At 44.3% G+C, this 115,343-nt stretch carries 102 protein-coding genes and 1 tRNA gene (2 of these 103 running past the window's edge); 49 read left to right on the top strand and 54 right to left on the bottom strand.

All coding sequences use genetic code 11. The features are described 5' to 3' along the window. The 12 genes from rsmC to AAFX28_RS11170 all read left to right on the top strand — a co-directional run. Positions 1-104 carry the 3' portion of a 16S rRNA (guanine(1207)-N(2))-methyltransferase RsmC gene (gene rsmC / locus AAFX28_RS11225; RefSeq protein WP_408687707.1) on the top strand. It extends 919 nt beyond the left edge of the window, so only the last 104 of its 1,023 coding nucleotides appear in the window; the start codon falls outside the window, past its left edge; it ends in the stop codon at positions 102-104. A gap of 208 nt (positions 105-312) precedes the next feature. Next, positions 313-3,699: a response regulator gene (locus AAFX28_RS11220; RefSeq protein ID WP_408687705.1), complete on the top strand. Its 3,387-nt coding sequence runs from the start codon at positions 313-315 to the stop codon at positions 3,697-3,699. A 656-nt stretch (positions 3,700-4,355) separates the two neighbouring features. Next, positions 4,356-6,038, top strand: coding sequence for an ABC transporter substrate-binding protein (locus AAFX28_RS11215; RefSeq protein WP_408687703.1), 1,683 nt, complete (start codon positions 4,356-4,358; stop codon positions 6,036-6,038). 173 nt (positions 6,039-6,211) lie between these two features. Beyond that, entirely contained in the window at positions 6,212-7,198 is a 987-nt protein-coding gene (locus AAFX28_RS11210) for an ABC transporter permease (protein ID WP_408687701.1), read from the top strand. A gap of 2 nt (positions 7,199-7,200) precedes the next feature. After that, positions 7,201-8,226, top strand: coding sequence for an ABC transporter permease (locus tag AAFX28_RS11205; RefSeq protein WP_408687699.1), 1,026 nt, complete (start codon positions 7,201-7,203; stop codon positions 8,224-8,226). A gap of 2 nt (positions 8,227-8,228) precedes the next feature. Beyond that, complete coding sequence (locus AAFX28_RS11200) at positions 8,229-9,212, top strand: ABC transporter ATP-binding protein (RefSeq protein ID WP_408687697.1); 984 nt, start codon at positions 8,229-8,231, stop codon at positions 9,210-9,212. A gap of 42 nt (positions 9,213-9,254) precedes the next feature. Continuing rightward, the gene (locus AAFX28_RS11195) at positions 9,255-10,250 is read left to right on the top strand and encodes an ABC transporter ATP-binding protein (protein WP_408687695.1); all 996 of its coding nucleotides are present in this window, start codon (positions 9,255-9,257) and stop codon (positions 10,248-10,250) included. 70 nt (positions 10,251-10,320) lie between these two features. After that, positions 10,321-12,042 carry a glycoside hydrolase family 9 protein gene (locus AAFX28_RS11190; protein ID WP_408687693.1) on the top strand — a complete coding sequence of 574 codons (1,722 nt, stop codon included), beginning with the start codon at positions 10,321-10,323 and terminating at the stop codon, positions 12,040-12,042. Beyond that, a complete protein-coding gene (locus AAFX28_RS11185) occupies positions 12,042-12,917 on the top strand; it encodes a BadF/BadG/BcrA/BcrD ATPase family protein (protein ID WP_408687691.1) in 876 nt (291 codons plus the stop codon). Before AAFX28_RS11190 ends, AAFX28_RS11185 begins: the two co-directional genes overlap by 1 nt. 10 nt (positions 12,918-12,927) lie before the next feature. Beyond that, positions 12,928-14,838: a beta-N-acetylhexosaminidase gene (locus AAFX28_RS11180; RefSeq protein WP_408690861.1), complete on the top strand. Its 1,911-nt coding sequence runs from the start codon at positions 12,928-12,930 to the stop codon at positions 14,836-14,838. A gap of 87 nt (positions 14,839-14,925) precedes the next feature. Further along, on the top strand, positions 14,926-17,334 hold the full coding sequence (locus AAFX28_RS11175; RefSeq protein ID WP_408687689.1) for a GH36-type glycosyl hydrolase domain-containing protein: 2,409 nt from the start codon (positions 14,926-14,928) through the stop codon (positions 17,332-17,334). A 55-nt stretch (positions 17,335-17,389) separates the two neighbouring features. After that, positions 17,390-18,802: a phosphoglucomutase/phosphomannomutase family protein gene (locus AAFX28_RS11170; RefSeq protein ID WP_408687687.1), complete on the top strand. Its 1,413-nt coding sequence runs from the start codon at positions 17,390-17,392 to the stop codon at positions 18,800-18,802. 82 nt (positions 18,803-18,884) lie between these two features. Here AAFX28_RS11170 and AAFX28_RS11165 read toward each other — a convergent pair whose 3' ends face one another. From AAFX28_RS11165 to hrpB, 11 genes are all read right to left on the bottom strand, one after another. Next, positions 18,885-19,499: a glutathione S-transferase gene (locus tag AAFX28_RS11165; protein WP_408687685.1), complete on the bottom strand. Its 615-nt coding sequence runs from the start codon at positions 19,497-19,499 to the stop codon at positions 18,885-18,887. 86 nt (positions 19,500-19,585) lie between these two features. Continuing rightward, a complete protein-coding gene (locus AAFX28_RS11160) occupies positions 19,586-20,617 on the bottom strand; it encodes an ABC transporter ATP-binding protein (RefSeq protein WP_408687683.1) in 1,032 nt (343 codons plus the stop codon). After that, positions 20,617-22,242 carry an ABC transporter permease gene (locus AAFX28_RS11155; protein WP_408687681.1) on the bottom strand — a complete coding sequence of 542 codons (1,626 nt, stop codon included), beginning with the start codon at positions 22,240-22,242 and terminating at the stop codon, positions 20,617-20,619. Before AAFX28_RS11155 ends, AAFX28_RS11160 begins: the two co-directional genes overlap by 1 nt. Positions 22,243-22,472: 230 nt before the next feature. Next, a complete protein-coding gene (locus AAFX28_RS11150; RefSeq protein ID WP_408687679.1) occupies positions 22,473-23,489 on the bottom strand; it encodes a Fe(3+) ABC transporter substrate-binding protein in 1,017 nt (338 codons plus the stop codon). A 143-nt stretch (positions 23,490-23,632) separates the two neighbouring features. Continuing rightward, positions 23,633-24,862: an ammonium transporter gene (locus AAFX28_RS11145; protein ID WP_408687677.1), complete on the bottom strand. Its 1,230-nt coding sequence runs from the start codon at positions 24,860-24,862 to the stop codon at positions 23,633-23,635. A 26-nt stretch (positions 24,863-24,888) separates the two neighbouring features. Beyond that, positions 24,889-25,227: a P-II family nitrogen regulator gene (locus tag AAFX28_RS11140; protein ID WP_171759803.1), complete on the bottom strand. Its 339-nt coding sequence runs from the start codon at positions 25,225-25,227 to the stop codon at positions 24,889-24,891. A gap of 189 nt (positions 25,228-25,416) precedes the next feature. Beyond that, entirely contained in the window at positions 25,417-25,788 is a 372-nt protein-coding gene (locus AAFX28_RS11135; protein WP_408687675.1) for a YacL family protein, read from the bottom strand. Between the two features lie 121 nt (positions 25,789-25,909). Then, positions 25,910-28,498, bottom strand: a complete 2,589-nt coding sequence (acnB, locus tag AAFX28_RS11130) for a bifunctional aconitate hydratase 2/2-methylisocitrate dehydratase (protein ID WP_408687673.1) — start codon at positions 28,496-28,498, stop codon at positions 25,910-25,912. Positions 28,499-28,799: 301 nt separating this feature from the next. Next, positions 28,800-31,079: a patatin-like phospholipase family protein gene (locus tag AAFX28_RS11125; RefSeq protein ID WP_408690860.1), complete on the bottom strand. Its 2,280-nt coding sequence runs from the start codon at positions 31,077-31,079 to the stop codon at positions 28,800-28,802. Positions 31,080-31,184: 105 nt separating this feature from the next. Next, the gene (gene mrcB, locus AAFX28_RS11120) at positions 31,185-33,560 is read right to left on the bottom strand and encodes a penicillin-binding protein 1B (protein WP_408687671.1); all 2,376 of its coding nucleotides are present in this window, start codon (positions 33,558-33,560) and stop codon (positions 31,185-31,187) included. Next, positions 33,557-36,010 (bottom strand): ATP-dependent helicase HrpB, encoded by a 2,454-nt coding sequence (hrpB, locus tag AAFX28_RS11115; protein WP_408687670.1) that lies wholly within the window; start codon positions 36,008-36,010, stop codon positions 33,557-33,559. The genes mrcB and hrpB overlap by 4 nt, the downstream gene beginning before the upstream one ends. A gap of 62 nt (positions 36,011-36,072) precedes the next feature. Here hrpB and sfsA point away from each other — a divergent pair, with 62 nt between their 5' ends. From sfsA to panC, 7 genes are all read left to right on the top strand, one after another. After that, the gene (gene sfsA, locus AAFX28_RS11110) at positions 36,073-36,786 is read left to right on the top strand and encodes a DNA/RNA nuclease SfsA (RefSeq protein ID WP_408687669.1); all 714 of its coding nucleotides are present in this window, start codon (positions 36,073-36,075) and stop codon (positions 36,784-36,786) included. A 138-nt stretch (positions 36,787-36,924) separates the two neighbouring features. Further along, entirely contained in the window at positions 36,925-37,371 is a 447-nt protein-coding gene (gene dksA, locus AAFX28_RS11105; protein WP_408687668.1) for an RNA polymerase-binding protein DksA, read from the top strand. Between the two features lie 69 nt (positions 37,372-37,440). Beyond that, entirely contained in the window at positions 37,441-38,331 is an 891-nt protein-coding gene (gene gluQRS, locus AAFX28_RS11100) for a tRNA glutamyl-Q(34) synthetase GluQRS (RefSeq protein WP_408687666.1), read from the top strand. Positions 38,332-38,411: 80 nt separating this feature from the next. Next, positions 38,412-39,779 carry a polynucleotide adenylyltransferase PcnB gene (pcnB, locus tag AAFX28_RS11095; protein WP_408687664.1) on the top strand — a complete coding sequence of 456 codons (1,368 nt, stop codon included), beginning with the start codon at positions 38,412-38,414 and terminating at the stop codon, positions 39,777-39,779. Beyond that, on the top strand, positions 39,776-40,261 hold the full coding sequence (folK, locus tag AAFX28_RS11090; RefSeq protein ID WP_408687662.1) for a 2-amino-4-hydroxy-6-hydroxymethyldihydropteridine diphosphokinase: 486 nt from the start codon (positions 39,776-39,778) through the stop codon (positions 40,259-40,261). The genes pcnB and folK (AAFX28_RS11090) overlap by 4 nt, the downstream gene beginning before the upstream one ends. A gap of 22 nt (positions 40,262-40,283) precedes the next feature. Next, on the top strand, positions 40,284-41,078 hold the full coding sequence (gene panB, locus AAFX28_RS11085) for a 3-methyl-2-oxobutanoate hydroxymethyltransferase (RefSeq protein ID WP_408687660.1): 795 nt from the start codon (positions 40,284-40,286) through the stop codon (positions 41,076-41,078). Positions 41,079-41,088: 10 nt separating this feature from the next. Further along, complete coding sequence (gene panC, locus AAFX28_RS11080; protein WP_408687658.1) at positions 41,089-41,991, top strand: pantoate--beta-alanine ligase; 903 nt, start codon at positions 41,089-41,091, stop codon at positions 41,989-41,991. A gap of 324 nt (positions 41,992-42,315) precedes the next feature. Here panC and AAFX28_RS11075 read toward each other — a convergent pair whose 3' ends face one another. The 3 genes from AAFX28_RS11075 to AAFX28_RS11065 all read right to left on the bottom strand — a co-directional run bounded on the left by AAFX28_RS11075 (position 42,316) and on the right by AAFX28_RS11065 (position 45,849). Continuing rightward, a complete protein-coding gene (locus AAFX28_RS11075) occupies positions 42,316-43,086 on the bottom strand; it encodes an ABC transporter permease (protein WP_408687657.1) in 771 nt (256 codons plus the stop codon). Position 43,087: 1 nt separating this feature from the next. Continuing rightward, positions 43,088-44,005 carry an ABC transporter ATP-binding protein gene (locus AAFX28_RS11070; protein ID WP_408687656.1) on the bottom strand — a complete coding sequence of 306 codons (918 nt, stop codon included), beginning with the start codon at positions 44,003-44,005 and terminating at the stop codon, positions 43,088-43,090. Between the two features lie 173 nt (positions 44,006-44,178). Continuing rightward, on the bottom strand, positions 44,179-45,849 hold the full coding sequence (locus AAFX28_RS11065) for a SulP family inorganic anion transporter (RefSeq protein WP_408687654.1): 1,671 nt from the start codon (positions 45,847-45,849) through the stop codon (positions 44,179-44,181). Between the two features lie 415 nt (positions 45,850-46,264). Here AAFX28_RS11065 and can point away from each other — a divergent pair, with 415 nt between their 5' ends. Further along, the gene (gene can / locus AAFX28_RS11060; protein WP_408687653.1) at positions 46,265-46,933 is read left to right on the top strand and encodes a carbonate dehydratase; all 669 of its coding nucleotides are present in this window, start codon (positions 46,265-46,267) and stop codon (positions 46,931-46,933) included. An 80-nt stretch (positions 46,934-47,013) separates the two neighbouring features. Here the strand turns inward: can and hpt are convergent, their stop codons facing one another. Further along, complete coding sequence (gene hpt / locus AAFX28_RS11055) at positions 47,014-47,544, bottom strand: hypoxanthine phosphoribosyltransferase (RefSeq protein ID WP_408687652.1); 531 nt, start codon at positions 47,542-47,544, stop codon at positions 47,014-47,016. A 317-nt stretch (positions 47,545-47,861) separates the two neighbouring features. Between hpt and AAFX28_RS11050 the strand changes: the two genes are divergently transcribed. Continuing rightward, positions 47,862-48,476: a LuxR/HapR/OpaR family quorum-sensing transcriptional regulator gene (locus AAFX28_RS11050; protein ID WP_408687650.1), complete on the top strand. Its 615-nt coding sequence runs from the start codon at positions 47,862-47,864 to the stop codon at positions 48,474-48,476. 265 nt (positions 48,477-48,741) lie between these two features. On the opposite strand, the gene lpdA is transcribed toward AAFX28_RS11050, so the two are convergent. From lpdA to xerD, 7 genes are all read right to left on the bottom strand, one after another. Continuing rightward, positions 48,742-50,172, bottom strand: coding sequence for a dihydrolipoyl dehydrogenase (gene lpdA, locus AAFX28_RS11045; protein WP_032550144.1), 1,431 nt, complete (start codon positions 50,170-50,172; stop codon positions 48,742-48,744). A 242-nt stretch (positions 50,173-50,414) separates the two neighbouring features. Beyond that, the gene (gene aceF, locus AAFX28_RS11040; RefSeq protein ID WP_408687648.1) at positions 50,415-52,313 is read right to left on the bottom strand and encodes a pyruvate dehydrogenase complex dihydrolipoyllysine-residue acetyltransferase; all 1,899 of its coding nucleotides are present in this window, start codon (positions 52,311-52,313) and stop codon (positions 50,415-50,417) included. 30 nt (positions 52,314-52,343) lie between these two features. Next, on the bottom strand, positions 52,344-55,007 hold the full coding sequence (gene aceE / locus AAFX28_RS11035; RefSeq protein ID WP_408687646.1) for a pyruvate dehydrogenase (acetyl-transferring), homodimeric type: 2,664 nt from the start codon (positions 55,005-55,007) through the stop codon (positions 52,344-52,346). 50 nt (positions 55,008-55,057) lie between these two features. Further along, positions 55,058-55,825, bottom strand: a complete 768-nt coding sequence (pdhR, locus tag AAFX28_RS11030) for a pyruvate dehydrogenase complex transcriptional repressor PdhR (RefSeq protein WP_408687645.1) — start codon at positions 55,823-55,825, stop codon at positions 55,058-55,060. A 501-nt stretch (positions 55,826-56,326) separates the two neighbouring features. Continuing rightward, positions 56,327-58,060, bottom strand: coding sequence for a single-stranded-DNA-specific exonuclease RecJ (recJ, locus tag AAFX28_RS11025; RefSeq protein WP_408687643.1), 1,734 nt, complete (start codon positions 58,058-58,060; stop codon positions 56,327-56,329). A 39-nt stretch (positions 58,061-58,099) separates the two neighbouring features. Then, on the bottom strand, positions 58,100-58,846 hold the full coding sequence (locus AAFX28_RS11020) for a thioredoxin fold domain-containing protein (RefSeq protein ID WP_408687641.1): 747 nt from the start codon (positions 58,844-58,846) through the stop codon (positions 58,100-58,102). A 40-nt stretch (positions 58,847-58,886) separates the two neighbouring features. Further along, positions 58,887-59,783: a site-specific tyrosine recombinase XerD gene (xerD, locus tag AAFX28_RS11015; RefSeq protein WP_408690859.1), complete on the bottom strand. Its 897-nt coding sequence runs from the start codon at positions 59,781-59,783 to the stop codon at positions 58,887-58,889. 164 nt (positions 59,784-59,947) lie between these two features. On the opposite strand from xerD, the gene fldB reads away from it, so the two are divergent. Next, on the top strand, positions 59,948-60,469 hold the full coding sequence (fldB, locus tag AAFX28_RS11010) for a flavodoxin FldB (protein ID WP_408687639.1): 522 nt from the start codon (positions 59,948-59,950) through the stop codon (positions 60,467-60,469). A 147-nt stretch (positions 60,470-60,616) separates the two neighbouring features. On the opposite strand, the gene ampD is transcribed toward fldB, so the two are convergent. After that, the gene (gene ampD, locus AAFX28_RS11005; RefSeq protein ID WP_408687638.1) at positions 60,617-61,162 is read right to left on the bottom strand and encodes a 1,6-anhydro-N-acetylmuramyl-L-alanine amidase AmpD; all 546 of its coding nucleotides are present in this window, start codon (positions 61,160-61,162) and stop codon (positions 60,617-60,619) included. Positions 61,163-61,295: 133 nt separating this feature from the next. On the opposite strand from ampD, the gene nadC reads away from it, so the two are divergent. The 8 genes from nadC (at position 61,296) to yacG (ending at position 68,402) form a co-directional block, all read left to right on the top strand. Then, entirely contained in the window at positions 61,296-62,183 is an 888-nt protein-coding gene (nadC, locus tag AAFX28_RS11000; RefSeq protein ID WP_408687636.1) for a carboxylating nicotinate-nucleotide diphosphorylase, read from the top strand. Between the two features lie 258 nt (positions 62,184-62,441). Next, entirely contained in the window at positions 62,442-62,912 is a 471-nt protein-coding gene (locus tag AAFX28_RS10995) for a prepilin-type N-terminal cleavage/methylation domain-containing protein (protein WP_408690858.1), read from the top strand. Next, positions 62,912-64,603, top strand: a complete 1,692-nt coding sequence (gene pilB, locus AAFX28_RS10990; RefSeq protein ID WP_408687635.1) for a type IV-A pilus assembly ATPase PilB — start codon at positions 62,912-62,914, stop codon at positions 64,601-64,603. The genes AAFX28_RS10995 and pilB overlap by 1 nt, the downstream gene beginning before the upstream one ends. Positions 64,604-64,614: 11 nt before the next feature. Then, on the top strand, positions 64,615-65,841 hold the full coding sequence (locus tag AAFX28_RS10985; RefSeq protein ID WP_408687633.1) for a type II secretion system F family protein: 1,227 nt from the start codon (positions 64,615-64,617) through the stop codon (positions 65,839-65,841). 44 nt (positions 65,842-65,885) lie between these two features. Further along, positions 65,886-66,755 (top strand): prepilin peptidase, encoded by an 870-nt coding sequence (locus AAFX28_RS10980; protein WP_408687632.1) that lies wholly within the window; start codon positions 65,886-65,888, stop codon positions 66,753-66,755. A gap of 1 nt (position 66,756) precedes the next feature. Then, positions 66,757-67,365 carry a dephospho-CoA kinase gene (gene coaE / locus AAFX28_RS10975; protein ID WP_408687630.1) on the top strand — a complete coding sequence of 203 codons (609 nt, stop codon included), beginning with the start codon at positions 66,757-66,759 and terminating at the stop codon, positions 67,363-67,365. 34 nt (positions 67,366-67,399) lie between these two features. After that, on the top strand, positions 67,400-68,140 hold the full coding sequence (zapD, locus tag AAFX28_RS10970) for a cell division protein ZapD (RefSeq protein ID WP_408687629.1): 741 nt from the start codon (positions 67,400-67,402) through the stop codon (positions 68,138-68,140). A gap of 67 nt (positions 68,141-68,207) precedes the next feature. Continuing rightward, positions 68,208-68,402 (top strand): DNA gyrase inhibitor YacG, encoded by a 195-nt coding sequence (gene yacG / locus AAFX28_RS10965; protein WP_408687627.1) that lies wholly within the window; start codon positions 68,208-68,210, stop codon positions 68,400-68,402. 302 nt (positions 68,403-68,704) lie between these two features. On the opposite strand, the gene rplS is transcribed toward yacG, so the two are convergent. The 5 genes from rplS to ffh form a co-directional block, all read right to left on the bottom strand. Next, the gene (rplS, locus tag AAFX28_RS10960; RefSeq protein WP_005476458.1) at positions 68,705-69,058 is read right to left on the bottom strand and encodes a 50S ribosomal protein L19; all 354 of its coding nucleotides are present in this window, start codon (positions 69,056-69,058) and stop codon (positions 68,705-68,707) included. A 49-nt stretch (positions 69,059-69,107) separates the two neighbouring features. Next, a complete protein-coding gene (trmD, locus tag AAFX28_RS10955) occupies positions 69,108-69,857 on the bottom strand; it encodes a tRNA (guanosine(37)-N1)-methyltransferase TrmD (protein WP_408687625.1) in 750 nt (249 codons plus the stop codon). A gap of 27 nt (positions 69,858-69,884) precedes the next feature. Continuing rightward, on the bottom strand, positions 69,885-70,433 hold the full coding sequence (gene rimM, locus AAFX28_RS10950; RefSeq protein ID WP_159655592.1) for a ribosome maturation factor RimM: 549 nt from the start codon (positions 70,431-70,433) through the stop codon (positions 69,885-69,887). 27 nt (positions 70,434-70,460) lie between these two features. Then, on the bottom strand, positions 70,461-70,709 hold the full coding sequence (rpsP, locus tag AAFX28_RS10945) for a 30S ribosomal protein S16 (protein ID WP_004410028.1): 249 nt from the start codon (positions 70,707-70,709) through the stop codon (positions 70,461-70,463). Positions 70,710-70,916: 207 nt separating this feature from the next. Beyond that, on the bottom strand, positions 70,917-72,308 hold the full coding sequence (gene ffh / locus AAFX28_RS10940; RefSeq protein WP_408687623.1) for a signal recognition particle protein: 1,392 nt from the start codon (positions 72,306-72,308) through the stop codon (positions 70,917-70,919). Positions 72,309-72,517: 209 nt separating this feature from the next. Here ffh and AAFX28_RS10935 point away from each other — a divergent pair, with 209 nt between their 5' ends. Together AAFX28_RS10935 and AAFX28_RS10930 are read left to right on the top strand one after the other, a co-directional pair. After that, on the top strand, positions 72,518-73,312 hold the full coding sequence (locus AAFX28_RS10935; protein WP_408687622.1) for an inner membrane protein YpjD: 795 nt from the start codon (positions 72,518-72,520) through the stop codon (positions 73,310-73,312). A 123-nt stretch (positions 73,313-73,435) separates the two neighbouring features. Next, positions 73,436-74,707, top strand: a complete 1,272-nt coding sequence (locus tag AAFX28_RS10930) for an HlyC/CorC family transporter (RefSeq protein ID WP_408687621.1) — start codon at positions 73,436-73,438, stop codon at positions 74,705-74,707. A gap of 61 nt (positions 74,708-74,768) precedes the next feature. On the opposite strand, the gene rpoS is transcribed toward AAFX28_RS10930, so the two are convergent. From rpoS to folB, 11 genes are all read right to left on the bottom strand, one after another. Continuing rightward, positions 74,769-75,749, bottom strand: coding sequence for an RNA polymerase sigma factor RpoS (gene rpoS / locus AAFX28_RS10925; RefSeq protein ID WP_408687619.1), 981 nt, complete (start codon positions 75,747-75,749; stop codon positions 74,769-74,771). 68 nt (positions 75,750-75,817) lie between these two features. Further along, complete coding sequence (gene nlpD, locus AAFX28_RS10920) at positions 75,818-76,729, bottom strand: murein hydrolase activator NlpD (protein ID WP_408687618.1); 912 nt, start codon at positions 76,727-76,729, stop codon at positions 75,818-75,820. A gap of 2 nt (positions 76,730-76,731) precedes the next feature. Then, positions 76,732-77,358 (bottom strand): protein-L-isoaspartate(D-aspartate) O-methyltransferase, encoded by a 627-nt coding sequence (locus tag AAFX28_RS10915; RefSeq protein ID WP_408687616.1) that lies wholly within the window; start codon positions 77,356-77,358, stop codon positions 76,732-76,734. A gap of 2 nt (positions 77,359-77,360) precedes the next feature. Beyond that, positions 77,361-78,119, bottom strand: coding sequence for a 5'/3'-nucleotidase SurE (gene surE, locus AAFX28_RS10910; protein ID WP_408687615.1), 759 nt, complete (start codon positions 78,117-78,119; stop codon positions 77,361-77,363). Then, the gene (truD, locus tag AAFX28_RS10905; RefSeq protein ID WP_408687614.1) at positions 78,119-79,162 is read right to left on the bottom strand and encodes a tRNA pseudouridine(13) synthase TruD; all 1,044 of its coding nucleotides are present in this window, start codon (positions 79,160-79,162) and stop codon (positions 78,119-78,121) included. Before truD ends, surE begins: the two co-directional genes overlap by 1 nt. A gap of 48 nt (positions 79,163-79,210) precedes the next feature. Next, positions 79,211-79,687: a 2-C-methyl-D-erythritol 2,4-cyclodiphosphate synthase gene (gene ispF / locus AAFX28_RS10900; RefSeq protein WP_408687613.1), complete on the bottom strand. Its 477-nt coding sequence runs from the start codon at positions 79,685-79,687 to the stop codon at positions 79,211-79,213. Between the two features lie 3 nt (positions 79,688-79,690). Beyond that, on the bottom strand, positions 79,691-80,398 hold the full coding sequence (ispD, locus tag AAFX28_RS10895) for a 2-C-methyl-D-erythritol 4-phosphate cytidylyltransferase (RefSeq protein ID WP_408687612.1): 708 nt from the start codon (positions 80,396-80,398) through the stop codon (positions 79,691-79,693). Continuing rightward, positions 80,399-80,677 carry a cell division protein FtsB gene (ftsB, locus tag AAFX28_RS10890; RefSeq protein WP_408687610.1) on the bottom strand — a complete coding sequence of 93 codons (279 nt, stop codon included), beginning with the start codon at positions 80,675-80,677 and terminating at the stop codon, positions 80,399-80,401. Positions 80,678-80,789: 112 nt separating this feature from the next. Next, positions 80,790-81,593 carry an undecaprenyl-diphosphate phosphatase gene (locus tag AAFX28_RS10885; RefSeq protein WP_408687608.1) on the bottom strand — a complete coding sequence of 268 codons (804 nt, stop codon included), beginning with the start codon at positions 81,591-81,593 and terminating at the stop codon, positions 80,790-80,792. 16 nt (positions 81,594-81,609) lie between these two features. Beyond that, complete coding sequence (gene folK / locus AAFX28_RS10880; RefSeq protein ID WP_408687607.1) at positions 81,610-82,095, bottom strand: 2-amino-4-hydroxy-6-hydroxymethyldihydropteridine diphosphokinase; 486 nt, start codon at positions 82,093-82,095, stop codon at positions 81,610-81,612. Continuing rightward, complete coding sequence (folB, locus tag AAFX28_RS10875) at positions 82,092-82,445, bottom strand: bifunctional dihydroneopterin aldolase/7,8-dihydroneopterin epimerase (RefSeq protein WP_408687605.1); 354 nt, start codon at positions 82,443-82,445, stop codon at positions 82,092-82,094. The genes folK (AAFX28_RS10880) and folB overlap by 4 nt, the downstream gene beginning before the upstream one ends. Before the next feature lie 153 nt (positions 82,446-82,598). Here folB and plsY point away from each other — a divergent pair, with 153 nt between their 5' ends. Beyond that, positions 82,599-83,210, top strand: a complete 612-nt coding sequence (gene plsY / locus AAFX28_RS10870) for a glycerol-3-phosphate 1-O-acyltransferase PlsY (protein ID WP_408687603.1) — start codon at positions 82,599-82,601, stop codon at positions 83,208-83,210. A 26-nt stretch (positions 83,211-83,236) separates the two neighbouring features. Here the strand turns inward: plsY and AAFX28_RS10865 are convergent, their stop codons facing one another. Together AAFX28_RS10865 and tsaD are read right to left on the bottom strand one after the other, a co-directional pair. Further along, entirely contained in the window at positions 83,237-84,052 is an 816-nt protein-coding gene (locus AAFX28_RS10865; RefSeq protein WP_408687601.1) for an alpha/beta fold hydrolase, read from the bottom strand. Between the two features lie 133 nt (positions 84,053-84,185). Then, a complete protein-coding gene (gene tsaD, locus AAFX28_RS10860; RefSeq protein WP_408687600.1) occupies positions 84,186-85,202 on the bottom strand; it encodes a tRNA (adenosine(37)-N6)-threonylcarbamoyltransferase complex transferase subunit TsaD in 1,017 nt (338 codons plus the stop codon). 231 nt (positions 85,203-85,433) lie between these two features. On the opposite strand from tsaD, the gene rpsU reads away from it, so the two are divergent. The 5 genes from rpsU to AAFX28_RS10835 all read left to right on the top strand — a co-directional run bounded on the left by rpsU (position 85,434) and on the right by AAFX28_RS10835 (position 90,148). Then, positions 85,434-85,649, top strand: coding sequence for a 30S ribosomal protein S21 (gene rpsU, locus AAFX28_RS10855; protein ID WP_001145625.1), 216 nt, complete (start codon positions 85,434-85,436; stop codon positions 85,647-85,649). Between the two features lie 26 nt (positions 85,650-85,675). Then, positions 85,676-86,119: a GatB/YqeY domain-containing protein gene (locus AAFX28_RS10850; protein WP_408687598.1), complete on the top strand. Its 444-nt coding sequence runs from the start codon at positions 85,676-85,678 to the stop codon at positions 86,117-86,119. 96 nt (positions 86,120-86,215) lie between these two features. After that, on the top strand, positions 86,216-87,973 hold the full coding sequence (dnaG, locus tag AAFX28_RS10845; protein ID WP_408687597.1) for a DNA primase: 1,758 nt from the start codon (positions 86,216-86,218) through the stop codon (positions 87,971-87,973). Between the two features lie 98 nt (positions 87,974-88,071). Further along, entirely contained in the window at positions 88,072-89,925 is a 1,854-nt protein-coding gene (gene rpoD, locus AAFX28_RS10840) for an RNA polymerase sigma factor RpoD (protein WP_408687596.1), read from the top strand. Between the two features lie 147 nt (positions 89,926-90,072). Continuing rightward, positions 90,073-90,148, top strand: a tRNA-Ile gene (locus tag AAFX28_RS10835). Between the two features lie 60 nt (positions 90,149-90,208). Here the strand turns inward: AAFX28_RS10835 and djlA are convergent. Then, positions 90,209-91,060, bottom strand: a complete 852-nt coding sequence (gene djlA, locus AAFX28_RS10830) for a co-chaperone DjlA (RefSeq protein WP_408687594.1) — start codon at positions 91,058-91,060, stop codon at positions 90,209-90,211. A 148-nt stretch (positions 91,061-91,208) separates the two neighbouring features. On the opposite strand from djlA, the gene lptD reads away from it, so the two are divergent. From lptD to apaH, 6 genes are all read left to right on the top strand, one after another. Beyond that, entirely contained in the window at positions 91,209-93,611 is a 2,403-nt protein-coding gene (gene lptD, locus AAFX28_RS10825) for an LPS assembly protein LptD (protein WP_408687592.1), read from the top strand. Positions 93,612-93,664: 53 nt separating this feature from the next. Beyond that, positions 93,665-94,963: a peptidylprolyl isomerase SurA gene (gene surA / locus AAFX28_RS10820; protein WP_408687590.1), complete on the top strand. Its 1,299-nt coding sequence runs from the start codon at positions 93,665-93,667 to the stop codon at positions 94,961-94,963. Next, positions 94,953-95,945 (top strand): 4-hydroxythreonine-4-phosphate dehydrogenase PdxA, encoded by a 993-nt coding sequence (gene pdxA, locus AAFX28_RS10815; RefSeq protein WP_408687589.1) that lies wholly within the window; start codon positions 94,953-94,955, stop codon positions 95,943-95,945. Before surA ends, pdxA begins: the two co-directional genes overlap by 11 nt. A gap of 12 nt (positions 95,946-95,957) precedes the next feature. After that, positions 95,958-96,764 carry a 16S rRNA (adenine(1518)-N(6)/adenine(1519)-N(6))-dimethyltransferase RsmA gene (gene rsmA / locus AAFX28_RS10810; protein WP_408687587.1) on the top strand — a complete coding sequence of 269 codons (807 nt, stop codon included), beginning with the start codon at positions 95,958-95,960 and terminating at the stop codon, positions 96,762-96,764. Positions 96,765-96,833: 69 nt separating this feature from the next. Then, complete coding sequence (gene apaG, locus AAFX28_RS10805) at positions 96,834-97,211, top strand: Co2+/Mg2+ efflux protein ApaG (RefSeq protein ID WP_408687585.1); 378 nt, start codon at positions 96,834-96,836, stop codon at positions 97,209-97,211. Positions 97,212-97,220: 9 nt separating this feature from the next. Beyond that, the gene (gene apaH, locus AAFX28_RS10800) at positions 97,221-98,027 is read left to right on the top strand and encodes a bis(5'-nucleosyl)-tetraphosphatase (symmetrical) ApaH (protein WP_408687583.1); all 807 of its coding nucleotides are present in this window, start codon (positions 97,221-97,223) and stop codon (positions 98,025-98,027) included. Positions 98,028-98,145: 118 nt separating this feature from the next. On the opposite strand, the gene folA is transcribed toward apaH, so the two are convergent. The 6 genes from folA to rplU all read right to left on the bottom strand — a co-directional run bounded on the left by folA (position 98,146) and on the right by rplU (position 102,060). Then, on the bottom strand, positions 98,146-98,625 hold the full coding sequence (gene folA / locus AAFX28_RS10795) for a type 3 dihydrofolate reductase (RefSeq protein WP_408687582.1): 480 nt from the start codon (positions 98,623-98,625) through the stop codon (positions 98,146-98,148). Positions 98,626-98,645: 20 nt separating this feature from the next. After that, positions 98,646-99,119, bottom strand: a complete 474-nt coding sequence (locus AAFX28_RS10790; protein WP_408687580.1) for a threonine/serine exporter family protein — start codon at positions 99,117-99,119, stop codon at positions 98,646-98,648. Next, positions 99,116-99,883 carry a threonine/serine exporter family protein gene (locus AAFX28_RS10785; RefSeq protein WP_408687579.1) on the bottom strand — a complete coding sequence of 256 codons (768 nt, stop codon included), beginning with the start codon at positions 99,881-99,883 and terminating at the stop codon, positions 99,116-99,118. The genes AAFX28_RS10790 and AAFX28_RS10785 overlap by 4 nt, the downstream gene beginning before the upstream one ends. Before the next feature lie 115 nt (positions 99,884-99,998). Continuing rightward, a complete protein-coding gene (gene cgtA, locus AAFX28_RS10780) occupies positions 99,999-101,171 on the bottom strand; it encodes an Obg family GTPase CgtA (RefSeq protein ID WP_408687577.1) in 1,173 nt (390 codons plus the stop codon). A 299-nt stretch (positions 101,172-101,470) separates the two neighbouring features. After that, positions 101,471-101,728 carry a 50S ribosomal protein L27 gene (rpmA, locus tag AAFX28_RS10775; protein WP_004409945.1) on the bottom strand — a complete coding sequence of 86 codons (258 nt, stop codon included), beginning with the start codon at positions 101,726-101,728 and terminating at the stop codon, positions 101,471-101,473. Between the two features lie 20 nt (positions 101,729-101,748). Further along, positions 101,749-102,060, bottom strand: a complete 312-nt coding sequence (rplU, locus tag AAFX28_RS10770; RefSeq protein WP_038207969.1) for a 50S ribosomal protein L21 — start codon at positions 102,058-102,060, stop codon at positions 101,749-101,751. A 268-nt stretch (positions 102,061-102,328) separates the two neighbouring features. On the opposite strand from rplU, the gene ispB reads away from it, so the two are divergent. The 5 genes from ispB (at position 102,329) to AAFX28_RS10745 (ending at position 106,993) form a co-directional block, all read left to right on the top strand. Further along, on the top strand, positions 102,329-103,300 hold the full coding sequence (ispB, locus tag AAFX28_RS10765; RefSeq protein WP_408687574.1) for an octaprenyl diphosphate synthase: 972 nt from the start codon (positions 102,329-102,331) through the stop codon (positions 103,298-103,300). 673 nt (positions 103,301-103,973) lie between these two features. Continuing rightward, on the top strand, positions 103,974-105,056 hold the full coding sequence (locus AAFX28_RS10760) for a TRAP transporter substrate-binding protein (protein WP_408687572.1): 1,083 nt from the start codon (positions 103,974-103,976) through the stop codon (positions 105,054-105,056). Positions 105,057-105,270: 214 nt separating this feature from the next. Next, positions 105,271-106,071, top strand: coding sequence for a glucosamine-6-phosphate deaminase (gene nagB / locus AAFX28_RS10755; RefSeq protein WP_126574914.1), 801 nt, complete (start codon positions 105,271-105,273; stop codon positions 106,069-106,071). 177 nt (positions 106,072-106,248) lie between these two features. Continuing rightward, the gene (locus AAFX28_RS10750; RefSeq protein WP_408687570.1) at positions 106,249-106,524 is read left to right on the top strand and encodes a hypothetical protein; all 276 of its coding nucleotides are present in this window, start codon (positions 106,249-106,251) and stop codon (positions 106,522-106,524) included. Positions 106,525-106,567: 43 nt separating this feature from the next. Further along, entirely contained in the window at positions 106,568-106,993 is a 426-nt protein-coding gene (locus AAFX28_RS10745; protein ID WP_408687569.1) for a glucosamine-6-phosphate deaminase, read from the top strand. A gap of 15 nt (positions 106,994-107,008) precedes the next feature. Here AAFX28_RS10745 and AAFX28_RS10740 read toward each other — a convergent pair whose 3' ends face one another. From AAFX28_RS10740 to glmS, 6 genes are all read right to left on the bottom strand, one after another. Further along, positions 107,009-107,545 (bottom strand): MltR family transcriptional regulator, encoded by a 537-nt coding sequence (locus AAFX28_RS10740; protein WP_408690857.1) that lies wholly within the window; start codon positions 107,543-107,545, stop codon positions 107,009-107,011. Between the two features lie 50 nt (positions 107,546-107,595). Next, entirely contained in the window at positions 107,596-108,744 is a 1,149-nt protein-coding gene (locus AAFX28_RS10735; RefSeq protein ID WP_408687567.1) for a mannitol-1-phosphate 5-dehydrogenase, read from the bottom strand. Between the two features lie 141 nt (positions 108,745-108,885). Then, positions 108,886-110,775, bottom strand: coding sequence for a PTS mannitol transporter subunit IICBA (locus AAFX28_RS10730; protein ID WP_408687566.1), 1,890 nt, complete (start codon positions 110,773-110,775; stop codon positions 108,886-108,888). Positions 110,776-111,416: 641 nt separating this feature from the next. Beyond that, a complete protein-coding gene (locus AAFX28_RS10725) occupies positions 111,417-111,962 on the bottom strand; it encodes an MltR family transcriptional regulator (RefSeq protein ID WP_408687564.1) in 546 nt (181 codons plus the stop codon). Beyond that, positions 111,962-113,497: a mannitol-specific PTS transporter subunit IIC gene (gene mtlA / locus AAFX28_RS10720; protein WP_408687563.1), complete on the bottom strand. Its 1,536-nt coding sequence runs from the start codon at positions 113,495-113,497 to the stop codon at positions 111,962-111,964. Before mtlA ends, AAFX28_RS10725 begins: the two co-directional genes overlap by 1 nt. A 252-nt stretch (positions 113,498-113,749) precedes the next feature. Next, on the bottom strand, positions 113,750-115,343 hold the 3' portion of the coding sequence (glmS, locus tag AAFX28_RS10715; protein WP_408687561.1) for a glutamine--fructose-6-phosphate transaminase (isomerizing). 239 nt of this gene lie beyond the right edge of the window; only the last 1,594 of its 1,833 coding nucleotides appear in the window; its start codon lies off the right edge, out of view; its stop codon occupies positions 113,750-113,752.

Here is a 115,343-nt window from a genome sequence, read left to right as displayed (position 1 = left end):
CAAACAGCTTTCTCAAATATCCACCAATTATTGAAAAAGCCTTTGGTAATTGCGAGACGCTAAATAAGACCACCAAGTTCGCAATCTACAGCGCTAAAAAGTAATCTATTCGCCCAATCTTCCGTTAGATTGGGCAAACCTTCATCGCAATTCGATAAAATTGGGCTTGTCTCCACGCTTTCCTTGCAACTTACTTGTCAAAGTAAAAAAACTCGTTAATTTTGTCATCTTAGGAAAATAACGTTTTTACCTAGCTTGTAACGTGCCATTCAACACAGCAAGCTGAATTCTTACGGAAAGTCTAAATAGATCATGTTTAAGCTGTATCGAAAGCAAAAATTTAAGCGTCTACAGAGTACGTTAATGCTCGCGTTTCTCGTCTTGAGCATTACTCCTCTCACTGTTATCGCAATATTCTTTTTACAATCCCATACTAAAGATCTTCAAGAGCAGAGCACTTCACACCTTGTTTCTGTTCGTGATAGTAAGCAACAGCAAGTTATCGACTATCTGTATGCGAAAGAATCCGAAGTAATGGGCTTTGTTCGTTCGGAGTTAGCTTATGCTAGTGGTGGACGATTCTATGGACTCGTTAATGCATTCAGAAGCTTAGGTCTCGATATAGACCAAGCGCGTCAATACGCACAAAAGCGTTACATTGAAGGTTCTGGTGATCAGATAAAAACGTCAATCCTACCCCAATCTAGCATTTACAACGGTACCGAACGATACCGATTACTGCATAAACGTTATCACTGGGCTTACCAAGAGTTGCTGAAACGTTCGGACTTTGACGACATTCTACTGATCGATAGAGAAGGTAACGTCACCTACTCCATTTATAAATATGACAATTATGGGACCAACCTACTCACCGGAAAGTATAAAGACGCTAACCTAGGCCAGACATTCGCGAAGCTACAAAGCTTAGTGACCGAAAAGCGTAAAACAAATGAAGATTTTACCCCTGTGATTATTTCAGATTTTTCACAAGAGCAAGGGAAATCAGTCGCATGGTTTGGTGCTCCTATCATCCAACAAGGTTACCTACACAGTTACGCAATGTTCAGGCTGCCTAATAACGGTATTACTAAGCTGATTGCGGATACCAACAACATCGCGTCAATGAAGACACTATTAGTGGGCAGCGATCATCAATCTCGTACTTTGGCTTATCAGCAAGAAGATATTGATAAAAGCCGTCAAGTAGTTGACCTTGCACTTGCGGGCTTAACCAATGTTGGGACTTACTCAAACACTGAAGACGAAGCAATCATTGCCGCTTACAGTCCAATATCTTTAAAAGGGATTGATTGGGCAATTGTGGTCGAAGTACCAGAGAGTGTTGCTTTTGCTCGAGTTCACCAACTTGAAACGCTGTTTATCTTCGCAATGCTGACAGCTGTTTTGCTAGTTGTAATGGCTTCTCACTACCTTTCTAACTTCATCACGGCTCCACTGCTGAAACTAACATGGGCAGCGGAGAAAGCATCTGCTGGTGATCTTGATACTGATATTACCAATACTCAACGTAAAGATGAGATCGGTCGATTAGCCGTTAGCTTCGAACGCATGCAGCGCTCTATTCGCGAAAAAATATTACTGATAAAACAACAAAATGAAGAGCTAGAGAGCAACTTAAAGCTGATCCAAAAGCAAAATGAAGAACTTCAGCTAGCTAACAAGCTAAAAGATGAATTCTTAGCGACGACTTCTCACGAACTGCGCACTCCATTACATGGCATGGTAGGTATCGCTGAAGCCTTAGCTTCTGGCGCAAATGGACCAATTACTTCAGAGCACAAATACCAACTCGATATTATCATCAGTAGTGGTCAGCGCCTTGCGACTTTGGTTGATGACCTGCTTGATTACCACAAGATGCGCTACGGCAATTTAGATATCGATACCAGTGCCGTTGACCTTTCTGGAGCTACGCGCCTAGTACTTGAGCTTTCTTCTCACTTACTCGGCAGCAAGCCGATTCGCATCATTAACCAAGTACCAAACGAGCCAGTGTGGGTAAGCGCGGATCCACAACGACTAGAGCAAGTGCTATATAACTTGGTCGGAAATGCCATCAAATACACAAGTGAAGGTAAGATCGTTATTTCTGCTAACGTCGTTGATGACCATATCCGTGTGCAAGTCGTCGATACAGGCCAAGGGATCCCTGCCGATCAACTAGAACATATTTTTGAACCGTTAATTCAAGCAGGCAGCGATTCGAGTCGCTACCGCCAAGGTGCAGGACTAGGTTTGTCTATCAGCCGTCAGCTTATTGAATTGATGAACGGCTCACTATACGTAAGTAGCCAGCCAATGGTTGGGACAACCTTTAGCTTTACTCTTCCGATCGCTTCCCTTGAACAAATTGAAGCAGCAAACCAGTATGAAGCGCCGCATTTCAAAGCGCCGGAAACTGGTAATATTGAGCTGACTGAGCCAGCTACCTTGCCAGAGAACCCAGATGGCCCGCTGCTGCTTGTGGTGGATGATGAGCCGGTAAACTTAAGAGTATTAGATAGCTTCCTACGTCTAGAAGGATATCGTGTTCGAACTGCAAAGGACGGTCATGAAGCTCTCGCTGCAGTTGAAAAAGAAAAACCTGAGCTACTGCTGTTAGACATCATGATGCCAGGAATGAGTGGCTACCAAGTTTGTGAGTCTCTACGTGAGACGTATGATCACGCTGCGCTACCAGTGATTATGCTAACCGCCTTGAACCAAACAGATGATAGAGTCCGCGGCTTTAATGCGGGTGCGAATGACTACCTATCTAAGCCATTTAATAAACAAGAGCTTGCTGCTCGTATCGTTGCGCACCTTACCGCAAGTAAAGCAGAGCAAAGAAGGTTGGAAAACCAAGCGCTTCAGCTAGAGCTAAAACATCGAGCTATGGTTGAAGCAAGTTTACTAGAAACTCAAGGACGCTTGTTAGAACAACTGGAAACTGCTCCTGAAGCCATTGTCTGTGTTAGAGATGACAACAAGATACGCTTTGCTAATGAAGCGGCATCTCGCCTATTTAAACGTTCAACAGAACAACTGAAACGTTCTAATGCTGATGAATTGATTGCTCCTAAATTCCTAAATGTAGTCCAAGAGCATTACTGTGGCATCATTGATATCTATGTCGAAGACGTCAGACAACACCTCTCGGCAGATATCCTAAAACTGCCTGAGGGAGCAGGCTTGAAGTCGATGTACATCTTTAACGTTGGCGGTAGCATCAATGCATCTCGCATTAACAACTTAGAGACTGCAATTGAAGCATTATCGAGTTTTGCCTTTGAAGGGGACAAAGCCAAGCTTCAGGAACTAAAAGAACTCGGCGGCGAATTTACTCGCTTAGCTGACCGTGTGGCGAGTGATAGTAAATCTAAACAAGAAGTGATGCGTGAAGTCCTCGTTGATGCAATGACAAGCGCACTCTCTTATTGGGAATCAGTTACAGGGCAAACTAAGTTCGCTTTCGCTGAGCAAAGTGGCTTATGGCGTGTGTATCTAGACAGAAGTACATTGCAAACCCGTACACTCGATAAATACTTACGTCCAGAGACGCTACCTAAAACACCACGTTGGAGAACGGTTCTGAGTTCACTCGATTACATCTTAGAGCACTGTAATGAGCAAAGCCCTGAACGCTCACATATCGAAGCGCTGCGTGACAAATTACACCACTTACTTACCAGCTAACGAGTGGCCAATTAAGTAACAAGAAAGCCTGCCATGTGCGGGCTTTTTTATTGCCTTCAGCTGCCTACATTGAACCCAACATTGAGTTATTACGCTACGTAAAACAACACTAATCAACGTCAACAATGACTTCTATAAATCCGCTTTAAGAGGCTATAAAAAGGGGCTAAATCTTAATATCTGAACAAAAAGAGTTCATATTGCGAAGGCAATCACAACAATACGGCAGTTTTTATTTAAGTTCGTAAATTAACACTATCTAGCACCAGTGACCAAGATCTCAAGATTAAATACAGGCAGCAAATACATTATATAAAAAGGCATAAGAAGTAAGTGACCACTCACAAGAAAAATTAAAGGTGGTATGTTATGCGACCCAGTTCAAAGTGCAAATTGCGAACAAAAATACAGCAACTTAGTTGTTTTCAACGGAATTGACGATGTTAAGTGGGGTTTTAACGGTTTTAACGGGAATAGCAATTGCTAAAATTAACGTTAAGGTGTTTTCTTACTGTGCCTAAGGCCTACAGGCCACTCTCGAACCTTGACCTCCTCCGGTGAAAGTTCAAATAGAGAGGTAGGCCTTAGTGAGTGTTTATCAATTGATAACATTCCATCCATATAAGTGAAATGAAAGCAAATAGTAAGGAACAGCTATGCTTGCCAACATTAAAAAAACAGCACTAGCAACAGCAATTATTGCAACAGCAACAACAGGATTCACATCTGTTGCAGCAGCAGCTGAACGCAGTGAACTGACGATCCACCCTAAAGAATTTACTACATTCGTTCGTAACTTTAACCCGTACCTAGGTGCTACTAACCTACACACTACAACTGACTTCTTATACGAGCCACTAGTAGTATTCAACGAAATGCAGGGCAACACACCAGTATTCCGTCTAGCAGAGAACTACACAATTGCAGACGATCTACGAAGCGTTGTATTTGACCTACGTAAAGGCGTGAAGTGGTCTGACGGTGAAACATTCAATGCAGACGACGTCATTTTCTCTTTCAACTTAGTTAAAGAGAAGCCAGAGCTAGATCAAAGTGGTATCAACTCTTGGGTTTCTAGCGTTGAAAAACTGAACGACTACCAAGTTAAGTTCAACATCAAAGAAGCTAACTCAAATGCTCCTTACGAAATCGTAAAAGTACCTGTAGTACCAGAGCACGTTTGGAAAGATGTAAAAGACCCATCAACCTTCACTAACGAAAATCCGGTAGGTTCAGGTCCATTTACTGAGATCGATACATTTACAGCTCAACTGTACATCCAGTGTGCTAACCCTAACTACTGGGATGCAGACAACCTAGACGTTGACTGTCTACGTGTTCCTCAAATTGCAAACAACGACCAGTTCCTAGGTAAAGTTGTAAACGGCGAAATGGACTGGACGTCTTCATTCATTCCAGACATCGACCGTACTTACGCTGCTGCGAGCCCTAACCACCAATACTGGTACCCACCAGCAGGTACGCAAGCATTCGTAGTTAACTTCAAAAACCCTGATGCAGCTAAGAATGAAGCACTAACTAATGTAGACTTCCGTCGCGCATTCTCTATGGCTCTTGATCGTCAAACTATCATTGATATCGCATTCTACGGCGGTGGTACAGTGAATGACTTCGCTTCAGGTCTAGGTTACGCATTTAAAACTTGGTCTGATGAAGGCATTCATAAGAAATACCAAGGCTACAACACATACAACGTTGAAGGTGCTAAAGAGCTTCTAGAAAAAGCGGGCTTTAAAGATGTGAACAAAGATGGTTTCGTTGACACTCCATCTGGTAAGTCTTTCGAGCTACTTATTCAATCACCTAACGGTTGGACTGATTTCAACAACACAGTTCAGCTAGCTGTTGAGCAACTTGCTGAAGTAGGCATCAAAGCGAAAGCTCGTACGCCAGACTTCTCTGTGTACAACCAAGCGATGCTAGAAGCAACATATGACGTTGCTTACACAAACTACTTCCACGGTGCAGATCCACACCTATACTGGAACAGTGCGTACAACTCAGAGCTTCAAGCTGGTGATGGTATGCCTCGTTTCGCGATGCACTTCTACAAGAACGATAAGCTAGATGGTCTTCTAAACAGCTTCTACAAGACAGCTGATAAAGACGAGCAGCTAGAAATCGCTCACGGCATCCAGCAAATCATCGCTGCTGACCAGGTAACTGTTCCTGTGATGTCTGGTGCTTACATGTTCCAATACAACACAACTCGCTTTACTGGTTGGTGGAACGAAGAAAATCCTAAAGGCCGTCCAAACATTTGGGCTGGTATCCCAGAGCGTCTACTACACGTACTGGACCTAAAACCAGTTAAATAAGTAGTTGTTCTATCTTGTGGCGTACTTTCTGTGCGCCACTCAATCCCCCACTCTATGAGTTATTTGCAATATGGCGCCAGTCGTCAGGGGATTATTCGCTCTAAATTTGAACTTTCGCTAGGAGCGACCTGAAACCAGAAACAGGGAAAATCTGGGTGAGTAAGGTGTGAGTTATGGGTTATTTTTTAAGACGTTTGTCGTTTTACTTTGTCGCTTTATTAGTTGCTGCGACGCTAAACTTTATTATTCCTCGTGCAATGCCGGGTGATCCGGTAACCATGATGTTTGCTAACGCTTCGGTACAGGTAACGCCGGAACGTATTGCCGCAATGAAAGAGCTTCTTGGCTTTGTTGATGGCGGTTTATTTACACAATACGTTGCCTACATGAAAAACATTCTTAGCTGGGAGCTAGGTACATCAATCCAATTCTACCCTCTGTCAGTAAATAAACTATTAGGTGGTGCTTTCGGTTGGTCTCTATTCCTAGCAGGTTCAGCAGTAATCCTTTCTTTCTCTCTAGGTTCAATCCTAGGTATTTTTGCTGCTTGGAAACGTGGTAGTAAGTACGATGCCTTTGTGACTCCTGGGATGCTAATCATTCAAGCCGTACCACAGGTTGTTATCGCAATGATGGCACTGTTCATCTTCGCTATCGGTTTGAAATGGTTCCCGACAGGCTACGCATATACCGCAGGTACAAGCCCTGACTGGACCAGTTGGGCCTTCTATAAAGACGTCGCTTATCACGCTGTACTTCCTTTGTTCTGTGCATCCGTCATCCAGATTGGTGGCTTCTTGGTAAACATGCGTAACAACATGATTAACCTACTAGCAGAAGACTACATCACAATGGCGAAAGGTAAGGGTCTTAGCGAAAATCGTATCGTATTTAACTACGCTGCGCGCAACGCTCTTCTTCCAAGTGTGACTGCTCTTTCTATGTCTCTAGGTATGGCAATTGGTGGTCAGTTAATTATTGAAATCATCTTTAACTACCCAGGTCTAGGTACTGTTCTTCTAAACGCTATTCATGCTCGTGACTATCAAGTTCTTCAAGGCCAATTGATCATCATGACGCTATTCATGCTGTCGTTTAACCTGATTGCCGACATGCTTTACGTTGTTCTAGATCCTCGCCTTCGTAAGGGAGGGAAATAATTATGAAAGACTTATTTAAACTTATTCTTGGTAATGCATACGCATGTGCAGGCTTAGTGATTGTTTCACTGTTTATCTTTATGGCCGTTGCTGCGCCAATGATTACCAAACACGCTCCAGACAAACGTTCAGGCAACCCACACGAGTACCCTAGTTTTGTCGTGAAGTCTGCCAAAGCTAACCCAGATGGTTGGATTGCAGAGAACCTAGCGACTGACCGACGCACAATGATCATGTCTAAGAAAGCTGATCACGTACTAGGTACAAGCCGTATGGGCCGTGATATCTGGTCTCAACTTGTTCACGGTGCTCGTATTTCTCTTGGTGTTGGTTTCGGTGCAGGTTTAACCGTTTGTTTCCTTGCAACAGTAATTGGCATTTCAGCAGGTTACTTCGGCGGTCGAGTCGATGACGTTCTGACCGCTGCCATGAACATCATGCTAGTTATTCCTCAATACCCATTGTTATTTGTTCTAGCGGCATTTATTGGTGAGGCAGGACCGCTAACCATTGCCATCATCATTGGTTGTACATCCTGGGCTTGGGGTGCGAGGGTGATACGTTCGCAAACTCTTGCACTGCGTGAAAAAGAGTTTGTTAAAGCGGCTGAGGTTCTTGGTGAGTCTTCATTCCGTATCATTTTCGTTGAGATTCTACCAAACCTAATTCCAATCGTAGGTGCGAGCTTCATCGGCTCAGTAATGTACGCAATCGGTATGGAATCAATTATTTCATTCCTAGGTCTTGGCGACCCAAGCACTATCAGCTGGGGCATCATGTTGTACAACGTACAAACTTCATCAGCGATGCTTATCGGCGCTTGGTGGGAAGTCATCGCACCTTGTTTAGCACTAACAATACTTGTTACAGGTCTAGCACTACTTAACTTCGCGGTTGATGAAATTGCTAACCCTCAGCTTCGTTCGCACAAAGGTATGAAGCGTTGGAAAAAACTAGCAGAGCAAGATAAGAAAGAGCGTGAGCCTGAGCTTGCACCTCAAAATGCACTTTGGAGCGGAGATAAATAATCATGACAGCACCACTCATTTCTATCCGCAACTTATGCGTTGACTATATTACAGCCGCGGGCGATGTCCGCGCCTGTAACAACGTAAGCTTTGATATCGCACCAGGTGAAGTATTTGGTTTAGCTGGTGAATCAGGGTGTGGCAAATCTACCGTTGCTTTCTCGCTAATGCGCCTTCATAAGCCACCAGCATTTATCACTGGCGGTGAGGTTATCTTCAACGGTGAAGACATCATTAAATACAGCGACGAGCGTATGCAAGCATTCCGTTGGAGTGAGATGTCTATGGTGTTCCAAAGTGCAATGAACGCATTGAACCCAGTACTGACAATGGAAGACCAGTTCTGTGACGTAATCATGCGTCATACCAACATGACGCGCGATCAAGCTCGTAAGCGCGCTGAAGGTTTACTGGAAATCGTCGATATTCACCCTAGCCGTCTAACGGATTACCCTCACCAGTTCTCTGGTGGTATGCGTCAGCGTTTAGTTATTGCTATTGCGCTCGCATTAAACCCTAAGATGATCATCATGGATGAGCCAACGACTGCTCTTGACGTAGTTGTTCAACGCGAAATTCTACAGAAGATTTATGCACTGAAAGAAGAATTTGGTTTTTCTATCCTATTCATTACTCACGACCTTTCACTGATGGTGGAGTTCTCAGACCGTATCGGAATCATGTATTCCGGCGAGCTGATCGAAGTTGCCCCATCAAAAGAGATTTTGGAAAGCCCTTACCACCCTTACACCAAAGGATTAGGTAGTTCTTTCCCTCCACTAACTGGCCCTAAAACGAAGCTAACGGGTATTCCAGGTAATCCATTAAATCTTTTAGAGGTACCACAAGGTTGTCGTTTCCAAGCTCGCTGTGATCGCGTGCACGAAGCCTGTACTCGTGTACCAACTCAGCTACGACAAATAGAGCCAAATCGTTTCTCAAACTGCCACCTATATGGTGAGCCAATCGCTCACGCGAAGCTCTAGAAAGCCATTGAGAAATAATAATAAAGATTACTGGAGACAATCATGAGCAAAGAATTTGGTGAACTACTAATCGAAGGGAAAAACCTAGTTAAGGATTTCCCAATCAATAGTAATTCCTTACAACAACCTATGATGCGTGCAATCAATGACGTGTCATTCAAGATGTACAAAAGCCGCGGCTTGTCTGTGGTAGGTGAATCGGGGTCTGGTAAATCAACGACTGCGAAGATGATTGCCAAGATGTATGCACCAACGTCAGGCGAAATCGAATACAAAGGACGCGACATCCAAAGCATTAAATCTCGTTCTGATCTAATGCACTACCGAGAAGGTGTGCAGATGGTGTGGCAGGACCCATTTGGTTCTCTTAACCCAACTCACAACATTTACCACCATATTTTGCGTCCATTGCTGATCCACAAAAAAGTGGATCCTCGCAATAAGAAAGAACAAGAAGAGCGCGTTTACGATCTTCTAGAACAGGTAGGTTTGATCCCACCAAAAGAGACGGCACAGAAGTACCCTCACCAGTTATCCGGCGGTCAACGTCAGCGTGTAAACCTGGCGCGTAATATTGCTGTTGGTGCTGAAGTGGTATTGGCCGATGAGCCAACGTCCATGCTAGACGTATCGATTCGTGCAGGTGTTTTGAACCTGATGGAAGAGATGAAGTTTGAGAAGCAAATGTCTCTGCTTTACATCACTCACGATATCGCGACAGCACGCTACATCGCTGAAGATCTTGCAGTTATGTACGTTGGGCACATGGTTGAGTGGGGTGATACAGAAGAGATCATTCACAACCCTCAACACCCATATACTCAGCTGTTAGTGTCAGCGGTTCCAGATCCAAGCAAATCAATTCACGAGAAGCTCAAAGGCAACAAAGGCGAAATTCCGTTGTGGACTCCTGCTTCTGTTGGTTGTCCATTTGCAGGCCGTTGTCAGCACGCTTCTGACAAATGTCGTGAACAACTACCTCAAGTGACTCAGCTTTCTGATAACCACTTTGTCCGTTGTTACCTATACGAAAATTAATGACTTACGCCAAGGGCTAAGCTCTTGGCGCTTCAACTAGACCTATAACATATTAATTTCGGAGATTTTGATGCTGCTACTTACTAACCATATTGGTTATGAAGCCCTTGGGCCTAAGCAGGCTGTTTTGATGACTCGTAAAGCGCGTCTTTCATCTACCACTGCGCTGTTAGTTTGTGCTGACAGTCATCAAACTGTAGCGTCTTTTAGTATCAATAAGGGTACAAAAGTCGCCAACTGGCACCAAGGGAATTTTTTTCGCATTGAATTCTCTCAATTTGAACAAGTCGGCCGCTACTACCTGAAAGTCGATAATTTACGTTCTGAAATCTTTCAAGTCGGCCAAGGTTTATTGCTTAAGAATACCTTCTCTGACGTACTGCACTACTTTAAATCTCAACGTAGTGGTGGTCGTTTTGATAAACAAGATCACCAAGCTCCCCTACTAGGCTCAGACAAAACCGCTGATGTTCACGGCGGCTGGTATGATGCTTCTGGTGATGTTAGTAAATACTTAAGCCACCTTTCTTACGCCAATTACCTTAACCCTCAGCAAATTCCTATGGTTGTTTGGAATATGTTCAACGGCGCTGAGCTTATTAAAGATAATGACAACGTCCCGCTGTTTTCAAAAGTTCGCCTGACTGAAGAAGCACTCTTCGGCGCTGATTTTTTAGTTCGTATGCAAGACGAAGCAGGCTTTTTCTATATGACAGTGTTTGATAAGTGGTCTAAAGACATCAAACAGCGAGAAATCTGTGCTTATGCTACACAAGAAGGTCATAAGTCAGATGATTACCAATCAGCATTCCGACAAGGTGGTGGGGTTGCGATAGCAGCATTAGCCGCCGCATCTCGCCAAGATGAACATGGAGAATATCAATCAGCGGAATACCTAGACGCTGCTACTCGCGGTTACTGGCACTTAAAAGAGCATAATCATCAATACCTCAATGATGGTGAAGAAAACATCATTGATGAATACTGTGCTCTACTTGCCGCAGTTGAATTGTATAAAAGCACTCGTAACCCTGAGTTTTTAACAGAGTGTCGATTGTGGAGTGACAAGCTACAGCAACGCCAGCTTTGTGACGAACAGTTTAATCATTTCTGGTCTGCGAATAATGACGGTAGCCGTCCATACTATCACGCAGCAGAAGCAGGTTTGCCGGTCATTGCACTATGTGAGTACCTTGCCATCGAGTCCGATGAGACTCTTCATAGCTCAGCACTTAAGACAGTCACTCAAGCTGTTGAGTTTGAATTGACGATCACGTCACACGTCGCTAACCCATTCGGCTACCCACGCCAATATGTTAAAGCAGTTGATGGCGACAAACATGATGCTTTCTTCGTCGCTCACAACAATGAAACTGGCTACTGGTGGCAAGGTGAAAACGCTCGATTAGGCTCTTTGAGTAGCATGGCTTTCTTTGCCCTTCCACACGTTCAAGACCCAGCGTTAAAACAAAAGCTAACGACATTCTCACAAGATTGCCTTAACTGGATTCTGGGCTTGAACCCGTACCATATGTGTATGTTAGATGGCCACGGCCATAACAACCCAGACTACCTACCAGATCTTGGCTTTTTCAATACTAAAGGTGGAATTTGCAATGGCATTACTGGTGGATTTGACGATGAAGAAGACATTGCCTTTAACCCGCCAAAACAAAAAGACGACATGTTGCAGAACTGGCGTTGGGGTGAGCAATGGATTCCTCACGGAGCTTGGTATTTGCTCGCCGTTTTGAATCATTCGACTTACTTCATAGCCAAGGGAGAAAAATAATGACCCTTTACTATGTAGGCATTGATGGTGGCGGTACTTCTTGCCGAGCACGTATTCGAACTGAAAATGGTGAGTTTGTCGGCGAAGCCAAAAGTGGCAGTGCAAACATTTTGCTAGGTGTTGATGTCGCGATGGCTTCAATTGTCGATGCCATTACTCAAGCAGCTAAACAAGCAAACCTAAGTGAAGCAGACTTTTCTGCAATGCATGTAGGTCTTGCATTGGCAGGCGCAGAGCAAAAATCTGCTTGGCACGAATTTATGGCTTTGCCTCATCCATTTGCTTCTATCGTTCTCAACACCGACGCATACGGTGCATGTGTTGGCGCGCACAATGGTGATGATGGTGCAATCATGATTGCAGGTACCGGTTCTTGTGGCATCTACTTAGCTAGCGGGACTCAACATGTTGTAGGCGGACGAGAATTTCCAATTTCCGATCAAGGTGGCGGTGCGGTTATGGGGCTTCGCCTGATCCAGCAAGTTCTACTCGCACAAGACGATATCATTGAGGAAACACCTCTTTCTCAGCATGTTATGTCTCACTTCAACAATGATGTTGACCAAATTGTCGAGTGGTCGAAAAGCGCCCTACCTCGTGATTACGGTCAGTTTTCACCAGCGATCTTCAAACATGCTCATCAAGGCGATCCATTAGCGATCAAAATGCTGAAACAAACGGCTGCTGATATAGAGATGTTCCTTGTCGCATTAAATCGTAAAGGCGCTACTCGCATCTGTTTGATGGGCAGTATCGCTGAACGAATAAAAGCTTGGCTTTCTCCACCAGTGCAAGCTTGGGTTGTAGACCCTCAGTTTGACGCCATCGAAGGCGCTCTTATGTTTGCTGGTCAGCCAGAACATAATTTGTATTAAGGATAAAATGATGAGCTACCGCGTTGAACTTGCAGTACTTTCTGAACAAAAACAGTTTTGTCGCTTTGGTTTAACTATCCATAATCTTAGTGATAAAGATCTGACGGATTGGCGTCTGCAATTTATCATCGACCGTTATATTTTGCCTGATAGCTTCACCCATGGTGAAGTAAAGCAAATTGGTAGTTTTTGTACCGTGCAACCAGATGTTACTTGTTTAGAGGCAAATCAGCACTACTACTGCGAATTTAGTATTAATACTGCGCCACTTCGTTTTTATACCGATGGCTTCAAGGACGCTCTGATCCTAGCAAATGGTGGTGCGGACAAATACCCAGTAACCTTGACTCCAATTGCGCTAGCCTCACCTTATCGCGAGCGTAGTGAGTTACCTCATGCAACGCCAAATGAGTTAGCATTAATTCCCAAGCCAAATCATATTGAACATCTTGAAGGGGCATTTTCACTAACCCATTCAAGTCAAATCACACTACAAGCTTCACTAGCAGAAAAAGCGGCGACGTGGTTACAGCAGGAGCTCACCCAGCTCTACGGATTCAATGCACCTGCTATTGGCCAAAGCGACATTGTTTACCGAAACAACCCAACCCTTGATGAAGGGGAATACCAATTAACGGTAGGTAGCTCAGGGGCTCGACTAGAGTCTGGCTCTCGCTCGGGCTTCGTTCATGCAAGCGCAACACTTATCCAACTGATTCGTGTCGACGAGAAAAACCGTTTAACCATCCCTTATATTAAGATCGTTGACCGACCACGCTTTAAATATCGTGGCATGATGCTTGATTGCGCTCGACACTTCCACCCTCTCGATAGAGTAAAACGCCTGATCAACCAACTGGCTCACTACAAGTTCAACACCTTCCATTGGCACCTTACTGATGATGAAGGGTGGCGTATTGAGATCAAATCTCTACCTGAACTTACCGCCGTTGGCGCATACCGTGGCACACAAACGTCTATTGAGCCTCAATATAGTCATCTAGCCGATGTGTATGGTGGATATTACAGTCAAGACGAGATCAAAGAAGTCATCGCTTTCGCAGACGAAAGAGGCATTAATATCATTCCAGAGATCGATATTCCTGGACACTGTCGAGCAGCAATTAAATCTTTACCTGAATTACTGTCAGATCCAAACGATCAGTCTCAATACCGCAGTATTCAGCACTACAACGACAACGTGCTTTCTCCTGCACTACCAGGTACTTACCTCTTCTTAGATAAAGTTCTAGAAGAAGTCGCTCAACTCTTCCCATCCACTTGGATACATATTGGAGCAGACGAAGTGCCTGACGGTGTGTGGCTAGAAAGCCCAGCATGCCAAGCATTGATGAAACAAGAAGGTTATCAAAGCGCTAAAGAGCTTCAAGGACACCTGCTTCGCTATGCAGAAAAGAAACTGCGTTCATTGGGTAAACGCATGGTTGGCTGGGAAGAAGCACAACATGGCAACAAAGTCAGTAAAGACACCGTTATCTATTCATGGTTGAGCGAAGAAGCTGCACTTAATTGTGCCAAACAAGGCTTCGACGTGATCTTACAGCCGGGGCAATCGACTTATCTGGACATGACTCAAGATTACAGTCCTGAAGAACCTGGCGTGGATTGGGCGGCAGTCATCCCACTTGAAAGTGCTTATCGCTATGAACCTCTTGCTCAAGTGCCTGATACAGACCCAATTCGCAAACGTATTTTAGGTATTCAATGTGCTTTATGGAGCGAGATTGTGATTCATCAATCTCGCATGGATTACATGGTTTTCCCAAGATTGACCGCAATGGCAGAAGCTTGTTGGACAGAGAAATCTGAAAGAGATTGGGACAACTATCTATCACGGTTGAAGAGTCACTTGCCTCTACTTGATAAACAAGAAATTGAATATCGACACCCGTGGAAATAACAACTGAGCGAATGGTGGCCATTCGCAGTTTTCACTAGCTTAAAATTTTGGCTACCCCGCTGGTAGCTTGGTAAAAAGGAAATTAACATGAAATACGGCTATTTCGATAACGACAATCGCGAATACGTCATCACTCGACCTGACGTCCCTGCGCCATGGACTAACTACCTAGGCACAGAGAAATTCTGTACTGTTATCTCACATAACGCTGGTGGGTACTCTTTCTACAACTCTCCAGAATATAACCGTGTTACCAAATTCCGCCCAAATGCGACATTCGATCGCCCTGGGCACTACGTGTACCTGCGCGATGATGAAACCGGTGACTACTGGTCAATCTCTTGGCAACCTGTCGCGAAAAGCTTAGATGAAGCAAATTACGAAGTTCGTCATGGCCTGTCATATTCTAAGTTCAAATGTGAATACAGCGGTATCACAGCGACAAAAACGCTATTCGTTCCAAAAGGTGAAGACGCTGAATTATGGGACGTTGTTATCAAAAACACGTCAGATAAACCGCGTACCATCAGTGCGTTCTCTTTCGTTGAGTTCTCATTCAGCCATATCCAATCTGATAACCAAAACCATCAGATGTCCCTATACTCTGCGGGTACTGAATATCGTGAAGGCGTTATCGAATACGACCTTTACTACAACACCAACGATTTCGAAGGTTTCTACTACCTAGCATCAACGTTTAGCCCAGATTCATACGACGGTCAGCGTGACAGCTTCTTAGGCCTCTACCGTGATGAAGCAAACCCTATCGCAGTAGAGCAAGGTAAATGCTCAAACACAGCCCAAACTTGTTACAACCATTGTGGTTCACTACACAAGCAGTTCACTATCCAACCAGGAGAAGAAGTACGTTTCGCTTACATCCTAGGTATCGGTAAAGGCAATGGTGAACGCCTACGTGAAAAATACCAAGACCTTGCTAACGTTGACGCTGCCTTTGCTGGAATTAAACAACACTGGAATGAACGTTGTGACAAGTTCCAAGTGAAATCACCAAACGAAGGTCTAGACACAATGATCAATGCTTGGACGCTTTACCAAGCTGAAACCTGTGTTGTTTGGTCTCGTTTCGCTTCATTCATTGAGGTCGGTGGACGTACAGGTCTTGGCTACCGAGATACTGCGCAAGACGCTATTTCTGTGCCGCATGCAAACCCTCAAATGACTCGTAAGCGTATCGTGGATCTTCTGCGTGGTCAGGTGAAAGCAGGTTACGGTCTTCACCTATTTGATCCAGACTGGTTCGATCCTGAGAAAGCCGATGTCGCTCCATCTAAATCTCCAACCGTAGTTCCTACACCGTCTGATGATGACAAGATCCACGGCATTGAAGATACGTGTTCTGACGATCATTTATGGTTAGTTCCAACAATCTGTAAATACGTGATGGAAACAGGCGAACACAGCTTCTTTGATGAGCTGATCCCTTACGCTGATGGCGGTGACGCTTCAGTATATGACCACATGAAAGCTGCGCTAGACTTCTCCGCTGAGTACGTAGGTCAAACAGGTATCTGTAAAGGTCTTCGCGCAGACTGGAATGACTGTCTAAACCTAGGCGGTGGTGAATCTTCAATGGTTTCATTCTTACACTTCTGGGCTCTACAAGAGTTTATCGACCTAGCTAAGTTCCTAGGCAAAGAAGAAGATGTAGCGAAATATACAAAAATGGCGGCGAACGTTCGTGAGGCGTGTGAAAGTCACCTTTGGGATGACGAAGGTGGTTGGTACATCCGTGGTCTGACTAAAGATGGTGACAAAATCGGTACTGCGCAGCAAACAGAAGGGCGAGTTCACTTAGAGTCAAATACGCTAGCAGTATTGTCAGGTGCGGTTTCTCAGGAGCGTGGTGAGAAAGCGATGGATGCCGTCGATGAGAACCTGTTCTCTGAATATGGCCTGCATCTAAACTCACCATCATTTGCAACACCAAACGATGATATCGGTTTCGTTACACGCGTATACCAAGGTGTGAAAGAAAACGGTGCAATCTTCTCGCACCCTAACCCATGGGCGTGGGTTGCTGAAGCGAAACTTGGTCGTGGTGACCGTGCAATGAAGTTCTACGATGCACTTAACCCATACAACCAAAACGACATCATTGAAAAACGTATTGCAGAACCATATTCGTACGTTCAGTTCATCATGGGTCGTGACCACCAAGACCACGGTCGTGCAAACCATCCTTGGTTAACAGGGACATCTGGCTGGGCATACTTTGCAGTAACCAACTTCATTCTAGGTGTTCGCACTGGCTTCGATGGCCTAACCATTGATCCATGTATCCCGACGAACTGGCCTGGTTTTGAAGTAACTCGTCAATGGCTAGGGGCGACTTACAACATCAAAGTAGAAAACCCAGACTCAGTGAGTAAAGGCGTGAAGTTGATTACTGTGAATGGTGAGCAAGTCACAGGACACGCAGTCCCAGTTCAAGCGGATGGCAGCGTAAACGACGTTGTTGTTGTTTTAGGTTAATTGTCAGCAGAGCCTCTTAATCAGAGGCTCTTTGTTTAGTTAAAGGATTATAACCATGATTAAGTTCGGAACAGGTGGCTGGCGCGCTTTTATCGGCGAAGAGTTTACCAAAGATAATGTCCAACTCGTCGCTCAAGCACTGGCCAATATCATCAACAACGAAAAGGTTGCAGATAAAGGCTTCATCGTCGGTTACGACCGCCGCTTTTTATCAGACAAGGCAGGCCGCTGGTTTACAGAGGTTCTCGCAGCAAACTCAATCAAAGTCAGCTTTATTGATAAATTTGTCCCAACACCTATCGTAATGTTCAAAGCAAAAGAGATGGGCTGTGCTTATTCTGCATGTATTACCGCTTCGCATAACCCTGCTGACTACAACGGTATCAAGGTGTTTATTGAAGGCGGTCGTGATGCGGATGAAGTGATCACTGAAAAGATCGAAACTCAAATTGCACAACTAACCTTAGATAAAGTACAAAGCGTCGAGTTTGACCAAGCAGTTGAAGATAAGCTCGTTGAGGTCATCAACCCGATGAACGACTTCGTCGATTCAATCATTAACTTTATTGATATCGACGCCATCAAAAAAGCCAACCTTCGTGTACTGATTGATCCTATGTTTGGTGTAGCAAAAAATGCCCTACAGACTGTACTGATCAACGGTCGTTGTGATGTTGATGTAATCAATGATGGCAAGAACCCTGACTTTGGCGGCTTAATGCCATCACCAAGCGCAGCAACCTTATATCGCCTAAAACACCTTGTCGCAGCAGAAGGCTATGATATTGGTATTGGTACTGATGGCGATGCTGACCGTTTAGGGATCATCGATGAAAAAGGTAACTTCATTCACCCGAATGAAGTGCTGATGCTACTTTACTATTACTTGTTGGAGTACAAGGGCTGGAAAGGTTCTGTCGTCCGTAATATTGCCACAACTCACATCCTAGATAAGATCGCTGAAGATCATGGCGAGAAGTCATTCGAAGTGCCAGTGGGCTTTAAACACATTAGCTCACAAATGGAAGCAGACGACTCGCTGATTGGTGGCGAAAGCTCTGGCGGCCTAACCATTCGCGGTCATATCAAAGGAAAAGATGGGGTATTTGCCTCAAGCCTCTTAGTTGAAATGTTATCCGTGACGGGCAAAAAACTGTCTGAGCTACTTGATGAGATTTACGGTAAGTATGGCTACGCGTACACAGCCGAAGGTGACTGTACATTTAAGCCAGCCCAGAAAGAGACGCTCCACAACCGTATTTACGTTGAAAAGCAACTACCTGAATTTGAATATGAGATTTATAAAGTCAGCTACGATGACGGAGCCAAAGTGTACTTTAAGAATGGCGGCTGGGTCATTGCTCGCTTCTCTGGTACAGAGCCATTGCTGCGTATCTTTGCTGAAATGGCAGATAAAGAGACTGCAGAGAAGGTTGTACTGCAAGTGAAAGAGTTTTTACAACTCTAATTTACTTGATTCACTACCCTATAGGTGGATGTCTTTGCCCGGCCGTATAGCCGGGCTTTTTTAAACGTAAACCTTATAAGGATTAGCTTTGAAATGCCTCTCGTTGCGACACTGTTTCAAACCAACGAGCGATATTAGGGTAGCTGTCTAGAACATCAATCTGAAGACCATTAATAGCAAAGCCAATAAAAATGTACCCAGTAATGTCTACAATGGTGAAATCATCCGTCGCAATATGCTTACTCGCGGCAAGCCTGTTATCCAAAACAGGAAGAAATTCACTCACTCGAGATTTCGACTCCTCTCCCCATGCGGCGACACAGTTTTCACGATCTTGATATATAGCAGTGATATTACGAAACGCTTGAAAAGCAGTATACAAGCCTTGGAATTCGACCACGCGATGCCACATTTCTATTTGGGCACGCTCAAGCGGATTAGCACCAAACAAAGCAAGTTTATTGGGGAATGTTTCATCAAAGTAGCGGCAAATCGCTACACTCTCACAAATCGTTGTGCCGTCTTCGAGCTCTAATAAGGGTACTTTTCCATTAACACTTTTTGATTTAAAGCCATCAGCTAGGTTATCACCGTCGCGGACATTGAGCGCAACTCGCTCAACCTCCCCTCCGATTTCTTTTAGAAAGATATTCACTCGTTTACAGCTTGGCGTCATAGCGGTTTCATACAGTTTCATTTCACTTCCTTGTTATTTTTTAACCTGTTAACTGGAATTGTATTAACGCTCAGCCCAAAAGAGAGCAAATAAATCACTTATTCATTCTAGAACGCTAACACACCCTGAGTTTCGATTTTAACTGCCACCTGTTGACCGATAGAAAGAGGTTCTGCAGAACTAGCAAGCAAGCGATTCCCGCTAGCATCGATCACATAGCGACAATGGTCGCCCATAAACTGCTGCTCAAGCACTTTTACGCTGCTCTCTTCGGCAGCATGAATCTGAACATGCTGCGGTCTAAGTAGTAACTGGCAACTCGCACCAATTTGAATATCATGCTGAGTAATCGCTTCCACGACGCCCAGATCGGTATTAAACTGCGACTCAGATGAACGGGTCGCAGTTAGGTAGCTCCCCCCACCTAAGAAGTCAGCAACAAACTTACTTGATGGCTGATAGTAAAGCTCACTTGCCGTACCATATTGCTCAATCACACCGTGGTTCATTACCGCCATTTTGTCAGCAAAAGCAAAGGCTTCTTCACGACTGTGAGTTACAAATATTGCTGTAACACCCTGCTTCTTAAATATCTTACGGATCTCACCAATCAATTCGTGGCGCACTTGAGTGTCGATATTTGAGAAAGGCTCATCAAGTAGCAATAGATCTGGCTTGTAAGCGAGTGAACGAGCAATAGCAACACGCTGCTGCTGACCACCTGATAACTGATGAGGATAACGCTCACCATAACCAGATAAATGAACTAGCTCTAGCATCTCATCAACTTTGCTACTCTTCTCTGTGACAGAGAGTTCGCGAAGACCAAAAGCAATGTTCTCTGCTACCGTCAGATGTGGGAACAGCGCATAATCTTGAAAAATCATTCCGATATTACGCTGCTCTGGTGGTAACCAGTTGTCACCATCATCAATCATCATACAGTTCAGGCTCATGGTACCTGAACTCAAAGGTAACAATCCTGCAATAGCTTTCAGTAATGTCGTTTTACCGCAACCACTTGCGCCTAATAGACAAACAATCTCACCTTGAGCAACTTCAAACGATAAAGACTCTAAAACCTTTGTCTGCTCGTCGTATTTACACGTTAAGTTATTAATTGATAGTGCACAGCTCATTAGTGGGAATGCTCCAGTGAACGGTTAACAATGACTAAAGGAACTAAGCCAACTAACACCAATAACACCGCAGGCATCGCTGCAAGTTCCAAGTGTTCATCAGAAGCAAAGTTATAGACATACGTAGCTAAGGTTTCAAAGTTAAAAGGTCTTAACAGCAAAGCAGCATTGAGCTCTTTCATTGATTCAATAAAAACAAGCAAACCTGCTATCAATGCACCGCGACGGACTAACGGGAAATGAATACGCCATAACATGGAATTGGCATTGCAACCCATTGTGCGCGAAGCCATATCAAGAGAAGGAGAAACCTTGCTTAAACTACTCTCAATACTACCAATCGCTACAGCAGAAAAGCGTACTACCATCGCAAAGATTAACGCAAACATTGAGCCTGAGAAAATCAGACCCGGGCGCCCCCAATCCATCCATTTGGCAATATCATTAACCAAATGATCCATGAACAATACTGGCACCATGACACCAATTGCTAGCACAGTTCCAGGGACGGCATAACCCATAGAAGCAATGCGCATAAATGTCAGGCTTCTACGTCCTGGGTTCACACGCTGGCAAAAGTTAACTATTAGCGCAACAAAGACACCAATGAACGCCGCGCTGAAAGACACGTACAGGCTATTGATCGCATATTCACGAAATTCAGCCGTCCAACTTTGTGCAAAATATTTGTAAGCATAGATGACCAACTGACCCAAAGGAAAAATAAAGGCGATACAAACCAGCCCCCAACACCAAGAGACCGCTAGCCATTTCTTCCAACCTACCAACACGTAGCGAAAATCTTCTCGGCTACTGTACTGATTTTGGAACAGCTTTTGTTTGCGACGGCTGTATCTTTCAGAGCTTAAAAGCAAGATAACGACCACCAGCATAATCGCTGAAATCTTAGCAGCCGCCGTTAAGCTGGAATACCCAAGCCAGGTGTCATAAACAGCCGTCGTGAGAGTGTTAACCGCAAAATAGCTCACCGTACCGAAATCACCGATGGTTTCCATCGCAACTAAAGAAAGGCCAACTGCCATAGAAGGGCGGACTAAAGGTAAAGAGATGCGTCTGAAGCTTTCCCAAGGGGAGCATTTAAGTAAACGAGCAGATTGGAGCAGTGAAACGTTCTGCTCCATAAATGCGGCTCGGCATAGCAAATAGACGTACGGATAAAGAACCAAGGACAGAACGATAATCGCACCAGTAAGGGTTCGAATATCAGGGAACCAATATTCACCTGGTCCCCAACCGGTAAGTTCTCTTAACAGAATCTGGACTGGGCCGGCAAAATCAAACCAGTCCGTAAAAATATAACCAACGATATAACCCGGCATAGCGAGGGGAAGCACAAGCGCCCATTGCAACACTTTTTCTCCAGGGATTCGGCACATCGCCATAATCCAAGCAGAGGGTATACCTAAAGCGAGAGAAAGCACCATAGTCCCCAATACAAGCACAACCGTATTGTAGGCATACGTGGGCATAACTGTGGACATTAAATGAGTGAAGAGCTCATTTGTTTCCCCAACAGCTGTCATAAATATTGCTAAGATCGGCAAAACCAGTAACAAAGCCAATACTCCGCTACTGGTTTTCCATAAGTAATTCTTTTCTTTCATCGCCTAATTACAACGAGGCCGTATGAAATACAAATGCGTTTGCAAATACATCTCATATCCCTTTGATAGTCTAAGGGTATTTATACCCATATACGTCAGTGACTTCAAGACACACAATTCATTAGCGTGCAACGTGAACGCTTTAGCTAGAAAGCAAACAACCCCAAGGGCCTGTTAAACGGCACTTGAGGTTGTGGTCTTAATAGGTCAAAGACCCACTACAAAGACTATTATAGGTCGAATTTCACTTCGTCTAGAAGTTTGATAGCAGCCTCATGGTGATCTGCGATCTCGTCTAGAGAGATAGTGTCAGCTTTGAACTCACCCCAAGAAGCAACTAGCTCTGAAGGCTTAACGTCCGCTTTCACTGGGTATTCGTAGTTAACTTCTGCGTACATACCTTGAGCAGTGTTACCCGCTAGGAATTCCATTAGCTTAACTGCGTTCTCTTTGTTAGGAGAGTATTTAGCCATCGCCATACCAGAAATGTTTACGTGAGTACCTGTTGTAGCTTGGTTAGGGAAGTTGATGTAAACCGCATCAGCCCATGCTTTCTGCTCTTTATCGTTAACCATCTTACCTAGGTAGTAGCTGTTACCAAGAGAAACGTCACATAGACCTTCTTTGATTGCTTTAACCTGTGCACGGTCGTTACCTTGAGGTTTACGTGCTAGGTTTGCTTTTACGCCTTCTAGCCACTCTTTAGTTTCAGCTTCACCTTTATGAGCGATCATAGAAGACACTAGAGATACGTTGTAAGGGTGCTTACCACTACGAGTACAGATTTTACCTTTGAACTCTGGCTTAGCTAGGTCAGCGTAAGTGAAATCTTCACCTAGGCGGCCTACACGGTCACGTGAAGAGTAAACGCTACGAGTACGAGTTGTTAGAGCAAACCACTCATTGTCAGTGTCTTGGTACTGAGCAGGGATGTTTTTCTCTAGGATATCGCTTTCTACCGCTTGAACTAGATCTTGTTTAGTTAGCTCAGATAGGCGGCTGATGTCTACAGTTAGAATCACGTCAGCTGGGCTGTATTCGCCTTCTTGAGCTAGCTTCTCTGCTAGACCTTTCTTTGCAAACTTAACGTTTACTTTAATACCTGTTTCTTTAGTGAACTCGTTGAACATTGGCTCAACTAGGAAAGGTTGACGGTAAGAGTATACGTTCACTTCTTCTGCAGCGATTGCCGCTGTAGGTGCGATTGTCGCGCATGCTAGAGCAGAAAGAGTTAGCAGTTTTTTCATTGGTTCAGTCCTTTAACTTCGTAATGATAACGTTTATCAGTTGCGTTATTATATTCATCATAATTTAGAAAACAATGATTAGAAACAAAAAAACCTGCTCATCAGAGCAGGTTTCAAGTGGCGAAAATGTAAATTTCTGTAAATTATTTCACTGTTACAAATTCTGGATAAGCGCCAACACCACAGTCATGCATATCCATACCTTCTAGCTCTTCGTCTTCTGAAACTCGGATGCCTATTGTCGCCTTAAGGATAGCCCACACAACCAAGCTTGCACCAAATACCCAAGCGAAGATTACTGCAGCACCAAGTAACTGAGTACCAAATGTTGCGTCGCCATTGCTTAGAGGAACAACCATTAGACCAAAGAAACCACATACACCGTGAACAGAGATTGCACCAACTGGATCATCAATCTTCAGTTTATCTAGGCCGATGATGCTGAATACTACGATTGCACCTGATACTGCACCAATTGCTACAGCGTATAGCGGAGATGGTGATAGAGGGTCCGCTGTGATGGCAACAAGGCCTGCCAACGCACCGTTCAAGATCATAGTTAGATCCGCTTTACCCCAAGTCGTTTTACATACAAACAGAGCCGCAATTGCACCTGCTGCCGCCGCCGCATTAGTGTTTAGGAAGATTTGACCCACAGCAGTCGCATTCTCAAAGTCAGAAACCATAAGTTGAGAACCACCGTTGAAACCGAACCAACCAAACCACAGGATAAATGTACCTAAAGTCGCAAGTGGCATGTTTGAACCAGGAATTGGGTAGATCTCACCATTCTTACCATATTTACCTTTACGAGCACCTAGTAGTAGAACACCTGCTAGAGCTGCTGCTGCGCCTGCCATGTGAACAATGCCTGAGCCTGCGAAATCACTGAAGCCAGCTTGTGATAGGAAGCCACCACCCCAAGTCCAGTACCCTTCCATTGGGTAAATGAACGCTGTTAATACTGCTGAGAAGATTAAGAACGACCACAGCTTCATACGCTCAGCGACTGCACCTGATACCACAGACATTGCTGTTGCTACGAATACGACCTGGAAGAAGAAGTCTGACTCTAGAGAATGGTCAGCACCTTCACCTTGTGTGCCAATGAGAGCACCAAATGATGGTAGCCAACCGCCTTCACCATTATCAACATACATGATGTTGTAGCCAACAATCAGGTACATAGTACAAGCAATCGCGTACAGACAGATGTTCTTGGTCAAAATCTCAGTAGTGTTTTTCGAGCGAACAAGGCCAGCTTCTAACATGGCAAAACCTGCTGCCATCCACATTACTAACGCACCTGAAATGAGAAAGAAAAAAGTGTCTAATGCGTAACGTAACTCGGTTACTGTTGTTGTTAATTCCATTTTATTGTCTCCAGTCCTTAGAATTCTTATAGCGCTTCAGCGTCCATTTCGTTGGTACGAATACGCACTGCTTGAGTTAGGTCATACACGAAGATCTTACCGTCACCGATCTTACCTGTATGTGCCGCCTTAGTTACGGCTTCAATAACTCGGTCTACGTTCTCTTCCTGTGTTGCGATTTCTAGTTTCACTTTTGGCAAGAAATCCACTTGGTACTCTGCACCTCGATAAAGTTCGGTGTGACCTTTCTGACGACCAAAGCCTTTAACTTCTGATACTGTCATCCCTTCAATACCTACATCAGCTAGCGCTTCACGTACATCATCTAGCTTGAACGGTTTTATAATCGCATTAATTAGTTTCATCGCATCCTCTCTGAAAACTGTCGTCCTTTTGTCTTATACAATCCAAGGTGCGTGCCAACTATTTATCTTATTGATTTTATTAATAAACCCGCATAGCCACCTCCTAAAAGACAAAAAGGGCGCACCATATCAGTGCGCCCTTTTCCCAATCTTAAAGCAAGACGATTAAACCTCACCAATACTGTGCATCTACTTCGTGGTTAAAAACTCTTTCCACTGTTCAATCATCAGTTCAAAGTCCTCTAACCCACAATTAGCAGTGCTTTCACTGTCATAAAAATCGAACTCACTATCAGCGTCCATCTCATCACCATGTGCTAAGACGTTCTCTTGGACAATCACTTCATCACCTTGGATATTGACGCTAATCTCTGTCCCTAATAGAAGGTGCTCTTTTTGAGGTTCCATTCGAGCTTGGTCGGTTAACTGTTCAACTTGAGCAATCTTGTCCCAGTTTTTGCCTATCTCTTCTTGAAGCCAACGACCGACAATTTCATGGCCCATACTCGACTTAACATAGTATTCGCCCATTAATGTGTTTCTAATAAATTCGAATTCCATCGGTCAGTTACTCTCAAAAAAATGGACCGAGAGTATATAGCGTTCAATCTCCAAGCACAAAAAAAGCGCCTACCGAAGTAGACGCTCTCAATTCTATGCCTCAATCAAATATGACGAGGATTTATGCTGGTTCTTGGAAAATAACCGTATCCGCTTTCTCTGTGTACTGACCCATCTTATGGAAGTTCAGGTAACGGTAAGTATCTGCTGCCGTTGCATCAATCTTCTGAGCGTACTCTAGGTACTCTTCTTTAGTCGGAATGCGACCTAAGATAGCACCCACTGCAGAAAGCTCTGCCGACGCTAGATAAACGTTCGCACCTGTACCCAGACGGTTCGGGAAGTTACGCGTTGATGTAGACATTACTGTTGCTTTGTCTGCTACGCGTGCTTGGTTACCCATACATAGAGAACAACCCGGAGTTTCAATACGAACCCCTGCACGGCCAAAGATACCGTAGTAACCTTCTTCCGTTAGCTGATCTTTATCCATCTTAGTTGGCGGAGCCACCCATAGACGTGTGCTTAGCGAACCATTGAACTCTTCTAGCATCTTACCCGCTGCACGGAAGTGACCAATGTTAGTCATACAAGAACCGATGAACACTTCTTGAATTTCTGTACCTTGAACGTCAGACAGTAGGCGTGCATCATCAGGATCGTTTGGTGCACATAGTACTGGTTCAGTGATATCAGCAAGGTCAATCTCAATGACATGAGCATATTCAGCGTCAGCATCTGCAGATAGAAGCTCTGGGTTAGCCAACCACTCTTCCATTGCTTTAATACGACGTTCAATCGTACGCACGTCACCATAACCTTCTGCGATCATCCACTTAAGCATAGTGATGTTCGAGTTTAGGTATTCTTCGATAGACTCTTGAGAAAGCTTAACTGTACAACCTGCCGCAGAACGCTCTGCTGAAGCATCTGAAAGCTCGAATGCTTGCTCAACTGATAAGTGCTCAACACCTTCGATCTCTAGTACGCGACCTGAGAATTCGTTGATCTTACCTGCTTTTTCTACAGTTAGTAGACCTTGCTTGATGCCGTATAGTGGAATCGCATGTACTAGGTCACGTAGCGTGATACCTGGCTGCATTTCACCTTTGAAGCGAACCAAGATTGACTCTGGCATATCAAGAGGCATAACACCTGTCGCAGCGGCAAATGCTACAAGACCTGAACCTGCTGGGAATGAAATACCTAGAGGGAAACGAGTATGCGAGTCACCACCTGTACCTACTGTATCAGGCAGAAGCATACGGTTTAGCCATGAGTGGATAACACCATCACCCGGACGCAGTGATACACCGCCACGGTTCATGATGAAATCTGGTAGCGTGTGGTGAGTGTTTACGTCTACTGGTTTCGGGTATGCAGATGTGTGACAGAAAGACTGCATTACAAGGTCCGCAGAGAAACCCAGACATGCAAGGTCTTTTAGCTCATCACGCGTCATAGGACCTGTCGTATCCTGAGAACCTACAGTCGTCATCTTCGGCTCACAGTATTGACCTGCACGAACGCCTTCTACGCCACATGCTTTACCAACCATCTTCTGAGCTAGTGTGTAGCCTTTATCTGAAGCTGATGGATCAACTGGCTTAGCGAATAGATCTGTCTCTTCTAGACCAAGAGATGTACGAGCACGGCTTGTTAGACCACGACCGATGATCAGTGGAATACGACCACCAGCACGAACTTCATCAAGCAGTACTTTGCTTAGTTCGAAGCTTGAGATTTCTGCGCCATCTTTACGTACAACACCTTCGTATGGGTAGATATCAATCACATCGCCCATGTTCATGTCTTGTACATTCAATTCAATTGGTAGTGCGCCAGAGTCTTCCATTGTGTTGTAGAAGATTGGAGCGATCTTACCACCTAGACAAACACCACCAGTGCGCTTGTTCGGTACGTATGGGATATCTTCACCCATAAACCAAAGTACAGAGTTTGTTGCAGATTTACGTGAAGAACCTGTACCAACAACATCACCTACATACGCCAGAGGGATACCGTCTTTTTGCAGTTCTTCAATCTGTTTGATTGGACCGACAGTACCCGCGTCATCAGGGTTAATGCCGTCACGCTCCATCTTCAGCATCGCTTTAGCGTGTACTGGGATATCTGGACGAGACCATGCATCTGGTGCTGGAGATAGGTCATCGGTGTTGGTTTCACCAGTGACTTTGAATACTTTAACCGTGATTTTTTCTGCAACTTTTTCTTTTGCAGTAAACCACTCAGCGTCAGCCCATGACTGAAGCACTTGCTGTGCAGAAGCATTACCTGCTTTTGCTTTCTCTTCTACGTCATAGAATGCATCAAACATCAGTAGAGTGTGTGATAGTGCTTTCACTGCAATAGGAGCTAGCTCAGCGTCATCTAGAAGAGAAACCAGTGATTCGATGTTGTAACCACCTTGCATTGTACCCAGCAGCTCTGCCGCTTTCTCTTTGCTAACAAGTGGAGATGATACTTCGCCTTTAGTAACGGCTGTTAGGAAGCCTGCTTTTACGTATGCAGCTTCATCAACACCAGGTGGGATTCGATTCTCTAGTAGGTCAAGAATAAATGCTTCTTCACCTTGAGGGGGATTTTTAAGAAGTTCAACTAGGCCAGCAACTTGCTCAGCATCTAGTGGTTTAGGAACAACTCCTTCGGCAGCACGCTCTTCGACGTGTTTACGGTAGGCTTCAAGCACGACTTTTTTCCTCTCATTGCGGTTCCTCCCTCTTATTACTATTTATTCAAAGAATAAGGGAGTGAACATCCTTGGAAACTTGGCTCTCCTTGCCATATTTTTCATTCAATGCTGACTGAGAAACAGTGCCAGAGAGGCCAAACTGTGGGCGGTAGGATAGCAAATTTAACGTTAAATTAAAATCTCATCATTTTGACCAACATAGCAACTTAAGACTAAAGTTCTATGATTTTCCTTACTTACTCGCCCCAATATCCCACTCTATGAGAATGAGCTATTGAGGCTGTTAATGCATTTCACTCTACTTGAAGGTGGTACCGATAATAAGGTAAACCGAGTCATAGTTTTCTTCAGTACGACCATAAGCAAACATCATCGGGCCAATCGGTGAGTTAACTCCAAAGAACACCGAGCCCGCTGCATAGAGTGGTGCTTCATTGAGTTCTAGGTCAGGGTCAGACCAAACGCCGCCATACTCTAGAGAAGCACCGACATAAAATGGTGAGGTAAACAAACCAAAGTCATTATCGAACCAACGATAGCGATACACTAAGCTACCAAACACTTTGTTTTGCCCAATCAAGCTATTACGCGCGACACCAGATAGGTTGAGGAAACCACCGATTTCTTTAGGGTCGATCGGCACTGATGAGCTTTTGCTTTCAACAAATCCAACGTCTGCGTTTGCGACCAAAGTATGGCGAGAAAAGGTGTGCGCAGCGATCATTTTGGCGCCAAACTCATAAGATGTGTCTTTATCTCGCTGCCCTTCAATGAGCGTTGTGTCTCCTACACTCTCATCATGCGAAATAAGATAATCAAGATCTAAGTAGAAACCAGTCCTTGGTAAGCTGTAATCATCTAAGGTATCGATTCGATAATTGGCAAATGCGCCCATTCGTCTAAACGACACGTCACCATATAACGGAATACTAGCTAACTCACCTTTACCATCGGTATAACGAGCGCCTAACATAAAGCGGCGCCATAAGGTATCTTGATAACCAAGCGCCCATTCAGCAACCCACTCAGTATAAGCGACTGGAATGTAGTTCTCGGTGGCAGATAAGCTGGTATCTTCAAAGCCGAGTAGTGGCGCATTTCGTTTCTCGTTGTTGTACGTTAGCCCCAATTTAGTAAAGGTTTTTTGACTTGAAAACAATGGAGAATAGAGCTCGGCTTCAATCAATTTATCGGTACCGATTTCAAAATTGGTTCTTAACTCTGCACCATGTGAGTTAAGGCCTGTGAAGTTGGTAGAGACACCAATAGAGTACTGACTGTCAGTACTAAAATCATCTTCAAGGAAGAAGCGGAAGTTAACGTAGTTCGGTCCCCAAGACTTCTCATTCACATCGACTATTAAGGCATCTTGACCGTCAACTTCGTCATAGCGATAGGTAACCAACTCGAAGCGATCAAGGGCATAGAGATTTTGAACACCACTCTCTACTTCAGCGATAGAATATTTCTCGCCTTCTTGAAGGTTTAAGCGATTTTCCAGCAAAGTGTCTGTGTAGTGTGTGTTATTGGTAATAACAATGTTCTCTACCGTTATGTCATCTCCGTAACGAAGTTGACGACGAGCTTGCTGCTTCTGCTCGATATAAGCTTGGTACTCAGACGAACTTAAACTGAGAACCGACAACTTATCTTTTAGCGACATCGCTTCTTGATAACCTTCTTCAAAAGCTTCCGGCATCTTATCGAACTCGGTTGTCTCCATGTCGCCCACTTCAGGCTTTAGGAAGTAATCTTTCTCAGTTAAGGTTTTCGCTTGTCGATTTGTGGTGCTTCTTACTAGATAGTTAGAGAGTTGGTCCGCGACAGAAAACAGGTTAGTAAATTCATCTTCATCTTTGTAATCGGTACTAATGTCTACCGCTATAACAATGTCTGCACCTAGCTCTCTAGCGACATCAACAGGCATATTGTTTGTCACGCCACCATCTACCAACAGTCTTCCGTCCAAGTTATACGGTGGAAGCGCACCAGGCACGGACATACTTGCCATCATGGCATCAACCAAATAACCATCACCAATGACAACAGGTTCAAGCGCAACGATATCTGTCGCCACAGAGCGGTATGGGATAGCTAGCTCATCAAAAGAGTCAAACGGTGGTAAGTTGCCTGCAGTTTCTCGCAACAACTTGAGCATACCCTGACCTTGAACAATACCTTTTGTACCGCGAATTTCTCCCCAACGGAGGCCGAGATCCGTGGTCAGTTGGTATCTGTCTTCGTATTCTTTGTCTTGTACTTTTCGTTGGCTGCGGTCAACTCGATCACGGTAGCCGCTATTCCAATCCACCGTGTCAATATAGGCTTCAATCTCTTCAGCACTCATACCTGTCGCGTATAAGCCACCAACAAAAGAACCCATACTGGTACCCGTAATATAATCGACAGGAACTCTCAGCTCTTCCAAAGCTTTTAGTACACCAATATGCGCAGCGCCTTTTGCTCCGCCACCAGCCAATACTAAAGCGATTTTTGGTCTTGGAGCATCCTCTTCAACGGATTGCGCCGACACACCAAATGCCACCATAGAGAATATGCTAATGATGAGGTAAGCCATCTTTCTCACGATATGAGTTCCTTTCTAAAGTCGTTCCTATGTTTATACTGGGTGTATAAATTGGCGTAAAGACCTAATTCTCTTAATTATTAGTCAAATAGACTGCTACCAAGTAAATAATTTTTTGATCCACTGCTTCGGTTGGTTTTCACACTGACTCTTAAATGTTCCTTGTGCATCCCAAACCGGCAATTTAAATGCATTCTCACAATCTAAACCTAAACTACCTTGTGCAGTTTTACTAAAGCCGTAAGTCGATATTTCTTGTGGCCAAGGCAGACTCAGCTTTTGAGGAATACGATGTTTAAGGTACTCAGCATACACACGTAACGCACCACTAGAACCCGTTAACTTAGTCGGTTTATTGTCATCTCGACCAAGCCAAATCGTCGTCACCTCTCGTCCATCGACTCCGACAAACCAACTATCTCGAGTATCATTACTGGTGCCCGTTTTCCCTGCTAGCGCAGCCCATGAGAACTGGCTATTGAGGTAGCGACCTGTACCTTCTAACACCCCTCGTTTCATAGCATAGGTGGTCAGCCATGCGGCTTGTTGATTTACCGTCTGAGAGACTCTTGGCAAAGATTGAAAAAGCACATTCCCTTCAAGATCAATAACCGAGCGAAGTGCTGACAACCTAGCTTGCTTACCGGAGTTAGTCAGTGTTTGGTACATCTGCGCCACTTGGAATGGAGTTAAAGTAAAAGACCCTAGGAACATCGATGGGACTGGGCGTATTTCACTCTTATCTACCCCAAGGTTTTCCAACGTTTCCACCACACTAGGAATGCCAACCTTCATACCTAACTCAACCGTCGGTACGTTAAGAGATTTTGCAAGTGCAGTGTATAGTGGCACATCACCACGGAATTTTCGGTCGTAGTTTCTTGGCGACCAAATATTACCTTTACTACCTTTTAAGCTGATTGGCTTGTCATGTAAGGTGGTGGCTAAATTATACTTTTCTGGTTGCTCTAACGCGGCCAGATACACAGCCGGTTTTGCTAACGAGCCAATCTGACGGCTAGCATTGAGCGCTCGGTTAAAGCCATCATAACCAGTACGTTTTCCGCCAACCATCGCTCGAATCTCACCGGTATGACGATCAACGGCAACTGCTGCTCCCTCTAACGATTTACCCGCTACACTAGCGAGCTGAGGAATCTTTTTAGCGATCGCTTGCTCTAGCTTTTGCTGAGATACCGGATCAAGCGAGGTAAATACTCGTAAGCCGACATCAGATTGAAATGCTTCGCCTACCTTCTCTTTTAGCTCTATTTTTAGCTGCTGGAAATAAGCTGGTTGTCGGCTCGCAATACGAGGGTTGTCTTGAATATCAAGAGGTCGACTTGCCGCCATATCATATTGATTAGCCGTCAAAATATCCTGTTGCATCATCAAGCGAAGTACCAGGTCGCGGCGCTTCTTCGCTCGTTCAGGAAAACGAACCGGATTGTAATAGGATGGACCTTTAACCATACCAACTAACAAAGCAAGCTGATCAATACGCAGTTCTTGTATCGGCTGACCAAAGTAGAGACGAGAAGCAAGACCAAAACCGTGCACCGCTTCCCCAGCACTCTGACCAAGGTAAACTTCATTTAAATAAGCTTCTAAGATGCGGTCTTTGCTGTAACGGTAGTCTAAGATCAACGCAATGTAAGCCTCGCGAACTTTTCGCCACAAGGTTCGGTCACTGGAAAGGAATATATTCTTAGCCAACTGCTGCGTCAGGGTACTGCCACCTTGTACAGTGCGACCAGCTTTCACGTTAGCAACCAAAGCTCTCGCAATCGCTACTGGGGAAACCCCGTCGTGCTGATAGAAGTTTCTATCTTCAGTCACCAACAACGCATCAACCATCACCTCTGGAAACTGATCTCGACGTAAGAAAAGACGTTGTTGGTCATGATTCTTTTCAAGCATGCCCAACATCTTAGGCTCGATACGCAAGTACCCCATATCCCCTTTTCTTTCTAGGGATTGGATACGGGTCAGGCTACTAGAATCAAAATGAAGCATGACATGACGATCTGGCTCAGGCCCATCACTGAACTCAAACGGTCGACGAATCAGTTCAATCTTTGTTGAAGACGAAGAATACTCACCAGGATAACGAGGTTGGCGTACTTTACGGTAGTTCAACACATCCAATTCGTTGCGAACTTCTTGAATGGTGATCGAATCACCAGGCGCTAGATTGAGGATTCGTGCGTAGACAACGGTAGGCAAATCAAACAACTGCCCTTCAAAGCGCTGTTTCACCACACTATCTAAATAAATTCCTACAAAGAGTAGAACAGCAAAGACAGCGACACCAAGCTTCCAACCGATCCCCCACAAGACTCTAAGCCAATTTCTCTGGCCTGTTTTACTTGGCTTACGCTTGGTCGATTTTCTACTAGGTTTTCGAGCGGGCTTTTTGGTCGTCTTGGTTGTTTTGTTTTTAGCGCTCGCCGTGGTGTTTTTCTTGGTCATGAATTTAACTGTCGTTTGGTTTTCGTTGTCGCTACATGTGTTGCTGGATTATCTGGCCATACATGTTTCGGATAGCGCCCTTTCATCTCTTTTTGCACTTCTTTATAAGCTCCAGCCCAAAAGCTTGCGAGGTCACGGGTCACTTGAAGTGGTCGTTGAGCAGGAGAAAGCAGCTCAAGCACTAATCTTTTTCTTCCTTGTGCAATTTCTGGGGACGCTTGCTCACCAAACACTTCTTGTATTCGCACCGATAATACGGGCTCTTGACCATATTGATAACGGATTTTCTTTTTGCTTCCAGTTGGTACTTGGTAATGCGTCGGCAACCATTTTTCGATCTCTTGATTCAACGGCCAACCCAAATAGGCAAGGAGTGCAGCTTCAAGATCCACTTTCGCTAGAGCTTTAACTGAATTCACGCCATTCAAGTAAGGCTCTAACCATTCATCCAGTTGGTTAAGAAGAGACTCATCATCGAGTTTTGGCCAAGCTTGCTCTGGTAACCACTCTTGCCCGCAACGAAGACGTTCTAATAAATCTTGGCTTGCAGACGTCCAATTTAATACTGAAAGCCCTTTGCGGCGAATGAAATTAAGTAAAGCTTCAGTCATTTTTTCACTAGATGGCTCTGGCAGCGCTTTAGTTTCAACAACTAAGCGTCCTAACTTGGTTTGCTGCTGGGCAAAGAGTCGTCCTTTCTGTTCATCCCAATCAACACTATCAACTGACTCAAACAAATCAGGAAAACGAGACTGAAGCTGACTAATATCCAGTTCAATCGCCGAAAAGACCATTGATGAATCAGAATGACTGCGCATCAGATCAAGCACAACTAAATATTCACTGCTCGCGAGACGCTCAGTATCTTGCAATTCAGCGCCGTGCCCATTGGCTAATACAAATCGACCTATTTGATTTCGACGAGCCTGAGCAATCCGATCGGGAAAGGCCATCACCAGCAGCACCGAGACTTGTGACTCATTAACATCAGTCAATTCAAAGCTATGCTGCAACTTTTTCGCCAACGTTTTTGCACGTTGAGTCACCAGCTTCTGCTTACTGTGTTTGCCTAGTTTCAAACGATAAACACTATGAATAAAGTCCAACGTATTTCGCTCAGGTTCTTCTAGTAATGCGCTAATCGCTAGTGCTGTGTTTAACTCAGTTCCAGCATTAGCTAACATCGCACTTGCTCGAGGCTCCAAGCCCAATTCACCAGCCAAGAAACCTGCTTCAGTGAGCTGCCCTTTGCCATCAATAAGTCCTAGTTTAACCAATAATGTTTTAGCCTGGTTAATCGCCGCTGCAGGGGGGACATCAAGCCAACTAAGGTCATCAGGGTTTTGAGCTCCCCACTGAGCCAGCTCTAGCACCAAATTAGATAAATCTGTATGAACAATTTCTGGTTGTGGCACGTAAGGTTGCTGATTGAGTTGTCCTTCGCTGTAAAGGCGCACACAGATCCCAGGTTCAATACGGCCAGCTCGGCCTGCACGCTGCTCGGCAGAAGATTGAGCAATTCGAACTTGCTCCAATCGAGTCACACCACTTTTTAAATCGAACTTAGCAACACGCTCCAAACCTGAGTCCACAACCAAACGAATACCTTCAATCGTTAGAGAGGTTTCTGCAATGTTAGTTGCCAATACCACCTTACGCTGACCGTTTGTTGCAGGCTGAATAGCGGCTTGCTGCTGATTAAAATCGAGTTGACCATACAATGGACACACATCAATATCAGAAGGAAGTGCTTGCAGCCTTTCTTCAACTCGCTTGATGGCAGCTACACCAGGTAAAAAAGCCAACAAAGAACCAGTCTCAGTTGCTAATAAACTCGTGATCTGCCTTGCCATAAGATCTTCTATTCGATCATTGGGTTTAGTTGCAATGTAACGATACTCAACCGGATAGCTACGACCGTGAGATTCAATAAAAGCGGCATCTGGAAGGAGTTTTGCTAAGGCGTGTTGATCAAGCGTTGCCGACATAACGACTAACTTAAGATCGTCACGCAACGCTTCTTGAATTTCTAGGCAGAAGGCCAATGCGGTGTCAGCATGAATACTGCGCTCATGGAATTCATCGAATATGATCAAATCTACACCTGATAACTCAGGATCAGATTGAATCATGCGTGTCAGCACCCCTTCTGTCACCACTTCAAGCTGAGTGTGCTTACTCGTCTTGTTTTCCCCACGAACACGATAGCCAACACGTTCACCAACACTCTCATCTAACTGCTGCGCAAGATAACGGGCAATGTTTCTTGCCGCTAAGCGTCGTGGTTCAAGCATAATGATTTTGCCATCAATCACATTCTCCAGTAGCAACTGCAAAGGGAAATAGGTCGATTTACCTGCGCCAGGAGCCGCTTTTAAAATCAGCTGAGAGCTTTCGCGCACACCAGAGAGTAGCTCTGGCATCACGCCTTGAATAGGCAATTGTGACAATGGGGAAACCTTGTGGTGTAATGATGACAAGTATTGTACATAAAAACAGTAACTAGTCCCAAATGAAGTTCGAGCCAGCATTAGAACAAGCAACATTAATCAAGCGCTACAAGCGTTTTCTGACTGACATAACTTTGCCTGATGGCAGTGAACGTACGATCCATTGTGCCAATACAGGTGCGATGACAGGTTGCGCGACTCAAGGCAATAAGGTGTGGTATTCCACCTCTGATAACCCAAAAAGAAAATACCCAAATAGCTGGGAGCTCACAGAAACCGGATTGGGGCATCGCATCTGCATTAATACTGCTCGAGCGAATCAACTGGCTGTTGAAGCTATCGAGTCGGGTGTCATTAAAGAGCTTCAAGGATACGACCAACTTCAAACTGAAGTAAAATATGGCAAAGAAAATAGCCGGATTGATATCTTGCTCAATTCAGAAAATGCACCAAAATGCTATATAGAAGTAAAAAGCGTAACCTTATTGGATGAGAAAAAATCAGGGCAAGGGTATTTCCCAGATGCCGTCACTACTCGCGGCCAAAAACATCTGAGAGAACTCACAGAAATGGCGCAAAGTGGAAGCAGAGCAGTACTTTTGTTTACTGTTTTACACTCAGGTATTGAAAAAGTTTCTCCTGCGACCCATATAGACGCCAAATATTCACAATTACTTAAATACGCACAAGAGCAAGGAGTGGAAGTCCTGTGCTACAAGGCAGAACTTTCCAACAGTGAGATAAAATTAGTGGAAGCGCTCAATTTCAGTCAATAACGACTAAAAGTGATGACACCTTCACATTGACAATAACTTTACTCACCAGTATTTGCCTCTGATGACTCTTTTTGCTATAGATACCCGCCTTAAATTAACTGCGAGCGCAGTTGACTAGGTGTTAGTAGGAGATGCTGCATGCCAGAATCAAAGAAAAAAGCGCTAGGCATCCTAGCCATTGCAGGGGTTGAGCCATATAAAGAGAAAGCAGGTGAAGAATACATGTCACCTGAGCAAATGGCTCATTTTACAAAAATTTTATCAGCTTGGCGCAACCAGCTCATGGAAGAAGTTGATCGCACTGTACACCACATGCAGGACGAAGCAGCGAACTTTCCTGATCCCGTTGACAGAGCTTCTCAAGAAGAAGAGTTTAGCTTAGAGCTACGTAACCGCGACCGCGAACGTCGTCTAATCAAGAAGATTGAAAAGACACTAACTAAAATCGAAGAAGACGATTTTGGTTTCTGTGAGTCTTGTGGCATCGAGATCGGTATCCGCCGTCTAGAAGCTCGTCCAACTGCAGACCTTTGTATTGACTGTAAAACACTTGCAGAGATCAAAGAGAAGCAGATGCAAGGCTAAATTAGCTTTGTCTGACTATTGAAGGGAGCTTTGGCTCCCTTTTTGGTTTTATTAAAACAGTACCCATCTATGAGTTATATTGGCCGTTTCGCCCCCTCTCCTTCTGGTCCTTTACATTTTGGTTCTCTGATTGCTGCACTTGGTAGCTACTTCCAAGCTAAGTCACAGCAAGGGCAATGGTTGGTTCGAATTGAGGACCTTGACCCACCTAGGGAAATGCTAGGAGCAAGCGAGCTAATTCTAGAAACTTTAGAAGCGTATAAACTGCATTGGGATGGTGAAGTTGTTTACCAAAGTCAGCGCCACGATTTGTATCAATCTCAAATCGAACAATGGTTAAGTTCAGGCCAAGCTTATTACTGCCAATGCACACGGAAGCAAATTAAAGCATTAGGCGGATTTTATACCGGAACCTGTCGCGACCTAGCTTTACAAAGCCACGAACAGTGCGCGATTCGTCTCCGTATGACCCATCCAGTCTACCAGTTTGCAGATCAACGCCACGGCACACTAACTATCCCGATTGGGCTAGCAGATGAAGATTTTATTATAAAACGTCGAGATGGCTTATTTGCTTACAACCTTGCCGTAGTATTAGATGATATCGAGCAAGGGATTACTGAAGTAGTTCGTGGAGCTGACCTTATCGAGCCGACCGGACGTCAGGTTAGCCTGTATCAAATGCTAGGTGCTAAGCCTGTCAGCTACTTGCACCTTCCACTAGCACTGGACGATAATGGACACAAATTGTCCAAACAGAATCACGCCAAAGCGATTGATAATAGCAATCCTAAGCCGGCCTTATTAGATGCAATGGCATTCTTAGGTTTTGATATTGATAAAGAAATTCAACAAGCTAGCGTAGAAGAAATCATTGAGTGGGGGGTTAAAAATTGGCGAGTGTCACAACTTCCCCAAACGACTGAGATCACACCAAGATTCTCAAACCGCTCGGTGTAAGCTATTATTAGCCGCAAATTCGCCCCTGATGGGCCTAAATATTAAACTCAAGCAAGGTTGGCTTGACCAATTATTGCCAGATGCACATGAACAAAAACGACAATACACCAAGCGAAACAGAAACATTCTCTGAGCTCGCTTTAAATATTATTACTCGCCAAGAACATAACATCTCGCGCAAACAGATCAGTGATAATGCATTGAAGGTGTTATACCGCCTTAATGGTGCAGGCTTTGATGCGTACCTAGTCGGTGGTGGCGTCCGCGATTTATTACTGGGGCAGCAGCCTAAAGATTTTGATATTGCTACTAACGCAACGCCAGAGCAGATCCGCCAGTTGTTTAAAAACTGTCGTCTAATTGGCCGTCGCTTCCGCCTAGCGCACATCATGTTTGGCCGTGACATCATTGAAGTTGCTACGTTCCGAGGTCATCACCAGGAACCAAGTAAGAACGTTTCACAGCAGTCAAAAGAAGGCATGCTTCTCCGTGATAACGTCTACGGCACAATTGATGAAGATGCTGAACGTCGTGATTTCACTGTTAATGCGATGTACTACAACATCGGTGATTATTCTATTCACGACTATGCTGGTGGTAATGAAGACTTAGAAGATAAGCTGATCCGTTTACTCGGCGATCCAGAAACACGCTATCGCGAAGATCCGGTTCGTATGCTGCGTGCAATCCGTTTTGCCGTGAAGCTCGATTTTGATATCGAAGAAGACACTGCCGCACCGATCGAAGACATGGCAACTCTACTGCAAGATATTCCAGCAGCGCGTCTTTACGAAGAGTCGCTAAAAATGCTTCAGTCTGGGCATGGTTTAGAGACCTATCACCTAATGCGTGAATACAACCTGTTCCAGCAACTATTCCCAACGATTGCAGAATTCTTTACGGAAGAGTACGACTCACCGACAGAGCAGATGTTAGATCTCGTTCTCGACTCCACTGATCAACGCATTGAAGAAGGCAAGCGTATTAACCCAGCCTTCATGTTTGCAGCTATGTTGTGGTACCCACTACAAGAAAAAGCGAAACAGTTGATGGAGACTCGCAAGCTCGCTTATTACGATGCAATCATGGAAGCAAGCAACTACGTTCTTGATGATCAAGTACGCACCATTGCTATTCCTCGTCGCCATACCGCAACTATTCGCGAGATTTGGCAACTACAGCTACGTATGCCTCGCCGTAACGGCAAGCGCGCATTCCGCCTAATGGAGTTAAACAAATTCCGTGCGGGCTTCGATTTCTTAGAAATGCGTGGTGAAATCGAACAAGGCGAAGTACAAGAACTGGCTAAATGGTGGGAAACCTTCCAAAACGCTGGCCGCAATATGCGTCAAGCCATGGTCGCTGATTTAGATTCAAGCGGTGAAGGTCAACCAAAACAACGTCGCCGTAAGAACTACCGTAAGAAAAAGCCAAAGGCATCATCATGATCACAGTATTTATCGCCGTAGGCAGTAACCTTGGCGATCCTGTTTCTCAAGCCAATGTCGCTATCGATGCCTTAAAGCAGCTACCGAAGTCACAGTTTGTTAGTACTTCATCACTGTACAGCAGCACTCCAATGGGGCCGCAAGATCAGCCTGATTACATCAATGCTGTTGTTGAGCTGAAAACAGAATTAACGCCGATTGAACTACTTAATTGCACACAAACAATTGAGTTAGAACAAGGGCGTGTCCGTAAAGAAGAACGCTGGGGCCCAAGAACCTTAGATCTCGATATTCTTCTTTATGGCAATGAGGTGATGGATTCCGAGCGTTTGACTGTTCCTCATTACGGAATGAAAGAGCGTGAATTTGTGCTCTACCCGCTCGCAGAAATCGCACCAAATTTAACCCTCCCATGTGGGACTAGACTGGACGATTTACTCAAAGTCGTTGATCAAAACGGTCTGCGTATTTGGCAATCATAGCCAAATTCTGTAAGGAAAAATCATGAAAAAAATTTCCATCAATGATCTGATGAAGTGGAAACAAGAAGGCCGTAAGTTTGCGACTTCTACCGCTTACGATGCAAGCTTTGCCCAGCTATTTGAAAGCCAAGAGATGCCTGTACTACTTGTCGGCGACTCTTTAGGCATGGTGCTTCAAGGTGAGTCTTCTACTTTACCTGTCACTGTAGAAGATATTGCTTACCACACGCGCTGTGTACGCGCTGGTAGCCCAAATTGCCTACTAATGGCTGATATGCCATTTATGAGCTACCCAACGCCTGAGCAAGCGTGTGAGAGCGCTGCTACGCTAATGCGTGCTGGAGCAAACATGGTCAAGATTGAAGGCGGTGACTGGTTAGTTGACACCGTTAAGACTCTTACAGAACGTGCAGTACCGGTTTGTGCGCACCTAGGTTTAACGCCACAGTCAGTTAATATTTTCGGTGGGTTTAAAGTTCAAGGCCGTGAGCAAGATAAAGCAGACCGCATGGTACGTGATGCTCTAGCGCTTCAAGAAGCGGGTGCTCAAATTATCCTACTTGAGTGTGTACCAAAAGAGTTGGCAGCGCGTATTACCGAAGTGTGTGACGTACCTGTCATTGGTATCGGTGCAGGTAACGTAACTGATGGTCAGATCTTAGTTATGCACGATATGTTTGGAATTGCAGCGAACTACATGCCAAAATTCTCGAAAAACTTCCTTGCTGAAACCGGTGACATGCGTAAAGCTGTGGCCAAATACAAGGAAGATGTAGAAAGTGGTGCCTTCCCTAGCGAAGCACACACCATCGCGTAAGGATTGAGTCATGCAAACTTTTGCTGAAATTGTCGCTCTTAGAGAGCAAATCAAACAGTACAAGCGTGATGGCCGAAAAGTCGCATTTGTTCCAACTATGGGCAACTTGCACGAAGGTCACCTAACGCTCGTACGTAAAGCGCGTGAGCACGCTGATATTGTTGTGGTAAGCATCTTTGTTAACCCAATGCAGTTTGATCGTGCGGACGATTTGAATAATTACCCTCGCACATTAGAAGACGACCTAAGTAAATTAACTACTGAAGGGGTTGAGTTAGTTTTCACTCCTACACCAGAAATCATCTACCCACACGGCGTTGAAGTACAAAGCTCTGTTGAAGTTCCTGGGCTTTCTAACATCCTAGAAGGTGCTTCTCGCCCTGGTCACTTCCGCGGCGTAGCAACGGTCGTGACAAAGCTATTCAACATCGTCCAACCAGACGTTGCTTGTTTTGGTGAAAAAGATTACCAGCAGCTTGCCGTTATTCGCAAGATGACTGAAGACTTAGCAATGGACATCGAAATCGTAGGCGTACCAACCGTGCGTGAGATGGATGGCCTAGCAATGAGCTCTCGCAATGGGCTGCTGACGATTGATGAACGCCAACGCGCACCTGTGCTTGCTCGTACTATGCGTTGGATCAGTAGTGCAATGCGTGGTGGTCGTGATGATTATGCTTCTGTTATCGAAGATGCTAGTGACCAACTGCGTGCCGCTGGTCTCCAACCTGATGAAATTTTCATTCGTGATGCACGTACACTTCAAGCTGTCACTGAAGAAACAACTCAAGCAGTGATTCTAATGTCAGCATTCCTTGGCAAAGCTCGCCTAATCGACAACCAAGTGGTTGAGATGGTTGTAGAAGCGAAGGAAGAAGAGAATACAGAAACGTCATCTGAAAGCGCTGAATAGAGCTTAGTGAAAAGCTAAAAAGGGTTGATGCGCAAGTATCAACCCTTTTTTATTACTGTCACCAACGAATGAGTTAGAGAACTCTTCTAACAAATCGAAAACGTAAAGAGATTCCCTACTCTCTCCTCCGTCGCTCTATGGAATGACTCGCTCTGTGCTAGCTTCTTTCCACACAACATTTTCCCTAACTGTCATCCTCAAGAGCGAGGTACGAGAGAATTGGGGATCTCTGTTAGCAAGTCATAGAGATTCCCTACTCCTTCCTTCGTCAGTCTAGGGAATGACGATTAACCCCGTAGGACGAAGTCCGTTCCCAATCAACTGCTAGCTACGCAACCCAATGCCTCGAGTCACTAGGTAATGCGCAACGGCGTAAAGAACAACGACAAAAATACTTAGCACACTAAACGATGTCACAATGCCGACATCCGACACACCTAAAAAGCCATAGCGGAAAGCGTTAACCATATAAACGATCGGGTTGATCTTAGAAACACCTTGCCAAAATTCAGGCAATAGACTGATTGAGTAGAACACGCCGCCAAGGTAAGTCAGAGGTGTTAAAACAAAAGTAGGAATGATCGAGATATCATCAAATGTTTTGGCATAGACTGCATTGATCAAACCACCGAGTGAAAACACTACTGAGGTCATAAATACTGTTGCGATAATAATGCCCCAATGATCGACCTGTAGATCAACAAAGAATAGCGACACAAACGTTACGATCGTTCCGACCAATAAACCGCGCACAACGCCACCCATAACAAAACCTAAAATGATCACGTAGTTTGGTACCGGCGCTACGAGCAATTCTTCAATATTTTTCTGAAACTTAGCGCTAAAGAAAGACGATGCAACATTCGAATACGAGTTGGTAATTACCGACATCATGATTAAGCCTGGAACGATATATTCCATGTAGCTAAATCCGTTCATCTCACCAATTCGTGAGCCAATTAAACTACCAAAGATGATGAAGTAAAGTGTCATCGTAATCGCTGGTGGCACTAGGGTTTGTACCCAGATACGAGTAAAGCGATTCACTTCTTTGGTCAGTAGGCTACAAAATGCAGTCCAATATAAACGATACATACTATTGGCTCCCTTCACGTACGATACTGACAAATAGCTCTTCAAGGCGATTGGCTTTATTACGCATAGACAACACTTTTACACTCTGCTCTGTTAGTTGGGTAAAAATCCCGTTCAGCCCTTGGCTCTTTTCTATCTCAATCTCAAGTGAGCCATTGCTGAAAGTCTGGCTATTCACACCAGTAAGTGTTGGTTCATCGCTGCCTTCTTCCAAATCTAAGATGAAAGTCTCTACATGCAACTTGCCCAACAACTCTTTCATCGTGGTATTTTCTATCAGCTCACCTTTGTTGATGATGCCGATATTGCGACATAGCATTTCTGCTTCTTCGAGATAATGCGTAGTCAGAATGATCGTAATGCCTTGCTCTGAATTGATCTCTTTTAAGAATTCCCACATCGAACGACGCAGCTCAATATCAACTCCTGCCGTTGGTTCATCTAGAATCAATAGCTGAGGCTCATGCATTAAAGCACGGGCGATCATCAAACGGCGCTTCATACCACCAGATAGGTTTCGTGCACGTTCGCTACGCTTTTCCCAAAGATCGAGTTTAGTTAGGTATTTTTGTGCTCTCTCTTTAGCAAGTGCTTTAGACACACCATAATAACCAGCTTGCTGTAGTACGATCTGCTCCACCGTCTCAAATTGGTTAAAGTTGAATTCTTGTGGAACCAAACCAAGATTCTGCTTTGCCAGTTCAAGGTCTTTATCAATATCAAAACCAAAGACTTTCACTTTGCCTGAAGTTTTATTAACCAGTGACGAAATCACACCGATTGTCGTCGATTTTCCTGCTCCATTAGGGCCTAGCAAGGCATAGAAGTCGCCTTTCTTAACATTTAGGCTAATGCCCTTTAGTGCTTCGAATCCACCTGCGTAAGTCTTTCGAAGCTGCTCAATTTCGAGTGCATACATAGAATAATTTTGCCATTGCTTGTCCAGTCGTAAATAAGTTTATCGTTGAATAACGATGATTACAATTAGACCTTTCGAATAATTTGGAAATGTTATGGATAAAGAACGTCAGAAATAAAAACGCCGCAGACTTTTTCTGCGGCGTTTATTTTTAATAACAGTGATTTAGTTAGCTAAACAGAGGCGGTCTGATGTTCGTCCGTCTCAACATGTTTGATCGCTGCTTTAAGCGCTTCATAACGGAACTTAAATGTATTTTCGTCTGGTACTAAGTCGATAACATGAAACTTCTCAAGTTGCTGGCGAGTCTTGTCATTTGGACAAAGCAAATAAACCTGACAATTAGTATCTAGTGCATCTTTAATTGCATTCTCTAGCGCAAGACCAACGGTCACATCAATCATAGGAACGTCAGTCAAATCGAGGATCATCACTTCATAATCAGAAATACTAGTATGTTGACGAGATATCGCCTTCGATACGCTGAAGATCATTGGCCCTGAAAGATAGAAAAACAGTACCTTACCATTAGCCATATCGAGTAAACCACGCTCACTGTCACTCAATGGCACATCATCTTCATCCGCATCACTAATCGCTTTAACCTGACGAGCCTGTTCACGGCTCAAACGCTCAATGATAATGATGTTAGAGATAAAGACCCCAAGCCCCACCGCCACGATCAAATCGACAAACACAGTAAGAAGCATCACGCCGTACATGATCGCCATACCCGCAAAGCTCACTTTATGCGCGCGCTGAATAAAACTCCAATCGAGGATGTTAAAACCAACATACACTGCAATACCTGCCAATACAGCCATCGGAATCGGTTCGGTCAGCCCACCAGCGACCAATACGACTAACGCAAGCATTAGCGCACGAATCACACCCGATAACGGAGAACGAGCACCGACTTGAATGTTGGTCACTGTGCCCATGGTTGCACCAGCACCAGGCAATGCGCCAAACAAGCCTGAGATCATGTTTGCTAGACCTTGGCCCCGTAACTCTTTGTCTGAGTCGTGCTCTTTACGTGTCAGTGAGTCTCCAATAACGGCAGTTAGCAGCGTATCAATACAACCAAGGGTACCTAGTACCAAAGCATCTATGACCATTTCAGTAAACATAGACGCATCAATGTGTGGAATAACCAAAGAAGGTAAACCTGCAGGTATCTCACCGATGCGGCGAATCGAGTCCGTATCAAAGAAGATGACCGAGAGAAGAGTAACCGCAACTAAGGCAACTAACTGAGCCGGCACATACTTGCGATAGCGTCTAGGAAAGAAAAACAAAATCCCTAGTGTCAGTAAACCTAAAAATAGCTCACTAAACTTCATATTAGCGATGGTATCAGGAAGTGCCGATAACGTGCCCATTACCCCACCCGATGGGGCTGCATGACCGAGTAGTGGGGATAACTGAAGAATAATAAGAATCACGCCAATCCCCGACATAAAACCAGAGATCACGCTATATGGCATCAAAGTTACGTATTTTCCTAACTTCAATGTACCAAGAAGGATCTGAAACGCACCTGCCATCATGACCACAGTAAAGGTCATTGCCATGCCGGTTTCAGGGTATTTGGCCATCATGCTGGTAAGTACAGCCGTCATGATAACGGTCATTGGGCCGGTCGGCTCAGAGATTAACGTGTTAGAGCCACCAAACAGTGAGGCAAATAGGCCCACCATGATTGCACCCCATAGGCCAGCTTCTGCACCTGCTCCTGATGCAACACCAAATGCGAGCGCCAAGGGTAAAGAGATAATAGCGGTAGTCACACCACCAAATACATCTCCTTTGAGATTCATATCTTCAAAACGACTAGCAAACACTGCTTTGCTCCCTGCTAAATATAAAGCACCTTTAAACACCAAATTAGTGTTAAATCATCAAACTGTTAACGTTGATAAAGTGCAATAACGACATCTTATTTTTAGGCTTAGTTGAGATACACTAGATACCTACAAAATAACCCTAAGTTTTGTAGCTAAATCTCACACAAAATGTAAGCGATTTGCTGCGAAATGTGGCTAATTTCATCATACTAACAAATGTTATCAGAGAGAGATAAGTGTTAATCACATCTCATAACTCATACGTTATAACCGTTAGTTAGGATGAGTGCTAAGTTTATGATTTTTGGCGCTCAAACACGTCAGATGAGTGCTGTTTAGAGCAATATTAGCGGGAAGGAAATTGTAACATTGTGTATAGTGATGCAAGTATTTATTAAGGATTGCAAACGAGATGCCGGAAATTAAACAGCTATTTGAAAACAACTCAAAATGGTCTGAGTCGATCAAAGCTGAGCGCCCAGAGTACTTTGCCAAACTCGAAGAGGGCCAAAGCCCTGGTTTTCTTTGGATTGGCTGTTCAGACAGCCGAGTACCTGCAGAACGCTTAACTGGACTCTACTCTGGTGAACTGTTTGTACACCGTAATGTAGCTAACCAAGTCATCCATACCGATTTAAACTGCTTATCTGTAGTGCAATACGCGGTAGATGTATTAAAGGTTAAACACGTTATCGTATGTGGTCACTACGGCTGTGGTGGCGTAAAAGCAGCAATTGATAACCCTCAACTAGGTCTAATCAACAACTGGCTGCTACATATCCGCGATCTCTATTTCAAACACCGTAATTACTTGGAAGCGATGCCAGAAGACGATCGAGCTGACAAGCTAGGTGAAATTAACGTTGCCGAGCAAGTCTATAACCTCGCTAATTCCACCATAATGCAAAACGCATGGGAACGTGGCCAAGACGTTGAGATCCACGGGGTGGTCTATGGTATCGGTGATGGCAAACTAGAATACTTAGGCGGTCGATCTAACTCTAGAGATAGCGTCGAAAAATCCTACCAAGCGGCGATGGAATCCATTCTCAACCCCGAGCATAAGCTTCTTTGTCGCTAATTTCGCATCGTTAAAACTAGCCAAACAAAAACGCCCGCTAAAATTAGCGGGCGTTTGTTTATTCTTCAACCAGAGTAGGATTACTCTTGAGGTACAACCTTACCGATAAATGGTAGGTGACGGTATTTCTGAGCGTAGTCGATACCAACACCAACAACGAACTCGTCCGGAATTTCGAAACCAATCCACTTAACATCAACATCAACTTCACGACGAGAAGGCTTATCAAGTAGCGTACAGATCTCAATAGACTTAGGTTCACGTAGCGACAGAATCTCTTTTACTTTGCTTAGCGTGTTACCTGTATCGATAATGTCTTCAACAAGTAAAACATCTTTACCTTTAATGTCATCATCAAGATCTTTTAGGATACGAACATCACGTGAGCTTTCCATTGTGTTGCCGTAGCTTGATGCAGTCATGAAGTCCACTTGGTGAGTAATATCAATCACACGCGCCAAATCAGCCATAAATACAAATGATCCACGTAGCAAGCCAACCATGACTAGATCTTCGCTGCCTTTGTAGTGCTCAGTAATTTGTTTACCTAGCTCTTGTACTCGCTTGCTGACTTCTTGCTCAGAAATCATTACTTCTACTGTATGCTTCATACCAATCTCGTTTTTTGCGTTAGTCGTATTGAGCGTAATTATAGTCGCTCAAATACAGTCTGATTTTGCAGGCGGGTAGTTTAACACCAGCTCGCCAAGAGGAAAAACGTTTGCCTCAAAATAACCAAATTGTTTGTGGAATAGCATGTTGATCGTTAGCACGGTATTAACAAAGATGCCTATAAAATAGCCTGAAGTCGTTGACCTTGCTCATATGCACCATTACACTCATAAAGCGTCATAGCAAAACTAATAAAATACTAAATAGGGCAAAAAGCCCAATAAATACAATCAACTCTTTTGGCAAGGAAATAACTATGGACTCTATAGAGAAACGACCGCGCACGCGTCTATCTCCTCAAAAACGAAAACAGCAACTGATGGAAATCTCGCTTGAAGTGTTTGCTCGTCGCGGTATTGGCCGTGGTGGTCACGCTGATATCGCAGAGATCGCTCAGGTATCTGTTGCAACGGTATTTAACTACTTCCCTACTCGTGAGGATCTTGTCGATGACGTACTCAACTACGTCGTACGCCAATTTTCGAACTTCCTTTCGGACAACATCGATCTTGATCTTCACGCAAAAGAAAACCTAACGAACATCACAACTGCTATGGTTGAGCTAGTTGTTGAAGACTGCCACTGGCTTAAAGTGTGGTTTGAATGGAGTGCATCAACACGTGATGAAGTTTGGCCGCTATTCGTAACGACCAATCGCACCAATCAACTGTTAGTACAAAACATGTTTATCAAAGCAATCGAGCGCGGTGAAGTGTGTGATAGCCATGATCCTTCGGATCTAGCAACGCTGTTCCACGGTATTTGTTACTCGCTATTCGTACAAGCAAACCGTGTAAGAGATGAGCAAGCCGTAACTCGCTTGACACAAAGCTACCTAGATATGCTTTGCATCTACAAGAATGCTGAATAATACAGACATCTGAGACTTAAAAGCCGGCGTAAATCACGTCGGCTTTTTTAGTTTAAGTACAAATACACACCCTTTGGTAGAAACAAAAAAAGCCGCTGATTACTCAGCGGCTTTTAGCATCTATATACTCAAAATAATTGGAGTTGCAGCTAGGCAACAAGTAAGTTCAGCCCTATGAGCATAGGTTTTCTATGTGATTAGGGCGGCCGGCGACCCGGTGAACTTACACAGTTAACGACTCTGCAGCTTCAAGTATGAAGAGTATTTACTTCTTCTTTTTAACTGCTTTCTTATTTGGAAGGTCAGTAATTGAACCTTCGAATACTTCCGCCGCTAGACCAACAGACTCGTGTAGAGTTGGGTGAGCGTGGATAGTTAGAGCGATATCTTCTGCGTCACAACCCATTTCGATTGCTAGACCGATTTCACCAAGAAGCTCACCACCGTTAGTACCTACGATAGCACCACCGATTACACGGTGCGTGTCTTTGTCGAAGATCATCTTCGTCATACCGTCTGCACAGTCAGATGCGATTGCACGACCAGAAGCAGCCCAAGGGAAAGTAGCAACTTCGTAGTTGATGCCTTCAGCTTTCGCTTCTTTCTCAGTCTTACCAACCCATGCTACTTCTGGCTCAGTGTACGCAATTGATGGAATTACTTTAGGGTCGAAGTAGTGCTTCTTACCAGAGATAACTTCAGCAGCTACGTGACCTTCATGCACACCTTTGTGAGCAAGCATTGGTTGACCAACAACGTCACCGATCGCGTGAATGTGAGGAACGTTAGTACGCATTTGCTTATCAACGTTGATAAAGCCACGCTCGTCCACTTCGATACCCGCTTTTTCAGCGTCGATAAGTGCACCATTTGGAACACGACCGATAGCGACAAGAACTGCATCGTAGCGCTCAGCTTCAGCTGGTGCTTTTTTGCCTTCCATTGAAACGTAGATACCGTCTTCTTTCGCTTCAACTGCAGTAACTTTAGTTTCAAGCATTAGCTTGAACTTGTTCTTAATACGCTTAGTGAAGACTTTAACAATGTCTTTATCCGCTGCAGGGATAACTTGGTCAAACATCTCAACTACGTCTACTTTAGAGCCTAGAGAGTGGTAAACCGTACCCATTTCTAGACCGATGATACCACCACCCATGATAAGCAGTTTTTCTGGTACTTCTTTCAGCTCTAGCGCGTCAGTTGAATCCCAAATACGTGGGTCTTCATGCGGGATGAATGGTAGTTTGATTGGGCGAGAACCCGCAGCAATGATAGCGTTGTCAAAGTTAACTGTTGTTGACTCGCCTTCGCCTTCTACAAGGATAGAGTTAGGGCCAGTGAACTTACCGTAGCCGTTAACTACAGTCACGTTACGCATCTTAGCCATACCACCAAGACCGCCAGTCAGTTGGTTTACAACTTTCTCTTTCCAGATACGGATCTTGCTGATGTCAGTTTGTGGCTCACCGAATACAACGCCGTGCTCAGCCATCGCTTTAGCTTCTTCAATTACTTTTGAAACGTGAAGAAGTGCTTTTGACGGAATACAACCAACGTTTAGACATACACCACCAAGAGTGCTGTAACGTTCAACTAGTACTGTTTCTAGACCTAAGTCTGCACAACGGAATGCTGCTGAGTAACCAGCAGGACCTGAACCAAGTACAACAACTTGGGCTTTAATTTCTTTGCTCATTGTGACCTCTTGTAGTCATTATCCCTAACAGGCTGAGAAGATGTTCTTAAATTATTGGGCTTTCAAACAGCCAACATTTTACAGAGATGTTAACAGTGTGAAAGTAGCTTTAAGTTAGCCTGTGAGCTAGACAACAATTCACCTTTCAGTTTCTGAAAGAGTATTGAAAATGCTGTCTAAAATTATTCTTTGTATAAAGAATTAAGGTGACTCGAAAGCCACCTTAATTTCTACTTTCTCTATTACAGTACTAGACGACGAATGTCTGATAGTGCACCGTTTAGGAAAGTAATGAAGCGTGCACCTTCAGCACCATCGATCACACGGTGGTCGTATGATAGAGACAGTGGAAGTTGTAGGCGTGGTTCGAACTCTTTACCGTTCCACACTGGCTTCATTTCAGACTTAGATACACCTAGGATACCTACTTCTGGAGCGTTTACGATTGGCGTAAATGCAGTACCGCCGATGCCACCAAGGCTAGAGATTGTGAAACAACCGCCTTGCATGTCAGCTGCAGTTAGCTTACCAGCACGTGCTTTCTTAGACACAGCCATTAGCTCTTCAGATAGCTCGTAGATGCCTTTTTTGTTCACGTCTTTGAATACAGGAACAACTAGACCGTTTGGCGTATCTACTGCGATACCTACGTTTACGTACTTCTTAAGAATGATGCTTTCGCCATCTTCAGAAAGTGAAGAGTTAAACGCTGGGAACGCTTCTAGAGCTTTCGCTACCGCTTTCATGATGAACACAAGTGGAGTGATCTTCATGCCAGTGTCTTTCTTCGCTTCGATTGCGTTCTGCTCTTTACGGAACGCTTCAAGCTCAGTGATGTCTGCGTTATCCCACTGTGTAACGTGCGGGATCATTACCCAGTTACGGTGTAGGTTAGCACCAGAGATCTTCTTGATCTTAGAAAGCTTTTGAACTTCAGTTTCGCCGAACTTGCTGAAGTCAACTTTTGGCCAAGGTAGAAGACCAAGAGCAGCACCATCGCCTTTGCCAGATGCTGCAGCACCTGCGCCAGACTCAAGACGCTTAAGCGCATCTTTAACGTAAGACTGAACGTCTTCTTTAAGGATACGGCTCTTACGACCAGTACCTTTAACCTTAGCTAGGTTAACGCCGAATTCACGAGCAAGACGACGAACAACTGGAGACGCGTGAGCGTAATCGTTGTTCTCTTGGAAATCACCAGTCGTTGCTGGAGCTGCCGCCGCTGGAGCTTCAGCTTTAGGAGCTGGTGCTGCTGCAGGAGCCGCGGCTTGAGCAGGAGCTGCAACAGGTGCTGGAGCCGCGCCTTCAACAACGAAAGTCATGATTAGAGAGCCAGTCGTTACTTTATCGCCAGCTGCAATCTTGATTTCTTTTACTGTACCAGCAAATGGTGCAGGAACTTCCATTGAAGCTTTGTCGCCTTCAACAGTAATTAGAGATTGCTCTTCTTCTACTGTGTCGCCAACCGCTACCATTACTTCAGTAACTTCAACTTCGTCACCGCCGATATCTGGAACGTTTACTTCTTTTTCTGCTGATGCCGCAGGAGCTGCTGCTGGAGCCGCTTCAACTGCAGGAGCCGCAGCTACTGGAGCGCCAGAGCCTGCTACTTCGAATACCATCACTAGAGAACCAGTTGATACTGAGTCACCAGAAGCGATCTTGATCTCTTTAACAGTACCAGCGAATGGTGCAGGTACTTCCATAGAAGCTTTGTCGCCTTCAACAGTTAGAAGAGATTGCTCTTCTTCTACTGTATCGCCAACTGCAACCATGATTTCAGTAACTTCTACTTCGTCGCCACCGATATCTGGAACGTGAACTTCTTTAAGTTCTGCCGCTGCTGCTGGAGCTGGAGCTGCTGCTGGAGCCGCTTCTGCTGCAGGAGCAGGTGCAGCAGCTGCTGCACCCTCGGCTTCGAAAATCATGATAAGAGAACCAGTAGTAACAGAATCACCTTCTGATACTTTGATTTCTTTAACGATACCTGCTTGAGACGCTGGAACTTCCATAGAAGCTTTGTCGCCTTCAACAGTGATCAGAGACTGTTCTTCTTCAACCTTGTCGCCAACGCTTACAAGAATCTCAGTAACTTCAACCTCATCCGCACCGATGTCAGGTACATTAATTTCGATTGCCATTGCTTATTTACCTTCTAGTTAAGCGCTGTATTAAGCGTATTGTGGGTTAGTTTTTTCAGTGTCGATGTTGAACTTAGCAATCGCTTCAACGACTACTGACTTCTCAACATCACCACGTTTCGCTAGCTCAGTAAGAGCTGCAACTACTACGTAGCCTGCGTTAACTTCGAAGTGACGACGTAGGTTCTCACGGCTGTCAGAACGGCCGTAACCATCAGTACCAAGTACTTTGTAAGACTCAGAAGGCATGAATGCGCGAACTTGCTCAGAGTAGTTCTTCATGTAGTCAGTCGCTGCGATTGCTGGCTCAGTACCCATTACTTGTGCAATGTAAGGTACTTTAGCTTCTGCTTCTGGGTGAAGCATGTTGTAACGCTCTGCGTCTTGACCGTCACGAGTTAGCTCGTTGAACGATGTTACAGAGAATACATCAGATGCGATGCCGTACTCTTCGCTTAGGATAGTCGCTGCTTTACGTACTTCGTTCATGATAGTACCAGAGCCCATTAGCTGAACTTTAGACTTGTCACCTGCGTAAGACTCAAGCTTGTAGATACCCTTACGGATGCCTTCTTCAGCGCCTTCTGGCATTGCTGGCATTGCGTAGTTTTCGTTCATCACAGTTAGGTAGTAGAACACGTTCTCTTGGTTCTCACCATACATGCGACGAATACCATCTTGCATGATTACTGCAACTTCGTAAGCGAATGTTGGGTCGTAAGAAATACAGTTAGGAACCGTGTTCGCCATGATGTGCGAGTGACCATCTTCGTGCTGTAGACCTTCACCGTTTAGCGTTGTACGACCTGCAGTAGCACCTAGTAGGAAACCACGAGCTTGTTGGTCACCAGCCATCCATGCCATGTCGCCAACACGTTGGAAACCGAACATAGAGTAGTAGATGTAGAACGGGATCATTGGCAGATCGTTTGTGCTGTAAGAAGTCGCAGCAGCAACCCAAGATGCCATTGAACCTAGTTCGTTGATACCTTCTTGTAGAACCTGACCTGATGTTGCTTCTTTGTAGTAAGAAACGATGTCGCGATCCTGAGGAGTGTAGTTCTGACCGTGCGGGTTGTAGATACCGATCTGACGGAATAGACCTTCCATACCAAACGTACGAGCTTCGTCACAGATGATAGGAACGATGTTCTTACCAATGTTCTTGTTCTTAAGCAGGATGTTAAGAGTACGAACGTAAGCCATTGTTGTAGAGATATCACGCTTCTGCTCACTTAGTAGCGGAGCGAACTCTTCTAGCTCAGGTGTTTTAAATTCTTGAGTGAACTTAGGTAGACGCTGTGGCGTGTAACCTTTTAGTTCTTTACGACGAGCGTGTAGGTATTCGTACTCCGCTGTACCTTCTTCAAGTTTCAGGTATGGAAGTTCTTTCACTGCTTCGTCAGTTAGGATGTCTTGAAGACCTAGACGATCACGTAGGTGTAGAACGTGAGTCATGTCCATCTTCTTAACTTGGTGCGCGATGTTCTTACCTTCAGCCGCTTCACCCATGCCGTAACCTTTAACAGTCTTAGCTAGGATTACTGTAGGACGACCTTTAGTTTCCGCCGCGTTTTTGTATGCTGCGTAAAGCTTAGAAGACTCATGACCACCACGCTTAAGTGCGAAGATTTCATCATCAGTCATGTCTGCAACTAGTGCAGCTGTCTCTGGGTACTTACCAAAGAAGTGTTCACGAACGTAAGCACCGTCTTTAGATTTAAATGTTTGGTAGTCACCATCTACAGTTTCGTTCATTAGCTGTAGTAGTTTACCAGTCGTGTCTTTAGCAAGTAGTGAATCCCAGTTGCTACCCCAGATAACTTTAACAACGTTCCAACCAGCACCTTTGAATAGGCCTTCTAGTTCTTGGATGATGCTACCGTTACCCATTACAGGGCCATCTAGACGCTGCAGGTTACAGTTGATTAGGAATGTTAGGTTGTCTAGCTTCTCACGCGCAGCGAAAGATAGAGAACCACGTGATTCTGGCTCATCCATCTCACCGTCACCTAGGAACGCGTATACACGCTGTGCAGACGTGTCTTTTAGACCACGACCGTCTAGGTACTTAAGGAAACGCGCTTGGTAGATAGCAGAGATTGGACCAAGACCCATAGATACTGTTGGGAACTGCCAGAACTCAGGCATAAGTTTAGGGTGCGGGTATGATGGGATACCTTTACCGTCTACTTCTTGACGGAAGTTATCTAGCTGTTCTTCAGTTAGACGACCTTCAACGAATGCACGAGAGTAGATACCTGGTGAGATGTGACCTTGGTAGTATACTAGATCGCCACCGTCCGTCTCGTTTGGAGCACGGAAGAAGTGGTTGAAACATACTTCGTAGAATGCAGCCGCTGACTGGTAAGAAGCCATGTGACCACCTAGGTCTAGGTCTTTCTTAGACGCGCGCAATACGATCATGATTGCGTTCCAGCGAATGATTGAGCGAATACGACGTTCAAGAGTTACATCACCTGGGTATGCTGGCTCTTGTGCTGCCGGAATCGTGTTGATGTAGTTAGTGTTGATACCAGTTGGCATATCAACGCCGTCTAGACGTGCTTTCTCTAGAACGGTTTCTAGTAGAAACTGTGCACGTTCTACACCTTCTTCACGTACTACTGACTCTAGGGCTTGTAGCCAATCTTGAGTTTCCAGTGCGTCTACGTCATGCTTCATGTCAGACATGGCGATCTATCCTTCTGTTGGTTGGATCTAGTTACTTAAGCAACGCTTCGTTAAGAATCGTTACCTTGTTGAATTCGACGCAAAGAACGCTCTCTGCGCGACTCTTCACGAGTCAAATCCAACAATGTTTCTTCGATGTAAGCTAAGTGTGAGTGAGACATTTCACGCGCCTTTTCAGGCTGTCCAGAAACAATCGCATCAACAATATTAGCTCGATGTTTACTTACTTTTTCAACCACTTCATTGCGGCGATGTAAGAGCTTTAAATTCTGTAAGACATTTTGCTCCAGCAAAGGGGCAAGACTACGAACAATATGTAGAAGCACAACGTTGTGTGCAGCTTCTGTTAAAGCAATCAGAAACTGCATTACTGCAGCAGCTTCCGCTTCAACATTCTTCTTCGTTTGCTCTTCACTGATGTTTTCCAGGCAAGCCTGAATACGCTCAAAGTCTTCTTCGGTACCACGAACTGCTGCAAAGTAAGCGGCAATACCTTCCATCGCATGACGCGTTTCCAGTAAATCCAGCTGAGTCTCAGAGTGGCTAGACAATAAATTTAGCAGAGGATCTGAAAAACTGGTCCAGATGTTCTCACTAACGAATGTGCCACCGCCTTGACGACGAGTAAGAAGACGTTTAGCTTCAAGGCGTTGAATTGCCTCACGGATTGACGGACGAGAAACATCGAACTGCTTTGCCAGCTCACGCTCTGGTGGCAGCTGTTGCCCCGGAGACAATGTTCCTTCCACTATCAGCCTTTCCAATTCCTGTTCAATGACATCAGAAAGTTTTGGCTGACGAATCCTTTGATAAGCCATAGTTGTTGTTCTTCTACTCTTTGCAGTCAATTGGTAATACCAATTTTAAGTTGGCGGGAAAATTAACATAATTAAAACGCAAGTTCCAGTCAAAAATTGACCCAAATCATAGAACAGGTCACGTATAAACACTTTGATAACAATAGTCGATTAAAACGGCAATTAAATTGGTCTGACCAATTACAAATTATAAACAGGTGGGGAGAAAGCGTGCCAGCCATCACACTTTAATTGGTCAGTTTTAAACAAATATGAAAGGTTATTAGGGAATGAAAAGAAAAACGCGATGTTCGGAGAGGTTTTTGAAATGAGCTCAAGTCGAAAATCATTAGAGATCCCCTACTCGGTCCTTCGTCGCTCTATGGAATGACAATTCAGACATCAAACCATACGAAACAACGTCATCCTCAAGAGTGAGGTACGAACGAGTTGGGGCTCTCAAAGCGAGTAGAAAACCTATAAAGACTCCCTACTCGCACCTTCGTGACACTTATTAAAAGACTACCTTGCCTCAATATGATCAATCATCAATTGCAATGACTGGTTACCGCGAAACTCATTAATATCAAGCTTATACGCCAAATGGACAGTCTTTGCAGAAGCATCAGGCCAACGACGTAAATCGACATTAAATGCTATGCCATCAATCATAATATTGGTTGGATGACCTTTATGCAGCGGCTCTAACATCAATTTTAAGTGCTTTTCGCCCACCAGCTTTTGATGAAGCACTTTAAATTCCCCATCAAATGTTGGTTCAGGGAACGCTTGTCCCCAAGGACCACCAGCACGCAGTGTCTCAGCTATATGCATTGAGAACTCTTCAGGTTTAAGTTCTCCATCGGATAGGATCACACCTTTGAGTGCCGCTTCATCTAAGTCCTCTTTTACCGCTTGATCAAAGAGCTTCGAAAAACGCTCAAAGTTACTCTCCATGATCGTTAAACCTGCAGCCATAGCATGACCACCGAACTTAACGATCAAACCCGGATTCTGAGTATCAATACGATCTAATACATCACGCATATGTAGACCTGGAATAGAGCGACATGAACCTTTAATCGAGCCTTCCCCTCCGTCAGCAAACGCGATAACTGGGCGGTGGAACTTCTCTTTGATACGAGAGGCCAAGATGCCGATTACACCTTGATGCCAGTCGCGCTGGAACAAAACCAAACCATGAGGCATGTTTTCACCAAACTGAAGGCGCTCACAAATGGCCATGGCCTCTTGCTTCATTCCCTCTTCAATCTCTTTACGCGTTTGGTTTAAACCATCCAATTCGCTCGCCATACGACGCGCAGCATGAATGTTATTGCTGAGCAGTAGCTCAACGCCAAATGACATATCATCCAAGCGGCCAGCTGCATTGATACGTGGGCCTAGTGCAAAGCCAAAGTCGGAAGCAACTAGACGTCTAGCATCACGCTTTGCCACTTCAATCAACGCTTGAATACCAGGGCGTGCTTTACCAGCTCGAATTCGTTGCAACCCTTGATGGACTAATATTCGATTGTTCTCATCCAACGGTACAACGTCCGCCACCGTACCCAAGGCGACAAGATCAATCAGCTCCATGAGTTTCGGTTCAGCCATACCTTGCTTGGAAAACCATCCTGTTTTTCTCATGTGAACGCAAAGCGCCATCATCAGATAAAAGGCAACACCTACACCAGCCAAAGCTTTCGATGGGAACGCACATTCTTGGAGGTTCGGGTTTACCATTGCATCCACATTCGGTAACTCATGACCGGGTAAGTGGTGGTCCGTTACTAAAACTTGAAGCCCTTTTTCCTTAGCATAACGAACACCTTCAATCGAAGAGACGCCATTATCCACCGTCATGATAACTTCTGCCCCGATTTCAATCGCTTGATCAACGACCTCAGGACTAAGGCCATAGCCATCTTCAAATCGGTTTGGCACCAAATAATCGACATTACTGGAACCAAGCATACGTAGAGCAAGAACAGACAACGCTGAACTGGTGGCACCATCAGCATCGAAATCGCCCACAACGATGATGCGTTTATTGTTTTGAATTGCACCAAACAGTAATTCCACCGCCAACTCAATCCCATGCAATTTCTGATATGAGTGTAAAGCGCGTGCAGTCGTCTCTAGCTGTTCAATGTTGTGAACGCCACGAGAAATATATATGCGCTTCAAAAGCGAAGGGATTGAGTCTGGTAACTGACTAAGATCGACGTCTGGTCTGCGTTGAATTTCTATCATAAAGAGTATGAGAGCCTCGTTTAGAGGCTCTTTTTCTGATTATTGGATTTGTTCTAGGCGCTGAATAAGTTGTGCTGGCGGTAAATAGCCACCAACCATCTCACCATTTGGTAGGAAAATAGCAGGCGTGCCACTGATACCCAACTCACGGCCAAGAGCGTAGTGTTGTTTGATAATCTCTTGGTACTTAGCAAAGTCTTCACCTTCCGAAGGGATCTCACGCTTTACTTTGCCGTTGTGCATCGCGGCATGAGGGTCTTCTGATCCCCAAATAGCTGCCATTTGATCCGCTACACCACCTGTAGCCCCCTGACGAGGATACGCCATATAGCGAACCGTGATTCCTAAATCGTTATAGCCTTTCATTTGGCTATGAAGACGAACACAATAACCACAAGTGATATCAGTAAAGACAGTCACAACGTATTTCTCGTTGTCCGCTTTAAACTCGATCATGCTGTCTTTAAATGCTTCTATCTTCGCGGCATTGATTGGCGCTTGGCGTTTAGCGAGAACATCTTCATACTGGCCGTTCGCATCCAATTTGTATAACGTCCCCGCTAGGAAATAGTCTCCATTTGGAGAAGCAAATAAGATGCCGCCGCTCGTTTGAACCTCGACTAAACCATCAATATCAGCTGGGACAACCTCTTTGACTTCTAAACCAAGTTTTTGAAAACGCTCTTCTAACTGAGCTTTATCAAACTTCACTTCATTTGCAGATACGCTCTGTGTTGCCAGTAGCAATGGCAACGTCAATAGAGTCATTCGGCGTAATACGCTCATTCAATTCACCTTAAATCAATTTAAGCTTAACGTTATATCGTTAGGCTCTTGGATGATGTTCACTATGCAGCTGTTTCAATCGCTCTGTCGCTACATGAGTATAAATTTGTGTGGTAGACAAGTCACTGTGGCCTAATAGCATCTGTACAACTCGTAAATCGGCACCGTAATTAAGCAAATGGGTCGCAAATGCATGTCGTAGCACGTGAGGTGACAGTAACTCAGTATCAATACCAGCTTTCACAGCATAATGTTTTATACGATGCCAAAAGGTCTGTCGGGTCATCTGCCTTGCACGTTTGCTCGGAAAAACCACATCCGACGTTGTGTCCCCAAGTAACTCAGACCTGCCTTGATGAAGAAAAGTTTCAATCCAATCGACCGCATTTTCGCCCATTGGGACTAAACGTTCTTTACCGCCTTTACCTGTAACCCGGACAACACCTTGGCGTAGGCTGACATTTTCCATCGTAAGACTGACGAGCTCAGTAACACGTAAACCTGTCGCATAGAGAAGTTCTAGCATAGCTTTATCACGAAGTTCCATAGGATCATTCGGATCTGGAGCATCTAATAACGCATCGACTTGTTCTTCACTCAGATCTTTTGGCAACCTTTTTGGTAATTTAGGGCTAACCAGCAAAGCGCTGGGATCATCTCCTCGCACTTTTTCTCGGTGTAAATACTGGAACAGGCGACGAATCGCTGACAACATTCTGGCTCGAGATGTTTGCTTATATCCCTCATCCACTAGCCAAGCTTGATATTCTTGTAAGCCTGATAAGCTAATAAAGTCCAATTTATAGTTGTTCGCGGACATCCATTGAAGCAGTTTTACTAAGTCTGTGCGGTACGAAGCCAACGTATTTTCAGACAATCCGCGCTCCATCCACATCGCATCTAGAAACTGTTCTACGATGCCTTGATCGGGTGACATTTGTTCTGACACAGCACACCTCTTGTTTTCGTTATGCGCTCAAATGTAAGTGCCCGACACGAATAAAGCTATAAAAAATCACACCTGAGGCCGATATTCGCTGCAAAGCTCGCCATTTTGTGGTTAGAATTCACCATCCATTTCTCACAATAATAAAGAACGCTATGAAAATCGGCCTATTTTACGGTTCCACCACTTGCTACACCGAAATGGCAGCAGAGAAGATCCGAGATATAATTGGTGCAGACCTTGTTGATATTCACAATGTTAAAGAGTCTCCTCTTTCTTTAATGACAGAGTATGATTTTCTAATTTTAGGTATCTCGACGTGGGACTTTGGTGAAATCCAAGAGGACTGGAACGAATTATGGGATCAAATCGATGGCGTAGCGCTCGATGGCAAAACCGTCGCACTATTCGGCTTAGGCGATCAAGAAGGCTATGGCGAGTGGTATCTCGATGCGATGGGACTGCTCCACGATGAGATTAAAAAGACTGGCGCAAACATTGTCGGTTATTGGCCTAATGATGATAGCTATGAGTTTGAAGCCTCTAAAGCACTCACTGACAATGAAACAAAGTTTGTCGGCCTAGCGCTTGATGAAGACTCTCAATATGAGCTGAGCGATGAACGTATTGCATCGTGGGTTGAGCAGATTTTGGTTGAGTATCAAGAGTCCCTGTAAGAAACAGTTTCAAATGAACATCGTTATTCCCGAAAGGGAGAGACGACCGAATTGGGGATCTCTTAAAGTTACTCGAAAACTTGAATAGATTCCCTACTCGCTCCTTCGTCACTCTATGGAATGACCACTGCTCTGTTTAGTGCCAAATCAATCACCTAATCCACTTCTAAATCGAACCCAATCAAACACCAACCCCGGATCCGTTTTTCGCAGCGGAGCAATATATTGATGCCCAGTGATTCTCGGTAACGTAATCATCGGATAATGGGTTTGTATTTGTTTGGTGAGCTTGGTCAGGGCTGCATATTGCTCGTCGGTATAAGCAACAAAATCACTCCCTTCTAGCTCAATACCAATCGAATAGTCGTTACACTTCTCCCGGCCTGCAAAGCTCGAAACGCCTGCATGCCATGCTCTAGCTTTAAAAGGGACGAATTGCACCACTTGACCATCTCGGCGAATCAAGCAGTGAGCTGATACTCCCATTTTATGAATAACTTTAAAAAACGGATGATCGTTAGGATCTAAGTTCCCTGTGAAAAACTGTTCAATATAAGGGCCACCAAACTGGCCAGGGGGTAAGCTTATATTGTGCACGACCAACAATGAGATATCCGACTCGTCCGTTCTTTGATCATAAAATGGCGAAGGGACATGCCTTGCTTCACTGTACCAACCTTGGTTATCAATCATTTTGCCGCTCTTTCTTAACCCAATTGATTGTGATTTTATCCCTTTGGCAATGAAATGCGAGATTAATGGCTGAATTTCATGCTTAGTCATCGTATCATGCCCACCTCTTGTTCAACTGCGTATTAGATTTGCGATGAAAAACACACACAATAGCCAAGAACGCCTAGAATATTTGAAACAGCAACTGCCACTAGAAATTTCTCGTACTGTTGCAGAAACACTTAAGGAAGATCTCGGTGGCACTCTTGATTCTGCTGCTGATATTACTGCAAGTCTAATTCCTGCCAACGCTCACAATGAAGCAACGTTGATTACCCGTGAACACGGTGTCTTTTGTGGTAAAGCTTGGGCAGACGAAGTCTTTAAGCAGCTTGGCGGCGAAGTGACTATCGAGTGGAATGTAGAAGATGGCGATCGCGTTGAGCCAAACCAAGTACTTTGTACACTTTCAGGCCCTGCACGTGCCCTACTAACCGGTGAGCGCAATGCGATGAACTTTATCCAAACGCTTTCTGGCTGCGCAACGATTACAGCCCGATATGCTAAAGAGCTTGAAGGTACGGATTGTCGCCTGCTAGATACACGTAAAACCATTCCTGGTCTACGTAGTGCATTAAAGTACGCAGTAGCGTGTGGCGGTGGTTTTAACCATCGTATCGGTGTGTTTGATGCTTACCTAATTAAAGAAAACCACATCATCGCTAACGGCGGTATCGCGCAAACAATCAAAACAGCGAAAGAACTCAACCCTGGTAAACCAGTTGAAGTAGAAACAGAAAGCCTTGAAGAGCTGAATGAAGCAATTGAAGCAGGCGCAGATATCATCATGCTAGATAACTTCACCACCGATATGATGCGTGAAGCCGTGAAAATCAACGCAGGCCGCGCTGCATTAGAGAACTCAGGTAACGTCACACTAGAGACACTTCGTGAGTACGCAGAAACTGGTGTGGACTACATCTCGGTGGGCGCACTCACCAAGCACTTGAAAGCAATGGATCTTTCGATGCGTTTTAAGTAGCATTGAGCCTACCAAAAAGTTAAATATTTGTCTTATATTTCAGACGGTAAGCGGAGACCATTGAGTCTCTGCTTTTGTATCAAGCTTAAGACTCTAAATAATAAAGCTTGCTCTCCCTCGAACGCTTTTGCACGGAATATGAAACAGAGCACCAAGTTTTCATAATCTGCTCGGAAAGCCCTCAGCAAAAGTTATCACCACTATTCTAAGCTGACTATCCTCTCTCCTACTTTTCGCATTCACCTATGGAGAGAAATGATGCAAACCAAACAACGCCACAAGCAAGGTGGCTTTACTTTAATTGAGTTAATGATCGTAGTAGCGATTATTGGCATTCTTGCCGCTTTTGCTATTCCGGCTTACCAAGACTATACAAAGAAAGCCACTTTAGCTGAATTTCCTAAAGTGGCTTCATCCATGAAATTAGCGGTTGAACTCTGTGCCCATGAAAATGCTGGAGATGCTGCTTCATTTAAAACATCTTGTATCCAAAACTCTAATGGCGTTCCTGCAACATTTACCCTGAACGATTTAGAAGTCACCGCCATTGGAGGCTCGGCTTCAGGAGCAGTTGACGTTCGCGTGAAAGCAGCCAGCGCAAAAGGTCCAATTAAAGCGAATGAAACGTACGTAGCTACCGCTACTTATGCGTCAACAGGAATTACTTGGGAAGCAAAATGTTACACTGATGCCGCATTAACGACCCAACAAACAACCTATTGCCCATAATGCTAACCAACCTCCCCTCTATCTTGCGCCAAGCAAATATTCTCAGTAGTGGGCAAGAAGCAGAACTCGTGGAACATGTTAAAGCTTCAGGCCAGTGTGTGCCTGAAGCTTTGCTATCACTCCAATTAATCCATCAATACGAATTGACTGAACAGCTGTCGCATATTTTCGGTTTGCCAGAGACCAATCTTACAAAATTTGAATATGAACCCATTTGTCAGAATTTAGGGCTGAGAGAACTTATCACTCGCTTTACTGCTTTGCCCATTTCTCAAACATCTCAGCTTTTAACCATTGCTGTTGCCGACCCAACCAACTTAGATATTGAAGATGAGTTTCGCTTCGCCACCGGACTGCAGACTGAACTTGTTTTGGCTGATTTTAAGCAGCTTCAAGGGGCGATTCGCCGTTTATATGGTAAAGCGATTGCGGGCGAAGATCTTATCGGCAACAAAGAGATCAATCAGCAGGAGCTCGCTTCATTAGTAGAAGTCTCTGACGATGAGATGACGACAATAGAGGATCTAAGTAAGGATCAAGCTCCAGTAAGTCGCTTTATCAACCAAATTTTGCTTGATGCTGTACGTAAAGGTGCCTCCGATATTCATTTTGAGCCATACGAAGAACTCTACCGAGTGAGATTACGTTGTGATGGTATTCTGATTGAAACGCAGCAGCCCTCGCATCACCTTAGTCGACGACTCTCTGCACGCTTAAAGATCCTAGCCAAACTGGATATTGCGGAAAGACGCCTTCCTCAAGATGGACGAATTAAATTAAGGCTCAGCCGAGAAACTGCGATTGATATGCGAGTCTCAACCCTGCCGACATTATGGGGAGAAAAGATCGTGCTGCGTCTATTAGACAGTAGCAGTGCGAGTTTAGATATAGAGTCCCTAGGCTATAACGCGCAGCAACGAGCGCTATATTTATCGGCATTGAAAAAACCGCAAGGGATGACTTTAATGACGGGGCCAACAGGCAGTGGCAAAACCGTTTCACTCTATACCGGTTTAAAAATACTTAATACGCCAGAAATCAACATTGCTACCGCGGAAGATCCTATTGAGATCAACCTACCAGGTATTAACCAAGTTCAAGTACAACCGCAAATAGGGTTTGGTTTTGCCGAAGCGCTACGAGCCTTCCTACGCCAAGACCCTGATGTTGTGATGGTCGGTGAAATTCGCGATCTTGAAACCGCAGAAATTGCAGTGAAAGCGGCGCAAACTGGCCACTTAGTCCTTTCCACCCTACACACCAACTCAGCCGCCGAGAGTGTCGTACGACTCAGTAATATGGGTATTGAATCTTTCAACGTTGCCTCCTCTTTAAGCCTAATCATTGCGCAGCGCCTAGCTAGAAAGCTGTGTCGTCACTGCAAACAAGAAACGCAAGCATCATCACAAGCTGAACAGATACTCAAGCTTGCTCCCAAAACCATGGTTTACGAGGCTAATCAAGCTGGCTGTAGCGAATGCAATCAAGGCTACTCTGGACGTATTGGCATTTACGAGGTGATGGCGTTTGATCATCACTTAGCACAAGCCGTCAACGAAGGCTCTAGCGTGCAACATATTGAAGCACTTGCGAAACAGCAAGGTATGCAAACCCTAAAAGAGTCCGGAGTTGAAAAGCTTCTTGCAGGAACCACGAGCTATCAAGAGCTGCAAAGGGTCCTCTACATTTAACGGAATTACAGATGAAAAGACGCCACCAAGCTCAATTGAAAAGCTATCGTTGGAAAGGCATTAATAGCTCAGGAAAACTCGTTTCGGGACAACTTTTAGCGCTCAGTGAAGCAGAAGTAAGAGATAAACTTAAAGAGCAGCACGTCCAAATAAAAAAGCTTAAGAAAAAGAGTATCTCAGCCATTACTCGATTGTCACAACGCATAAAAACGAAAGACATCACTATTCTAACTCGTCAGCTCGCGACAATGCTTGCCACAGGTGTTCCCATTATTCATGCATTAAAACTGGTAGCGGATAACCACAGAAAAGCTGAAATGAAGTCGATACTTGCTCAGATATCTAAAGGTGTAGAGTCAGGAACGCCTATATCTAAGGCAATGCGTACTGCCAGTGGACACTTTGACACCTTATATGTTGATCTCGTTGCAACGGGAGAGCAAGCTGGTAACTTAGCTGAAGTCTTTGAACGTATCGCCACCTATAGGGAGAAGTCAGAGCAACTCAGAGCCAAAGTTATCAAAGCGTTGATTTACCCAAGCATGGTTGTACTGATAGCTTTATCAGTCTCATATTTAATGCTAACAATGGTCATCCCTCAGTTTGAATCCATGTTCAAAGGATTTGGTGCTGAACTACCTTGGTTTACTCAGAAAGTCCTTCAACTCTCTTATTTGACCCAAACTTACAGCTTCGCCACACTCCTCACATTAGCGGCCGTAATTATCACAGCAAAATTAGCTCGTAAAAAATCTTTCCGCGCTCGTTTAGCTGCAAGTCGTCTAGGGCTCAAAGTGCCTATTATTGGTAGTGTGATAACTAAAGCGTCAATTGCCAAATTTAGCCGTACATTGGCGACTAGTTTTAGCGCAGGCATCCCCATTCTAACTAGCTTAAAAACATCAGCGAAAACCGCTAATAATGTGCATTACCAAGAAGCTATCACTCGCGTACACACTGATACTGCCGCGGGTATGCCAATCTATATTGCAATGCGCAATGCTCAGTGCTTTCCAGAGATGGTGCTACAAATGGTCATGATCGGAGAAGAGTCTGGCCGCTTAGACGATATGTTAAATAAAATCGCGACTATCTATGAGTTTGAAATTGATAACACCGTCGACAACTTAGGGAAAGTGTTGGAGCCTTTAATCATCATTTTCCTTGGCGTCGTTGTTGGGGGATTAGTTGTAGCAATGTACCTGCCAATCTTTAACTTAATGAACGTCTTAGGATAGTATAGAGAACAATACTCTTTACTATCGAGCAAGCTGCCCCCTCTATGGATATTTTTTATTATTACCCTTGGCTATTTCCTGTCATGGCCGCTATTTTCGGTCTGATAATAGGCAGTTTTCTTAATGTAGTCATACACCGTCTTCCTATCATGATGGAACGAGAGTGGCGACAAGAGTGTGCTGAGAGTTTTCCCGAATATAAAATTGAGCCACCACAGGGGACATATAACTTAAGTGTACCCGCTTCAACTTGCCCAAAATGTGAAACTAAAATTCGTATCATCGACAATATTCCAGTAATCAGCTGGTTGTTGCTAAAAGGCAAATGCCACCAATGCAATAACAAGATCAGCGTTCGCTACCCATTGGTCGAGCTGCTCACCGGTGTTATGTCATTCATGATTGCGTACCAATTTGGCTTTAGCTATTTCTCTATTTGTCTGATCTTCTTCACCTTCGTATTGATCTCTGCCACCTTTATCGACTTAGATACAATGCTGCTCCCCGATCAACTGACACTACCATTAACATGGTCAGGTATCGCACTAGCACTTATTGGTTTAAGCCCGGTTTCACTTCAAGATGCGGTTATCGGCGCCATCGCAGGGTATTTGGCGCTATGGAGTGTCTACTGGGCGTTTAAACTCATGACAGGGAAAGAAGGGATGGGTTATGGTGATTTCAAATTGCTAGCTGCACTCGGCGCTTGGCTTGGTTGGCAATATCTCCCGATGATCATTCTACTCTCTTCGTTGGTTGGACTGGTATTTGGCCTTATCCAACTACGATTAAAACAACAAGGTATCGATAAAGCTTTTCCTTTTGGCCCATACTTGGCGATTGCTGGCTGGATAAGTTTGATGTGGGGCGATCAAATCCTTAATTGGTATTTAGGGAACTTTGTAGGTATTTAATATGGCACTAGTGATCGGATTAACTGGCGGTATTGCCAGTGGAAAAACAACCATAGCCAATTTATTCAACCAAGAGTTTGGCATTGAAATTGTTGATGCTGATGTTGTTGCAAGACAAGTTGTCGAACCTGGCACAAAAGGACTCAACGCTATCACTGAACATTTTGGCCTTCAGGTTATTCATGATGACGGAACATTAGATAGAAGCGCTGTACGGGAAATCATCTTTAGCCAGCCGGAAGAGAAAGAATGGCTAAATCAATTACTACACCCAATGATTAGAAGCCAAATGCTCAGTGAGCTAGGCAAGGTAACCTCTGACTATGCACTGCTAGTCATTCCACTCATGGTCGAGAATAACTTACAGGCACTTGCAGATAAAATTTTGGTTGTTGATGTTGATGAAGAAACGCAAATCCAACGCACTGTAGAACGCGATAATGTAGAGGCCTCTCAAGCACGAGCAATCCTTGCCTCCCAAGCGAGCAGAGAGCAAAGGCTAGCGATCGCTGACTATGTGATTAAAAATAATGCAAAAAACCAAAAACTTTTGCCTCAAATCACAGAATTACACCAAAAGTTCCTAGAAATGTGTGGTGCAAATCTGTGAGAATAAGATGACGAGAACCCAGAGCTGCATATTAATGACAACCCATTACTTCGAACATCCACTAAATGAAAAGACCCGTATTTATCTGAGAGTAGAAGCACTGCTCAATCAGCTAAATATTGCGGCGAAGTTTAGTGATGATATGCAGCATCTCACTTTTTATCGCTCTCTCTTTGATATTGTCGAAATCTTTGAGCAAATTCAGTTAAAAAGTGAGTTAGCCAAAGACATAGAGAAACAACGCCTCGCATACCGCTCTTGGTTAAATGTAGAAGGTGTTGATCAAGAAATGCTAAAAAATGTATTAGCAGAAGTGGATGCAGCACACAGTGGTTTAATGAGTGCAGAACGCTTCGGTCAAAGCTTAAAAGAAGACCGCTTCTTAAGCGCGATTCGCCAACGCTTTAACTTACCAGGCGGTTCGTGTTGTTTTGATCTTCCAGCTCTTCATCATTGGCTTCACCTACCTATTGAGAAGAAACGAGCGGATGCTCAGAAGTGGCTTAGCTCATTAAAGCCTCTTTCTATCGCTTTGAAACAGTGGCTAAAACTCACTCGCGAAACTGGTCATTTTCGCCCTATCCAAGCTAAATCAGGCTTTTACCAAAGTGACGCTGAGGAAGCGAATATTTTGCGTTTAGAGCTGCCGGTCCACCATGGGGTTTACCCAATGATTTCAGGCCATAAGAATCGCTTCGCGATCAAGTTCATTGAGTTTGAATCAGGGCAAGCCTCAACTGCCGATATTGATTTCAAATTAGCGGTTTGCTGCTAATCCAAACGCATACCTTATTATTCCTAGTATACTAGCGATATCGTTCGCCTTAAGTTAGAGAATTATCATGTCAAAAATTACCATAGTGCCATGCCCGCAATGTGGCCAAGACGTCCCATGGGGTGAACAAAGCCCTTTCCGTCCATTCTGTAGTAAGCAGTGCCAAATGATCGATTTTGGCGAGTGGGCTGATGAAGAGAATACCATTCCCGGCGCACCTGATATGTCTGACGCCGATGGGTGGTCTGAAGACCAGTACTAGAGCGAGTAGCAAGAGTCTAGACTCTAGAGCGCTACATTGCTTGATACGAGTAAAAAGAGAAGCTGATGTGAGAACATCGGCTTTTTTTTAGGTAAGAAGCAAGTTTTGGTTTCGTCATCCTCAAGAGAGAGGTACGAGCGAATTGGGGATCTTTGATACCAATGGAGATTCCCTACTCTCTCCTTCGTCGCTCTATGGAATGACGAACTAGGGTTCACTATGGTGATGATTAACGCAAGCACAAATAAAAAAGCGGAGGCCAATTGGCCTCCGCTAATACTATGAGAACGCTAGTTATAGCATTACTTCTTAGCAAGTTTCTCTTTAATACGAGCTGACTTACCAGAACGCTCACGTAGGTAGTACAACTTGGCACGACGTACTGCACCACGGCGTTTAACTTCGATGCTATCAACGATTGGAGAGTGTGTTTGGAACGTACGCTCTACACCTTCACCGTTAGAGATCTTACGTACAGTGAAAGCAGAGTGTAGACCACGGTTACGGATTGCGATTACAACGCCTTCGAAAGCCTGTAGACGCTCACGGTCACCTTCTTTTACCTTAACTTGAACTACAACAGTGTCACCTGGTGCAAATTTAGGTAGGTCTGATTTTAGTTGCTCTTCTTCAAGAGCCTTGATGATGTTACTCATTTTAATAAATTCCTAGAATAAACTGATACTAAATTAATTAGGTTACTGCTTACTTTTTACTAGAGCGGTGCTCTTTAATAAATTCAGCCAGTAATTGTTCCTGTTCGTCAGTCAGAGCTAGGTTTTCCAGGAGTTCTGGTCTTCTTAGCCAAGTACGGCCTAACGACTGCTTGAGTCGCCAGTGACGAATGTCCTTATGGTTGCCAGATTTGAGTACCGCAGGTACTTCTTTACCATCTAACACTTCAGGACGAGTATAGTGCGGACAATCTAACAAGCCATTCGCAAAAGAATCTTCTTCTGCTGACGCAAAATCTCCTAGTACCCCCGGAACAAACCGAGAAACTGAATCAATTAACGTCATGGCTGGGATTTCCCCACCCGTCATCACAAAATCTCCAATTGACCATTCTTCGTCAACTTCGGATTGAATGATGCGCTCATCTACCCCTTCATAGCGACCACAAATCAGAAGTAAATTCTCATTTGTCGCTAGTTCTTCAACTCCTTTCTGGTCGAGTTTGCGACCTTGAGGAGAAAGGTAAATGACTTTCGTCTTACCCGGTGATGCTTGTTTGGCTGTCTGAATAGCGTCGCGCAAAGGCTGAACCATCATCAACATGCCAGGACCACCACCGTAAGGTCTATCATCAACAGTGCGATGTTTATCATGAGTGAAATCACGAGGATTCCATGTCTCAATAGATAAAAGACCTTTTTTAACCGCTTGACCTGTTACTCCAAAATCAGTAACAGAACGGAACATTTCAGGAAAAAGGCTAATTACGCCAACCCACATGTGTTCTCTCGCTCTGTAATTTTGGAATTAGAATCCAGGATCCCAGTCAACTTCGATCCGTTGAGCTTCACGATCAATGTTTTTGATCACTTGCTCTTCAAGGAACGGGATTAATCGTTCCTTTTGCCCGAAAGCATCTTTTAGATTTGCTTTAATCACTAGAACATCGTTGGAGCCAGTTTCTAGCATGTCAGAGACAGTACCTAGATCGTAACCTTTGTCAGTTACTACTTGCATTCCAATCAAATCACGCCAATAGAACTCGTCTGATGGCAATTCTGGCAATACCGCAGGGTCAATAGAGATTTCAAAGTTTGTCAGTAATTGCGCTTCTTCGCGCACATCCAGACCTTCAAGCTTTACCACCAAACCTTTGTTATGGCGCTTCCAACTTTCAGCTTTGTACTCGACCCACTGTCCACCTTGATTCACAAACCAAGGCGCGTAATCAAATATGCTTTCAGCATTGTCTGTGTAGGACAAAACTTTAAGCCAACCACGAATGCCGTAAGAAGCACCGAACTTACCCACAACAATCTTGTCTTCGCTCATCGTTTCATTACCTTTCATCGACATAAGCTAATTTCTTCTTTTAAGTAAGAATTAAGCCGCTTTTTGAGCGTCTTTAACTAGCTTAGCAACGCGGTCAGATAGAGATGCGCCTTGACCAACCCAGTGGTTAACGCGATCTAAGTCTAGACGTAGACCTTCTTCTTGACCTTGTGCAGTTGGGTTAAAGAAACCAACTTTCTCGATGAAACGGCCAGTTGCTGCATTGCGGCTGTCCGCTACTACGATTTGATAAAATGGACGCTTTTTAGCGCCGTGACGTGCCAAACGAATGGTTACCATGTCGTCCTCTTTGCTTTCTCAAAAATAAAATTAACCCCAGAAACCATTTATCGCTAAATGATTTGGGGCTCGTGCCAAAATAAAGCTCCGGAATTTTACTCTTATTCCGGAGCAATGCAAGGTCTTTAGCTACTTTTTCACCAACATAAAACTGTATTTAAGTTTGTGACCGAGCTAACACCTTGAAATTTTTATCGCTAAGCGAAATTAACGGCCAAATGGATTGAAACCACCACCGCCCATTCCACCCATACCGCCGCCCATCATGCCTTGCATGTTGCGCATCATGCCTTTCATTCCACCTTTCTGCATTTTCTTCATCATCTTCTGCATCTGGGTGAACTGCTTTAGCAGGCGGTTTACGTCTTGTACCTGAGTACCAGAACCAGCAGCGATACGTTTCTTACGTGAACCTTTAATCAGTTCAGGACGTTGACGCTCTTTCATCGTCATCGAATTGATGATCGCTTCCATCTGCTTAAACATCTTGTCGTCAACTTTATCTTTTACGTTGTCTGGTAAGTTGTTCATGCCTGGCAGCTTATCCATCATACCCATCATGCCGCCCATATTTTGCATCTGGCCTAGCTGTTCGCGGAAATCTTCTAGGTCAAAACCTTTCTTCTCTTTGAACTTCTTCGCTAGCTTTTCTGCTTTTTCTTGGTCAACGTTACGCTGAAGATCTTCAATAAGCGACAGGACGTCACCCATACCAAGAATTCGTGAAGCAACACGATCTGGGTGGAACGGTTCTAGTGCGTCAGTCTTTTCACCAACACCTAAGAACTTAATTGGTTTACCTGTGATATGGCGAACAGATAATGCTGCACCACCACGAGCATCACCATCAACTTTCGTCAGAACGACACCAGTAAGCGGTAATGTATCGCCAAAGGCTTTCGCTGTATTCGCAGCATCTTGACCCGTCATCGCATCGACAACGAATAACGTTTCGACTGGGTTAATCGCAGTGTGCAGTTCTTGGATCTCTGCCATCATCTGTTCATCAACCGCTAAACGACCCGCGGTATCGACAAGAAGCACGTCGTAGAATTTTTTCTTCGCGTGGTCGATTGCTGCATTCGCGATATCAATCGGTTTCTGGTCCGCTGATGATGGGAAGAAGTCCACACCAACGTCAGAAGCTAATGTTTCTAGCTGCTTGATAGCCGCAGGACGGTAAACGTCGGCAGAAACAACAAGCACTTTCTTTTTATCACGCTCTTTTAGAAGCTTAGAGAGTTTACCTACAGAGGTGGTTTTACCCGCACCTTGTAGACCCGCCATTAAAATAACAGCTGGCGGCTGAGCAGCAAGGTCTAAGGCTTCATTCGACTCACCCATAACCGCTTCAAGCTCAGCTTGAACAATCTTAATAAACTCTTGGCCTGGCGTTAGAGATTTAGACACCTCAACACCCACTGCACTCTCTTTAATACGCTTAATAAAATCACGTACTACTGGTAGTGCTACGTCAGCTTCAAGAAGTGCCATGCGCACTTCGCGCAACGTATCTTTAATATTATCTTCGGTCAGTCGACCTTTACCGCTGATATTTTTCAGCGTTTTGGATAATCGATCCGTTAAATTCTCAAACATCTTTGTCTCTTTACCTAGACGGTTTGCAAGTAGGCTCGCCCATCACTTTTGGCGAAATATTACTATGAGTATACCTTAGCCACCGCTCGCTTGACACTGCCTAGATTACTTTTGATCTCTCATGCTGGGTAAATGAAAGTGATAATTCATAGCTCAAGCCGTTGATGCAGGGTATAATTTGTTAAAAATCCACCAGCTCATAGAGAATAATGGACAACTTACTCGCCGTTGTTGCTGCAATACTCTATTCATTAGCGATTGCAACCATCATTCCGGGACTTGTTCATCAGACAGGTATCCGTGTTAAAACCGTTTTCGTCAGCGCATTTCTTGCACTGGCTTTTCATGCGTGGTTGCTTAGCGATCTTATTCTAGGTAGCTCGGGGCAAAATCTAAGCATCCTCAATGTCGCTTCTTTAATTAGCTTTATTATCTCGCTAGTAATGAGTGGTGCAATGCTCAAAACCCGCTTGTGGTTTTTACTGCCAGTGGTCTACAGCTTTTCGGCAATCAACTTAATCGCTGCTGCTTTTTTACCTAGCACCTTTATTACGCACCTAGAGCAAGACCCGAAACTGCTGATCCATATCTCTTTAGCGCTTTTCTCGTACTCAACTCTCACGATAGGTGCTCTGTATGCGTTACAGTTGGCGTGGCTCGATCATAAGTTAAAAACGAAGAAAGCATTAGCGATCAACCCGAACCTACCGCCGCTGTTAATGGTGGAACGTCAGCTGTTTAATATTATTTTGATCGGCAACTTACTTCTTACCGGAACCTTGCTCACTGGATTTGTCTTTGTTCAGGATATGTTTGCTCAAGGAAAAGCGCATAAAGGTATTCTTTCTTTTATCGCTTGGGTGGTTTATTCCGTACTACTTTGGGGCCACTATCAAAAAGGTTGGCGCGGACGTAAAGTTACTTGGTTTGCCGTTGCCGGAGCGACCTTACTTACTCTAGCCTACTTCGGTAGCCGCTTTGTCCGCGAAATCATTCTTAACTAATTGAAAGTGAAAGGTGCATCAGTTGCACCTTTCTTTTACAATATCTCACTCCGTATTTGAAATTGACTTAGCGAACAGTTTAGGTCATAAATTAACCAAAACATAACAAGGAAAAGATAAGCTTTGGACGACATATCAACGGGTATCTTATTTGCGCTACTCGCGTGTCTTATCATTATTTCAGGATATTTTTCAGGCTCAGAGACAGGGATGATGTCTTTGAACCGTTACCGCCTAAAGCATCTAGCAAACAATGGCCACAAAGGTGCCAAGCGAGTAGAGAAGCTGTTGGATCGCCCAGATCGCCTTATTGGACTTATCTTAATAGGCAACAACCTTGTTAACATTCTTGCGTCAGCTATCGCAACCATTTTAGGTATGCGTATATATGGCGATCTCGGGGTCGCTATCGCAACAGGTGCTCTAACCTTAGTCGTCCTTGTCTTTGCTGAAGTCACGCCAAAAACACTCGCATCGCTTTACCCTGAACGTGTTTCTTATGCCAGCAGTATTGTTCTGACGGTATTGATGAAGCTGCTGTCACCATTAGTAATGTTCGTGAACTTTATCACTAATGGGTTCATTCGTTTGCTAGGTATTAAAGCCGACCACGGTGGCGATGATCATCTCAGCTCGGAAGAACTACGAACTGTGGTTAATGAAGCTGGCAGCCTTATTCCTCGTCGTCACCAAGATATGTTGATCTCCATCCTTGACCTTGAGCATGTCACCGTCAATGACATCATGGTGCCAAGAAACGAAATCACCGGTATCGATATCAACGATGACTGGAAATCCATTGTTAGACAGTTAACCCACTCTCCTCATGGCCGTGTCGTGCTTTATCGTGATCAAATCGACGAAGTGGTTGGCATGCTGCGCTTACGTGAATCTTATCGTTTGATGCTAGAGAAGAATGAATTCACTAAAGAGACTCTGCTTCGCGCTGCCGATGAAGTGTATTTCATTCCGGAAAGTACACCACTTAACGTCCAACTGCTGAAATTCCAACGCAATAAAGAACGTATTGGACTCATCGTGGATGAATATGGCGATATCATTGGTCTGGTGACTCTTGAAGATATCCTCGAAGAAATTGTAGGCGAATTTACCACTTCCATTGCACCTAGCCTTTCAGACGAGATCACGCCACAAGGTGATGGTAGTTTCCTAATTGAAGGCAGTGCCAACATTCGCGATATCAACAAAGGTTTGAAATGGAAATTACCTACAGATGGACCTAGAACATTGAACGGATTGATCCTAGAGCATTTAGAGGACATTCCTGAAAGCCATTTAAGTGTTCAGGTATCAGGCCATCCAATGGAGATTGTTGAGCTTGAAGAGAATCGTATAAAGCTAGTCAAAGTCTTCCCTGTCATCAAAGCTGAATAGCGCTTTGAAAGACAATCAAAAAAGCCTCGGTTAACCGAGGCTTTTTTCTAGCATTTACTATTTAATCTTCTGTCACACTAAATAGATTTTCCATGTTCAGTCCTTGCTTAATAAGGATCTCTCTTAAGCGACGTAGGCCTTCTACCTGAATCTGGCGAACACGTTCACGAGTCAGGTTAATTTCACGTCCAACTTCTTCCAACGTTGATGGCTCATAACCAAGCAGACCAAAACGACGTGCTAGCACTTCTTTCTGCTTAGGATTTAGTTCATCTAACCAATGGATAAGAGAGTTTTTGATATCGTCGTCCTGAGTCGAAACCTCAGGGTCAGAGTTATTGATGTCTGGAATGATATCGAGTAACGCTTTTTCACCATCACCACCGATTGGCGTATCGACAGAACTAATACGTTCATTCAAGCGCAGCATTTTACTCACATCATCAACTGGCTTATCAAGTTGTGTTGCAATCTCTTCCGCCGTTGGCTCATGATCAAGTTTTTGCGATAGCTCACGAGCAGTACGCAGATAAATATTGAGCTCTTTAACGACGTGAATAGGTAGACGGATAGTACGTGTTTGGTTCATCAGCGCACGCTCGATGGTCTGACGAATCCACCATGTTGCGTATGTTGAGAATCTAAAACCACGTTCAGGATCGAACTTCTCTACTGCTCGAATTAACCCTAAGTTTCCTTCTTCAATTAAATCAAGCAGTGCCAAACCACGATTGCTATAACGGCGAGAAATTTTAACTACCAGACGAAGGTTACTTTCAATCATACGTTTACGCGCAGCTTCGTCACCTCTTAGGGCACGACGGGCGTACAGAACTTCTTCTTCGGCGGTAAGTAGTGGAGAAAAGCCAATTTCGCCTAAGTACAGTTGTGTTGCATCAAGACTTTTGGTTGATGCATCAAACTCTTCTTTAGCTTCTTCAGCTGGTGTAGGTTTGGTCGATTCTCGCGTTTTCAGCGTTTGAACCGTTTCTTGATCGATTTCGAATTCTTCGACTTTCGTTGCTGCATTGCTGATACTCATAGCGCCTCCCCCTGGCGAGCTAGCAAGACATTACTACGTCTAATGTCGCTATTACCTAACAGTAAGTTTTACGGTAAGTAGCGTTTTGGATTCACTGACTTACCTTGATAGCGAATTTCAAAGTGTAAGCGAACACTGCTGGCTCCAGAGCTGCCCATTGTTGCGATTTTTTGACCAGCTTTGACACTTTGCCCTTCGCGTACTAGCAACCGATCATTATGTGCGTATGCACTAAGGTAATTATCGTTATGTTTGATAATCACGAGATTACCGTAACCACGTAGCGCATTACCGGAATAAACGACGGTGCCGCCTGCTGTAGAAACTATGGATTGTCCACGCTGCCCTGCGATATCAATCCCTTTATTTCCTTGATCCCCAGCAGAAAAGTTTTTGATTACTCTCCCTTTTGTCGGCCATAACCATTTGGAAATTTTGTTGTTGTTTGCTGATGTACTATTGGTAGTTTTGTTAACATTTTGTTTACCAGTAGATTCAACATACTCCTTTGATTTCGATTGATCAACCTTCTTTGGTGGTTGTTTTGCAATCGATTGCTGGCTACTTTTTGCACTGGACGCGTTAGACTTTTGAGTAGAGTTTTTACTCGATACCGAATTTTGTTTTGGAGTAGAAGGGGTTGTAACCGCAGCTACCGCTACGCCAGCCCCTGTCCCACCGTACGCTGGGGCATTGTAAGCGGGTTGCCAAAGTTTAAGCTTTTGGCCAGGGAAAATGGTGTATGGCTTTTTTAAACCATTGTAACTAATGATTTCTTTTACATCCTTGTCTGTGACATAGGCTATAAAATACAGCGTATCGCCTTTTTCTACTTGGTAGTAACTTCCTCGGTAACTCCCTCGGGATACTGAGCTGTAGTCTTTCTTTAATCCAGTCACGGGCGCAGGGGAATGTGCAGCACACCCTAATAATGTACTGCAAACACCCAAAACTAATAAAAGATAAGACTTAAACTTCATCGTTAAGCAAGATCACCAGCAACAAGAGGAACAAAACGTACCATTTCTATGGCTTGAGAGAGGAATTCATCACCATGGCGAACGATTTTTAGTAACTGCTGTTCATCGGTCCCTACAGGAATCATTAAGATCCCCCCCTCTTTTAACTGCTCTAAGAGTGCCGAAGGAACAGATTCCGCCGCCGCCGTAACGATAATGGCATCAAAAGGCCCTTTCGCCGGCCACCCTTGCCAACCATCACCATGCTTCGTCGAAATATTGTAGATGTCTAACTGCTTTAAACGACGCTTCGCTTCCCACTGCAGCGCTTTGATACGCTCTATGGAATAAACATGATCAACAAGTTGAGATAGCACAGCAGTCTGATAGCCAGATCCCGTCCCCACTTCCAAGACGTTACTCGTGCGCTTCAGCTCAAGCATTTCCGTCATTTTGGCGACAATATAAGGCTGAGAGATAGTCTGCCCTTGCCCAATTGGCAAAGCATTATTGTCGTAGGCTTGGTGAATCATAGCTTGAGAGACAAATTGCTCTCTCGGTAGCCTATAAATAGCGTCTAAAACTTTCTGATCTTGAATCCCGTTCGCAACAAGAAAGTCGATTAACCTATCGGCATGTGGGTTTGCCATGCTTAACTATCCTTTAACCAGTTACCCATGCTTTGTATCGACTCATGCGCTGTCAAATCCACCTGTAGAGGTGTTATGGAAACAAAGCCTTGTTCGATAGCATAAAAATCCGTACCTTCTCCAGCATCTTGCTCTTTACCGGGAGGGCCTAACCAATAAATATCATGTCCACGAGGATCTTTCTGCTTAATCATTGCTTCAGCGTGATGACGCGCACCGAGTCGAGTCACTTGCGTCCCTTTCAGCTCATCATAAGCTAAATCAGGCACATTGACGTTCAATAAACGATTAGTCGGTATTGGTCGGTTCGCATGCTGGGAAACCAATTGACGCGCAATCGCCGCCGCGGTGGCAAAGTTTTCCTTACCCACCAGCGAGAACGCGATAGATTGCACTCCTAAAAAGTGCCCTTCCATCGCTGCTGCTACGGTCCCTGAGTACAACACATCATCACCAAGGTTTGCGCCATGATTAATGCCTGTTAGCACTAGATCAGGTAGCTCATCTTTCATGAGTTCATTTAAAGCAAAATGAACGCAATCTGTAGGCGTACCTTGCACTGAGTAGACTTTCGGTGCGATCTCATTAACACGTAAAGGCTGCTCTAACGTGAGTGAGTTTGAAGCCCCTGAGCGGTTACGGTCCGGAGCCACAATCGTCACTTCAGCCATATCACGCAATGCATCGGCCAATGTGTGAATGCCTTCAGCGTGTACGCCATCATCATTACTGATTAAGATTTTGAGTAAGTTATCACTCATTAATATTGACGCTCCACTTCAACTTCTTCAATCAGCTCACGGATAATCGCAGTGGCGAAGCATCCTGCATCCAATGAAAAACTCAAAGTCACATTATCGCCATCCACTTGCCAAGCCAGGTCTTGAGGCATAAGAGAAATCGCTCGACGATCATGACGCATGCGATTACCACGAATCAAAGCCATTAAATCCGGTTCAGCATCCAAGTGAGGCTGCTCTAGGGCCAGTGCTTGATCAGTTGTTGGCAAAGCGTTGTCACCAGCAAGAGCCGCAGTCACCGCAACCGTGCCATTCGCGACACCTGTATTGATCTTTTCAATCGATTCCGCCGTGACAGTTTGAGCTTGACCATCGACTTCAACTACATCACCTTGCAAAGCTTGGTCAAACAACCCTTTTTCGATTCGCTCTGAAAGAATGGTGTTAAAAATCCATGAGCGAGCAGCAGAAAGATAAAGGCTACGCTTATTCTGATTGCGAGTGCGTACGTTCTCACGCCCCCAACGACGAGCCTCTTCAAGGTTGTTACCTTGATTACCAAAGCGCTGGCTACCAAAGTAATTTGGCACCCCGACTTTCGATACAGACTCAAGTCGCGAAAGTACATCTTCAACATGACTCACTTCTGACATGGTAACGACAAATTGATTGCCAATGAGATCACCTGGACGAAGTTTTTTGTTGTGTCGATCCGTCGCAACAATTTCAATGCTTGGATATTGAGCTAAGAACTGACCAAAGTCTGGCATTTCACCTTTCGGTAAATGAACACTGAGCCATTGTTCTGTGACTGCATGGCGATCTTTAAGCCCCGCCCAACTCACATCTTTTGATTTAACACCACATGCTTTAGCCAATTCGTTGGCAACAAAGCTCGTGTTTTCGCCCGTCTTACGGATACGAACCATAAGGTGCTCACCTGAGCCAGTAAACTCAAAGCCTAAGTTTTCATTAACTTGAAAGTGCTCAGCTTTCGCTTTTAGTTTGCCTTTTGCAGTTGGCTTGCCATTTAGATAAGCCAATGAAGATAAAATGTCAGACATATTCTTTCCACTGCTAAGCCGCTATCTCATCAAGCGGCCCGCATTTCATTATTTTTTAACCAGCAGTACAACGGCTTCCGTTGCAATACCTTCTTTTCGCCCCGTAAACCCTAATCGTTCAGTCGTCGTGGCTTTAACATTCACATTACCAAGCTCTGTTTCTAGATCTTCGGCAATCACCTGACACATAAACTCAATATGAGGCGCCATTTTAGGAGCTTGAGCCATAATAGTGATATCCGCGTTTCCTAACACATAGCCTTTTTCTTTCACGCGGTGATAAACGTCTCTGAGTAGATCACGGCTATTTGCCCCTTTCCACTTATCATCGGTGTCTGGGAAGTGGCGACCAATGTCCCCTTCAGCAATTGCTCCTAATAAAGCATCACATAAGGCATGCAATGCAACATCACCATCAGAGTGCGCGATAAGCCCTTGCTCATAAGGAACAGCAATACCACCTATGATGACGGGACCTTCACCACCAAATTTATGTACATCAAAGCCGTGGCCAATTCGAATCATGAGTTATCCTTTGTTTCTATTTAGATAAAACTCGGCTAACGCTAAGTCTTCTGGCTGCGTTATTTTTATATTGTCTGAGCGCCCTTGAACAAGAGCTGGCTTACGTTCAAGCCACTCTATCGCCGAAGCTTCGTCGGTGATCTGAACACCTTGTTTCAAGGCGTCTGCCAGGGCCTGCGTTAGCATTTGAGTTTTAAACATCTGTGGAGTCAGTGCGTGCCACAGTGCTTCCCTATCTACAGTATGATCAATATCTTGATTCTGGTTAGAGCGTTTCATCGTATCTTTAACTGGTGCAGCAAGGATGCCTCCGAGTTGGTTGGCATAGGCGCACTCAATCAAACGTTCAATATCAGCCAAATCAACACAAGGTCTTGCAGCATCATGAACCATCACCCAATCAGCTAATTGATGCTTCTCAACATAGTGTAATGCAGATAAAACTGAATCAGCGCGCTCTTTCCCACCAGAGACGCGAATCACTTGCGGATTTGATGCTAACGATAGTTCTGGAAAGTAAGGGTCACCATCCGTAATTGCGACAATTACTTTGCTGATTGCCGGGTGACGCAGCAGTTTTTCAACCGTGTGTTCTAATACAGTACGTTGATTGATTAGAAGATATTGCTTTGGTCGATCCGCTTTCATGCGGCTACCTACACCTGCCGCAGGGACCACCGCTACAATCGATGATGGGGAGATTGCAGACATTTAATTATCTTCTCCGACAATACGATAAAACGTTTCCCCTTCTTTGATCATACCAAGCTCATGTCTTGCACGTTCTTCAATCGCGTCCAAGCCTTGGCGCAAATCATCAATTTCGGCAAACATTTCGTTGTTACGCCCTTGAAGGTTGCTATTGACCTGATGCTGGACCTCTGTCTCAGCGTTGACCGCCTGAAAATCTGAAATTCCATTTTTTCCAAACCATAATTCAAACTGTAGCCAGCCTAAAACTAAGAGTAAGGTCAGTGTAAAAACTCGCATATAATCAATCAAAGAAGAGATAAAAAGAAAGACCACATATATATCACAATGTCGCTTTAGGCGCGAGATTGGACTATGTGGCCCCAATGAATATGTCGCTATAATTTACCGATTAATTAAGCGTCAAGAACGCCAACAATCCCACACCAAGCAACAGACGGTAGATCACAAACGGTGTCATACCCATACGTGAAATCAGCTTCAAGAAAAAGTGAATACAGATGTAGGCACTGATAAATGAAGTAATGATACCCGTTAGGAGAAACCCAAAGTGAATAGGCTCACCACTCGTCACCAGTTTAAGCCCCAAATAACTGCCAGCGAGGAGAATAATTGGGATAGACATTAGAAACGAAAAACGAGCTGCCGCTTCACGGGTAAAACCCAGGTAAAGGGCTGCCGTAATCGTAGCACCTGAACGAGAAGTACCTGGAATCATCGCTAATGCTTGGCTAATACCGATAAACAGAGCTTTCTTCCAATCAGCTTGATATTCATCGTCAGCCAGTTTTGAATTTTTATCGACATACCAAAGCAGTAGACCAAATACGATGGTCGTCGTTGCAATCACCCATGCACTGCGCAGGTAAAGCTCGATAAAGTCTTTCATCAATAAGCCAAATATACAGGCAGGAATAGTCGCCATGACAATCATCCATGCTAATTTAGCTTCTTTACTACGATCACCTTTAAAAATAGACGCAAAGAAAGCACTGAGAAGAGAAACGACTTCTTTACGGAAATAGATCATTACCGCAGCTAGCGTGCCAACGTGTACAGCCACATCAAATGCAAGACCTTGATCTTCCCAACCTAAAATAGCAGATGGAAGAATTAGGTGAGCCGAGCTAGAAATCGGCAAAAATTCAGTTAACCCTTGAATTAAGGCAAGGATAAAAGCTTCAAAGTAACCCATTAGATTCTCTTAATAATTATGTAAACCACTGTGGGACAGGTGATAGTGACAATTTAAGCTGGAGCTGCTGGCCAATCTGCTCAATCGTACGGCCATCGTTAGGAACAACTAACTGAGGACATAGCTCCAATAAAGGCTGTAGAACAAAGGCAAACTTGAAAATATCACTACGTGGTAGCTCAGGCTTACTTTTCGAAACCTGTTCTCCAAAGAGGATGATATCAAGATCTACCGTTCTTGGTTCCAACTTCCCCGCATCAACTGCTCGGCCCCATTTGAACTCAATATCGCGCAACTGTCGTGAAAATTCCGTTAAATCTAATGACGTTTTCATTTCTACGACAAGGTTGTAAAACGGCTGACTTTCGAAGCCAACCGCTTCGCATTCATAGATGGTGGAAATACGAAGATTTTCATCCAAAGCTCTTAATTCACGGATCGCCGCTTCAACATGTTTATGTCGGGCGATATTAGAACCTATTCCGACATAAACCGTGGTCATGCATTGCCTCGTTCAATCACAACACCGACACCTTTCGCTTGTGCAACTGCACCTGGCTTCGTTAAACGAATTTTAATCCAAGGTACATTGAAGCGAGACATAATCAGTTCTGCGACTTCTTCAGCAACACGCTCAACTAGTAGGAAACTACCACCTTCTATATGATCCAATACCGCTTGACTGACCTGTGAGTAATCAAGAGCATCAACAACGTCATCACTTTTACCTGCTGGACGATTATCATGTGCCATTTCAATATCAAGCACGAGTTTCTGCTTAATCTCTTGCTCCCAGTCATAGACTCCAATGGTAGTGATTACTTCTAGTTGCTCGATAAATACTTTATCCATGTGTTACTTCCTTTAGAGGTCGGATACCCAAGCTAGGTAAAAAAGCGTACTATTTCAATCTCAAACACTATCGCAGTAGTTTGAGCGTGTCAGGCGCGATATAATATCAATTAGTTGCTTGACTAACACCTGTTTCAGACGAGTTCCCTTACTATGACCCCATTAGCACTGGTTATGATCATTATTGCCTACCTTCTAGGCTCGATCTCGAGTGCTGTTTTGATCTGCCGTATTCTACGTTTACCCGATCCTAGAGGCGTGGGTTCTAATAACCCTGGGGCAACCAATGTTTTGCGTATCGGTGGCAAAAAGGCCGCAGTTTCTGTCTTATTATGCGACATGCTTAAAGGCACACTCCCTGTATGGGGTGGCTACTTTCTCGATATCGAACCGATCATGTTAGGTGTTATCGCCATTGCGGCTTGCTTAGGCCATATGTACCCATTGTTTTTTCACTTTAAAGGTGGGAAAGGCGTCGCCACTGCTTTGGGCGCCATTGCACCTATCGGCTTAGACCTTACAGGTATGATTATTGCGACCTGGCTAAGTGTCGCTTTTCTGTTTCGTTACTCATCCCTTGCTGCCATTGTTACGGTCTTGCTCGCGCCTTTTTATACTTGGATGATCAAGCCTCAGTACACACTGCCTGTAGCGATGCTTTGCTGTCTGATAGTCTTTCGTCATCATCAAAATATCAAACGGCTTTTTGATGGGACTGAACCCAAAGTGGGTGAGAAAAAGAATGGATTAAATAAAGCCTCTTAATATAGAGGCTTTATTTTTAAACAAGGCTAAGAATAAACGCGAGATAAAAAGCTTTTCAGCATTTCTGAAACAAAGACTGGCTGCTCAAGGTTTGAGATATGCCCCGCCTTAGGAATTTGAATCAGCTCTGAGCCAGTAATGCAGTCATGCATTAAATATGACTCTAAAACTGGACGCGGTTTATCTTCTTGTCCGACTGCAATAAGTACAGGTAAAGCAAACTTTTCAATCTCTTCAATTTGGTCACGTCGGCCAAATACCATTCGTCCTACTCTTGCGACCTCAACCGCCTGTTCACCTTTCAGTTGAGTTAGGTAACTGGCGAACTGCTCTACTAGTTCAGGATTATCCTGAATCGCATTATTGGCAAAAAACAGAGGAGCTACAGCTTCGACAATAGGTGTTGGAAACGCTTGAGCTTGAGTAATGCTATCAAGCATAGCGAAGTATTTATTATGGGTCACTTCAGGCTCAAGACCAACAAACGTGTCCATTAATACTAAAGATTGAACGCGAGATGGTACTAAGGAAGCAACTTCTGTTCCCCACATTCCACCAACCGATAGCCCAATAATAGAGAACTGCTCGATCGCAAGGTGATCCAATAAAGCAACAATCTGCTTAGCATAGTCGGTCAATGAACGAGTTGTTTCAGGGGCGGCATCTGAACCACCATGTGCCCATAGCTCAGGCACGATACAGCGATAGTGTTGACTAAGCACTTCAACTTGTGGAGCCCACATTTTACTATCCCATAAATAGCTATGACCAAAGACAAGGACAGGGCCCGAGCCTACATCTTGATAAGCCATCTCTCGGCCATCGACAGCAAATTTTTGCATACTTCTATCCATTGATTATTTTTATAAAACGCAAGGTTACCATTTATCCTTCGACTAAGACGTCGGAACTCTATTGAAAAAGATAAAGAAAAGGCCGCCATGATAGCGACCTTAACTCTATTAACCTAAGAGGTTATCCGATTGGTTCCAATTGATCGATTGGCCAACGAGGTGTAGCTTGTACCGATAGATCGGCGACTTCACCATTTTTAAGGCGTTGCATACCTGCATAAGCAATCATTGCACCATTGTCAGTACAAAACTCAGTACGAGGATAGTAAACCTCGCCACCAATCTTCTTCGCTAGCTGCTCAAGGTCTGCACGTAGGCGTCGGTTAGCACTCACACCACCTGCAATCACAATACGTTTAAAGCCTGTTTGCTCAAGCGCACGCTTACACTTAATGCTTAAAGTCGCACATACGGCTTCTTCAAATGCCAATGCAATATCTGCGCGAGTTTGCTCATCATCGCCATTTGCAGCAATGGTATTCGCAGTAAACGTTTTAAGGCCTGAAAAGCTCATATCAAGCCCAGGACGATCAGTCATTGGACGTGGGAATTTAAAGCGACCTGGCGTGCCTTTTTCTGCCAATTTAGATAATAAAGGGCCACCTGGGTAATCTAAGCCCATTAGTTTAGCGGTCTTATCAAACGCTTCACCAGCCGCGTCATCAATCGATTCGCCAAGAATCTTGTATTCACCGATACCTTTTACTTCCACCATCATGGTATGGCCACCAGAAACCAATACCGCTACAAATGGGAATGGCGGTGGATTGTCTTCAAGCATTGGAGCCAATAGGTGACCCTCCATATGATGGACAGGTACCGCAGGAACCCCCCACGCATAAGCGATACTGCGGCCAATCGTTGCACCAACTAACAATGCACCAACCAAACCAGGACCGGCTGTGTACGCGACACCATCAATATCTTTAGGTGTTAGGTTTGCTTCCTTTAAGGCCGCTTTAATGAGAGGAATAGTCTTCTTAACATGATCACGGGATGCAAGCTCTGGTACTACACCGCCGTAATCAGCATGCAGTTTTATCTGGCTATATAATTGGTGAGAAAGCAGGCCCTTCTCATCATCATAAATTGCAATTCCTGTTTCATCACAAGAGGTTTCGATACCAATAATGCGCATGGTTTGTCCTGGATGTATTTGTCTCAAATTCAAAATTGGCGCAATCTTACCTCGCCTTGGCTTCGCAAACAAATTTTGTGCAAACTCTACCCAACAAAATACTTTACAAAGGCTATACGATCGGATTAAAATTCCGCACCATTTTTGATCAAGCTGGTTTGAGACCGAACATCAGTGTTTGGCTCACTAACGTTCCAGCATTAACGAATTAACCCCTGAGGTGAAAGGCATATGCCAGTAGTTAAAGTACGTGAAAACGAACCGTTCGACGTTGCTCTACGTCGTTTCAAACGCTCTTGCGAAAAAGCAGGTATCCTTTCTGAAGTGCGTCGTCGTGAGCACTACGAAAAGCCAACTACAGTTCGCAAACGCGCTAAAGCAGCAGCTCAAAAGCGTCACGCTAAGAAGCTAGCTCGCGAAAACGCTCGTCGCGTTCGCCTGTACTAATAACTAAGTCCTAAAGGATTATAGTTATGGCTCTTATTGACACGCTCAAAGAAGAGCAAAAATTAGCGATGAAAGCCAAGGACAAATTGCGCCTTGGCACTATCCGTTTAGCTCTGTCAGCAATTAAGCAACGTGAAGTCGACGAACAGATTACTCTGGGCGATGACGACATTCTTGCCGTGCTAACAAAAATGGTTAAACAACGTCGCGATTCTGTCGCTCAATTTGAATCTGCTAATCGTCAAGACCTAGCAGACGCTGAGAAAGCTGAAATCGCTGTACTAGAGGATTTTATGCCTCAACCGCTTACTGACGAAGAAGTAGCTGCGCTGATTGAAAGTGCAATTGCAGAATCTGGTGCTGCGGGCATGCAAGACATGGGTAAAGTGATGGGCGTTCTTAAGCCTCAAATCCAAGGGCGCGCAGATATGGGTAAGGTAAGTGGTTTAGTTCGCGCTAAATTAGCTTAATCCCCATCCCTATTGCAACAAGCCGTGCTATCCTCTGGAATGCGCGGCTTGTTTGTATCTACCCTTTCTATTGTTAGTGCATTTTTCTAAGGTTTTATGGCAGGACACATCCCTCGTAGTTTCATTGATGACCTCCTTGCTCGACTTGATATTGTCGACATTATTGATGCTCGCGTAAAACTTAAGAAAAAAGGCAAAAACTACGGCGCTTGTTGCCCATTCCACAACGAAAAAACTCCATCATTTAGCGTTTCTCAAGAAAAGCAGTTCTACCATTGCTTTGGCTGTGGCGTACACGGTAATGCCATAGACTTTATGATGGAGTACGAACGCTTAGAGTTTGTTGAAGCGATTGAAGAATTAGCATCATTTCTTGGTTTAGATGTCCCAAGAGAGCAGCGCCAAGGCGGCAACTTCCAAGCTAACCAGCCTAAAGCCAACTCAGAGCAAAAGCGTAATCTGTACGATTTGATGGGCAGCATAGCTCAATTTTATCGTGATCAACTCAAGCAACCTAAAAGCAAAGTTGCTATCGACTACCTAAAAGACCGTGGGCTTTCAGGTCAAGTTGTGCAGAAGTTTGGCATCGGTTTTGTCGCTGACGAATGGGATTTAGTGCGCAAGAACTTCGGTCAAACACCACAGACTCAAGATATGCTTGTCTCTGGGGGAATGTTGATTGAAAACGACAAAGGCAACCGATACGACCGTTTTCGTGGTCGAGTCATGTTCCCTATTCGTGACCGTCGCGGCCGAGTCATTGGCTTTGGTGGTCGTGTACTTGGTGACGGGACACCTAAATACCTAAACTCCCCAGAGACTCCTATTTTCCATAAAGGCAAAGAGCTTTACGGCCTTTATGAAGTGATGCAAGCCTATCGCGAACCACCTAAAGTGTTGGTCGTTGAGGGCTATATGGATGTGGTAGCACTCGCTCAATACGGTGTCGATTACTCAGTAGCTTCCCTTGGTACGTCAACAACTGGCGACCATATTCAGCTATTGTTCCGTCAAACCAATACCGTCGTATGTTGTTACGATGGTGACCGCGCAGGTAAAGAAGCGGCTTGGCGTGCACTAGAAAACGCGCTGCAATACCTAAAAACTGGCAATACTCTTAAGTTTCTGTTTTTACCTGATGGCGAAGACCCTGATAGCTATATCCGTAAATATGGCAAAGAAGCTTTTGAGCAGCAGATTGAGCAAGCAACACCACTTTCAAGCTACCTATTTGATAACTTAATTGAAATTCATCAGCTCAATTTAGGGAGTAATGAAGGTAAATCGGCACTGCGAGCGCATGCGAGTGCACTGATTGAAAAAATTCCGGATCCTTACTTCCAAGAGTTGTTAGAAAAATTGCTGGATGAGCGCACCGGTTTTGACAACCGACTGCGCCAACCGCGTAAAAAGCAAAGTGAAACTCGACCTCAACCGCATAAAGAGATCAAACGTACACCAATGCGTGAAGTGATCGCTTTGCTTATTCAGAATCCGAGCTATGCTCAAATGGTACCGGAGCTCTCAAGTGTGAGAGAGTTAACAGTGCCAGGGCTAAGTTTATTTGCCGAAGTGCTTGAATATTGTCATCAACATCCCAATATAACTACGGGCCAGTTGATTGAACATTGGCGAAACAGTAGCCACGAGGCTCTATTATCTCGACTTGCAGGGTGGGAAATCCCCCTCGACGAAGATAACGAACAAGATATATTTTTAGACTCATTGGACAAAATACTTGCCCAATGCGTCGAAAAACAAATTGAAAACCTGCAGGCCAAAGAAAGAAGTGTCGGTTTATCAACCGAAGAGAGAAGGGAGCTGCTAGCATTGATGCTAGATTTAAAAGCGTAACCCTGTTCGATTAGTCAGCAATCAATTAATTTGTTAAGATGTGTGGTTTGCAACTCGCATACTAATTCCTTCACCAGATACTAAGTTGGATACCGTCTATGGATCAAAATCCGCAGTCACAGCTAAAACAACTTGTCATTAAAGGCAAGGAACAAGGCTATCTGACCTACGCAGAAGTAAACGACCACCTGCCAGCAGAAATCGTCGATTCAGAGCAGGTCGAAGATATCATTCAGATGATCAACGATATGGGCATTCGAGTAGTAGAAACTGCTCCAGATGCTGATGATCTTGCACTGAATGATGACGATACAATCACCGATGAAGATGCGGCAGAAGCTGCAGCAGCTGCGCTATCTAGCGTAGAAAACGAAATCGGCCGAACCACTGACCCAGTACGTATGTACATGCGTGAAATGGGTACTGTTGAGCTATTGACTCGTGAAGGCGAGATCGATATTGCTAAGCGTATTGAAGATGGTATTAACCAAGTTCAAAACTCAGTGGCAGAGTATCCGGGTACCATCCCATACATTCTTGAACAGTTTGATAAAGTTCAAGCAGAAGAACTCCGTCTAACAGACCTTATTACTGGTTTTGTTGACCCAGACGCAGACGAAACAGCAGCGCCTACTGCAACTCACATCGGTTCTGAACTTGCTGAGTCAGACCTAGAAGATGAAGATGCGGAAGACGCTGAAGAAGAATCTGATGATGAAGAGGAAGAAGAGGAAGATACAGGTATCGACCCTGAACTTGCTCTTGAGAAGTTCACAGCACTTCGTAATACGTTCCAAAATTACCAATTAGCATGTAACGAATACGGCAATGAAAGCCCGAAAGCAACGCTTGCTCACGAGATGGTTATTGACGTATTCAAAGAGTTCCGTCTGACTCCAAAGCAATTTGACTACCTAGTTGAAGAGCTTCGTACTTCAATGGAGCGCGTACGTACTCAAGAACGTCTTATCATGAAGGCGACGGTTGAATACGGCAAAATGCCTAAGAAGTCATTCATTACTCTATTCACAGGTAACGAGTCGACTGAAGCTTGGCTAGATGAAATTCTTGCATCTGATAAGCCATACGCAGAGAAAGTACGTCGCAGCGAAGATGATATTCGTCGCTCGATCGCAAAATTGAAGATCATCGAAGAAGAAACGTCTCTAACGGTTCAAAACATTAAAGACATCAGCCGTCGTATGTCTATCGGTGAAGCGAAAGCTCGTCGTGCGAAGAAAGAGATGGTTGAAGCGAACTTACGTCTGGTTATTTCTATTGCTAAGAAATACACCAACCGTGGTCTACAGTTCTTGGATCTTATCCAAGAAGGTAACATCGGTCTGATGAAAGCCGTAGATAAATTCGAATACCGTCGTGGTTACAAGTTCTCGACTTATGCTACATGGTGGATTCGTCAGGCAATCACTCGTTCAATTGCAGACCAAGCACGTACGATTCGTATTCCGGTACACATGATCGAAACGATCAACAAGCTAAACCGCATCTCTCGCCAAATGCTACAAGAGATGGGTCGTGAACCACTACCGGAAGAGCTGGCAGAGCGTATGCAAATGCCAGAAGATAAGATCCGTAAAGTACTGAAAATCGCTAAAGAGCCTATCTCAATGGAGACACCAATCGGTGACGACGAAGATTCGCATCTAGGTGACTTCATTGAAGATACAACTCTAGAGCTACCGTTAGACTCTGCAACAGCAGGCAGCCTTAAAGTAGCAACTAAAGATGTTCTTGCTGGTCTAACGCCTCGCGAAGCGAAAGTACTTCGTATGCGCTTCGGTATTGATATGAACACTGACCATACTCTTGAAGAGGTAGGTAAGCAGTTCGACGTTACTCGTGAGCGTATCCGTCAGATCGAAGCGAAAGCACTACGTAAACTTCGTCACCCTAGCCGCTCAGAAACTCTGCGCAGCTTCTTGGATGAATAATTTGCTTAACGCATAATTGACTAAAAGGTGAGCACTAGCTCACCTTTTTTGTTTGTGAATGATTTAAGTGAATAAAAACTAAGCGCATTTACCCTTGATAGCGTCTAGACAGCCCGATCCTCATCCCCTATAATCGTTGACCTACAAGGCCCCTTAGCTCAGTGGTTAGAGCAGTCGACTCATAATCGATTGGTCCGCAGTTCAAGTCTGCGAGGGGCCACCAAATACAGAAAAGGCGCATAGAGAAATCTATGCGCCTTTTTCGTTCTTAGCTAAAACTGCTCTAAAAGCCTTTTGCTTTTTTGATTAAGTCATAAGCGTTTTGAATTTCTTGCGCTTTTTCCTTTGCGACATTCATCATCTCTGGAGGTAAGCCCTTAGCCATTAACTTGTCTGGGTGGTGCTCATTCATCAGCTTGCGATAGGCGCGCTTAACTGTTTTCGAATCAGCATTACTATCCACGCCAATCAACTTGTAAGCGTCACTTAACTGATCAGCAGTAGACGCTTGTTGCCAACTGCCTCCTGATTGATGAGAGCCCCCACCAGCTTGACCACCAAAACCACCTTGTTGGAAACGAAATGCTGCTTCTTGCATTCGCAGACGTTGTTCTAGCTGCTCTGATGAAAAGTTCAAGCCACGAGCAATTTTATGTAGAACATTGCGCTCACTTGGATGAATGTCACCATCGGCAAATGCTGCTGAGATTTGCAGCTCTAAGAAAAATTGCATCAGGTCAAATCGACCACCCGCAGAGATACGCACTCGCTCTAGCACTGTATCCAAAGGAAAGTCACTCTCTTTACCTTCACGAAAAGCGTTTTGCGCAGCTTTACGTTGCTCACCGTGTAAGTTCATCCGTTCCATCATGGTGCTTGCGAGCTGAATTTCTTCACGGGTAACTTGTCCCTTAGCCTTTGCAACATGGCCCATCACAGCAAAAGCGGCTTTGAAGAACTCTTCTTGGCGTTGTGCTTGGCTTGGACCACTGCCAAAACCAGTATTGAAGCCCGCTTGACGTAAACGACGCGCTTTATCGAATTGGTGACCTATAAATAAGCCGAATACAGCACCAAATGCTCCCCCAAATAGGAAACCAAAGAAGGTGCCGAGAATTTTGCCAAAAATATGCATTATGTGCTCTCAATCTCTGAATTTTTTCGCCATGAAGCGGTCTGATAGTGCCGTAAGCTTCAAATTACTTTATTATAAGGACCGTTTTATTTTACATTCGGTCATCTATTCACCGGATATATCAAGTTCAACAGGATAGTAAAACTCGATGTTACGTTTTCCACGCACCTTGTTAGCCGCTTCAATCAGTGCTGCTTTTGTAGTGCCTCAGACTCAAGCAGAAACTATGTCAGACGATAGTGTGCAGGAACTGCCCGCTATAGATCAATGTTTGATCAACGAACCTGAGTCTGAAAACCCAAATCAACTACCTGTAAACGTCGAAGCCGATAGCTTAGAAGCCATAAATGGTGACAAAGCAACCTATCGCGGCAATGTTGTTGTTGTCCAAGGCAAAAAACGCATGGTTGCAGACAACGTCACACTGCACCAGCAAGATAATGTGGTTGTCGCAGAAGGTAACGTCACCTTCAGTGATGGTGAAGTCAAAGCGATTTCAGACAAAGCAACCAACAACCTCAACACTGACTTTGTTACTTTAGAGAATACCAATTACCAATTCCTGTGTGAACCAGGGCGTGGTGAAGCTGTATACGTAGCAAAGACGGGGAAAGCAGTCTACGAAATTGAAGATGGCACAATTACCTCCTGTCCTGAAGGTGATAATTCTTGGCGCATGGTCGCATCAAGCATCGATATCGATCAAAATGAAGAAGAAGCGACTTTCTATAACCCTCGCTTTGAAATTGTCAGCGTTCCAGTTTTCTACCTTCCTTACCTGACCGTGCCTATTGGTGATACTCGTAAAACAGGCTTCTTGTACCCAACAGTCTCATATGGCTCCAGCGACGGCTTTGAGATGGAAGTTCCTATCTACTGGAACTTAGCGCCAAACTACGACTTAGAAACAACCTTCAAGTATATGCAAGAGCGCGGCACTCAGCTAAATAGTACTTTCCGACACCTATCTGACTTCGGCAACACTAACTTAAAATCTGAATATCTAGCAGATGATAAGAAGTATCCTGAGTACGGCGACCGTTGGGGTTTTCAATGGGAGCATAATGGTATTTACCAACAAAACTGGCAATTTGAAGTCGACTACTCAAAAGTCAGTGATATTCGTTATTTTAACGATTTAGACTCTAACATTGGTAATAAAGAAGACGGTCAGTTAATTCAAGAAGGCAAAGCAACGTATCGTTCAGACTCTTGGGACGCTTCACTACTTGCACGTGATTTCCAAGTGCTTACTCCAAATAACACTCCATACCGACTATTGCCTCAGTTGGAATTCAATTACTACGCTCCAGAGTTGATGCGTTACCTCGATTTTGACGTGAAAAGCCATGTATCCCGCTTTGATACTGATGATAGTGAGGCGCCTTCTGCGACACGAATCCATATTGAACCGGGTTTCACCATTCCAATTGGCTCAACCTGGGGAAGTTGGACAACGGAAGCTCGCTTACTAGGAACCTATTACCAGCAAGACCTAACGGGTGTAAACACAACGGATCAGAAAGTCTATAATGATAGTGGGGAGTTAGTTGATAACCCGAACTTTGGCTTAGAAGAAAATGTGTCTCGGGTTATTCCTGAGTTTAGAACGCATGCTGGTGTAGTACTTGAACGAGATACAACCATATTCCAAAACTATACTCAGACTCTTGAACCACAGGTGCAGTACGTATATGTACCTGAAGAAGATCAAAGTAATATCGGTAACTATGACACCACACTGTTACAAACCGACTACTATGGTCTATTCCGAAGTCGAAAATATAGTGGTGTAGATAAAATCGCCGAAGCCAATCAATTTAGCTATGGGGCATCCTCTCGATTCTTCGATAGTGACTATAAAGAAAGGCTCAATATATCATTCGGTCAAATATTCTATATAGACAAAGACACGAAGAGCTCGTCTATATCTGAAGAAGCAAATAAGTCTAACTACTCGGCGTGGGCTGTTGAGATGGACTTCAACTACGATGACTACCTATTTTACCATGGCGGCGTACAATACGATATTGACACCAGTGCCATGCAACTTGCAAATAGTACTCTAGAATATCGCTTCAGCGGTGGCTACATCCAAGGTAACTACCGTTATGTTTCAAAAGAATACTTAGATTGTACTGTAGGTCAATGTGCTTCTGAGGGGAATGGTAATGTCAATGTAAGTGACATTACCGTAGACGGTATTTCTCAAGCAGGTCTATTGGCAGGCTATACCATCAACCGTAATTGGAATACCAGTGCTCAATACTTCTATGATTTAACCACCGATGAAGCACTAGAATGGCTCGCACGCCTGAACTACACCTCTGATTGCTGGTATGTTGGATTTACGTACACCAAACAACTTCAAAACTGGGACCCTAGCTTCTCTAGCTACCCAGATGCAAACCCGAAATATGAGAATAACTTCAGTCTTAACTTCGGCATTATCGGCTTTGGTACTAAGATCGGTGCAGGTTCTGGGCTTGCAGGCGTAGATAGTGCAGGGAACTCACTTGGCTACGGTCGCCCATTCTTCTTAAACAACTAATTAGTCAGCCTGATGTCCAAGATATCAGGCTATTTAAATTTATAGGACTTTCAATGAAGTTTTGGAAACAAACATTAGTGGCGCTGCTCTTTGCTAGCCCAATGAGCTTGGTTCATGCAGAGCCAGTTGAGCTAGATAAAGTCGCAGTCATTGTAAACACGGGTGTTGTACTTCAAAGTGATATCGACTCATCCATCAAAACACTTAAAGCGAACGCAAAGAAAAAAGGCCAATCGCTGCCGTCAGAAGAGATCCTAACTGAGCAAGTGACTGAAAAGCTCATTGTCGATACGATTCAGCAGCAAGAAGCAGAACGTATCGGTGTTCGTATTGACGACAATCGCCTCAATGAAGCAATTGCTGAAATAGCTAAAAACAACCAACAAACGGTTGAACAACTTCGCGCCTCTATCACCAGTGAAGGTTTAAGCTACGCTGAGTTTCGTGAGCAGATTCGTAAAGAAATTGCTGCCAGTGAAGCTCGCAACGCACTGGTACGTCAGCGCATCAACATCCTCCCTGCTGAAGTGGACAATCTAAGCGAACTACTCGCTCAAGAAACTAACGCAACCGTTCAATACAAGATTGGCCATATCCAATTACGAGTGAACGATGGTGACGATAAAGCAGAAGTCGAAGCACAGGCAAAAGAGTTAGTGAACGAGCTTAATGATGGTGCGGACTTCAGTACTATGGCGTACACCTACTCTAAAGGTCCCAAAGCGCTACAAGGTGGCGACTGGGGGTGGATGAGAAAAGAAGAAATGCCGACCATCTTCGCTGATCAAATCAAACTGCAAAACAAAGGTAGTATCATCGGTCCATTCCGCAGCGGCGTTGGCTTCCATATTCTAAAAATCGAAGATGTTAAAGGTCTAGAAACTGTCGCGGTTACCGAGGTTAATGCTCGCCATATCCTTATCAAGCCAACAGTGATTCTGAGTGACGAAGGTGTTCAGAGCACCTTAAATAACATCATCCGCCAAATCCAAGCAGGTGAAGCTACATTTGGTGAACTGGCTCAACAATACAGCCAAGATCCAGGTTCAGCCGCTCAAGATGGCGAACTCGGTTATCAAACTTCAGATCTTTACGTGCCAGAATTTAAGCACCAAGTAGATACACTACCTATTGGCCAAATCAGCGAACCGTTCAAAACAGTTCACGGCTGGCATATCGTTGAAATTCTCGATCGTCGCGAAGTTGACCGAACAGACTCTGCTTTAAAGAACAAGGCTTATCGCATCCTGTTCAACCGTAAATTCAATGAAGAAGCGAGTGCATGGCTGCAAGAAATTCGTGCAAGTGCATACGTAGAGATCGTTGAGGACAGCGAGCAAGATGAACTGTAAACGTATTATTGTTACTGCTGGCGAACCAGCAGGCATTGGACCAGACTTAGTTCTAGCGCAATCTAAAGAAAGCTGGAGCCACCAGATTGTTGTCTGTGCAGATAAGTCAATGCTAGCTCAGCGTGCCGAGCAACTGGGTATTGAAGTTGAACTTATTGACTACCAACCGGATAGCCCTATTGAAGCGCAAAAATCAGGTACCTTGGTCGTTGACCACATTCCATTAGCTAACAACGCGGTAGCAGGTCAATTGGATGAGGCCAATGGTCACTACGTATTAAATACACTAGAAAGAGCGGCTTTAGGCTGTATGAATGGTGAATTTGATGCTATTGTCACCGGCCCTGTACACAAAGGGGTTATTAACCGCGCGGGTGTGGCGTTTAGTGGCCATACTGAGTTTTTCGCTGAAAAGTCAAACACCCCACTTGTGGTTATGATGTTAGCCACCGAAGGTCTACGTGTCGCACTGGTAACGACGCATATTCCACTGGCTTACGTGTCTCAGGCGGTAACAGAAGAGAGACTTGAAAAGATCATTGCGATTTTGCAAAAAGATCTCGTTGAGAAGTTTGCTATATCTTCACCAAAAATCTACGTATGTGGATTAAATCCACATGCAGGAGAAGATGGCGTTCTTGGCATGGAAGAAATAGACACCATTACTCCAACACTAGAAAAACTGCGTCAACGTGATGGAATCAACCTCATTGGTCCATTACCTGCCGATACCATCTTCAATGAGAAATATCTTGAAGATGCAGATGCAGTACTCGGGATGTATCACGATCAAGTACTTCCTGTACTAAAATACAAAGGTTTTGGGCGCTCAGTAAATATTACTTTAGGCCTACCATTTATTAGGACCTCCGTTGATCACGGCACTGCGCTTGACCTAGCAGGGACAGGTAAGGCAGATACAGGAAGCTTCCGAACGGCATTAGCTCATGCGATTGAGCTAGTCGATAAGAAATCAAATTAATTTGAGAATACTATGAGAAACGATGTCCACTTAGGGCACAAAGCAAGAAAACGCTTTGGTCAAAACTTCCTTAACGATCCATACATCATTGATGGAATTGTCTCTTCGATCAACCCTAAACCAGGTCAAAACCTTGTTGAAATTGGCCCAGGTCTTGGCGCGATTACAGAACCTGTAGGTAAAGAAGTCGACAAGTTTACTGTTATCGAGCTTGACCGTGACCTTGCTGAACGTCTGCGGAATCACCCTGATTTAGGTGACAAGCTGACGATTCACGAAGGTGATGCGATGCGTTTTGACTTTACTCAGCTTGTAAAGCCAAACAATAAGCTACGTATTTTTGGTAACCTACCATACAACATCTCAACACCATTGATGTTCCACCTTTTTGAGTTTCATAAAGACATTCAAGACATGCACTTTATGCTACAAAAAGAAGTGGTTAATCGCCTAGCAGCGGGCCCTGGTACAAAAGCTTACGGTCGCCTAACGGTAATGGCTCAATACTTCTGTAAAGTCGTTCCTGTTCTTGAAGTGCCACCAACTGCATTTGTTCCGCCACCAAAAGTGGATTCAGCAGTCGTTCGCCTAGTGCCTTACGAAGAGATCCCTCACCCAGTAAGCGATCTTAAATACCTAGATCGAGTATGTCGTGAAGGCTTCAACCAGCGCCGTAAAACAGTAAGAAATTGCTATAAAGGCTTACTAAGTGCTGAGGTACTGGAAGAGCTAGGCATCAACCCAAGTATGCGACCAGAGAACCTAACCTTGGTTCAATTCGTCGATATGGCGAACTGGTTAGCTGCCAACAACAAATAGTTTCAGCTAAAATAAGAAGGTGATAGACCATTGGTTTATCACCTTTTTTGACTTTATAAAGGAGTTTATATGGAAGCTACCCCTTGTATCAAAGTCCAAGTTCACACGAAATACATTCCAGATCAGTCTCAACCTGATGCTAAACGCTATGTATTTGCCTACATAATTACCATTAAGAACTTAAGTCAGCAGAACGTCCAACTGATGAGTCGCCGTTGGTTAATTACCGATTCCAATGGTCGACAAATGACAGTCGAAGGCGAAGGTGTCGTCGGTCAGCAACCTTTTATTTCTCCGAATGACGAATATACCTATAACAGTGGTACTGTGATTGAAACGCCTGTCGGAGTGATGCAAGGTCAATACATCATGCATGATGAAGGCGGCAAAGAGTTCGTCGCTGAAGTCGATCCTTTCAGACTCGCGATTCCCAATATACTTAACTAGGACAACTCATTGGCTAATTACATTGTTGGTGACTTACAAGGTTGCTTTGACGAACTGCTTCTTTTACTTCAGCAAGCTGATTTTGATGCGAGTGAAGATACCTTGTGGGTTGCTGGAGATTTAGTTGCCCGCGGACCAAAGTCACTCGAAGTATTACGCTTTATTCGTTCGCTAGGCAGTAGTGCGAAAGTAATTTTGGGTAATCATGACCTGCACCTGCTAGCAGTATCGTTAGGCTTATTTAAGGTCAAAGAGAAAGATCAAACCGCTCCAATTTTTAATGCTGAAGATAAAGACGAGCTGTTAGAGTGGCTTCGTCAGCAACCTTTGATGGCGGAACATGACGAGTTTGTCATGTGTCATGCCGGAATTTCACCACAATGGACACTTGCTCAAGCTCGAAAGTCCTCGCACGAAATAGAAGAAATATTGCAAAGCGAACAATGGCCTTGGCTAATTGAAAATATGTATGCCAATCAACCTGACTTATGGAGTGAGGACTTGGATGGTATCGAACGTTATCGCTATATCATCAATGCTTTCACTCGAATGCGTTTTTGTTTTCCAGACGGGCGACTCGATATGGCGTGCAAATTGCCACCCAAAGAAGTCAATGACGGCTCACTTGTTCCTTGGTTCCAACTCGAAAGCCGTATTAAGTTAGAAAAACCCGTTCTATTTGGTCACTGGGCAGCATTAGAAGGTTATGAAGGTGAAGAAGTGATTGGCTTGGATACAGGCTGCGTTTGGGGTGGACATTTAACTATGCTGAGATGGGAAGATAAGCAGTTTTTTACCCAAGCAGCACTATCATAACTCATAGCGGTCATTCCCTAGCGGAAGGGATGACAAAGTAGGGAATCTCTAAGTCAGTAAAGACCCCTACTCTCTCCTTCGTCGCTCTCTGGAATGACGACAAATTGGAATGACAGTGTTATCTTTCCAGTACAACAAAACGCATATCATAAGCGTTCTTTTCATCCGCAGAATAAGCTTCAGAGTACGTTTCTTTAAATTCATCACCCCAAGCTGGGAACTGAGTATCGCCTTGAATCTCTGCTTCAATATGAGTGACATACAGTTTACTGGCTTTTGGTAGGCAAGCCTCATATATAGTACCGCCGCCAATGATCATCACCTCATCGACAGAACCAACAGCGGTTAGCGCCTCTTCAATTGAAGTGACCGTCGTTACCCCTTCAATCACCAGTGAAGCATCGCGACTGATCACTATATTCTCGCGGCCTGGCAGTGGGCGACCAATTGAGTCATAAGTTTTACGCCCCATTACGACTGGCTTTCCCATCGTGCAGCGTTTGAACCAAGCAAAATCAGCAGGAAGGTGCCACGGCATCTGATTGTCTATTCCAATAACTCGATCTTTTGCCATTGCGGCGATCATACTAATGATCATTCCAGTACTCCTAATTTAGCCTAAACAATTGGTTTGCGGCGATAGAATAGCAAGCCTGGCATCGCTAAGCCAACTGCTAAGCCAGCAATAATAAACATAGCTTTAAGGAAGTTCTCCATTAGCATCGCAACCAACTCCGGTGAATAACCACGATGGTTCAGCTCAACCAGAGCAATCATAGCTTTAAAAGCAAACACTCCCGGGACCATCGGAATCAATGCTGCAACGGTAAATACTTTAGGGTGAGCTAAAAAGCGTGCCGACCAATGAATGCCAACCATACTGACAATGATGGCGGCGAAGAAGGTAGCCCATTCAATGGGAATACCAAAGTGCATCATTAAGTAGCGCGAACCATGACCGATAGCGCCACCCAGGGCACAATAAATTAACGCCTTTTGCGGCACATTAAATACCAACGCAAACCCAACCGCTGGGATCGCAGCAAAAAACATGTCATTTATCAGACCAAATAATAGGTCTAGGTTGATCATACTACCCACCCCCATACACCAACTAAGCTCATCGCTGCGACAATGCCAAGGCTAGTGGCCAATGTCAGTAGACTCGCCATAACAAAGCGGGCAATGCCCATGTTGATATAGCCTTTTAGCATATCTGCTACGGAGTTAATTAACGGAAACCCTGGCACAAGCATTAACACTGAAGAAGCCATAACCAGTGAAGGAGAGTTACCAAGCTCATAGATAACGGCTTGAGCTGATACGACCGTCGTAACAAAAGCGGTCGCAGCAAAATTCATAAGTGGATTAAAGTGACGATGACCGATTTCTTGTCTCACCACCATACCAGTAGCAGAGGCCATAAAAGTCATCGCAAAGACCACCCAATCACCACCTGCTAAATGACTAAAGGCTGCGCAAGAAAGGCCAATCATAAAGACGACTAGCCAACGATTATAACGTTCAGGGCTGATATCATCGAGTTTATGTTGGGCTAGAGAATAATCAATAATCCCGCGTTCGAGCATGATACAGATGCGTTGAACTTGGGTAATAGCCCACATATTAATGCCGCGGTCGGGACATCGACGGGCAGTGGTGATGCAATGTTCTTGGTAAACAGTCGTAACGACTAAAGAACTAGCAGATAACGATACTTCGACTTCATCCATACCGGCCGCTAAACCAAAGCGACGCATAAGGTCACCAACGAGAGTACTTTCAGCTCCATGAGCCAAAAGCATTTGCCCTGCTTGGGCGATTAAACGAGACACAGCTCGTTGCTTGGATGCCATGATTCTATCCTACTCCTTTAGAATGCACCTATTTTGCAGAGAAATGCTCAGGCATGATTTGATATAGACACAAAAAAGCCGCAATAAACATTGCGGCTTAAACTTTTCTTAGCTGTTATTCACGGACATAAACAACGTGACCGTCATCTTCTTCATCGTCCCAATCATCCCAGTCGTCATCATCTTCAGTGATAACATCTTTACCTGCGATAGCATCTTTGTGGTAGTCATCCCACATGAAGTCGACTTTCTCTTCTTCAGAGATCTCCTCTTCTTCGCGTGGTAGGTTTTCCATAAAGTCAGCCAGTTTGTAACAAAGCTCTTTAGTGCCATCGCGGTTTACAGCAGAAATCTTGTAGTAATCCTCTTCCCAACCTAGAGCGTCTAGAATGTTTTGGATCACTTCATCCGCTTCTTCCTCAGGCATTAGATCAACTTTGTTGAAAATTAACCAACGAGGTTTGCCCGCCAGTTTCTCGCTGTATTGCTCAAGCTCATCAATGATCGTTAGTGCATTTTCAACTGGATCTGTTTGATCAATTGGCATGATATCGATCATATGCAGTAGAACTCGACAACGCTCAAGGTGTTTCAAGAAACGAATACCAAGACCTGCGCCATCTGCTGCGCCTTCAATCAGACCAGGAATATCCGCAACAACGAAGCTCTTCTCAGGAACGACACTCACTACACCCAAGCTTGGGATCAATGTAGTAAACGGATAATCTGCCACTTTTGGCTTCGCTGCCGATACCGCACGAATAAAGGTTGATTTACCCGCATTTGGTAGACCAAGCATACCTACATCAGCAAGTAGTAGTAGCTCTAAACGAACTTCACGGATTTCACCTTTCGTACCTAGTGTCTTTTGACGCGGTGCACGGTTAACTGAAGATTTAAAACGAGTGTTACCCAGACCATGCCAGCCACCTTTTGCTACCATGACTTTTTTGCCATGCTCTGCAACTTCAGCAACGATCTCATTAGTATGGATATCAACAGCGCGAGTACCTACTGGTACGCGAAGAACTTTGTCTTTACCACGCTTACCGGTACAGTTACCACCACGACCATTTTCACCACGTTCCGCTTCATAGAAGCGCTGGAAGCGGTAATCAATTAGCGTGTTAAGGTTTTCGTCAGCTTGGATGTAAACATCACCGCCATCACCGCCGTCGCCACCATCCGGGCCACCTTTAGCAACGAATTTCTCACGCCAGAAACTCACTACACCGTTACCGCCATCACCGGCTTGAACTTTTACTACCGCTTCATCAACGAATTTCATCTCTTACTCCGCCCTTGTGCTATATACATAGCTGCGTTGCAAATATCATCTCAGCTAGCCCTATCTAATTAGGGAAAGTGAATGATATAAATTCTAGCAGATTCCAGTTTCAGACTGATCACCCGAGATCTTCACTGCTCTGCTACTGGAACAAATATGAAGGGACTCTTTACAGAGTGCCTTAGTATTGGTTCCACCGTATTGGTAAACTCAAAGTTACCATAAATAAAAAACCCCGCCGAATCGGCAGGGCTTTTGAATTCAGCTTGAAAGCTAATAAATAATTAAACTAGGTTTAATTACTCAGCTTCGATGCTAACGAATTTACGGTTTTTAGGACCTTTCACTTCGAATTTCACTTTACCTTCAGTAAGAGCGAAAAGAGTGTGGTCTTTACCGATACCAACGTTAGTACCAGCGTGGAACTTAGTACCACGTTGACGAACAATGATGTTACCTGCAAGAACAGACTCACCACCGAAACGCTTAACACCTAGACGTTTGCTTTCTGAATCGCGGCCGTTACGAGTAGAACCACCAGCTTTTTTGTGTGCCATTGTTAAACTCTCCTAATCGATTAAGCGTTGATACCAGTGATTTTCACTTCCGTGAACCACTGACGGTGACCAGCTTGTTTGCGAGAATGCTTACGACGACGGAATTTAACGATTTTAACTTTATCGCCACGACCGTGTTGTACAACTTCTGCAACTACTTTGCCGCCCTCTACAAGAGGAGCACCAACTTTAATGTCTTCACCGTTAGCAACAAGAAGAACTTTATCAAATTCAACAGTTGCACCAGTTTCAACGTCTAATTTCTCTAAACGAAGAGTTTGACCTTCGCTTACACGGTGTTGTTTACCACCAGATTGGAAAACAGCGTACATATCTTACTCCGCTTTTTCCGCACAGCCGTATGCTATTTGAGCATCAAGGGTGTGCGCTAAACTAATCATCAATAGGGCGCAGATTCTACAGAAAGGTCGCACCTATGACAAGCCATATTTTGAAAAAATTGGCGAAAAGCTAATCGCCAATGAAAAGTGCCGAGATCATGCCCGTTAAGCATGTATTAATCAACGTTTTTTAGTGTATTATTCAGCAAATAAACTCGATAAGAATACCTTACAAGTTCTAACTTCAGCCGGATTTACAATGGATTTTAAAGCTATCCAAGCACTCACCGCCGATGACATGGCAAAAGTGAATGAAACAATTCACGCACAACTCAACTCTGATGTCTCTTTAATCAATCAACTGGGTTTCTACATCGTAAGCGGTGGTGGTAAACGCATACGTCCTTTATTAGCCGTTTTGTCTGCAAGAGCGTTAGGTTATCAAGGCGACGCACACACCACTTCTGCAGCCTTTATTGAATTCATCCATACTGCAACACTTTTGCATGATGATGTTGTCGATGAATCTGATATGCGTCGAGGCAAAGCAACAGCAAATGCAGCGTTTGGTAATGCAGCAAGCGTTCTTGTCGGTGACTTCATTTACACTCGTTCATTCCAAATGATGACAGAGCTAGGATCTTTGAAGATCCTTAAGCTAATGAGTGATGCCGTAAACGTAATTGCAGAAGGCGAAGTTCAACAATTAATGAACTGTAACGATCCTGACACCACAGAAGAAAGTTACATGCAGGTGATCTACTCTAAGACTGCCCGCCTTTTTGAAGCCGCAACGCAAATCGGCGCGATTCTCAATGATGCGCCTGAAGAAGTTGAAGTGGCTCTGCAAAACTACGGCAAATACCTAGGTACTGCATTCCAGCTTATTGATGACGTGATGGATTACACGTCAGATGGTGACGAGATGGGTAAAAACGTCGGTGATGACTTAGCGGAAGGAAAACCAACCCTCCCTCTTCTTTATGCAATGAGAAATGGTACACCCGAACAAACTGCAATGATTCGTGAAGCGATAGAGAAAGCCAACGGAATGGAGCGCTTAAACGATATCCTTGAAGCAATGGAACAGACCGGCTCTTTAGAATATACCCGCCAAAAAGCTTACCAAGAAGCGGATAAAGCCATTGCAGAGCTAAGTGTATTGGAAGAGTCTGAATATAAACAAGCTCTGGTGACGCTTGCACATATGTCAGTACACCGCACTAGTTGATTCTAAGAGTACGCACTCCGCCTGAGTAATGCTTTTGGCCTTTACGTCCACTTATATAATGCATACAACAACGGGAACCTCAGGTTCCCGTTTTGCCTCTTAAGGCGAGGCATTCCAGATCAGCAAGTACGAAGGTAAGTTGGCTGGCTATTTCCTGTGAGTCTGACGCCCATCTAGGTTCAATTGCCTTACCCGCACTATTAAAGCTAGCAATGAAACTTTAGTTTAGATATGAAATTAGTATATTTTGTGAGTGATATATTTTTTAGATTAATCAAATAATCATTATTACATCGCTATTAGCTTTCACGTATCTTACTCGCATCGCCAAATCTATTGATCATTATTGATCTTCATTCTGACCTATACCTATCTTTGCTACCGACATAACCATTACACGACTCAAACAATTCTAGCGACGGACATGCACCACTCTACGTGAGCTATGCAGCACTTTTCTTATCAAGATATTCTTCTGTTGCTTTTCAGCCCATCTTGTAGATAGGTTTACTATTACTGAAAGAGCAGTGTTATCTCCTAATAGAAAAGAATGAGTTAGAATTTATGTTCACTCACAAATCTATAACGAACATAAAATCATATTGACCAGAAGTTGAACTGGATAAAAGCTAGGCAGACATAACGACCATAAAGAAAAGGAAGTCATTTAGTCATGCTGTCAATCAAATCGCCATTGCGTACTCTTTTTGTTGGAGGACTTACCCTCTCTCTTGCTCTCACTTCTTTCCATACCTTAGCTGCTGATAAAGTTTATCGTCTCAAGCTAGCAGAGACATGGGGACCAAATACACCCATTCTTGGTGATGCAACCAAAAACATGGCTCAACTAGCCGAAGAGATGTCTAACGGCAGGCTCAAGATTCGTATCGACTCTGCTAATAAACACAAAGCACCTCTTGGTATTTTCGATATGGTGAAGTCAGGCCAATACGATCTTGGCCACTCAAGTTCTTACTACTGGAAAGGTAAAGTGCCAAACACACTTTATTTCTCTTCTATGCCATTTGGTATGATCTCAACGGAGCAGTACGCATGGTTCTACCGTGGTGGTGGCATGGAGTTAATGGAAAAAGTGTATGCGCCACATAACCTCCTTTCTTTCCCTGGTGGTAATTCCGATATTCAGATGGGCGGTTGGTTTAAGAAAGAGATCAACTCAATCGATGACTTACAAGGTCTTAAAATTCGTATTCCTGGATTTGCAGGGGAAGTAATGGCAAGAGTTGGCGCAAAGCCAACCAACATTGCACCAGGAGAGCTCTACACCTCTCTAGAGCGTGGCACAATTGACGCACTAGAATGGGTAGGACCGGCTTTTGACCTACGTATGGGCTTTCAAAAAATCGCACCTTATTACTACACGGCATGGCACGAACCAGGTTCAGAGACACAGTTCCTAGTAAATAAGAAGACTTGGGATAAGCTACCTAAAGATCTACAAACCATTTTAGAAACAGCTTTCCGCGTCTCAGCCTTTGATATGTACACTCAAGCTGTCGACGCTAACGCTAACAGTTGGGCGACCATGAGTGCTGAATACCCAGACATCAAGGTTCGTGATTTCCCACCAGCTGTACTTGAAGCAATGCAGACTGCGACGAATGAGCTATTGGCCGAACAAGCCACAAAAGACGCGCTAGCGAAAGAAATCATCGAATCGCAAAAGCAGTACTTAGCTAAAGTTCGCGCTTGGACCGACATTTCCTCAAAAGCTTACTTAGACACCAACAAGTAACCCCTTAAGCACGCAGATGAAACTCTGCGTGCGCTTTTCTCATAAAAGAAAAAAAGCCACCATTTATTTATTCTCTGCCAAATAAATGCACATTATTTGATCTAAAATAAGAGAAAAAGCTCACCTCTCTCGCAAAAATACTAGCTTAAAACCCACTCTTATTTTACAATGCAAATTAAGCATTACATCTGACAATTTTCTATAGGAAAGACAAATGAGACTGATTCCTCTAAATAACGCTGCGCAAGTTGGTAAATGGGCAGCTCGTCACATTGCAAACAAGATCAACGCGTTCAACCCAACGGCAGATCGTCCATTTGTTCTTGGTCTACCAACTGGTGGTACACCTCTAACAACTTACAAAGCACTTATCGAGCTATACAAAGCAGGTGAAGTTAGCTTTAAACACGTAGTAACATTCAACATGGATGAGTACGTTGGTATCGACCCGAATCACCCAGAGTCATACCGTTCTTTCATGTACAACAACTTCTTCAACCACGTTGATATCCAAGATGAGAACGTTAACCTCCTTGACGGTCTAGCAGACGACATCGATGCTCACTGTGCAGCATACGAAGAAAAAATCCGCTCTTTCGGTAAGATCAACCTATTCATGGGCGGTATCGGCATCGACGGTCACATCGCATTCAACGAACCAGGTTCTTCGCTAGCATCTCGTACTCGTATCAAGACTCTAACTGAAGAGACTCGTATCGCTAACTCTCGCTTCTTCGACAACGACATCAACCAAGTGCCTAAATACGCACTAACTATCGGTGTTGCAACTCTACTAGACGCAGAAGAAGTAATGATCCTGACTACAGGTCATAACAAAGCTCAAGCACTACAAGTGGCTATCGAAGGTAGCATCAACCACATGTGGACAGTAACTGCGCTGCAAATGCACCCGAAAGCAATCATTGTTGCTGACGAGCCAGCACAGCAAGAGCTAAAAGTGAAAACACTTCGTTACTTCCAAGAGCTAGAAGCGGAAAACATTCAAGACCTATAATCTTTGAATATTCACGATTGATGAAAACCACTTCTTTAAAGGAGTGGTTTTTTTATACGCCGTTTATTTTTGCTTAAACATCTCTGCCACGACACGATTTTAGTCACGCAACCTCGATCCACTTAGGCAAAAAGTAGTAAGATTTGGCCCTCACCATACAACGAGTACGGAAATAATATGTTGTTGAACGAAATCGCGGAAATCATTGAATTTACTGATACTGACCATCTATCCGACGCGATGGAGACCTTTAACGCTGAAGGCTTAGTTCATTCAAGTCAGCTACCATTTCTAAATGTGGTTTATGAACAGGCGGATAAGCTATTGCTGGAGAAATTGGCAAGAATTGGTTTTAAAGGCAATCTCCAATGCTTGAAAGCGGTGAAAGGTGATTACATTATTTTTGATACATCAAGAATCACCACCGAAGATGTGCTGACTAAGTTTGCGTAATAACCCCTACTTCATCTAATCGATAAACCATGAGGTTCAACACATGAAACTATTGACCGACACTCACAGCAATGAGCGATTTTCTTTACTGGGTGCTGCATTAATCGCGACGCAGAAAGTCGACTTCTTACTTTATCGAGTTATCCAACCGATTTGCAAAACGCACCTGTCTAGTGAAGTAAAACCGTTGGCAAACAAGACTAGCGATCAGTTTCTACAAGGCACAATGAAAGAGCTTAAACCTGTACTTTCAACCCTTGAAGAAACATGCTCAGAACAAATGCCTTTGACGGCGAGCGAACTGTCGGATTTTATTTACAAAAGAAACCTGATCACTCATCAGTTTTGGCAAGTAACAGAAGCAGATATTAAAGGAAGCGAGAAAATAGCTAATCCGGAGGATTTTTTACGCAACTTGCTTACTGAATGTGAAGCATGGCAAGTGAAGATCGAAGCAAAACTAGGCTAAAAAAGAAAACAATCGTTATGATGTCAATGCATTGTCTCGCGACAACTGCTGATGGATATCATTAACAGCCAGCACGATAGTGGAGCGCACCTTTTGAAAGTGGCGTTCCAAAAACATCTTTTGCATATCTTCAGACATCCCTTCAATTAACTCAGGCGAGTAATCGACAGGCATATTCTTTTGTATCGCATTCACTTTATTCAACTCAAAGACAATATCTTTATCCCAAAAGTCGATCTGCCCCTCTTGGACTTTCACCCACTCTTTTAAGGTTACAAAGATTTCGATATCGTCGTAGACCTCTTTACTGATCACCCCTAGGCCGAGTAACAACTTAGTACGGACTAGAATTTCTCCCAGAGGGCCATCATTGGTCAGTAATGGATCGACAACAAATTTCACCGCGTAATCGTCTTTATGAAAGATGTTCTTTAGCAATGCATCCAGCATATCTTCCAACACATCAAAAGCACACAGCAAGCATTCCGCGGCATTGGCGGATTCCGCAAGTTCTTCTAATAATTCCGATTCTTGGTTTGAGTGTATTGGCATGGCTCTAACAAAAGGAGAAAGTGCCGCTAGAGCGGCACTTTGATGGTTTATCATTTCAATGCTTTATAAGCTTCTTCTGCTAGTTTAACAACTTCTGAGTTTTTGTTCAGCTCCGAATAGTGCGCCAATGTCTCAGCAAACCCTTTTTCTTCGAACATCGCTTGAAGTTCAACCGCTTGCGGGTCATCTTCATTTTTGTAATGGAATGCAGCAGCAATACCTTCTACTAAGTGCTTGTTAGGCAGATCGTATTCAAGAGTCCCATTTAATGGTTTAACCAGACGATCTTGCGGGCTCAGCTTACGAATTGGCTGACGGCCCACGCGATCCACTTCGTCACGTAAGTATGGGTTGGCAAAACGATCTAGAATCTTCTGGATGTATGCCGCGTGAGCTTGTGGGTCAAAGCCGTAACGCTTGATAAGAACCGCACCACTCTCTTCCATTGTCGCTTTTACTTGCGCGTGAATCTTTTCATCTTCAATGGCGTCTTTCACCGTTTCGTGACCAGCAAGCACACCGAAGTAAGCCGTTACCAGGTGGCCAGTATTTAATGTAAATAGCTTACGCTCAACGAATGCCATTAAGTTGTCGGTGCATTCCATGCCTGGGATGTTTGGAATCTCACCTTTGAATTGGGTTTGATCGACAATCCACTCGCTGAATGTTTCCACTGTTACCGCTAGAGGATCAGTCTCGCCCGCTTCTGCCGGTGGTACGATACGATCAACCGCTGAATCAACAAAACCTACATTCTCTTCTGCAAATACCTTCATCTCATCAGAAAGGTGCTCAAGTACCGCAACTTTAAGCTGGCTTGTACCACGAACCATGTTCTCAGCCGCGATGATGTTCATTGGTGTTGTGTTGCCTGTTTCTGCACGCTTCTCAATACCTTGGGCAATAGACTTAGAAATGATTCTTAAAACCGTTGGGCCAACTGCTGTGGTAATTAAATCAGCTTCAGCAATACTATCGATAACCGCGTCTGTTGCTGAATTTACAGCTGTTACGTTTTTGACGATTTCAACTACGCATTCTTCACCAACAATTTTAACTGGGTATTCTTTACGCTCAATTAGGGCGTTGACAACCGTCTCGTTTACATCCGCAAAAGTCACTTCAAGACCTGCATCTGCTAGTAGTTTACCAATGAAACCACGACCGATATTACCTGCACCAAAATGTAACGCTTTCATAATTTGTAGACCTTTTAACTATGTAATCTATATAGGTAACGATTTAACAACTGCCTTCTAAACCGTAAGCTATCTAGACTGAAAAAAGAGGCCAGAGGGGGACTGGCCTCGTTCACTCAGGAGCTTGACTAGAGCTTCTTGTTACCCGTTTAGAATCTTCAGAACATCTACTGGATTAGTTGTGCTCTGTAAGCGTTCCACTGCTTCTTCGTCATCAAGTGAATTAGTAATAGCCATCAGTACCATGTTGTGCTCATCACCTTGAGCGGCAATACCAATTACCATTTTGGCGATATCATCTTCGTCTTCACCCCATTGGATACCTTCTGGGTACTGACAGAACACAATGCCGGTTTTCTGTACGTGTTGTTTAGCTTCAATCGTGCCGTGTGGTACTGCGATTGATTCACCTAAGTAGGTAGACACTAGTTCTTCACGAGCAAACATACCTTCAACATATTCAGGCGCTACGTTGCCAAGCTTAACCAGTTGCTCACCCGCAAACTTAATCGCTTCTTTCTTGTTGTCCGCTTTTAGACCTAGGAATACAGCGTCAGCAGTTAGAGTGAGACCTTCTTCTTTCTCTTCCTCTACAACAGCTACTGGCGCTTCAGACTTTTTTACATCACCTTTCTGTGCCTCAACTAGCTCAGCGACAAGCTTGTCGTACACCGCACCATCTAAGAAGTTACTTAGAGACATATGCATTGCACTAGGGATCGTTTTACGTGCACGGTCTGTTAAGTCTTTATGCGTAATAACAATTTTCGAGTCTGCTGGAAGGTTGTTGATTGCATAGTTCGTTACCGTAATGTCTAGGCCAGCGGCGTCGACTTTCTTACGTAGTAGGCCAGCACCCATCGCGCTTGAACCCATACCTGCATCACATGCTACGTATACTGCTTTCACGTCTGCTAGGTTGATGTCTGCACCTGTTGTTGCACCTTTAGAAGACGCTTTCATGCCTTTCATTTGTGCAGAAGCTTTTTCTAGCGAGTCTTCTTCGTCATCTTGAGCTGTCGTTTTAAGTAGGATTGACGCTACTACGAACGATACTGCTGTTGCCGCAAGTACTGAAAGCACAACACCAACGTAAGCACCTTTTGGCGTCATCAGTAAAATCGCAAAGATAGAACCAGGAGAAGCTGGAGAAATTAGACCAGAGCTGAACATTACGTTAGTGAATACGCCAGCCATACCACCTGCGATTACCGCTAGGATTAGACGTGGGTTCATCAATACGTAAGGGAAGTAAATTTCGTGGATACCACCTAGGAAGTGGATGATAGAAGCACCAGCCGCAGACTGCTTCGCACTACCTTTACCAAACACCATGTAAGCAAGTAGTAGACCTAGACCAGGACCTGGGTTCGCTTCGATTAGGAAGAAGATTGAACGACCGATCTCTTCTGACTGCTGAATACCAAGAGGTGAGAAGATACCGTGGTTGATAGCGTTGTTTAGGAACAGGATTTTCGCAGGTTCTACGAAAATTGACGCTAACGGAAGAAGACCTGCTTCAACCATAGTGTTCACACCAGCCGCTAAACCGCTAGAAAGTACTTTTACTGCCGGGCCGATTGCTAGGAACGCGATAATCGCACAGATCATACCGATGATGCCGGCAGAGAAGTTGTTAACCAGCATCTCAAAGCCGCTCTTCACTTTACCGTGAATTGCTTCATCAAATTTCTTGATTGCGATACCACCTAAAGGACCAACAATCATCGCACCCATAAACATTGGGATATCAGTACCAACGATAACGCCCATAGTGGTAATAGCACCTACTACCGCACCGCGGTCACCGCCCACCATTTTACCACCGGTATAACCGATAAGTAGCGGTAGCAAGTAAGTAATCATAGGTCCAACCATGGACGCTAGCGTTTCGTTAGGTAACCAACCAGTTGGGATGAATAGTGCTGTAATGAAACCCCACGCAATGAATGCGCCGATGTTTGGCATTACCATATTGGATAAGAAACGACCAAAGTTTTGAACCTTAATCTTTGCTTCTGGAGATAACATAAGGGTGACCTCAGTAATTTATTGGATGACCAAATGGTCGAAAATGTGTCCGTAAAAGTTGAGAGAAACTTAACACAAGAATCTAAAATCTCATCACACAGGTGAATTTAGTGATACAAATCACACCAACAAAAAACAAGCAGCAACAGCAGGGTGATTACAATCACATTTTTACATAGTCCTAAAATTACACAGGCCAATAAAAGATAATAAGTATCATTTCAGAGTGATAAAGATCACACCTAACACCAACGAATACCTCAAATAGTTAGTGATCAAAATCACATTTAATAAAAGTTGCAAATTTTAATGACAAAAAACAGCTCAAATATCACCCAAAAACCACCTAGAACAGGTTGCATATCATCCAAAAAACAACAAATGTAATAAAATTACAAAATCAAGATATGACGTCAGATGCTCTGAAAAAAGAAAAATAGCTAAATAAAAAGAGAAGAATGGTTTGCAATAAGTAGAGAGGCACTGAAGATGTCAGATAAACATCACATGTAAGTAATCATACCGTTCAAACGTATGGAATTTTTACTCGATTAGAATAGGTGAATAGTAGAAATAGGTGGCCAAGAAGAAGAGAGCACTCGGTGGCTCTCTATTTAATATTGAAGCAGCGAGATCACTAGTTAAATACCACGACGAAGCGCCGCTACTAATTCGGTTATCGCGAGTACTATCGTAGAGGTCACTTTCTGATTATGTCGTGTGACAAACATTCTCATCATGGTATCAGAAAGGCCTGAAATCATACTCGGATCGTATTCTATCGGCATTGTTCGCTTGATCAGTTCAACACTGCGCAGTTCAGTCAAAACGTAAAGGTCCGTGAAAGATACCGGTTTGCTTGCATCCTCAAAATACTCTTTTAAACGTAAGAACGCTTCAAGATCAGCATATACATCTCGATGGATGACCCCTAGTCCAAGCAACAAACCGGCTCGCACCTTGATGTCACCCAACGGTCCTTTATTAGTCATAAGTGGTGCCACGATGTAATTCACCCCTTGTTCATTTTGTGAGAGCAAGGTTTGCATTACCGAGCCAATAGCGTCATCTAGCGCATGATACGCAGCACTGATCACAGCACTAGGCGTATCAGCTTGTGAAATTACCTCTAGTAAATCTGACTCATTGGGTATATAAATGGCTTCTTTCATTAACGTGGAAGACATTAGCTCGCCTTACCATTAAGTAGCATCACAACTTCTTCAACATTCGTAGTCACACTTAAACGTTCAAGGGTGTCTTTATTATCTAAAGTCGAGCTAATTGAGGATAAGATCTGAATATGGCGCTCTCCTTTCGCCGCAATCGCAACGACAATCTTAGCGACATCATCAGGTTCGCTTCCCCACTTAATACCGGCAGGGATCTGACCAAAAACGACGCCATCCTTCTTAACATACTGTTTGCCACCAATCATGCCATGGGGCAGTGCAATCGAGTTTCCTAAATAGGTCGACAATAAGGTTTCACGTTTATGCATCTCTTCGATGTATTCAGGCTCAACATGTCCTAGTTCAACCAACTTGTTGCCGAGCTGAGTAATGACCTCTTTACTGCTCAAAGCTGATATATCGAGACAAACATGTTGCGGGGTAATTTGCATCTGTTCTAACGGAGTCACTTGCGTGGGAACTGAAGCTTCAGAAGCCGCGTTCTCTGTTGAGTCCTCAGGCTGCTGATTGTTTTGTTTGTTTCTTAGTAACAAAGTCGCAATTGAAAAAGAGACAACGGTAGAAACTAGGACAGATGCAACCACACCAATTAGCGAGCTTTTCGGCGTCATCAATAAAATAGCAATGATCGAACCAGGTGAAGCCGGCGAAAATAGCCCAGCTTCAAATAATCCGAGTACGTAGATCCCAGACATTCCCCCAGCGATGAGTGCAATAATTAAACGCGGATTCATCAATACATAAGGAAAGTAAACTTCTTGAATGCCACCAAAGAGATGGATAACTGTCGCTCCAGCTGCAGTCTGTTGTACTCGACCTCGGCTCGTCACGATATACGCAAGTAAAATCCCTAAACCTGGTCCTGGGTTAGATTCAATCAAGAAGAAAACGGATTGACCAACTTCTTGAACCTGCTGAATGCCCAAAGGAGAGAAGATGCCGTGATTAATCGCATTGTTCAAAAATAAGATTTTGGCTGGTTCAACGAGAATTGAAACCAAGATCAGAGTATCTGACTCAATCAAGGTTTCAATACCGCTAGCAATCGCCGCTGATACAACTGAAACCGCAGGCCCAACAAAATATAAAGAGAGGATGGCCCCCAGCATGCCGATAATACCGGCGGAGAAATTGTTCACCAGCATCTCAAAGCCACTTTTTACATGTCCTGCAATGAGAGCATCGAACTTTTTAATGACAAAACCGCTTAATGGCCCTGCAATCATCGCCCCCATTAGCATTGGAATTTCAGAGCCTGCAATCAAGCCCATTGTGGTCACTGCACCTACAACAGCTCCACGCTCTCCTGCGACTAAACGCCCACCACTGAAACCGATTAGGATTGGAATCAAATAGGTGATCATCGGCGCGCTTAACGACGCTAGCTGCTCATTAGGCATCCACCCCGTAGGAATAAATAGTGCGGAGATTAACCCCCAAGCAATAAAAGCACCGATATTTGGCATGACCATATTGGATAGGAATCGTCCCGCGCCTTGGACTTTTACTTTTGATTGTGGGGATAGCATGGAGACCTCATAGACGAATTCGTTAGCTTACGGGTGAGAAATGTACCATACGCAAATAGGATGTCATTCCTCGTAGCCGAGAAACAATAAATCTAGATCAGAAATTAAGTGAATAAAAGCCTAAGCGTATTGATAAAGCTGCTATATGTCATTAGCTAGCATTGCTACACCTTAATGGAGCGCAGAAGTAGATACATACAAAAAAGCCCCCACAGAATGTTCTGAGAGGGCCTTTTATTACGAAAATAAAACCTACTCTACCGTGACAGCCTTAGCTAGGTTACGTGGTTGGTCGACATCCGTTCCTTTAATCAGCGCAACGTAGTAAGAAAGCAGCTGCATTGGAATGGTGTAGTAAATTGGGGCGGTAATCTCGCTCACATGCGGCATTGTAATGATCTTCATTGTCTCATCAGCTTCAAAGCCTGCATCCTCATCAGCGAACACGTAAAGCAAACCACCACGAGCACGTACTTCCTCAACATTCGATTTCAGCTTCTCTAACAGCTCATTGCTTGGTGCAACAACGACAACTGGCATATCTGCATCAATCAACGCCAATGGGCCATGCTTAAGTTCACCCGCTGCATAAGCTTCCGCATGAATATAAGAGATCTCTTTCAGTTTTAGAGACGCTTCCATTGCTATTGGGTAAAACTCACCACGACCTAAGAATAGCGTATGATGTTTATCCGCAAAATCTGGTGCGAGATCTTCAATCTCTTTTTCAAAAGAAAGCGCCGCATTAATCTGTTTCGGCAAGGCATGAAGTGCCTCTACAATCTCTTTTTCTTTCTCTTTAGTGATACGATTTTGCTGTTTACCAAGTGCAGTCACCAGCATTAGAAGAGCAGACAGTTGGGTGGTGAAAGCTTTTGTTGAAGCAACCCCAATTTCTACGCCAGCACGTGTCATGAATGCAAAGTCTGACTCACGAACAAGAGAAGAACCCGCTACGTTACAGATAGTCATCGCAGCCATGTAGCCTTTCTCTTTAGCCAAGCGAAGCGCTGCAAGTGTATCTGCCGTTTCTCCTGACTGAGATAACGTAATCAGTAAGCTATTTGGACGAGTCACAAACTTGCGGTAACGGAACTCAGACGCAATTTCAACATCACAGCTAACGCCTGCAATGTCTTCAAACCAATAGCGCGCCGTCATACCTGCATTGTAAGAGGTACCACAAGCCACAATTTGTACATGCTCTACTTTATTAAGAATATCTGCTGCGTTAACACCAATCGCTTCAGTAACAACTGAGTCACCCGTGATACGACCTTCCATTGTGTTAATCAACGCTGTTGGCTGCTCGTAGATTTCTTTTTGCATAAAGTGGCGGTACTTGCCCTTATCACCCGCATCATGTTCAGCATTTGACTCGATAATTTCGCGTTCAACACGCTCACCAGACAAATCAAACACTGATACTTCACGGCGAGTAATTTCAGCCACATCACCTTCTTCCAAATACATAAAGCGACGTGTGACATTAAGAAGAGCAAGTTGGTCAGATGCTAGGAAATTTTCGCCAACACCAAAGCCAATCACAATAGGGCTACCAGAGCGAGCAACAACAACTCGAGAAGGATCTTTACGATCAACAACAACCGTGCCATAAGCGCCTTCTAGTTGTTTCGCTGTTTTTTGCAATGCCTCAAGTAGTGAGTCTGACGTGCGACGCTCCCACTCCACCAAGTGAGCGATCACTTCCGTATCGGTCTGAGATTCAAAAACGTAGCCACGCTCTTTCAACGTTTCACGCAGCTCTTCATAGTTTTCGATGATGCCATTGTGTACAACCGCGATATCGCCTGATATGTGTGGGTGAGCATTCACTTCTGATGGC

Origin of the sequence: Vibrio sp. TBV020, assembly GCF_046056895.1 — a bacterium.
Taxonomy (GTDB): Bacteria; Pseudomonadota; Gammaproteobacteria; order Enterobacterales; family Vibrionaceae; genus Vibrio.
The sequence above is the reverse complement of the archived record's forward strand: the minus strand, read 5'-3'. Positions and strand labels throughout refer to the sequence as shown.

Coding starts and splice junctions, on each gene's coding strand:
- AAFX28_RS10935 (WP_408687622.1), top strand. CDS start 72,518: ATGGACAACTTACTCGCCGTTGTTGCTGCAATACTCTATTCATTAGCG.
- AAFX28_RS11135 (WP_408687675.1), bottom strand. CDS start 25,788: ATGGAATTCGAATTTATTAGAAACACATTAATGGGCGAATACTATGTT.
- AAFX28_RS11210 (WP_408687701.1), top strand. CDS start 6,212: ATGGGTTATTTTTTAAGACGTTTGTCGTTTTACTTTGTCGCTTTATTA.
- nagB (WP_126574914.1), top strand. CDS start 105,271: ATGAGACTGATTCCTCTAAATAACGCTGCGCAAGTTGGTAAATGGGCA.
- AAFX28_RS10725 (WP_408687564.1), bottom strand. CDS start 111,962: ATGTCTTCCACGTTAATGAAAGAAGCCATTTATATACCCAATGAGTCA.
- apaG (WP_408687585.1), top strand. CDS start 96,834: ATGGAAGCTACCCCTTGTATCAAAGTCCAAGTTCACACGAAATACATT.
- AAFX28_RS11170 (WP_408687687.1), top strand. CDS start 17,390: ATGATTAAGTTCGGAACAGGTGGCTGGCGCGCTTTTATCGGCGAAGAG.
- rplU (WP_038207969.1), bottom strand. CDS start 102,060: ATGTACGCTGTTTTCCAATCTGGTGGTAAACAACACCGTGTAAGCGAA.
- rpmA (WP_004409945.1), bottom strand. CDS start 101,728: ATGGCACACAAAAAAGCTGGTGGTTCTACTCGTAACGGCCGCGATTCA.
- rimM (WP_159655592.1), bottom strand. CDS start 70,433: ATGTCGATGAAAGGTAATGAAACGATGAGCGAAGACAAGATTGTTGTG.
- xerD (WP_408690859.1), bottom strand. CDS start 59,783: ATGTCACCCGATCAAGGCATCGTAGAACAGTTTCTAGATGCGATGTGG.
- sfsA (WP_408687669.1), top strand. CDS start 36,073: ATGAAGTTCGAGCCAGCATTAGAACAAGCAACATTAATCAAGCGCTAC.
- can (WP_408687653.1), top strand. CDS start 46,265: ATGCCGGAAATTAAACAGCTATTTGAAAACAACTCAAAATGGTCTGAG.
- AAFX28_RS10745 (WP_408687569.1), top strand. CDS start 106,568: ATGAAACTATTGACCGACACTCACAGCAATGAGCGATTTTCTTTACTG.
- AAFX28_RS11160 (WP_408687683.1), bottom strand. CDS start 20,617: ATGAGCTGTGCACTATCAATTAATAACTTAACGTGTAAATACGACGAG.
- yacG (WP_408687627.1), top strand. CDS start 68,208: ATGTCAAAAATTACCATAGTGCCATGCCCGCAATGTGGCCAAGACGTC.
- AAFX28_RS10760 (WP_408687572.1), top strand. CDS start 103,974: ATGCTGTCAATCAAATCGCCATTGCGTACTCTTTTTGTTGGAGGACTT.
- hpt (WP_408687652.1), bottom strand. CDS start 47,544: ATGAAGCATACAGTAGAAGTAATGATTTCTGAGCAAGAAGTCAGCAAG.
- AAFX28_RS11205 (WP_408687699.1), top strand. CDS start 7,201: ATGAAAGACTTATTTAAACTTATTCTTGGTAATGCATACGCATGTGCA.
- AAFX28_RS11165 (WP_408687685.1), bottom strand. CDS start 19,499: ATGAAACTGTATGAAACCGCTATGACGCCAAGCTGTAAACGAGTGAAT.
- folA (WP_408687582.1), bottom strand. CDS start 98,625: ATGATCATTAGTATGATCGCCGCAATGGCAAAAGATCGAGTTATTGGA.
- lptD (WP_408687592.1), top strand. CDS start 91,209: ATGTTACGTTTTCCACGCACCTTGTTAGCCGCTTCAATCAGTGCTGCT.
- pcnB (WP_408687664.1), top strand. CDS start 38,412: ATGCACATGAACAAAAACGACAATACACCAAGCGAAACAGAAACATTC.
- coaE (WP_408687630.1), top strand. CDS start 66,757: ATGGCACTAGTGATCGGATTAACTGGCGGTATTGCCAGTGGAAAAACA.
- rpoD (WP_408687596.1), top strand. CDS start 88,072: ATGGATCAAAATCCGCAGTCACAGCTAAAACAACTTGTCATTAAAGGC.
- AAFX28_RS10785 (WP_408687579.1), bottom strand. CDS start 99,883: ATGGCATCCAAGCAACGAGCTGTGTCTCGTTTAATCGCCCAAGCAGGG.
- AAFX28_RS10995 (WP_408690858.1), top strand. CDS start 62,442: ATGCAAACCAAACAACGCCACAAGCAAGGTGGCTTTACTTTAATTGAG.
- panB (WP_408687660.1), top strand. CDS start 40,284: ATGAAAAAAATTTCCATCAATGATCTGATGAAGTGGAAACAAGAAGGC.
- folK (WP_408687662.1), top strand. CDS start 39,776: ATGATCACAGTATTTATCGCCGTAGGCAGTAACCTTGGCGATCCTGTT.
- AAFX28_RS11175 (WP_408687689.1), top strand. CDS start 14,926: ATGAAATACGGCTATTTCGATAACGACAATCGCGAATACGTCATCACT.
- AAFX28_RS11215 (WP_408687703.1), top strand. CDS start 4,356: ATGCTTGCCAACATTAAAAAAACAGCACTAGCAACAGCAATTATTGCA.
- AAFX28_RS11220 (WP_408687705.1), top strand. CDS start 313: ATGTTTAAGCTGTATCGAAAGCAAAAATTTAAGCGTCTACAGAGTACG.
- dksA (WP_408687668.1), top strand. CDS start 36,925: ATGCCAGAATCAAAGAAAAAAGCGCTAGGCATCCTAGCCATTGCAGGG.
- ispD (WP_408687612.1), bottom strand. CDS start 80,398: ATGTCTGCAATCTCCCCATCATCGATTGTAGCGGTGGTCCCTGCGGCA.
- AAFX28_RS10980 (WP_408687632.1), top strand. CDS start 65,886: ATGGATATTTTTTATTATTACCCTTGGCTATTTCCTGTCATGGCCGCT.
- surA (WP_408687590.1), top strand. CDS start 93,665: ATGAAGTTTTGGAAACAAACATTAGTGGCGCTGCTCTTTGCTAGCCCA.
- AAFX28_RS11185 (WP_408687691.1), top strand. CDS start 12,042: ATGACCCTTTACTATGTAGGCATTGATGGTGGCGGTACTTCTTGCCGA.
- dnaG (WP_408687597.1), top strand. CDS start 86,216: ATGGCAGGACACATCCCTCGTAGTTTCATTGATGACCTCCTTGCTCGA.
- mrcB (WP_408687671.1), bottom strand. CDS start 33,560: ATGACCAAGAAAAACACCACGGCGAGCGCTAAAAACAAAACAACCAAG.
- recJ (WP_408687643.1), bottom strand. CDS start 58,060: ATGATAGAAATTCAACGCAGACCAGACGTCGATCTTAGTCAGTTACCA.
- plsY (WP_408687603.1), top strand. CDS start 82,599: ATGACCCCATTAGCACTGGTTATGATCATTATTGCCTACCTTCTAGGC.
- nlpD (WP_408687618.1), bottom strand. CDS start 76,729: ATGAAGTTTAAGTCTTATCTTTTATTAGTTTTGGGTGTTTGCAGTACA.
- AAFX28_RS11195 (WP_408687695.1), top strand. CDS start 9,255: ATGAGCAAAGAATTTGGTGAACTACTAATCGAAGGGAAAAACCTAGTT.
- AAFX28_RS10915 (WP_408687616.1), bottom strand. CDS start 77,358: ATGGCAAACCCACATGCCGATAGGTTAATCGACTTTCTTGTTGCGAAC.
- ffh (WP_408687623.1), bottom strand. CDS start 72,308: ATGTTTGAGAATTTAACGGATCGATTATCCAAAACGCTGAAAAATATC.
- aceE (WP_408687646.1), bottom strand. CDS start 55,007: ATGTCTGACATGAAGCATGACGTAGACGCACTGGAAACTCAAGATTGG.
- rpsU (WP_001145625.1), top strand. CDS start 85,434: ATGCCAGTAGTTAAAGTACGTGAAAACGAACCGTTCGACGTTGCTCTA.
- AAFX28_RS11190 (WP_408687693.1), top strand. CDS start 10,321: ATGCTGCTACTTACTAACCATATTGGTTATGAAGCCCTTGGGCCTAAG.
- AAFX28_RS10790 (WP_408687580.1), bottom strand. CDS start 99,119: ATGATCAACCTAGACCTATTATTTGGTCTGATAAATGACATGTTTTTT.
- rpoS (WP_408687619.1), bottom strand. CDS start 75,749: ATGAGTATCAGCAATGCAGCAACGAAAGTCGAAGAATTCGAAATCGAT.
- gluQRS (WP_408687666.1), top strand. CDS start 37,441: ATGAGTTATATTGGCCGTTTCGCCCCCTCTCCTTCTGGTCCTTTACAT.
- ispB (WP_408687574.1), top strand. CDS start 102,329: ATGGATTTTAAAGCTATCCAAGCACTCACCGCCGATGACATGGCAAAA.
- AAFX28_RS11150 (WP_408687679.1), bottom strand. CDS start 23,489: ATGAAAAAACTGCTAACTCTTTCTGCTCTAGCATGCGCGACAATCGCA.
- cgtA (WP_408687577.1), bottom strand. CDS start 101,171: ATGAAATTCGTTGATGAAGCGGTAGTAAAAGTTCAAGCCGGTGATGGC.
- AAFX28_RS10730 (WP_408687566.1), bottom strand. CDS start 110,775: ATGTTATCTCCAGAAGCAAAGATTAAGGTTCAAAACTTTGGTCGTTTC.
- folB (WP_408687605.1), bottom strand. CDS start 82,445: ATGGATAAAGTATTTATCGAGCAACTAGAAGTAATCACTACCATTGGA.
- surE (WP_408687615.1), bottom strand. CDS start 78,119: ATGAGTGATAACTTACTCAAAATCTTAATCAGTAATGATGATGGCGTA.
- truD (WP_408687614.1), bottom strand. CDS start 79,162: ATGTCTGACATTTTATCTTCATTGGCTTATCTAAATGGCAAGCCAACT.
- ampD (WP_408687638.1), bottom strand. CDS start 61,162: ATGATTGATAACCAAGGTTGGTACAGTGAAGCAAGGCATGTCCCTTCG.
- lpdA (WP_032550144.1), bottom strand. CDS start 50,172: ATGAGCAAAGAAATTAAAGCCCAAGTTGTTGTACTTGGTTCAGGTCCT.
- pilB (WP_408687635.1), top strand. CDS start 62,912: ATGCTAACCAACCTCCCCTCTATCTTGCGCCAAGCAAATATTCTCAGT.
- AAFX28_RS11200 (WP_408687697.1), top strand. CDS start 8,229: ATGACAGCACCACTCATTTCTATCCGCAACTTATGCGTTGACTATATT.
- panC (WP_408687658.1), top strand. CDS start 41,089: ATGCAAACTTTTGCTGAAATTGTCGCTCTTAGAGAGCAAATCAAACAG.
- AAFX28_RS10885 (WP_408687608.1), bottom strand. CDS start 81,593: ATGGGTTACTTTGAAGCTTTTATCCTTGCCTTAATTCAAGGGTTAACT.
- AAFX28_RS11145 (WP_408687677.1), bottom strand. CDS start 24,862: ATGGAATTAACAACAACAGTAACCGAGTTACGTTACGCATTAGACACT.
- djlA (WP_408687594.1), bottom strand. CDS start 91,060: ATGCATATTTTTGGCAAAATTCTCGGCACCTTCTTTGGTTTCCTATTT.
- AAFX28_RS11070 (WP_408687656.1), bottom strand. CDS start 44,005: ATGTATGCACTCGAAATTGAGCAGCTTCGAAAGACTTACGCAGGTGGA.
- AAFX28_RS11075 (WP_408687657.1), bottom strand. CDS start 43,086: ATGTATCGTTTATATTGGACTGCATTTTGTAGCCTACTGACCAAAGAA.
- AAFX28_RS10865 (WP_408687601.1), bottom strand. CDS start 84,052: ATGCAAAAATTTGCTGTCGATGGCCGAGAGATGGCTTATCAAGATGTA.
- AAFX28_RS11180 (WP_408690861.1), top strand. CDS start 12,928: ATGAGCTACCGCGTTGAACTTGCAGTACTTTCTGAACAAAAACAGTTT.
- aceF (WP_408687648.1), bottom strand. CDS start 52,313: ATGGCAATCGAAATTAATGTACCTGACATCGGTGCGGATGAGGTTGAA.
- AAFX28_RS11125 (WP_408690860.1), bottom strand. CDS start 31,079: ATGGCTTACCTCATCATTAGCATATTCTCTATGGTGGCATTTGGTGTG.
- ftsB (WP_408687610.1), bottom strand. CDS start 80,677: ATGCGAGTTTTTACACTGACCTTACTCTTAGTTTTAGGCTGGCTACAG.
- AAFX28_RS10750 (WP_408687570.1), top strand. CDS start 106,249: ATGTTGTTGAACGAAATCGCGGAAATCATTGAATTTACTGATACTGAC.
- pdhR (WP_408687645.1), bottom strand. CDS start 55,825: ATGGCTTATCAAAGGATTCGTCAGCCAAAACTTTCTGATGTCATTGAA.
- ispF (WP_408687613.1), bottom strand. CDS start 79,687: ATGATTCGAATTGGCCACGGCTTTGATGTACATAAATTTGGTGGTGAA.
- AAFX28_RS10985 (WP_408687633.1), top strand. CDS start 64,615: ATGAAAAGACGCCACCAAGCTCAATTGAAAAGCTATCGTTGGAAAGGC.
- trmD (WP_408687625.1), bottom strand. CDS start 69,857: ATGTGGGTTGGCGTAATTAGCCTTTTTCCTGAAATGTTCCGTTCTGTT.
- rsmA (WP_408687587.1), top strand. CDS start 95,958: ATGAGAAACGATGTCCACTTAGGGCACAAAGCAAGAAAACGCTTTGGT.
- AAFX28_RS10735 (WP_408687567.1), bottom strand. CDS start 108,744: ATGAAAGCGTTACATTTTGGTGCAGGTAATATCGGTCGTGGTTTCATT.
- AAFX28_RS10850 (WP_408687598.1), top strand. CDS start 85,676: ATGGCTCTTATTGACACGCTCAAAGAAGAGCAAAAATTAGCGATGAAA.
- AAFX28_RS11050 (WP_408687650.1), top strand. CDS start 47,862: ATGGACTCTATAGAGAAACGACCGCGCACGCGTCTATCTCCTCAAAAA.
- folK (WP_408687607.1), bottom strand. CDS start 82,095: ATGACCACGGTTTATGTCGGAATAGGTTCTAATATCGCCCGACATAAA.
- rplS (WP_005476458.1), bottom strand. CDS start 69,058: ATGAGTAACATCATCAAGGCTCTTGAAGAAGAGCAACTAAAATCAGAC.
- mtlA (WP_408687563.1), bottom strand. CDS start 113,497: ATGCTATCCCCACAATCAAAAGTAAAAGTCCAAGGCGCGGGACGATTC.
- AAFX28_RS11140 (WP_171759803.1), bottom strand. CDS start 25,227: ATGAAACTAATTAATGCGATTATAAAACCGTTCAAGCTAGATGATGTA.
- AAFX28_RS11020 (WP_408687641.1), bottom strand. CDS start 58,846: ATGAGCGTATTACGCCGAATGACTCTATTGACGTTGCCATTGCTACTG.
- tsaD (WP_408687600.1), bottom strand. CDS start 85,202: ATGCGCATTATTGGTATCGAAACCTCTTGTGATGAAACAGGAATTGCA.
- zapD (WP_408687629.1), top strand. CDS start 67,400: ATGACAACCCATTACTTCGAACATCCACTAAATGAAAAGACCCGTATT.
- nadC (WP_408687636.1), top strand. CDS start 61,296: ATGAAAAACACACACAATAGCCAAGAACGCCTAGAATATTTGAAACAG.
- rpsP (WP_004410028.1), bottom strand. CDS start 70,709: ATGGTAACCATTCGTTTGGCACGTCACGGCGCTAAAAAGCGTCCATTT.
- fldB (WP_408687639.1), top strand. CDS start 59,948: ATGAAAATCGGCCTATTTTACGGTTCCACCACTTGCTACACCGAAATG.
- AAFX28_RS11155 (WP_408687681.1), bottom strand. CDS start 22,242: ATGAAAGAAAAGAATTACTTATGGAAAACCAGTAGCGGAGTATTGGCT.
- AAFX28_RS10740 (WP_408690857.1), bottom strand. CDS start 107,545: ATGCCAATACACTCAAACCAAGAATCGGAATTATTAGAAGAACTTGCG.
- pdxA (WP_408687589.1), top strand. CDS start 94,953: ATGAACTGTAAACGTATTATTGTTACTGCTGGCGAACCAGCAGGCATT.